Annotated in this window: 116 protein-coding genes, 1 tRNA gene and 1 pseudogene (1 of these 118 cut by a window edge); 39 read left to right on the forward strand and 79 right to left on the reverse strand. The window is 70.0% G+C overall.

Annotated features, from left to right (window positions below):
• Nucleotides 1-145: 145 nt before the first annotated feature.
• Nucleotides 146-511, reverse strand: a complete 366-nt coding sequence (locus BKD30_RS14160; protein ID WP_159440583.1) for a ketopantoate reductase family protein — start codon at nt 509-511, stop codon at nt 146-148.
• A 100-nt stretch (nt 512-611) separates the two neighbouring features.
• On the opposite strand from BKD30_RS14160, the gene BKD30_RS14165 reads away from it, so the two are divergent.
• A complete protein-coding gene (locus BKD30_RS14165; RefSeq protein ID WP_076705629.1) occupies nt 612-1,049 on the forward strand; it encodes an AAA family ATPase in 438 nt (145 codons plus the stop codon).
• An 81-nt stretch (nt 1,050-1,130) separates the two neighbouring features.
• On the opposite strand, the gene BKD30_RS14170 is transcribed toward BKD30_RS14165, so the two are convergent.
• The 9 genes from BKD30_RS14170 to BKD30_RS14210 form a co-directional block, all read right to left on the reverse strand.
• Nucleotides 1,131-1,787, reverse strand: a complete 657-nt coding sequence (locus BKD30_RS14170) for an AAA family ATPase (RefSeq protein WP_159440584.1) — start codon at nt 1,785-1,787, stop codon at nt 1,131-1,133.
• Nucleotides 1,784-2,206, reverse strand: a complete 423-nt coding sequence (locus tag BKD30_RS14175) for a type II toxin-antitoxin system VapC family toxin (protein ID WP_076705633.1) — start codon at nt 2,204-2,206, stop codon at nt 1,784-1,786. The genes BKD30_RS14170 and BKD30_RS14175 overlap by 4 nt, the downstream gene beginning before the upstream one ends.
• Complete coding sequence (locus BKD30_RS14180; protein WP_076705635.1) at nt 2,203-2,436, reverse strand: FitA-like ribbon-helix-helix domain-containing protein; 234 nt, start codon at nt 2,434-2,436, stop codon at nt 2,203-2,205. The genes BKD30_RS14175 and BKD30_RS14180 overlap by 4 nt, the downstream gene beginning before the upstream one ends.
• Before the next feature lie 96 nt (nt 2,437-2,532).
• Nucleotides 2,533-2,946 carry a PIN domain-containing protein gene (locus tag BKD30_RS14185; protein WP_076705637.1) on the reverse strand — a complete coding sequence of 138 codons (414 nt, stop codon included), beginning with the start codon at nt 2,944-2,946 and terminating at the stop codon, nt 2,533-2,535.
• On the reverse strand, nt 2,943-3,158 hold the full coding sequence (locus BKD30_RS14190; RefSeq protein ID WP_076705639.1) for a type II toxin-antitoxin system VapB family antitoxin: 216 nt from the start codon (nt 3,156-3,158) through the stop codon (nt 2,943-2,945). The genes BKD30_RS14185 and BKD30_RS14190 overlap by 4 nt, the downstream gene beginning before the upstream one ends.
• Before the next feature lie 63 nt (nt 3,159-3,221).
• Nucleotides 3,222-3,569, reverse strand: coding sequence for a PIN domain-containing protein (locus BKD30_RS14195; protein ID WP_218189314.1), 348 nt, complete (start codon nt 3,567-3,569; stop codon nt 3,222-3,224).
• Between the two features lie 60 nt (nt 3,570-3,629).
• Nucleotides 3,630-3,869, reverse strand: a complete 240-nt coding sequence (locus BKD30_RS14200; RefSeq protein WP_076705641.1) for an AbrB/MazE/SpoVT family DNA-binding domain-containing protein — start codon at nt 3,867-3,869, stop codon at nt 3,630-3,632.
• A 37-nt stretch (nt 3,870-3,906) separates the two neighbouring features.
• Complete coding sequence (locus BKD30_RS14205; protein WP_076705643.1) at nt 3,907-4,317, reverse strand: type II toxin-antitoxin system VapC family toxin; 411 nt, start codon at nt 4,315-4,317, stop codon at nt 3,907-3,909.
• Nucleotides 4,314-4,595: a type II toxin-antitoxin system Phd/YefM family antitoxin gene (locus BKD30_RS14210; protein WP_076705644.1), complete on the reverse strand. Its 282-nt coding sequence runs from the start codon at nt 4,593-4,595 to the stop codon at nt 4,314-4,316. The genes BKD30_RS14205 and BKD30_RS14210 overlap by 4 nt, the downstream gene beginning before the upstream one ends.
• Nucleotides 4,596-4,706: 111 nt before the next feature.
• Between BKD30_RS14210 and arfB the strand changes: the two genes are divergently transcribed.
• The 3 genes from arfB (at nt 4,707) to BKD30_RS14230 (ending at nt 7,691) form a co-directional block, all read left to right on the forward strand.
• Entirely contained in the window at nt 4,707-5,147 is a 441-nt protein-coding gene (gene arfB, locus BKD30_RS14215; protein WP_076705646.1) for an alternative ribosome rescue aminoacyl-tRNA hydrolase ArfB, read from the forward strand.
• A 664-nt stretch (nt 5,148-5,811) separates the two neighbouring features.
• Entirely contained in the window at nt 5,812-6,960 is a 1,149-nt protein-coding gene (dgoD, locus tag BKD30_RS14225) for a galactonate dehydratase (protein ID WP_076705650.1), read from the forward strand.
• A 146-nt stretch (nt 6,961-7,106) separates the two neighbouring features.
• Nucleotides 7,107-7,691 (forward strand): SDR family NAD(P)-dependent oxidoreductase, encoded by a 585-nt coding sequence (locus BKD30_RS14230; protein WP_083956558.1) that lies wholly within the window; start codon nt 7,107-7,109, stop codon nt 7,689-7,691.
• Nucleotides 7,692-7,778: 87 nt separating this feature from the next.
• Here BKD30_RS14230 and BKD30_RS15995 read toward each other — a convergent pair whose 3' ends face one another.
• From BKD30_RS15995 to BKD30_RS14250, 4 genes and pseudogenes are all read right to left on the reverse strand, one after another.
• Entirely contained in the window at nt 7,779-8,249 is a 471-nt protein-coding gene (locus BKD30_RS15995) for a DUF1877 family protein (protein WP_076705654.1), read from the reverse strand.
• A gap of 133 nt (nt 8,250-8,382) precedes the next feature.
• Nucleotides 8,383-8,793 (reverse strand): annotated as a pseudogene (locus BKD30_RS14240) (GNAT family N-acetyltransferase); the annotation flags it as partial.
• The gene (locus tag BKD30_RS14245; RefSeq protein ID WP_076705655.1) at nt 8,693-9,133 is read right to left on the reverse strand and encodes a HEPN domain-containing protein; all 441 of its coding nucleotides are present in this window, start codon (nt 9,131-9,133) and stop codon (nt 8,693-8,695) included. The pseudogene BKD30_RS14240 and the gene BKD30_RS14245, both read right to left, overlap by 101 nt.
• Nucleotides 9,126-9,719, reverse strand: a complete 594-nt coding sequence (locus BKD30_RS14250) for a winged helix-turn-helix domain-containing protein (RefSeq protein WP_076705656.1) — start codon at nt 9,717-9,719, stop codon at nt 9,126-9,128. Before BKD30_RS14250 ends, BKD30_RS14245 begins: the two co-directional genes overlap by 8 nt.
• Nucleotides 9,720-10,139: 420 nt before the next feature.
• Between BKD30_RS14250 and BKD30_RS14255 the strand changes: the two genes are divergently transcribed.
• The 7 genes from BKD30_RS14255 (at nt 10,140) to BKD30_RS14280 (ending at nt 15,830) form a co-directional block, all read left to right on the forward strand.
• Nucleotides 10,140-10,448 (forward strand): helix-turn-helix domain-containing protein, encoded by a 309-nt coding sequence (locus tag BKD30_RS14255; RefSeq protein ID WP_055343679.1) that lies wholly within the window; start codon nt 10,140-10,142, stop codon nt 10,446-10,448.
• A 233-nt stretch (nt 10,449-10,681) separates the two neighbouring features.
• Nucleotides 10,682-12,466 carry a P-loop NTPase family protein gene (locus BKD30_RS14260; RefSeq protein ID WP_143588212.1) on the forward strand — a complete coding sequence of 595 codons (1,785 nt, stop codon included), beginning with the start codon at nt 10,682-10,684 and terminating at the stop codon, nt 12,464-12,466.
• Nucleotides 12,467-12,637: 171 nt separating this feature from the next.
• Nucleotides 12,638-13,225, forward strand: coding sequence for a recombinase family protein (locus BKD30_RS14265; RefSeq protein WP_076705658.1), 588 nt, complete (start codon nt 12,638-12,640; stop codon nt 13,223-13,225).
• Nucleotides 13,225-13,386, forward strand: coding sequence for a hypothetical protein (locus tag BKD30_RS16175; RefSeq protein ID WP_159440585.1), 162 nt, complete (start codon nt 13,225-13,227; stop codon nt 13,384-13,386). Before BKD30_RS14265 ends, BKD30_RS16175 begins: the two co-directional genes overlap by 1 nt.
• 21 nt (nt 13,387-13,407) lie before the next feature.
• On the forward strand, nt 13,408-13,752 hold the full coding sequence (locus BKD30_RS14270) for a hypothetical protein (protein WP_076705659.1): 345 nt from the start codon (nt 13,408-13,410) through the stop codon (nt 13,750-13,752).
• A 66-nt stretch (nt 13,753-13,818) separates the two neighbouring features.
• Complete coding sequence (locus tag BKD30_RS14275) at nt 13,819-14,946, forward strand: ParB/Srx family N-terminal domain-containing protein (protein ID WP_143588213.1); 1,128 nt, start codon at nt 13,819-13,821, stop codon at nt 14,944-14,946.
• A gap of 92 nt (nt 14,947-15,038) precedes the next feature.
• A complete protein-coding gene (locus BKD30_RS14280) occupies nt 15,039-15,830 on the forward strand; it encodes a restriction endonuclease (protein WP_159440586.1) in 792 nt (263 codons plus the stop codon).
• 55 nt (nt 15,831-15,885) lie between these two features.
• Here the strand turns inward: BKD30_RS14280 and BKD30_RS14285 are convergent, their stop codons facing one another.
• Both BKD30_RS14285 and BKD30_RS14290 read right to left on the reverse strand, forming a co-directional pair.
• Nucleotides 15,886-17,250: a type IV secretory system conjugative DNA transfer family protein gene (locus BKD30_RS14285; RefSeq protein WP_076705663.1), complete on the reverse strand. Its 1,365-nt coding sequence runs from the start codon at nt 17,248-17,250 to the stop codon at nt 15,886-15,888.
• 2 nt (nt 17,251-17,252) lie between these two features.
• A complete protein-coding gene (locus tag BKD30_RS14290) occupies nt 17,253-17,513 on the reverse strand; it encodes a hypothetical protein (RefSeq protein ID WP_076705665.1) in 261 nt (86 codons plus the stop codon).
• 138 nt (nt 17,514-17,651) lie between these two features.
• Here BKD30_RS14290 and BKD30_RS14295 point away from each other — a divergent pair, with 138 nt between their 5' ends.
• The 7 genes from BKD30_RS14295 to BKD30_RS14325 all read left to right on the forward strand — a co-directional run bounded on the left by BKD30_RS14295 (nt 17,652) and on the right by BKD30_RS14325 (nt 21,916).
• Nucleotides 17,652-17,852 (forward strand): hypothetical protein, encoded by a 201-nt coding sequence (locus BKD30_RS14295; protein WP_076705667.1) that lies wholly within the window; start codon nt 17,652-17,654, stop codon nt 17,850-17,852.
• The gene (locus BKD30_RS14300; protein ID WP_076705668.1) at nt 17,845-18,555 is read left to right on the forward strand and encodes a hypothetical protein; all 711 of its coding nucleotides are present in this window, start codon (nt 17,845-17,847) and stop codon (nt 18,553-18,555) included. The genes BKD30_RS14295 and BKD30_RS14300 overlap by 8 nt, the downstream gene beginning before the upstream one ends.
• A 2-nt stretch (nt 18,556-18,557) precedes the next feature.
• A complete protein-coding gene (locus BKD30_RS14305) occupies nt 18,558-19,142 on the forward strand; it encodes a hypothetical protein (protein ID WP_076705671.1) in 585 nt (194 codons plus the stop codon).
• Nucleotides 19,143-19,214: 72 nt separating this feature from the next.
• Nucleotides 19,215-19,559, forward strand: a complete 345-nt coding sequence (locus BKD30_RS14310; RefSeq protein ID WP_076705673.1) for a hypothetical protein — start codon at nt 19,215-19,217, stop codon at nt 19,557-19,559.
• 77 nt (nt 19,560-19,636) lie between these two features.
• Nucleotides 19,637-20,143 carry a MobC family plasmid mobilization relaxosome protein gene (locus BKD30_RS14315; RefSeq protein WP_218189315.1) on the forward strand — a complete coding sequence of 169 codons (507 nt, stop codon included), beginning with the start codon at nt 19,637-19,639 and terminating at the stop codon, nt 20,141-20,143.
• Nucleotides 20,140-21,348 carry a relaxase/mobilization nuclease domain-containing protein gene (locus BKD30_RS14320; RefSeq protein ID WP_076705677.1) on the forward strand — a complete coding sequence of 403 codons (1,209 nt, stop codon included), beginning with the start codon at nt 20,140-20,142 and terminating at the stop codon, nt 21,346-21,348. Before BKD30_RS14315 ends, BKD30_RS14320 begins: the two co-directional genes overlap by 4 nt.
• Nucleotides 21,305-21,916, forward strand: a complete 612-nt coding sequence (locus BKD30_RS14325; protein WP_218189316.1) for a hypothetical protein — start codon at nt 21,305-21,307, stop codon at nt 21,914-21,916. Before BKD30_RS14320 ends, BKD30_RS14325 begins: the two co-directional genes overlap by 44 nt.
• A gap of 69 nt (nt 21,917-21,985) precedes the next feature.
• On the opposite strand, the gene BKD30_RS14330 is transcribed toward BKD30_RS14325, so the two are convergent.
• Nucleotides 21,986-22,738, reverse strand: coding sequence for a hypothetical protein (locus tag BKD30_RS14330; protein ID WP_076705681.1), 753 nt, complete (start codon nt 22,736-22,738; stop codon nt 21,986-21,988).
• Between the two features lie 182 nt (nt 22,739-22,920).
• On the opposite strand from BKD30_RS14330, the gene BKD30_RS14335 reads away from it, so the two are divergent.
• Entirely contained in the window at nt 22,921-23,145 is a 225-nt protein-coding gene (locus BKD30_RS14335; protein ID WP_083956561.1) for a helix-turn-helix domain-containing protein, read from the forward strand.
• Here BKD30_RS14335 and BKD30_RS14340 read toward each other — a convergent pair.
• From BKD30_RS14340 to ychF, 12 genes are all read right to left on the reverse strand, one after another.
• Nucleotides 23,129-23,329 carry a hypothetical protein gene (locus BKD30_RS14340; protein WP_076705684.1) on the reverse strand — a complete coding sequence of 67 codons (201 nt, stop codon included), beginning with the start codon at nt 23,327-23,329 and terminating at the stop codon, nt 23,129-23,131. The two genes, BKD30_RS14335 and BKD30_RS14340, sit on opposite strands and share 17 nt — an antisense overlap.
• Entirely contained in the window at nt 23,326-23,517 is a 192-nt protein-coding gene (locus tag BKD30_RS14345) for a hypothetical protein (protein WP_076705686.1), read from the reverse strand. Before BKD30_RS14345 ends, BKD30_RS14340 begins: the two co-directional genes overlap by 4 nt.
• An 18-nt stretch (nt 23,518-23,535) precedes the next feature.
• The gene (locus BKD30_RS14350) at nt 23,536-24,084 is read right to left on the reverse strand and encodes an antirestriction protein ArdA (protein WP_076705688.1); all 549 of its coding nucleotides are present in this window, start codon (nt 24,082-24,084) and stop codon (nt 23,536-23,538) included.
• A 170-nt stretch (nt 24,085-24,254) separates the two neighbouring features.
• Nucleotides 24,255-24,689 (reverse strand): hypothetical protein, encoded by a 435-nt coding sequence (locus BKD30_RS14355; RefSeq protein ID WP_076705690.1) that lies wholly within the window; start codon nt 24,687-24,689, stop codon nt 24,255-24,257.
• Nucleotides 24,686-25,861 carry a hypothetical protein gene (locus BKD30_RS14360; protein WP_076705692.1) on the reverse strand — a complete coding sequence of 392 codons (1,176 nt, stop codon included), beginning with the start codon at nt 25,859-25,861 and terminating at the stop codon, nt 24,686-24,688. The genes BKD30_RS14355 and BKD30_RS14360 overlap by 4 nt, the downstream gene beginning before the upstream one ends.
• Before the next feature lie 16 nt (nt 25,862-25,877).
• Complete coding sequence (locus BKD30_RS14365) at nt 25,878-27,056, reverse strand: HNH endonuclease family protein (RefSeq protein ID WP_076705694.1); 1,179 nt, start codon at nt 27,054-27,056, stop codon at nt 25,878-25,880.
• A 3-nt stretch (nt 27,057-27,059) separates the two neighbouring features.
• Entirely contained in the window at nt 27,060-28,172 is a 1,113-nt protein-coding gene (locus BKD30_RS14370; protein ID WP_076705696.1) for an adenine-specific methyltransferase EcoRI family protein, read from the reverse strand.
• 68 nt (nt 28,173-28,240) lie between these two features.
• Entirely contained in the window at nt 28,241-28,525 is a 285-nt protein-coding gene (locus BKD30_RS14375; RefSeq protein WP_040283075.1) for a hypothetical protein, read from the reverse strand.
• Nucleotides 28,525-29,505: a caspase family protein gene (locus BKD30_RS14380; protein WP_076705816.1), complete on the reverse strand. Its 981-nt coding sequence runs from the start codon at nt 29,503-29,505 to the stop codon at nt 28,525-28,527. The genes BKD30_RS14375 and BKD30_RS14380 overlap by 1 nt, the downstream gene beginning before the upstream one ends.
• A 2-nt stretch (nt 29,506-29,507) precedes the next feature.
• The gene (locus BKD30_RS14385; protein WP_055343515.1) at nt 29,508-29,873 is read right to left on the reverse strand and encodes a TIR domain-containing protein; all 366 of its coding nucleotides are present in this window, start codon (nt 29,871-29,873) and stop codon (nt 29,508-29,510) included.
• 101 nt (nt 29,874-29,974) lie between these two features.
• Entirely contained in the window at nt 29,975-31,606 is a 1,632-nt protein-coding gene (locus BKD30_RS14390; protein ID WP_076705698.1) for a recombinase family protein, read from the reverse strand.
• Between the two features lie 9 nt (nt 31,607-31,615).
• A complete protein-coding gene (ychF, locus tag BKD30_RS14395; protein ID WP_076705700.1) occupies nt 31,616-32,713 on the reverse strand; it encodes a redox-regulated ATPase YchF in 1,098 nt (365 codons plus the stop codon).
• A 250-nt stretch (nt 32,714-32,963) separates the two neighbouring features.
• Between ychF and BKD30_RS14400 the strand changes: the two genes are divergently transcribed.
• On the forward strand, nt 32,964-34,142 hold the full coding sequence (locus BKD30_RS14400) for a DNA recombination protein RmuC (RefSeq protein ID WP_076705702.1): 1,179 nt from the start codon (nt 32,964-32,966) through the stop codon (nt 34,140-34,142).
• A gap of 189 nt (nt 34,143-34,331) precedes the next feature.
• On the opposite strand, the gene BKD30_RS14405 is transcribed toward BKD30_RS14400, so the two are convergent.
• Both BKD30_RS14405 and BKD30_RS14410 read right to left on the reverse strand, forming a co-directional pair.
• Entirely contained in the window at nt 34,332-35,411 is a 1,080-nt protein-coding gene (locus BKD30_RS14405) for a 4-hydroxy-3-methylbut-2-enyl diphosphate reductase (RefSeq protein WP_076705704.1), read from the reverse strand.
• Nucleotides 35,412-35,462: 51 nt separating this feature from the next.
• Nucleotides 35,463-36,326, reverse strand: coding sequence for a hypothetical protein (locus tag BKD30_RS14410; protein WP_076705705.1), 864 nt, complete (start codon nt 36,324-36,326; stop codon nt 35,463-35,465).
• 393 nt (nt 36,327-36,719) lie between these two features.
• On the opposite strand from BKD30_RS14410, the gene xseA reads away from it, so the two are divergent.
• Nucleotides 36,720-38,000 carry an exodeoxyribonuclease VII large subunit gene (xseA, locus tag BKD30_RS14415; RefSeq protein WP_076705817.1) on the forward strand — a complete coding sequence of 427 codons (1,281 nt, stop codon included), beginning with the start codon at nt 36,720-36,722 and terminating at the stop codon, nt 37,998-38,000.
• 94 nt (nt 38,001-38,094) lie between these two features.
• The gene (locus BKD30_RS14420) at nt 38,095-38,307 is read left to right on the forward strand and encodes an exodeoxyribonuclease VII small subunit (protein ID WP_076705818.1); all 213 of its coding nucleotides are present in this window, start codon (nt 38,095-38,097) and stop codon (nt 38,305-38,307) included.
• A gap of 76 nt (nt 38,308-38,383) precedes the next feature.
• On the opposite strand, the gene BKD30_RS14425 is transcribed toward BKD30_RS14420, so the two are convergent.
• The 9 genes from BKD30_RS14425 to BKD30_RS14465 all read right to left on the reverse strand — a co-directional run bounded on the left by BKD30_RS14425 (nt 38,384) and on the right by BKD30_RS14465 (nt 48,189).
• Nucleotides 38,384-39,346 (reverse strand): PPK2 family polyphosphate kinase, encoded by a 963-nt coding sequence (locus tag BKD30_RS14425; RefSeq protein WP_083956565.1) that lies wholly within the window; start codon nt 39,344-39,346, stop codon nt 38,384-38,386.
• Nucleotides 39,347-39,458: 112 nt separating this feature from the next.
• Nucleotides 39,459-40,679, reverse strand: coding sequence for a pyridoxal phosphate-dependent aminotransferase (locus BKD30_RS14430; RefSeq protein ID WP_076705706.1), 1,221 nt, complete (start codon nt 40,677-40,679; stop codon nt 39,459-39,461).
• Between the two features lie 146 nt (nt 40,680-40,825).
• Nucleotides 40,826-41,785 carry an ABC transporter substrate-binding protein gene (locus BKD30_RS14435; RefSeq protein ID WP_076705707.1) on the reverse strand — a complete coding sequence of 320 codons (960 nt, stop codon included), beginning with the start codon at nt 41,783-41,785 and terminating at the stop codon, nt 40,826-40,828.
• A gap of 94 nt (nt 41,786-41,879) precedes the next feature.
• Entirely contained in the window at nt 41,880-42,548 is a 669-nt protein-coding gene (locus BKD30_RS14440; RefSeq protein WP_076705822.1) for an ABC transporter permease, read from the reverse strand.
• 56 nt (nt 42,549-42,604) lie between these two features.
• Nucleotides 42,605-43,255, reverse strand: coding sequence for an ABC transporter permease (locus BKD30_RS14445; RefSeq protein WP_076705708.1), 651 nt, complete (start codon nt 43,253-43,255; stop codon nt 42,605-42,607).
• On the reverse strand, nt 43,252-44,403 hold the full coding sequence (locus BKD30_RS14450; RefSeq protein ID WP_408033387.1) for an ABC transporter ATP-binding protein: 1,152 nt from the start codon (nt 44,401-44,403) through the stop codon (nt 43,252-43,254). Before BKD30_RS14450 ends, BKD30_RS14445 begins: the two co-directional genes overlap by 4 nt.
• Nucleotides 44,404-44,539: 136 nt before the next feature.
• Nucleotides 44,540-45,955: an NAD-dependent succinate-semialdehyde dehydrogenase gene (locus BKD30_RS14455; protein ID WP_076705709.1), complete on the reverse strand. Its 1,416-nt coding sequence runs from the start codon at nt 45,953-45,955 to the stop codon at nt 44,540-44,542.
• 80 nt (nt 45,956-46,035) lie between these two features.
• On the reverse strand, nt 46,036-46,725 hold the full coding sequence (locus BKD30_RS14460) for an SDR family NAD(P)-dependent oxidoreductase (RefSeq protein ID WP_076705710.1): 690 nt from the start codon (nt 46,723-46,725) through the stop codon (nt 46,036-46,038).
• Nucleotides 46,726-46,734: 9 nt separating this feature from the next.
• Complete coding sequence (locus BKD30_RS14465) at nt 46,735-48,189, reverse strand: DUF6421 family protein (RefSeq protein ID WP_076705712.1); 1,455 nt, start codon at nt 48,187-48,189, stop codon at nt 46,735-46,737.
• A 119-nt stretch (nt 48,190-48,308) separates the two neighbouring features.
• Here BKD30_RS14465 and BKD30_RS14470 point away from each other — a divergent pair, with 119 nt between their 5' ends.
• The gene (locus BKD30_RS14470; RefSeq protein ID WP_076705714.1) at nt 48,309-48,755 is read left to right on the forward strand and encodes an Lrp/AsnC family transcriptional regulator; all 447 of its coding nucleotides are present in this window, start codon (nt 48,309-48,311) and stop codon (nt 48,753-48,755) included.
• Nucleotides 48,756-48,811: 56 nt separating this feature from the next.
• On the opposite strand, the gene BKD30_RS14475 is transcribed toward BKD30_RS14470, so the two are convergent.
• The 5 genes from BKD30_RS14475 to BKD30_RS14495 all read right to left on the reverse strand — a co-directional run bounded on the left by BKD30_RS14475 (nt 48,812) and on the right by BKD30_RS14495 (nt 53,803).
• Nucleotides 48,812-49,201, reverse strand: a complete 390-nt coding sequence (locus BKD30_RS14475; RefSeq protein WP_076705716.1) for a PRC-barrel domain-containing protein — start codon at nt 49,199-49,201, stop codon at nt 48,812-48,814.
• A gap of 98 nt (nt 49,202-49,299) precedes the next feature.
• On the reverse strand, nt 49,300-50,298 hold the full coding sequence (locus BKD30_RS14480; RefSeq protein WP_083956568.1) for an N-acetylglucosamine kinase: 999 nt from the start codon (nt 50,296-50,298) through the stop codon (nt 49,300-49,302).
• 90 nt (nt 50,299-50,388) lie between these two features.
• Complete coding sequence (locus BKD30_RS14485) at nt 50,389-51,765, reverse strand: glucose-6-phosphate dehydrogenase (RefSeq protein ID WP_076705718.1); 1,377 nt, start codon at nt 51,763-51,765, stop codon at nt 50,389-50,391.
• A gap of 62 nt (nt 51,766-51,827) precedes the next feature.
• The gene (locus BKD30_RS14490; protein ID WP_076705720.1) at nt 51,828-52,820 is read right to left on the reverse strand and encodes a CHAD domain-containing protein; all 993 of its coding nucleotides are present in this window, start codon (nt 52,818-52,820) and stop codon (nt 51,828-51,830) included.
• Nucleotides 52,820-53,803, reverse strand: a complete 984-nt coding sequence (locus BKD30_RS14495) for an aspartate dehydrogenase domain-containing protein (protein WP_076705722.1) — start codon at nt 53,801-53,803, stop codon at nt 52,820-52,822. The genes BKD30_RS14490 and BKD30_RS14495 overlap by 1 nt, the downstream gene beginning before the upstream one ends.
• 114 nt (nt 53,804-53,917) lie before the next feature.
• Between BKD30_RS14495 and BKD30_RS14500 the strand changes: the two genes are divergently transcribed.
• On the forward strand, nt 53,918-54,583 hold the full coding sequence (locus tag BKD30_RS14500; protein WP_076705827.1) for an alpha-ketoglutarate-dependent dioxygenase AlkB family protein: 666 nt from the start codon (nt 53,918-53,920) through the stop codon (nt 54,581-54,583).
• A 153-nt stretch (nt 54,584-54,736) separates the two neighbouring features.
• Here the strand turns inward: BKD30_RS14500 and BKD30_RS14505 are convergent, their stop codons facing one another.
• Nucleotides 54,737-56,791, reverse strand: coding sequence for an NAD(+) synthase (locus BKD30_RS14505; protein WP_076705724.1), 2,055 nt, complete (start codon nt 56,789-56,791; stop codon nt 54,737-54,739).
• Nucleotides 56,792-57,028: 237 nt separating this feature from the next.
• A complete protein-coding gene (locus tag BKD30_RS14510; protein WP_076705726.1) occupies nt 57,029-58,444 on the reverse strand; it encodes a phytoene desaturase family protein in 1,416 nt (471 codons plus the stop codon).
• 71 nt (nt 58,445-58,515) lie between these two features.
• Here BKD30_RS14510 and BKD30_RS14515 point away from each other — a divergent pair, with 71 nt between their 5' ends.
• The 6 genes from BKD30_RS14515 (at nt 58,516) to BKD30_RS14540 (ending at nt 63,655) form a co-directional block, all read left to right on the forward strand.
• Entirely contained in the window at nt 58,516-59,958 is a 1,443-nt protein-coding gene (locus tag BKD30_RS14515) for a lipase maturation factor family protein (protein ID WP_076705728.1), read from the forward strand.
• Nucleotides 59,959-60,053: 95 nt separating this feature from the next.
• The gene (locus BKD30_RS14520) at nt 60,054-60,383 is read left to right on the forward strand and encodes a hypothetical protein (RefSeq protein ID WP_076705730.1); all 330 of its coding nucleotides are present in this window, start codon (nt 60,054-60,056) and stop codon (nt 60,381-60,383) included.
• A gap of 4 nt (nt 60,384-60,387) precedes the next feature.
• A complete protein-coding gene (locus BKD30_RS14525; RefSeq protein ID WP_076705732.1) occupies nt 60,388-61,206 on the forward strand; it encodes a nitroreductase family protein in 819 nt (272 codons plus the stop codon).
• Between the two features lie 55 nt (nt 61,207-61,261).
• On the forward strand, nt 61,262-61,801 hold the full coding sequence (locus BKD30_RS14530; RefSeq protein ID WP_083956572.1) for an RNA polymerase sigma factor: 540 nt from the start codon (nt 61,262-61,264) through the stop codon (nt 61,799-61,801).
• Nucleotides 61,798-62,493, forward strand: a complete 696-nt coding sequence (locus BKD30_RS14535; protein ID WP_083956574.1) for a methylated-DNA--[protein]-cysteine S-methyltransferase — start codon at nt 61,798-61,800, stop codon at nt 62,491-62,493. The genes BKD30_RS14530 and BKD30_RS14535 overlap by 4 nt, the downstream gene beginning before the upstream one ends.
• Before the next feature lie 127 nt (nt 62,494-62,620).
• Nucleotides 62,621-63,655, forward strand: a complete 1,035-nt coding sequence (locus BKD30_RS14540) for a lipid II:glycine glycyltransferase FemX (protein WP_083956575.1) — start codon at nt 62,621-62,623, stop codon at nt 63,653-63,655.
• 53 nt (nt 63,656-63,708) lie between these two features.
• Here BKD30_RS14540 and BKD30_RS14545 read toward each other — a convergent pair whose 3' ends face one another.
• The 12 genes from BKD30_RS14545 to galU all read right to left on the reverse strand — a co-directional run bounded on the left by BKD30_RS14545 (nt 63,709) and on the right by galU (nt 78,521).
• Nucleotides 63,709-64,488, reverse strand: coding sequence for a methyltransferase domain-containing protein (locus BKD30_RS14545; RefSeq protein WP_268874390.1), 780 nt, complete (start codon nt 64,486-64,488; stop codon nt 63,709-63,711).
• Nucleotides 64,481-65,674: a type III polyketide synthase gene (locus BKD30_RS14550; protein WP_076705735.1), complete on the reverse strand. Its 1,194-nt coding sequence runs from the start codon at nt 65,672-65,674 to the stop codon at nt 64,481-64,483. Before BKD30_RS14550 ends, BKD30_RS14545 begins: the two co-directional genes overlap by 8 nt.
• Before the next feature lie 43 nt (nt 65,675-65,717).
• Nucleotides 65,718-66,611, reverse strand: a complete 894-nt coding sequence (locus BKD30_RS14555) for a TolB family protein (protein ID WP_076705736.1) — start codon at nt 66,609-66,611, stop codon at nt 65,718-65,720.
• A 91-nt stretch (nt 66,612-66,702) separates the two neighbouring features.
• The gene (locus BKD30_RS14560) at nt 66,703-68,178 is read right to left on the reverse strand and encodes a DUF2399 domain-containing protein (RefSeq protein WP_159440587.1); all 1,476 of its coding nucleotides are present in this window, start codon (nt 68,176-68,178) and stop codon (nt 66,703-66,705) included.
• Nucleotides 68,179-68,192: 14 nt separating this feature from the next.
• Complete coding sequence (locus tag BKD30_RS14565) at nt 68,193-72,290, reverse strand: TIGR02680 family protein (RefSeq protein ID WP_076705738.1); 4,098 nt, start codon at nt 72,288-72,290, stop codon at nt 68,193-68,195.
• Complete coding sequence (locus BKD30_RS14570) at nt 72,287-73,534, reverse strand: TIGR02678 family protein (RefSeq protein WP_218189317.1); 1,248 nt, start codon at nt 73,532-73,534, stop codon at nt 72,287-72,289. Before BKD30_RS14570 ends, BKD30_RS14565 begins: the two co-directional genes overlap by 4 nt.
• Complete coding sequence (locus tag BKD30_RS14575; protein ID WP_076705833.1) at nt 73,531-75,180, reverse strand: TIGR02677 family protein; 1,650 nt, start codon at nt 75,178-75,180, stop codon at nt 73,531-73,533. The genes BKD30_RS14570 and BKD30_RS14575 overlap by 4 nt, the downstream gene beginning before the upstream one ends.
• A gap of 101 nt (nt 75,181-75,281) precedes the next feature.
• Nucleotides 75,282-75,479 carry a cation transporter gene (locus BKD30_RS14580; RefSeq protein ID WP_177344585.1) on the reverse strand — a complete coding sequence of 66 codons (198 nt, stop codon included), beginning with the start codon at nt 75,477-75,479 and terminating at the stop codon, nt 75,282-75,284.
• 325 nt (nt 75,480-75,804) lie between these two features.
• Nucleotides 75,805-75,877, reverse strand: a tRNA-Ala gene (locus tag BKD30_RS14585).
• 87 nt (nt 75,878-75,964) lie between these two features.
• A complete protein-coding gene (locus tag BKD30_RS14590; RefSeq protein WP_076705739.1) occupies nt 75,965-76,888 on the reverse strand; it encodes a hypothetical protein in 924 nt (307 codons plus the stop codon).
• 73 nt (nt 76,889-76,961) lie between these two features.
• On the reverse strand, nt 76,962-77,579 hold the full coding sequence (locus tag BKD30_RS14595) for a GNAT family N-acetyltransferase (protein WP_076705740.1): 618 nt from the start codon (nt 77,577-77,579) through the stop codon (nt 76,962-76,964).
• A gap of 6 nt (nt 77,580-77,585) precedes the next feature.
• Complete coding sequence (gene galU, locus BKD30_RS14600) at nt 77,586-78,521, reverse strand: UTP--glucose-1-phosphate uridylyltransferase GalU (protein WP_076705741.1); 936 nt, start codon at nt 78,519-78,521, stop codon at nt 77,586-77,588.
• 49 nt (nt 78,522-78,570) lie between these two features.
• Between galU and BKD30_RS14605 the strand changes: the two genes are divergently transcribed.
• From BKD30_RS14605 to BKD30_RS14615, 3 genes are all read left to right on the forward strand, one after another.
• Nucleotides 78,571-79,224 (forward strand): 5-formyltetrahydrofolate cyclo-ligase, encoded by a 654-nt coding sequence (locus tag BKD30_RS14605; protein WP_159440588.1) that lies wholly within the window; start codon nt 78,571-78,573, stop codon nt 79,222-79,224.
• 86 nt (nt 79,225-79,310) lie between these two features.
• Entirely contained in the window at nt 79,311-79,661 is a 351-nt protein-coding gene (locus BKD30_RS14610) for an FmdB family zinc ribbon protein (protein WP_076705745.1), read from the forward strand.
• Between the two features lie 249 nt (nt 79,662-79,910).
• Nucleotides 79,911-80,522, forward strand: coding sequence for an RcpC/CpaB family pilus assembly protein (locus BKD30_RS14615; RefSeq protein WP_159440589.1), 612 nt, complete (start codon nt 79,911-79,913; stop codon nt 80,520-80,522).
• A 331-nt stretch (nt 80,523-80,853) separates the two neighbouring features.
• Here BKD30_RS14615 and BKD30_RS14620 read toward each other — a convergent pair whose 3' ends face one another.
• From BKD30_RS14620 to guaB, 8 genes are all read right to left on the reverse strand, one after another.
• On the reverse strand, nt 80,854-84,747 hold the full coding sequence (locus tag BKD30_RS14620) for a hypothetical protein (RefSeq protein WP_076705747.1): 3,894 nt from the start codon (nt 84,745-84,747) through the stop codon (nt 80,854-80,856).
• Nucleotides 84,748-84,843: 96 nt separating this feature from the next.
• Entirely contained in the window at nt 84,844-86,436 is a 1,593-nt protein-coding gene (gene guaA, locus BKD30_RS14625; protein WP_076705749.1) for a glutamine-hydrolyzing GMP synthase, read from the reverse strand.
• A gap of 88 nt (nt 86,437-86,524) precedes the next feature.
• Nucleotides 86,525-87,100 carry a DUF3817 domain-containing protein gene (locus BKD30_RS14630; protein WP_076705835.1) on the reverse strand — a complete coding sequence of 192 codons (576 nt, stop codon included), beginning with the start codon at nt 87,098-87,100 and terminating at the stop codon, nt 86,525-86,527.
• A gap of 92 nt (nt 87,101-87,192) precedes the next feature.
• A complete protein-coding gene (locus BKD30_RS14635; RefSeq protein WP_076705751.1) occupies nt 87,193-88,056 on the reverse strand; it encodes an SURF1 family protein in 864 nt (287 codons plus the stop codon).
• Between the two features lie 93 nt (nt 88,057-88,149).
• A complete protein-coding gene (locus tag BKD30_RS14640; protein ID WP_076705753.1) occupies nt 88,150-88,680 on the reverse strand; it encodes a PTS sugar transporter subunit IIA in 531 nt (176 codons plus the stop codon).
• A 31-nt stretch (nt 88,681-88,711) separates the two neighbouring features.
• Nucleotides 88,712-90,451 carry a glycerol-3-phosphate dehydrogenase/oxidase gene (locus tag BKD30_RS14645; RefSeq protein WP_076705755.1) on the reverse strand — a complete coding sequence of 580 codons (1,740 nt, stop codon included), beginning with the start codon at nt 90,449-90,451 and terminating at the stop codon, nt 88,712-88,714.
• Between the two features lie 92 nt (nt 90,452-90,543).
• Complete coding sequence (locus BKD30_RS14650; RefSeq protein WP_076705757.1) at nt 90,544-91,683, reverse strand: GuaB3 family IMP dehydrogenase-related protein; 1,140 nt, start codon at nt 91,681-91,683, stop codon at nt 90,544-90,546.
• A 162-nt stretch (nt 91,684-91,845) separates the two neighbouring features.
• Nucleotides 91,846-93,381, reverse strand: a complete 1,536-nt coding sequence (gene guaB, locus BKD30_RS14655; protein ID WP_076705758.1) for an IMP dehydrogenase — start codon at nt 93,379-93,381, stop codon at nt 91,846-91,848.
• Nucleotides 93,382-93,610: 229 nt separating this feature from the next.
• On the opposite strand from guaB, the gene BKD30_RS14660 reads away from it, so the two are divergent.
• Together BKD30_RS14660 and BKD30_RS14665 are read left to right on the forward strand one after the other, a co-directional pair.
• Nucleotides 93,611-94,027: an ArsR/SmtB family transcription factor gene (locus tag BKD30_RS14660; RefSeq protein WP_076705761.1), complete on the forward strand. Its 417-nt coding sequence runs from the start codon at nt 93,611-93,613 to the stop codon at nt 94,025-94,027.
• A gap of 2 nt (nt 94,028-94,029) precedes the next feature.
• Complete coding sequence (locus BKD30_RS14665) at nt 94,030-94,599, forward strand: SRPBCC family protein (RefSeq protein ID WP_076705762.1); 570 nt, start codon at nt 94,030-94,032, stop codon at nt 94,597-94,599.
• 97 nt (nt 94,600-94,696) lie between these two features.
• Here BKD30_RS14665 and groL read toward each other — a convergent pair whose 3' ends face one another.
• Together groL and groES are read right to left on the reverse strand one after the other, a co-directional pair.
• A complete protein-coding gene (gene groL / locus BKD30_RS14670) occupies nt 94,697-96,304 on the reverse strand; it encodes a chaperonin GroEL (RefSeq protein WP_076705764.1) in 1,608 nt (535 codons plus the stop codon).
• A gap of 73 nt (nt 96,305-96,377) precedes the next feature.
• The gene (groES, locus tag BKD30_RS14675; protein ID WP_076693561.1) at nt 96,378-96,674 is read right to left on the reverse strand and encodes a co-chaperone GroES; all 297 of its coding nucleotides are present in this window, start codon (nt 96,672-96,674) and stop codon (nt 96,378-96,380) included.
• 237 nt (nt 96,675-96,911) lie between these two features.
• On the opposite strand from groES, the gene BKD30_RS14680 reads away from it, so the two are divergent.
• Nucleotides 96,912-98,153, forward strand: coding sequence for a class I SAM-dependent methyltransferase (locus BKD30_RS14680; RefSeq protein WP_076705766.1), 1,242 nt, complete (start codon nt 96,912-96,914; stop codon nt 98,151-98,153).
• A gap of 118 nt (nt 98,154-98,271) precedes the next feature.
• On the forward strand, nt 98,272-99,420 hold the full coding sequence (locus BKD30_RS14685) for a glutamate--cysteine ligase (RefSeq protein WP_076705768.1): 1,149 nt from the start codon (nt 98,272-98,274) through the stop codon (nt 99,418-99,420).
• Between the two features lie 51 nt (nt 99,421-99,471).
• Here BKD30_RS14685 and BKD30_RS14690 read toward each other — a convergent pair whose 3' ends face one another.
• The 7 genes from BKD30_RS14690 to BKD30_RS14720 form a co-directional block, all read right to left on the reverse strand.
• On the reverse strand, nt 99,472-100,035 hold the full coding sequence (locus BKD30_RS14690) for a GNAT family N-acetyltransferase (RefSeq protein ID WP_076705770.1): 564 nt from the start codon (nt 100,033-100,035) through the stop codon (nt 99,472-99,474).
• A 24-nt stretch (nt 100,036-100,059) separates the two neighbouring features.
• Nucleotides 100,060-101,184, reverse strand: coding sequence for a tRNA (adenosine(37)-N6)-threonylcarbamoyltransferase complex transferase subunit TsaD (gene tsaD, locus BKD30_RS14695; RefSeq protein ID WP_076705771.1), 1,125 nt, complete (start codon nt 101,182-101,184; stop codon nt 100,060-100,062).
• Complete coding sequence (rimI, locus tag BKD30_RS14700) at nt 101,181-101,699, reverse strand: ribosomal protein S18-alanine N-acetyltransferase (protein WP_076705773.1); 519 nt, start codon at nt 101,697-101,699, stop codon at nt 101,181-101,183. Before rimI ends, tsaD begins: the two co-directional genes overlap by 4 nt.
• Entirely contained in the window at nt 101,696-102,424 is a 729-nt protein-coding gene (gene tsaB / locus BKD30_RS14705; RefSeq protein WP_076705775.1) for a tRNA (adenosine(37)-N6)-threonylcarbamoyltransferase complex dimerization subunit type 1 TsaB, read from the reverse strand. The genes rimI and tsaB overlap by 4 nt, the downstream gene beginning before the upstream one ends.
• A 94-nt stretch (nt 102,425-102,518) precedes the next feature.
• A complete protein-coding gene (gene tsaE, locus BKD30_RS14710; RefSeq protein ID WP_083956581.1) occupies nt 102,519-103,064 on the reverse strand; it encodes a tRNA (adenosine(37)-N6)-threonylcarbamoyltransferase complex ATPase subunit type 1 TsaE in 546 nt (181 codons plus the stop codon).
• On the reverse strand, nt 103,061-104,308 hold the full coding sequence (gene alr, locus BKD30_RS14715) for an alanine racemase (protein ID WP_076705777.1): 1,248 nt from the start codon (nt 104,306-104,308) through the stop codon (nt 103,061-103,063). The genes tsaE and alr overlap by 4 nt, the downstream gene beginning before the upstream one ends.
• A gap of 41 nt (nt 104,309-104,349) precedes the next feature.
• On the reverse strand, nt 104,350-105,462 hold the full coding sequence (locus BKD30_RS14720; protein ID WP_235861725.1) for a PfkB family carbohydrate kinase: 1,113 nt from the start codon (nt 105,460-105,462) through the stop codon (nt 104,350-104,352).
• 54 nt (nt 105,463-105,516) lie between these two features.
• Here BKD30_RS14720 and BKD30_RS14725 point away from each other — a divergent pair, with 54 nt between their 5' ends.
• Entirely contained in the window at nt 105,517-106,938 is a 1,422-nt protein-coding gene (locus BKD30_RS14725) for a family 4 glycosyl hydrolase (protein WP_076705779.1), read from the forward strand.
• A 73-nt stretch (nt 106,939-107,011) separates the two neighbouring features.
• On the opposite strand, the gene BKD30_RS14730 is transcribed toward BKD30_RS14725, so the two are convergent.
• The 3 genes from BKD30_RS14730 to BKD30_RS14740 are packed head-to-tail and all read right to left on the reverse strand — an operon-like array spanning nt 107,012 to nt 110,140.
• Nucleotides 107,012-108,358 (reverse strand): ABC transporter substrate-binding protein, encoded by a 1,347-nt coding sequence (locus BKD30_RS14730; RefSeq protein WP_076705781.1) that lies wholly within the window; start codon nt 108,356-108,358, stop codon nt 107,012-107,014.
• Between the two features lie 20 nt (nt 108,359-108,378).
• Nucleotides 108,379-109,284 carry a carbohydrate ABC transporter permease gene (locus BKD30_RS14735; protein ID WP_076705783.1) on the reverse strand — a complete coding sequence of 302 codons (906 nt, stop codon included), beginning with the start codon at nt 109,282-109,284 and terminating at the stop codon, nt 108,379-108,381.
• Nucleotides 109,271-110,140, reverse strand: a complete 870-nt coding sequence (locus tag BKD30_RS14740) for a carbohydrate ABC transporter permease (protein ID WP_076705785.1) — start codon at nt 110,138-110,140, stop codon at nt 109,271-109,273. The genes BKD30_RS14735 and BKD30_RS14740 overlap by 14 nt, the downstream gene beginning before the upstream one ends.
• A gap of 155 nt (nt 110,141-110,295) precedes the next feature.
• Here BKD30_RS14740 and BKD30_RS14745 point away from each other — a divergent pair, with 155 nt between their 5' ends.
• Nucleotides 110,296-110,884, forward strand: the 5' portion of a protein-coding gene (locus tag BKD30_RS14745) for a glycosyltransferase (RefSeq protein ID WP_235861727.1). The gene runs 632 nt beyond the window's last position; 589 of the gene's 1,221 nt are visible here — the first part of the coding sequence; the start codon lies at nt 110,296-110,298; its stop codon lies beyond the right edge, outside the window.

Below are 110,884 nucleotides of genomic sequence, written 5' to 3' on the forward strand. Positions count from 1 at the left end.
CCGCCGCGACCTGACCACCCAGCCCCAACGGGCGCGACCAACCGGACAGTGGAAAAGCCGGGCAGACCGGCAGCTACCCCACGCCTACCCACAGGCCAACGCCATCCACCACGCCGACCGACCTCAAGAAATCAACGCCGGTGGATCAAGGGTCAACCGTCCTCTCCAATTCGGCCCGTTGCCCGCCCAAGTGCATCAGGGTCACCACGATCGGTTTACCCATGCGTGCGACGGCCTCCAGGGCCACGCGTAGATCCTGGCTGCGCACGGCGACCAGCACGACGTCGACTTCGAACGGTTCGGCGATGTCCGCGACGGGGACCGGCACGATCCTCTCCTCCAGCCCGGGATACTCACACCGGTACCGCACGCCGTGGGCTTGGAGCTCGGCAAGCCGCTTGCCCCGAGCCAGGAGAGTGACGTCGGCGCCTGCCTCGTGGAGCCGCGCGGCGTAGACCTGTCCGATCACACCTGCACCGAGCACGGCAATCTTCCGCTTCTTGAATGTCATGCCTTCTGGCATCCCGCTTCATTGATTGCCTGTCACTCCCCGAGTTCCGCGACATGTCCCTCTCGCAGATCTCTCCCCGGGCTCATCGTAGACTGACGGCATGCCTCGCATTCTCATCACCGGCATGTCCGGCGCTGGAAAGTCGACGCTGCTGGGCGAGCTTGCCCGGCGCGGGCATCACACCGTCGACACGGACGACGACGGCTGGAAGTTGCCCGGCAGCGTGTGGGACGAGCCACGAATGAGCAACCTGCTCGCTCAGCATGACGATGTGCTCGTTTCGGGAACCGTCGAGAACCAAGGAAAGTTCTACGACCGGTTCGACCACGTCGTCCTGTTGAGCGCTCCGGTCGACGTCCTGATCGAACGTGTGGCGAGTCGGACGAACAACCCGTATGGACGCACCGAGGTCCAACAGGATGAGGTGCGCCAGTACGTGAGGGAGGTCGAGCCTTTGCTTCGGCGAGGCACAAGCATCGAGCTCGACGGACGCCGCCCCGTCGCCGTTCTGGCTGATGCGATCGAGGCGCTCGGATAGCTTGACCCGTCAGGAGCCGGCCGCGATCACGTGGCTGTTACCCGGGGATCGGGCCGTCGACGTAGGCGACCGGAGGAAAGGTCACATCCGTTCCCCGCGCAGATCGTCGAGGGTGGAGGAATCGTGTGCGGTCTTGCGCTCGATGGCCAGAGCTGCCCGGTCGACCTCGGGCCGCGCCGGGCCAGCGACCCGCGATACGGTTTCGGACGCGTCCAGCGGCACGATCCGGCCAACGCGGGCGACCACATCGTCGGCGATCGCACCGGCGGGCATCGCCACGGCGTCGATCTCGAGGCGGTCGTCAGTCCACGGCGCGTACTCGGCACGACGCAGCTGGACGTCCTGCCAACTGGGCTCGGCGACATGAGTGAAGCCACGATCGCGGCCGAAGAGTCGTCGTCGGTGTTCCTCCAGGTCGGAGACGACGAGATGTACGAACCGAAGAACCGCGTCGGTGGCGCTCGCGGCATCACGCCACGTCTGCCTCGCCGCTTCGCTGTCGCTGACGGCGTCGACCACGACGTCGTGGCCGAGCTGCAGGTTCAACTCGGCCATCGCCCGTGTCGCCTCGTACGCGGCGACTCCGACGTGCCAGCCGTGAGGCAGGCCGCTGCCGAGGATCGACTCCTCGACGGCGTCGACCGACAGGTGAACGCCATTGAGCCGGACAGCCAGTTCCGAAGCAACACTCGTCTTCCCGACGCCCGGCAACCCGGCGATCACGATCAGCCGGCTCACGACGCACTCCACGGGTCGACCAACGCGACGCCGGTGTGCGCGAAGTCCTTGACGTTCCGCGTCGCACAGGCGGCGCTGTGCACTCGACAAATCGCGGCGATCTGTGCGTCGGCAGTGCTGATCGGCAGCCCCGCCATCTCGCGCCCAACGAGGACATCCGCGTACTGCTCGGCGGCAGCGACGTCGAATGCCAGCACGGCGCCGTCGTCACGGTAGGGCTCCACCGCGGCCTCGATGCGTGCGGACAGTTCATTCCTGCGTCGACCGTCGGGGAGGCGACGCACGCCTGCCAGCAGCTCCGCAAGCGTCACGGCGGTGATCGCCACCTCTCCGGTGAGCGACTCGAGCCACGCGACGACCCGCGCATCTGGCTTCGTTCGGAAGATCTCCGAGATGAGGTCGGTATCGAGAACGATCACTCGAATTCCACCGCCCGGGCGACGTCGTTCCGCTCCGGAAGCGAAAGATCGTCCAGACCCCCCGCATCCCGCGCGGCCTGCATGAGCGCCAGGCCGATGTGAGGCCTGCGCACAGCTTTCGTGAGGATATCCCGGGCTTCGGCCTCCATGGAGCGCCCGTGCAGTTTCGCCTGGGTGGCGAGCTGCTGTTTGATCGACTCATTGAGCCCTCGGACGATGATGGACGTCATCGAGGATCAACTCCTTCGGTGCTATCACCAATGATAGCCCCGGTGGCTCCGTCCGTCGTCGTCTCCCTTGGGGCCCGGCAGGAAATGCTTCAGCGCTCACGATGAGGGAGCGACGTACTCGTGTTGCAGGTCGGTAACCCTCGCGATGTGGTCGAAGTCGTGGTCCGCCGTCAGCACCGTCGCGTCGTTCGCGATCGCGTAGCCGGCGATGAGGATGTCCAGCGGGCCAGCCGCGCGCACCAGCCCGGCGTGCCACAGAGCGCTCTGGATATCCAGCACCAACGACTCGCCGGGCGCTCGCTCCAACGGGAACCCGAGCGAGATCTGCTCGCGATAGCGCGCATGCTCCTCCGTCGATCGGGCGCTGTGACAGAACTCGAGCACCTGCGGCGGGCAGGTGACGAACAGGTCCGCCGGTGCACTGACGATGGTCCGCAGGCGAGAGACCATGCCGGCATCACCGGAGATCGCCCTGGCCCACACCGAGTTGTCGACGAGGTAGTCGGTCACGACGCCGAGTCGTCATACGAGAGGACCGGAGAACCCAGTTGGTCGGGGAGATCGGTCAGCGCCAGGATACCGTCGATCATCGCGCCCTTCTGCTTCGAGGCGATGAGCCGGCGCAGCGCGAGATCAAGAACAGCGCGATTGGATCTTTCACCCGTCAGTTCTCTGGCACGCTCGAGCAGGCGCGGGTCCAGGTCGACGCTGGTGACTGCCATGATCGACTCCTTCCGCGCGATATATATGTAATTGTATAGGCAAAGCGACACGACTTCCCCGTGCTACGCGAGAAGGTCGACGCGGACCCCGATCGCCTCGTACGTCGCACCAGCTCCCGCATCTCGGGTCGCCATCGTCAGGCCGTGCCCACTCGCAGCGGCACTCACGAGCCCGTCGTACATGGCCCCACCCGATATTCCTCGTTGCGCGAGGACGCGATGCATCGTCCTGGACTGCTCGTCATCGAGCCCCACGGCCTCGATGACGTTGGCGTCCATCAGGGTCACGGCGTCGGCCGGTGACACTCTGGCTTCACCCGGAAGGCGCGTCAGAACCGAGTAGGTCGCGGCGAGAGCGTGGCCGCCGAGCGTCAGCGAACGGTCCCGCGCCCACGCACTCATGCTCAACATGCGGCGAGCGTGCCGACACCAGCAGCGGCACCGCGACGCTCGTATCCACCGCGACGAGGGTCAACGGCGCGCCGAATCGATCAGGCCGAACATGTCGTCGTCGGTGACGACGGTACTGCTCACGGCGACCAACCGGCCGTCGTCGTCCCGCTGCAGGCGCGCAGTTCTGCCGCCCGGCGTCACCTGCAGGCCCACCCCGTGGGCCGAGATGTCGACCTTCGATCCGGGCGTCAACCCGAGCGCATCCCGCAGGCTCTTGGGAAGCAGGACCCGGCCACCCGAATCAATCGTCACCTCCATGGGACCCGCTACAACCGGATCCCATCTCGGTGGAGGCTCAGGACACCGTCGCTGCACCGGGTGCCACCACATCGAGCCCCGCTGCCCGAGCAGCTTCGGCAAGCCGGCGGTCGTAGGTCAGGATCGCATCGACGTCGAGCCGCAACGCGGCCTCCAGGTGCAGGGCATCGAGCGCGCGCAGATATGGCATCGGCAGAAGCCCGGCCGACCGGAACGTCGCCCGGTCGAGGGCCGCCAGAGAGACCCCGTCGAGGATGCTGCTGACCTTCGACTGCTCGCGCCGCTCCCGCACAGCCATCCGCCGCAGCTCGGTCTCGAGCAGGTCGCTCGAAACGAGTTCGGCCGGAGTCCCGTCGAGCCATTCGATCAACGCTCTGGTCTCGGCCTGCTCGACCAGGAGCGCTCCGAACGCGGACGTGTCGACGTAGACGAGCGAGTCATCGCTCACACGCGATCCTCACGCAGCTCGTCGATGATCACCGTCATCGACCGGTCGTCCTCCGTTCGCTGGGGACTCAGTGAGGCCCAGCCGCCGACCCGCTTGGCCGGCCGCGCGATGGTCAGAGCCGGAGCCGGGGCATCGAGCGGAACGAGGCGACCGACCGGAACACCCCTGTTGGTCAGGACGAAGGAGCGCCCTTCGCTGACCTCACGGAGAACGCGCCCGGACTCATTGCGCAGCTCGCGCTGAGACAGGCTCTCGCCCTGAGGTTCTGTCCCTTTCATCCATTGATCGTAGCATTCGTGCTACGGCGTCCCGAGCCGCCCGACGGGTGTCCACGCGCCCGATACCGCGCTGGTCTGCACCCACATTGCCGTTTCGATCACACTGGAGTCATGGACGATCTGCAGGTTCCCCCGGGTCCCGGGGTGCCGCACGGCCTGACGGTGTCCGGCTCCGACCTGGTCGAACGCTTCTCGCACGCGTCCGGTCCCGGCGGGCAAGGGGTGAACACGGCCGACTCGCGCGTGCAGCTGAGCCTCGATCTCGCGACGGCCGCGACGTTCGACGACGCCCTGCGCCGACGTCTCCTCACGGCGCTGTCGAGCCGGCTCTCCGGCACCGTCCTCACCGTCGAGTCCTCCGAACACCGCTCTCAGTACCGCAATCGCGCTGCGGCCCGCGACCGGCTCGCGTCGCTCCTGCGGGAGGGTGCGGCCCCGCCGATCCCTCGCCGTCCGACGTCGCCGACCCGCGGCTCCCGACGACGACGGGCCGAGGCGAAACGGCGACGGGCCGAGGTCAAGCAGTCCCGCAGGCGGCCCGGGACGGAGTGAGCGGGACGGTGTCGCGGCGCGGGAACGACCGGCAGGGTAGAGTCCGTCCCGCACGTTCGCGGCCAGTTCCTCGATGATCGGGCGGCCCACCACCGGCAGCGACGGCCGGCGCGGCGGCTCGGTCGCCTGCTCCGTGGGCGTGGGCTTCTCCTCGGTCTCCGCGATTGAAGAGCCGTACCCGACACAGCATCCCGATATCCAGGACGTCGTTCGACAAGGTGAGACATGGCCCTGCACAGTGGCTCTGTGTCCCATTTCTCAAGCTCGGCGCCGCGCTCACCGGACCCGACCGAGCGGTGCCCGCAGCTCGTCGGCCTCGACTGGGGGACCTGCTCCTGCCGCGCCTACTTGCTCGACGCCGGCGGCCAGGTCCTCGACCACCGCTGCACCGGCCGCGGTGTACTGACCATCACGACGGGGACGGCGGCGCGACGTACTGCCGGCCGACGTGGAGATGCCGCCGGTCGGCGGCGTCGACAGCTCGAACCTCGCCGACTGGGCGGGCGGCCGGCGCCGGAGGAGCCGGGATCGGCTCCTCGCCCTACCGGCCCGGGCGCAGCATCGACGACGTCGCCGCCGCGCCGCCGAGCTCGTGGCTGCCTGGCGATCCGCCACCTTCTGACACGGCCCGCGCCGGGGCAGAAACAGACCCGAAGGAGAACCCATGAAGATCACGTCGATGACGACGTACACCGTGCCCCCGCGCTGGCTTTTCCTCAAGATCGAGACCGATGAAAGCGTCACCGGCTGGGGCGAGCCCATCGTCGAGGGCCGGGCCGCGACCGTGGCCGCCGCCGTCGAGGAGCTGTCCGACTACCTGATCGGCGAGGATCCGCGGAACATCGAGGACCACTGGACGATCATGTACCGCGCCGGCTTCTACCGTGGCGGTGCGGTCACCATGAGCGCCATCGCCAGCATCGACCAGGCACTCTGGGACATGAAGGGCAAAGCCCTCGGCGTGCCGGTCCACCAGCTGCTCGGCGGCAGGGTGCGCGAGCGCATCCGCGTCTATTCCTGGATCGGCGGCGACCGCCCGGCCGAGACCGCCGCCGCCGCGCGGGCCGCCGTCGACAGCGGTTTCAGTGCCGTGAAGATGAACGGCACCGAGGAGATGCAGTACGTCGACACCTGGGACAAGGTCGAACGCTGCCTGACGAACGTCCAGGCGGTGCGGGACGTCGTCGGGCCGGACATCGGCATCGGAGTGGACTTCCACGGCCGGGTGCACAAGCCGATGGCCAAGGTGCTGATCCGTGAGCTCGAACCCCTCAAGCTGATGTTCATCGAGGAACCGGTGCTCTCCGAGCATGCCGGCTCCCTGCTGGACGTGATGCGGACCACCCCGACGCCGATCGCGCTCGGTGAGCGTCTTCTCTCCCGCTGGGAGTTCAAGGACATTCTCGCCACCGGGGCCGTTGACATCATCCAGCCGGACCCCTCGCACTGCGGCGGAATCACCGAGGCCCGCAAGATCGCCCACATGGCGGAGGCCTACGACGTCGCCCTGGCGCTGCACTGCCCGCTCGGGCCGATTGCACTGGCCACCTGCCTACAGATCGACGCCGGCTGCTACAACGCGTTCATCCAGGAACAGAGCCTGGGCATCCACTACAACGAGTCGAACGACCTGCTCGACTACATCACGCACCCGTCCGTGTTCGCCTACGAGGCCGGCATGGTCAGGATCCCGGACGGTCCGGGCCTGGGCATCGACGTGAACGAGGACTACGTGACCGAACGCGCCACGGTGGGCCATCGCTGGCGCAACCCGGTCTGGCGACACGCCGACGGCTCCTTCGCGGAATGGTGAAGACGGTGACGAGATCCCGAACACCCGTCTCACGGCGTCGACCGCGACGCCGGCGGCTTCGCGGCGCTGATCGTGCTGCGGCTTCTGGTGGGCGGCTTCAAGGCCCCGCGTAACCACGTGAACCGTCGCTGTCCCACGGCGACGGCATGAGTGGTCAGGAGAGCCGCTCGAAGACCATGGTCGCCTGGATACGATCGCCACCGCCAAAGCCCTTGCGCCCCGACGCCGACGTCGAGATGGTCGCGAACAAGGCGCACGCACCGCATCCGGCGACGATGATCCGTCAGGCGAACGCGCCGCGCGTCGCCTTCCCCACCGTCGGCGCCTACCATGTGTCGAAGTGGGCGCTGGAGGGCTTCTTGCAGTCGCTCGCCCAGGAAGTCGCAGGGTTCAACATCAAGGTGACCCTGGTGGAACCCGGCGGGTTCTCCACCGACTGGTCCGGCCCGTCCGCCAAGCGCAGCGAGCAGATGGACGACTACGCCGAGGTCCGCGAGGCCGCGGCGAGCCGCCCATCCGAGAACAATCCGGGCGACCCCACGGCCACCCGGGGCGCGATCCTCAAGGTGGTCGACACGGAGAACCCACACCTGCGCATCTTCTTCGGCGCAGCGCCCCTGGACATCGCGACGAAAGACTACGAATCACGCCTGGCAACCTGGAACGAATGGCAGCCGGTGTCGATCGAGGCCCACGGCAACGAGGTCCGGGACCCGACGACCCGAATGTAAGAGCAGCGGCACCTGGCCCCGGCCTGGTGCCGCTCCTCGCTCTGGAGAGCCGGTCTGTGCGTGCGCTCCTGCGAATGCCGTCGGACATCAACCGATCATGTACACCAGGCCCTGCCCGCGCGCCCGCAGGTCGGCCGTGAATTCCTTGGCCTGCGCCAGATAGCTCTCGAGATAGTCGCGATCATCGTCGCGGAAATGAGATGCGCCCCGTGCGAACAGATCGTCGAGATCATCGGGGTTGATCAACGCGAGATCGTCGGCGATTCTGCCGACCTCATCGGCGTCGAGAACTCTCGTCCACGGGATCCAGCCGTCGTGGGTGTGCGTGACGCGTCCTTCGACCAACAAGTAGGACGGTCTTGGCGCACGTGGATCTGCGCACGTCAGTTGCTGGAGGAGACCCCAGCACTTGTCCAGGTAGAGCATTCGCGGCCGGGATTGGCCGTCGAGGTCCCAGGCGTCCGCCAGCGGATCCGACGACAGGTAAGCGCTGGGATCGAGGCGCGCGGCAGTGACGAGCTCCGGTGGTAGCGGGTAGGCGTAGTAACGAATTCCCATGGACGAAGCATCGTCTCCGACGGAACCTCGGTAAAGTGCCCGGACGCGGTCTGTGGACAAGTCCGAGCCGACGGTGACGGCGGAATCGACCGCCTCTGCCGCCCCCACACGTAGAAGCAGAACGAGTGCACCAGCCAACAAAAGCCTGGTCGGACGTACGTTCGATCGCCACGCGTGCGCCGCTGCCGTCTTCCGCCATCTGTTGACATCCGGCCATGAAACGCGCGATCGAAGCCCGGTCGGTCCACGGCGGAGAGTCCCAATAGCGCAGCACGCAAGCATCGCTCTGCAATGCAAAGAGGTCGCTGGCGTCGTCATAGGTGAACGGACGCAATCGCAATCGATCGGTTTCCAAGGTCGGGGTTGGGAGAGCCACGAGAGCATCGTCGAACGAGAGTTGAACACGTCCATAAACGTGTGGCGACATCCACGCACGCCAGCGCTCATCGCCCGCTGCGAACATACCCCGCACAAGCTTCGACAATCGCGGACGCCGCTTCGATCGCCTCGGCGACGTCTTGCTTCGTCGCCGTCGGGCGGTCATCGTCGGGATATTCCGTCGCATTGCGCACCTGGCGCATCCAGTCGAACTCCTCCAGCGATTCATCGTCGACGAACGCCGCTGCCGCCACCCCGGTGTTGCGATGCGCTCCACCGACCGGACGGACGCGCAATCCCTCGATCGCGAGGACTGCCGCGAGCGCCTTCCGCGCGCCGTCATACGCTGCAGTGAACGCCATCGCGTGATCGTCCGTGTTCGCGAGGACCGTCGCCGTACGGACATGCAGCTCGGCCATGCCGATCACGCTCAGTGCATGATCCCGGTTCACCGCGACCCGGTCAAGCCGGCGGTTCGCAACCATCTGCTCGATCACGTCAGCCACTGACTTCGCTCGTCATCACATCGACAGTGGGGCGAGATCGGACCGTCACGACAAAGGGCGATGCGTCCTCGGCCTCCCAGTCCTCAACCAGGAGCCTCGTGATGCTCACCGGCACATCGAGCCGGTCACTGGCGTCGGTAGCGATTTTCGTCAGTGTCCGCCTCGGCACGTTGCCCACAACGAGGACGTCGATGTCGTTCGGGAACGCTCCGCTCTCCCCCGCCCGACGCGCGGCCCACGACCCATAGATCAGAAGCCGTTCGACACCGCCGACGTCCTCGAAGAGCTCACGAAGCACCGGAATCGGCCCGTATGTCGCGACGATCAAGTCTCGCATGAGCGCGAACAGCGGGTGCTCGGCGTTCGCGCGGACGAGGCGGTTGCGCCCCTCCTGACGATCGCGAAGAACGTCACTTTCGACGAGCCGACCGACCTCGCGGTGCACCACCGGACCGCTTGCGCCGGTACGTCGCCCGAGCTCGGCGAGCGAGACCTCACGGTCGGGGTGTCCGAGCGTTTCCGCGAGGATCGCCCCGACCGCATCGGAGCGCACGAACGGCGTCAGCTGCGGAGCGAGAGTCTTCACAGAACAGGAAGATATCTTCCCACTATAGGAAGAGTCAACAGGTTGAGACTCACACGTTAAACGGGAACTCCACCGCGTTTCGCAGCTGAGGTGCATGACAGCACTGCTAGTTGCTCAGTCTTGACAGCCTTTGATAGGATCGCGTCAAGTCTTTGTTCACCGCGACCCGCAAGGTGATCGAAGAAGGATCACCCTGAGGGTGGATGCGAGGCATGGTCTTCGCACCACGGAGTAGCGCTCCGAACGGCTAGCGACCGGCAACTCCTCCGAGATCGAGAACCAGAGGCTGGGTGGGGAGTTAGCGCTCCCGTAAAGCAGCGGCGAGGATCACCTCGCCAACGAGCACGGCACGCTAGGCCGCCCAGATGACAAGCCGGGAAAGCACCCCTCTCCGGACAGTTCACGCTGTCTGGAGTTCTCATGGTGTACTCCCCGCCCCCGCAGGGCGACCACACCCACTACCTCAATCTGACCGATGCCGTCGAGCTCGGCTACGGCGCCTATCAGACGCTCCGTGGCTGGATCAAGCAGGGCAAGCTGCCTGCTGTCAAGATCGGCGGCCGCGTCAAGGTCTTGCGCTCCGATCTCGATGCCCTGGCCGTGCCGACCCAGCCGTCGCACACGTTCGAGACCGTCGAGGCCGCTGTCGCGCGGATCGCCGCCACCGCTCCCCCGCTGACCGACGAGCAGGTCCGCAGGCTGTCGGCGCTGTTGGGCGGTGCCTCATGAGCGGACGTCGGGCACGGTTGCGTCGCAAGGCAGCCCAGGAACATGCGTCAGCAACTGGCCGGTCGGCTGCGGTCGACACCCCCACCATTGTTGAGCCCGAAGCGGCCAGTCGTTCTAGTTGTTTTTCCTCTCAGCACCCCGCTACTCCCGCAGAAACACACGGTTCCAGCGGGGGGACCTTGGGCTTGTGTCCCCCCGCTGCCACTGAGGTCGTTTCAGTCGTTTTGGACGACGTGCAGTCGGAAGACACCACATCCGGCGGCGACCCTGCGAGTGACGAGCTGCCCGAGGCCCTGCGGCTTCTCGACCTGGCTGGCTCGGACGAGGACCCTTACAAGGATGGCGGCGAATGGGCCTACGCAGACTCTGACGACCTCGGCGGCCGCGTCTTCTTGATCACGCAGAACGAGAGGTACCTCGACACCACTCGCGTGCTGATGTCGGAGGAGCGGATCGGCAAGGCGGTCGGCAAAAAGGGCATGACTGACTGGGCCTGGATCAAGCACGACCAGGATCAGTACACCGTCGAGGAGGCGGAGAAGCTCCCTGGCGTGGTCGCCGGTCAACGAAAGGCCGACCACTTCCACATCGCCGTTCGTCGGAAGTCGTTCTCGACGCTCGGGCAGATCGCCCGAGCGTTCGGGGTGCCGCCGAATGCCGTCGAGATCAAGCCGCAGGGTGCGTTCATGGATCTCATTGAGTACCTCACCCATGAACATCCGAACCAGATCGCGGCGGGAAAGTATCACTACGATGATGGCAAGGTCCACGCAAGCTTCGATTGGCGACCAGCGCTGGACGAGCACAAGTTGGCACGGGCGGCGAAGGCCGGTCAACGGGCGAGTCTCAAGAAGCGCGACGCGGTCCGTGAGGCCGTAATGCTCGGCGAGATGACGCTGAAGCAGGTCCGCGAGGACGAACGAGCGATCTACATCCAGGACCTGGACAAGCTTCAGAAGCTTCGGCAGGACTTCATGCTGCATCAGCCCGCGCCGAGGCATCGGACGAACTACTACATTGGCTCACCGGCAGGCGCTGTCCGCAAGGGGCGCACGGGGAAGACACAGCTCGCGAAGCTGTTTGCCCGGATGCTGTATCCCGATCTCGACGCCGATGAGTGCTACCACGTCGCGACGGATGCCCGGGTTCCGCTCCAGAACTACAAGGGTCAGCCGGTCATCATCTGGGATGACTACAGCGTGCCGGGCCTCTTGGCTGCGCTTGGTAGCCGCGAAGGCGTCTGGCAAGTGTTCGACGATCACCCGAGCGCCAGTGATGTGAACATCAAGTACGGCTCCGTGCGGCTCGTGCACGCGGTCAACATCATCGCTAAGACGACGCCGTACGCCGAATACCTCGACGGCCTCGCCGGTGAGTACACCGATGCCAGCGGCAACGTGCACGAGGCCGAGGACCGCAACCAGTCCTGGGGGCGGTTCCCAGTCGTGTTCGAAGTGACGCCAGACAGCATCGAGATGTCGGTCAATCGCGGCTTCGTGAATGACACCGACGACTTCCTTGCCTTCCAGAAGGTTGCACGGATGCGGGCCAGCATGAAAGCCGTATCCAGAGGTCTTGACGCCATCGAGAGCGATGACGAGCGCGAGGCCGCGACGTTCCAGGTAGGCGAGGTGCTGCTGCGCCCGATCATCGACCAGCATCACGCCCTCCAGCTGGTCGCCGACCGCGCCGGTGCCGACGTCGTCGGCGAGCTGCTCGCCGGGATCGAGGTTATCGACGGAGAGACGCTGGAGAAGCACGAGGCCGAAGAGGCCGCCAACGCTGCGGAGGCAGCGGACGTGGCCGACGTTGATCGTCGGCTTCGCCGCCAGGACCTCGAATCGGTCGCTACCGAGCTCGCCGCTCGCAACGGTTGCCAGGCGTGCTATTCGGACGTGCTGTCGCTCCCCGAGTACGACGGCCACGTGCTGTTGCCGTCCGGCTGGATGTGCGGGAGCGGCCACGCGGTCGCCGTCCACGCGGGCGGAGTCTGCGCGCCCGAAGGAGGTGCGGCATGAGCACCTTGCCGATCAGCTCAACATCGATCGGTCAGCGCTCCGAGCTTGAGGTGAGGCGCTCTCGCGAGCGTCCGTCAGGGTCTACCCCGTCGGACAACTCGGAGCGAGCCGACTTCACCGTCGAACGAGGTCCATCCCCAACTCATCAAACACATTCGTAGGAGGGTCTAGATGTCATCGAACACCACGGGTCAGGTGGTCGGCTACGTGCGTGTGAGCGCCGCCGACCAGAACGAGGCCCGGCAGCTCGAAGCGGTCGGCGAGGTCGACCGGCTGTTCTCCGAGAAGGTCTCGGGCAAGAACACCACCGACCGCGAGCAGCTCCAAGAAATGCTCGCGTACGTGCGTGAGGGCGACAAGGTGCGGGTGAAGTCGCCGGACCGGCTCGCCCGCTCGACGACCGATCTGCTCTCGATCGTCCGGGGCCTCGCCGCGAAGGGCGTCGCCGTCGGGTTCGTCGACAACCCGGCGCTGAACACGGACACGCCTCAGGGCGAGTTCATGCTGACGATCCTCGCGGCCGTCGCCGAGCTGGAGCGGGCCACTATCCGGGAGCGCCAGGCGGAGGGCATCGCGATCGCCAAGCGCAAGGGCGTGTACGCGCGGGGGCCGAAGTTGTCGGCTGAGCAGACCGCCTCCGCTCGTGAGCGGATCCGGAGCGGGGTCGCGAAGTCGGTCGTCGCCCGCGATCTGGGCGTGAGCCGGTCGACGCTCTACGCGGCGCTGGGCGGCACGGGTCGATACGCGGAGAGGGGGTGATGCCGATGCATGAGTGCGAGTGGTGCAGCTCCAGGGCGACGTGGGAGCTGATCACGCAGTGGTTCAGCTCGTTCGTGTGCGACGAGCACGAGGAGCAGATGAGCCACAACCTGATCGCCCAGGGGATCTCGATCCGGTCGTATGACCGGGTCGGCAGCTAGTAGACGAAGAGAGGAACGATCATGAGCAACGATCAGAAGAAGCCCGACCAGGAGCTGGTCAAGTCCATGCGCCAGGAGCTGGCGAAGGGCGGGGACAAGGCGGTGGAGCGCCGCTACGGTCCCGAGGCGAAGGGCAGCGCCGAGTACGCCGAGGCGCAGCGTCAGCGCAGGCAGGCGCAGGCGCGTGCCCGGTCGCAGCACCAGCGGGCGGCGGAGCAGCAGCGCGGTCCGGCTCAGGGCCAGCACGCAAAGGCTCAGGCCGACAAGGACACCAGCGGCAAGCAGCAGCGGCAGTCCGAGCGCGAGCGGGTGATCGAGGCCCGTAAGCAGCAGGAGCGCGAGCGCGATGCGTCCCTGAGTCGCTGATCCCGCGCAAGAGAAGACCCCCGGAGCCGAGGCTTCCGGGGGTCTTCTGCTGCGTAGAATGAGCAGATGGTCACCTACTCGCCTGACACGGTTGCACTCGACGACATTCTTCTCGACCCAAATAACTTTCGGTTCCGAGGTCCAGGAACAGCCATCGAGGTCGCTGAATCTCGTTTCGCCGAGAAGTCTGTCCAGGAGGCCGCGCTTGAGCGGATCGTGAGCGATGGTGTCACTGAAGTGAAGCGTTCTATTGCTGAGAACGGCTTCGTTCCAGTGGAGCGCATCGTCGTTCGTCCTCTGAAAATCGAATCGAGTTCCGAAGCAGGCAAATCAGGTGACAGTGCCACCGGGTCGAGCCACTACGTAGTAGTAGAGGGAAACCGTCGTACGGCGGCCTTGAAGTTGCTCAGGAAAGAGCACACAAGCGGCGCTGCGTTGAAGTCTTCGGTGTCTGACGTGTTCGATGCGGTGCCTGTTCTTCTTGCTTCGGACGCATCCGACGAAGACCTTCTCGCGATTATGGGTATCAGGCACGTTGGTGGTCCGAAAGAGTGGGGCGGTTACCAAAGCGCTCTCCTGGTGTACGAACTCATGGAAGATAGCGGCATCGACGCTCGGCAGGTCGCCTCCAGGCTTGGGTTGACTGTCCAAGAAGTAAATCGCAGGCATCGCGCCTTCTCGGCCCTGACTCAGATGGCCAATGATCCGGAGTACGGCGAGCTTGTCACTCCTGACTTTTATGCAATCTTCCACGAAGTGGTGGGGCAACCCAAGCTACGCGAGTGGCTGGGATGGGATAACTCAAAATACGAGCTGACGGAAGCCAACAACCGAGAGCAAATGTATTTCTGGCTGACCGGCGATGCGGACACGCCGAAGAAGATAACTGGTTATGGTGACATCCGAGATCTGAAACTCATCATCGAGAACCCCGATGCTCTGTCAGCAATGCAGGATGACGACCAAAGCCTGGCCGATGCGCTAGCGATCGTTAAGTCAGAAGCAAAAGCGACGAAGTGGCTGCCGAACGCGAAAGCCGCCCTCGCCTCTCTCCGCGACATGAGCCTGGAAACGATGGAGAACCTTGATGATGACGGTGTGCAAATCTTGACATCACTTAAGGAAAAGTCCAGCTCCGTGCTTCGGGCAGTGAGCGCTGCAAGAAGAACGGATGAGGACGCGGTCTCCGACTGATGGCTATCGGGGCGGAAGATCTCACGCGACTGCTCGTCGAACATCTGACCCCCGGTGCGCATCCTCAAGATTTGCACCATTGCTTGGCGGAGTTGGCACAGGCGAACGGTTATGGCGACAGCATCAACCATGCGCTAGAGCTTGTAGAAGCGCTTGTGCCCGAAGTTCAGGACAGACTGGACACGATGCGGAATGCTGCGATTCAGAACGGCACCACGTGGAACATCGAGCTCTTCGGCTCTGGAAAAGAGTGGGTCCGGGGGGCGTCCTTCGATGATCCGGGACTTCCGGCCGAGGACAGAACGGCGCGCTCCCGGAGGGCTTTCGCCAACGAGGCGAAAGCAGCCTTACTAGGGCTTACGTATCGTGACTTCGAGTTCGCGTGTGCCACAGTTCTGAGGTTGCTTGGCTGCCAGGACCCTCGAACCACGAGACAGAGCAACGATGGAGGGATCGACTTCCACGGGAGGCTAGAGCTAAGAGGAAGGCTTGACTCTCCGTTCCCATACGGAGGACTTGATGACCGTGCGAAAGTCTGGCTGATCGGACAGGCGAAGCACTACCCCACTTCAAACTTGGCACCGGCAGTGGTCCGGGAGATGGTTGGAACCGCCGAGCTGGCTCGTACTGGCGGCGCGCTTCAAGAATGGCCAGGCCTCCGCTTGCGCCCCTTCGACGCGTCCCTCATCCTGATCTTCACAACTGGCGGTTTTAGCGTCGGAGCGAAGGCACTGCTCGAACGGTCCGGCATGCTCTCGATGGACGGGGATCAATTGACGACATTCCTCTGTGACGCTGGAATCGGCATACAGAATGAGGACAGCGTCTTCGACGCCTCCCTGTTCCGTGAGCAGCTTGTCGATACGGCAAAGTTGCACGCCTGAGCTACCCACGAGAGCAAACCTAGCGGCAACCTTCGCTGAGGGTCTTCGTATACGTTCAAGCCGCCTTGGGGCGAGCCTTGAACCTGACCTGGGAGATGTCGACGAGGTTCACCAGCAAACCAGCGTCGGAGAAGGTGTCCGCGGCCGCGCCGGGGCGCTTGCCGCGCAGCAGCCGTCCCTCGTCCATCGACTTCGGCAGCAGGTCAGTGGCGTGCAGGGTGTCGGCCTTCTCGGACTGTTGGGACTGTCGCCCGAGGTGGTCGGTAGTGGTCTTGTGGCGTTCGCTCTGCCCGTACCACCACGCCGCTCGTTCGAGCATGTCCTTCTCGGGTGCGCCGACGAGGCACAGGACTGCGGGGAACACCTCGCGCAGCTCGTCCATGCCCTCCTTGCCGTAACGCTTGGCGAACTGCGACGTGGCCTGCACCGCGCAGAGCAGGTGGATGCCCATCGCGCGGGACTCGGTGACGACGGTCGGCAGCTTCGGCCAGGGCATCGTGTTGCACAGCTCGTCGACGACCATGAGCAGCCTGGGCAGCCTGGTCTTCTCGGTCTGGTTGGCGCGCCACCGCTTGGAGATGAAGTCGACCGCCGAGACGGCGGCACCGGCTGCGACGCCGGTCGCCGGGGCGACCATGAACAGCGTGGCCTTCGGGTGGGCCAGCATGTCCGGGGTGAAGGCCCGCGACGTGCCGTCACCGGCGACGGTGGAGCGCAGCCACGGGGCGACGGCGGACTTCATGGTCACCATGATCGAGTCGCGCATCTTCGCGTCGAGCAGTGCTGCGCTTTTCAGCTCCGATTCGAGCATCGGTGACAGATCTTCCAGGATGCCGATCGCGTTGATCCAGCTCGGCTGCTCGGTGTCGTCCTCGTCGTCCGGGCTCAGGCGGCCGACGGCGGCTCGGGTCCAGGTGATGCCGCGCTGGCCGGTCGCGCGCAGCAGCGCGGCCAGCGGAGCGAGGGAGACGTTCTCCCAGAACGGATCACCGCTGCCGCCGCCCTTGGTGTTTCCGCCACCGGCTCCGGCGGCACCGGACTGCATGAGGATGCTCGCGAGGTCCATCGCGTCGTCGTCGGTGCGGATGAGCGCGGTTGGGTCGACGACGACCTTCTCGACCCCGGGTGGCAGAACATCGTCGGGCACCTCGCCCGAGAGGTCCAGGACGTACGTGTGTCGACCACCGGCCCACTCGTGCCGCTGCTCCAGGCAGAGGTCGATGAGGTCGGGCTTCGAGGAGACGGCGACGACCGGTCCCTGCCACATGAGGATGCCCGGACCGAGGACACGCCTGGACTTGCCGACGCCGGAGGGCCCGCTCACAAGCAGGTGTGGCGCGGTCTCGGCGGGCTTGCCGTCGATGAAGCCTCCGAACGGGGTCGGCGGCGGGGTGTAGGTGGTGCTGCTGAAGAGAGCCACGGCTACTCCTTCTGGTGCGGTTCGTCCTTGTTGTGCCACCGGTTGGCGGTCGCGGTCTTGCCACCCTTGGATCTGCTCTCGCGGAAGCTTGCGGCCTCCTGCTCGATGACGGCTTCCAGCTCCTCATTACCGAGCTTGCCCAGGCCGTAGACCAGAAGTGCTCTGCCAAGCACGCCGTGCGGGATGTTCGCCTCCGCAGCGGCGACTCGTAGCCGTTGGGCCTGGTCGTCGGTCAGGGAGATGGCGAGCCTCGTCGCTGACATGTCGTGGGCCTCCTGGTAGCTCAATAGCACTAGATCGGGTGTTATACCCAAGCGTACGTCCACGGCACTTCACTCCTTTCGTAGCTTTGTAGCACATGCTATCGTGTTAGGCACGAGCTTCGATCGAAGGAGGACCCCATGGGTAAGTACGTTCTTGGCCTGATCGCTGTCCTGGTGCTGCTTGGCGGCACCTTCTTCCTCGGCTACACGGCAGGTATCAGCTCCGACGGTGGACGCGTCTGTCAGATGGACCCTCAGACCGGTCAGGCCACGGACAAGAGCGTGTGCATCGTCGACGGCGTGCGCTACGTCCCCGAGGACAGCCACACCGATGAGTGAGCACCGCTGGGAGCGGGAACGGGCGGCCTGGGTTCTCGCCCGTGCCGGGCACCGCCCGGGTGCTCGTCGTCGTGGCGAGAAGCTCGCCGTCGTTGCCCGGCGGAACGACCGCTACGAGGCAGGTGCCGGTGATGCCGGGTTCGCCGAGGTCACGACCAGACCGCTCCTGTACCGGGTGATCTTCCGTGAGGAGGGCGCAGCGAACACGGCGGGCTGGGCGTTGCTGGCCCTCATCGGCGTCATGGTCGTCGCGGTGCTCGCGGGACCAGCGCTGATCATCAGCCGGGCTGCGTACGGCACCTGGTGGGTGATGGTCCGCAAGTGGGGCCGCATGATGCCCGGTCCGTACCTGCTGATCGCTGCCGTGCTCGGCGCAGTGGCGTGGCTGGTGTTGTCGACGACGGGATTGGAGGGCGGCGTCCTCCTCGCGGCGCGATACGTCGCGTTCCAGGTGGTCGGAGGCGTCGCGTGGGCGGCATGGCTGGTCCGTGCGAACGGCTGGGCGGCCGTGGCACGCAAGCAGAAGCAGTCGAAGCAGCGCATCGCTCCGATCGTCGTCGAGACCGAGGCGCCGGCCGTGCCCGTCGAGGTTGACAACTCATCTCACCAGGAGCGCGACGACGAGCCGGTGGGCATTGCGCCGATCGTCATCGAAGTGGAGACCGAGGTCGGGCACGAGCCCGAGCACAAGGAAGGAGCCTGATCATGGCGAAGGGCAAGAGCAAGGGCGGCCAGGTCGTCGTCAACATCGAGCAGAACAACCGCATCTACCAGATCATCGCGACGCTGCTGCTGTGTGGCGCGATCGGCATGGTGGCGTACGCGCTGGCCAAGAACGGCTGGCTGGAGATCGCCGCGACCATGCTCACGATGTTCCTCGTGCAGCTGACCACGCTGCTGTTCAAGAACGGCATCATCGGGCTCCCCGAGAAGCAGGACGACTCGGCGTTCAAGGGCACGAAGGGTCTGCTGCGCACGATGGCCGCGGACTTCCGCGAGTGGCAGGCTCGGTCACCGATCTGGCGGCTTGCGGCCCTGGCGACTGGCTACACGCTCGCGTTCATGCTCGCCCGCTCGGGCATCAGCTGGGCGCTGACGGTCTTCACCAACGTGTGGATGGCAGGCGCAGCGGCGGCGTTCCTCGCCTCCCTGATCATCTTCCCCTCGCTGATCGGAAACGCAACGAAGTTCCTCGCGAGCAGGGCGACCGAGGGCAAGAAGCGCGAGCAGAGCATCGAAGACGAGGAGAAGGAGGTCATCACGAAGACCTTCGACCTGGACCAGGAGTAACCCCGGTCAGTTGCCGCGAAGGCGACCTACCGACGGAAGACCGGCACCGCCGGGTGGAGAGAGGAGACCAGCATGGCGAAGCAGACGAAGGCGCAGCGGATCGAGGAGAAGGTCGCAGGCGGCCTGTCGCACATCGAGGCGGAGATCGAGGTCGAGCAGGAGGACGCCGCTGCTCGGATCGCTCGGCTGCGGCAGCGGCAGGAGAAGGAGGACGCGAAGGTCCGCGAGATCGTCGTCGACCTCCTGGAGGAGGAGCACTCGGAGGTCTTCGAGCGCCTCCAGGCCAAGGCACGGGAGCGGCTGTCCGGTGAGGCGCAGCGTCGTCGGGAGCGCGCGAAGCGGGCGACTCGTTCGTCCGAGTCCACGCCGCCGAGCGGTGTGGCTGCCGAGAAGTCGACGTTCTCGGCCGGGGCGTGAGGCCGGTGGCCAGGAGGGGTCGAGGGGAGGGCGCAGCCCTCCCCCGCAAGCGCCTTTGAGGAAGACGAGCGCCAGCGATGTCTGACGAAAAGGTTGCTTGCACCTCATGTGTCTGGGTGATCAGGCAGGGCAGGCATTTGAAGCACGACGACGAAGGAGGAGGGATTCACATGGCAAGCAACATCCCAGACACGCGGCCGCCGAGTAAGGGTGAGCGACTCACCGTGCGGTTCAACGAAGGAGAACTCGCACGCGTGAGGCGGCGAGCCCTTGCGATGAGGGTCGCTCCGTCGGCACTGGTGCGTGCCTCCGTCCTCGATGTCGTCGAGGGCGGGGTCGTGCCGACGGCGATCGCGGCAGCGATCGCGGACACCGAAGGGGTCACTGCGCACTCTCCTGCTCTGCGAGAGCTGCGCGTCGAAGTGAACCGCATCGGCGTGAACTTCAACCAGCTGGTGCGCAAGGTGCACAGCGACGGTGCCGCAACGCTCGGCAGTCCGACGGCGTTGGCGGTGTTGGCTCAGCTGACGGACGTGCTGCGCCGCGTCGAGGACGAGCTGGGCGGGACGAGGCGGGCGGTATGAGCGTCACCAACTCCAAGCGCATCGCCAAGACCCGGCCCAAGGTCGAGTACGAGCTGTACGGGGCAAAGGGCACCGAGAAGTACCGGCGCAACAAGACCGAGGGCACCGACCGGGTGGCTGCACTGCGTGTCGACGCCGAGAGCCCCGAGGAGTTCGTCGAGCGCGCCGAGGCACTCGCGACGGCGCATAGCCGCCGGATCGAGGCGCGCTCCTTGATCCAGAGCTTCGAGAGCAGCGAGTTCGACCCGAACGACCCCGAGGCCGTGCAGACGGTCAACGACCTGGGCTACGAGTTCGCGAAGAAGCTGCACCCGAACAGTGACGTGCTGGTGATCACGCACGTCGACGGTGCGGGCGGCCACCCGCACAACCACATCACGGTCATCAACCACGACAACGTCACGGGCCGTGCGCTCCAGGGCAACAACATGCACTGGCACGTGGCGAAGCAGAACGACGAGCTGATGCGCGACTACGGGCTCCGCGTGGCCGAGCGCGGTTCACGCAACGTGGACCAGCGCTCGCTGTGGGAGCACCGCCGCGAGGGCGAGGCCGTCTCGGAGTTCGACCGCCAGCTCGGCGACCAGATTGAGGAGTCGCTGGCTGACCGTCGGTCAGTCGACCTCGCCAGCTACCGGCAGGTGCTGGCGGAGAAGGGCATCGAGCTGGACGAGAAGGTTCACACGATCAAGGCCAGCGCCGATGGCTCGACCCAGGACCACGAGTCGATCGGGTGGACCTACAAGGCCCTCGACACCACCGGCGAGAAGCCGAGGAAGCGGCGCAGGAAGGCGTCGTCGCTGTCCGAGGAGTTCACCCACGGGGGTGCACAGGAGATTTTCAAGTACAACCAGGAAAGGACGGTGCGACATGAGCGTCTGGGACAGGATCGAGCAGCAGGAGTTGGAGGAAGCGCGACACAGGCGGGACCAGTCGACGTCCGAGGGACCGAAGATCGAGTCGCTGACCAGCGCCCCATCGAACACGAGTCAGGACTCGACGGCGATGCCGCCAAGCGCAGGGGCACGCGCGACCGACGAGCAGCTTCCTCTGAGCAGGCAGGAAGTCATGAGCATGATCAACATGGCTCGCATCAGCGCGCAGCCCGCGCAGCAGCCCGACGCAGGCTCATTGACGCCATTCGAGAAGGAGATGCTCGCTTTGTTGGAGGAGAACGCGAAGCAGAACGAGGCCTTTCGCTCTGAGGTGCGCTCGGAGCTGAAGGCCCTCTCGGAAACTGTCCACGCCAACGGACGGGTGAGGCTTGACCCGGACAAGCTTGCCGTGAGTATCGCGCGGGCACTCGCGCCCCGATTGGTGGACAAGCTCGGCGCACAGATCGCCGCCAGTGAGAAGCGCATGACCGAAACGCTGTCATCGCTTGAGCGTCGGGTGGTCACCGTTGGAGACAACATGGTAGCCAAGGTGGAAGAGGTGTTCCAGAAGGCCACTTCGTGGTTTGAGAAGCTCGAGAAGATCGCCGCTCGGCTCAAGGGTGCACTGACCTGGGCGGGTATCGGGATGGTCTCCGTGACGTTGTTGCCGTATGTGTTTGCTGTGATGGTCGGGGGGATGGTCCTGGGCCTCGTCGGGCAGATGTTCGGCATCCCCGAGATCTTCGGGTGGGCCTGGGCGTCGTTCGTAGCGGCGGAGGCGTGGTGGTTGAAGCTGATCATCGCCGTCGCCACGGTCGGTAGCGCTCTTGGCACGTGCTGGGTCGTCTACTGGCTCGGCAACAAGGCCGCAAGGGGTCTGTCGCGGATGGTGACCTGAGTCTTCGGAGGAAAAGAGCAACCCCGCAGCCGGATGGCTGCGGGGTTGTTGCTCTTGTAGCTCGCCGGATCAGCCCTTGATCCATTTCCCAGAGCTGTCACGCATCCAATCACCGGTGTCCGTCGAGGCGACCGAGACACTGCCGTCGGCCATGACGGCGAGGTTTGCCGTCGCGAAGTCCTTGTAGACCTCGTACGAGTCCCCCAGGGAGTTGCGGGTCCCGGGGTAGCTGAAGCCGAGCGTGATGTCGGCGTCGTCGTCCTGCGGTGAGGATGCGCAGTCGGCGACCTGAACGATCTGCGAACCGTCGTCGGCGGCGTAGATCCCTTCCTCGGGGTTCGTCTCATCGAGTTCGTCGAGCGTAGCGATCTCGCCCCGGTACAGCGTGGCGTGGGCGATCTTCTGCCCGTCGGTGTCGTCGCTCAGGTTCTTCACCTTGTTGTAGGAGTTCAGGAGCCCTTTCTTTGCGTCGTCAGAGACGAACTGGACGCTGATGTCCACGGCGCAGTACTCGGCGGTTTGCAACTTGTGGGACGAGACGGTGAAGCTCTCGACCACGACGCTGCTGGCTTCCTTGCCTGCCGCCTGCTTGAGGTCGTCAGGAAGGACCACGGTGAGCTGCTCACCCTTGCCCACGGGCTCCATGCCGTTGAGCGGGAAGTCGTAGACCGTGGCCGACTGCGCCTGCGAGGGCTTGCCCTCGTTCGAGCCGGAACCGTTCGCGCCCTCTCCCGTGGGCGAGGACGAGCAGCCGGCCAGCATCAGCGCCGTGACGGCCGCTGCTGTGGTGAGGGCGGTGGGCAGGGTCTTGCGGCGTGGCATACGGGCTCTCTTTCTCGTCTCTGGTCTGGTGTTCCCCTCGAACGGGCACAGATCTACCGGGTATCAGAATACCCTGGTATAGAGCAGGAATCAGGCTGACTGTTGAAAGAGTGCCTAAGGATGAACGCCCCGATGCGGAGCGAGTCGACCTCCCAGTCCTCGCGCGCCCCCTCCAGGAGTACGTGGGACGCAACCTGCGCGCCTACCGCAATCACAAGGGCATGACGCAAGAGACGGCAGCCGAGCTGCTCGGCTTCGACGTCCGCTATCTCAGGCGCATCGAGACCGGTCAGATGAACCTCCAGCTCCAGACGATCGACCACATCGCCCGGACGCTGGAGGTCGACCCGCTGGAGTTCCTCACCGGCGGCCCCTGGGACGAGGACCCCGTCACGGGTCAGAGCTGATCCCCAGCTCCTCGTCGCTGTCGTAGTACCTGAGCAGGTCGCGCTGTTCGCGGATCAACTCGACCGTCGCCCGGTGCAGCGCCAGCAGGTCGTGCAGGCGCGCCTCCTCGTCAGTGAGTTCAGGACAGCCGCGCCACCAGCTGAACGCCAGGGCATGGCTGCTCGCGTTGGACTCTGCACTCATGCTTCTCCCCTCCGTCGGGCTCGGATAGCGCGCATATCGACCACGACCGCGATCGACAGCGGTCCGTGCTCCGGGCAGTAGTAGACCCGGCTCACGCTCATGTCCTCTGCCATGACGAGCACGCGGTTGGCGATTCTGGGCATGTCGCACTGCACGCACAAGCGCAGCTCCCACTGGTCATCAGTCATCGGGGCATCTCCTTCCAGTCACAGGTTGCGGAAGACGAACACGCCGCCTCCCGGCGCGTCCTCGACGGTGTAGTCGAACGCGAGGTCACGGGTCCACGCGGCCCAGTCGAAGTACCGAGCAACGTCTTCGGGAACTCCCGACAGGAGGCCTGTACCGTCGGCCAGCTCCTCCGCGTACTCGCGGAACGACTCCCACTCGCCGCAATAGCGGTCCTCGAAGTCCGGGATGCTCGGCAGGTCACCCGTGCCCTCAGCCACGTAGTCACCGCTCCTCACCCACGCGCACAACGCCTCACGCTGGTGCTCCGGGACCGATGTCAGGGAGCTGCCCCATTCGGCCGCCTCGTGCGGGCTCATCTCGCCGCGCACAGGCAGGTTCTCATGGTCGAAGCACCACAGCTCCTCGCAACCGCCGCGGCTACCGCCCGCGCCCCGGTGCACGTCAGTCAGGGTGACCTCGTCCGCATCGACGGCGTCGAACCACTCGCCGACGAGGCGTCCGGAGTTGTAGCAGTGCAGGCAGCCGACCCACACTCGCGGCGTGCTGTCCAAGGTGTTCGTGTCCATGGATCTCCTCCTCGGTTCGAGGAGAGCGGCGAACGCGACAGGCAGTCAGGCTCTGATGAAATGACGCGCTTACGCCGCATCAACCGCTCTCAGAAGACCTCCCGGGTCCGCCCACGGCGGGCCCACGTTCACCCCAGGTACTCAGACGGCAGCGGTGCGACTCTGCCGCGCTACCTGGAAGGGAACTGCGCCTGGAAGTCGGGAGACAACATCACCTTCAACCCAACACGACGCGCGGTGGATGCGACTGCCTTATCGTCGGTGACGATCACCCATGTGCTGGGGAAGAGGGTCGCGTTCTCGTGCGCCTGCTCCTCCAGCGCGGATGCGATCATGACGGGGTCTGCCGCGCCCTTGTTCGCGTAGAGGTCAACCAGAGTGGTGTCGCCTGGGTCGACTGCCGACATGACCTCCTTCAAGCGCCGCAATACCGCTGCCGTCGTCGGCAACACCGCGTCTGCTACCGACTCCTCCACGTAGGCACGAGCCTCGTAGAGCACCTCGCTCGAAACACGACAGTTCTCACTGAAGAACTCGCTGGCACGTTGCGCGGGAGTGAGCTTCGAGAGGACGTTGTTGTCAACGAGATACCATCGTTCGTTCACGTGAGCGCGCTCCGAAACTCCGGGATGTCGGTGATCTTGATCTTGTTGGCGCAAGCGACCTGACAGAACTCTCTGGGAGTGAGTCGATCGCTGTCGAGGGCATCGAGCATGCGGACAGAGAACTCACGTCCGTTGTACTTGCGGACCGCGTTGACCGGTTTCGGACTCCGGGCTTCCCTCTTGGGACGCGAAGCGAACGCTTTCCCGAGCTCGGCGAGTAGATAGTTGGCAGTGTCTCTGTCGAGAATGTTGAGGTGAGCGGCTCGAACAACGATCGCGCTAGGCGTCACTTTGAACTTCTCGCCCACCTCGGTGATTTCATCCAGCGACGACAGCGACGCGGCGCGGAGCAAAGGGCTGGGCATCAGCATCTCAGCAACGATGCTGTATTCCTGTCGTGGAGTCGCCGTGATGGACCGCGCATCCATGGTGACTGGCATAAATACTCGTCGAGCCACGAGGACAGCGAGTAACGAAAGTGTGAAGACCTGACGCCCTGCGGGTTCTTCCGCTTCGCCGTGGGACCCTCCTGTCAGGAAGACGTACGGCACCTTGGCATCCTTGACGGTAAGCCCACTGAATTTAGCTTTGCTCAAAGTCTGGGGCATGAAACCGTTGACGCTACGGGAGACCAGGATGTGGGCAGCTTCGAGATGAGTGATCAGAAGTTCCACTGCCGCTTCCTTGGACCTCGCCGCGTGAATGGTGGCCGTCGTGAGCCCCAGGGCGGACAAGAGTGCGTGCGCGTCACGCTGGGGTGACCCCCTGGACTTCTTGAGCATCCCGACTATTGGATTGCGCCCCAATGACGGATCGAACTTCTTGACAAGTTCCTGCTTCCGCGTCAGGTCCTTCACGATAAGTTCGATGTCAGCCAGGTCGACGGCGGCTCGCGAGTTGAGTGAATAGGTCCCCTTCTTGACACCTTGGAGCAGCTTCTGGGTCTTGAGCTCGACCTGTGCTGCGGCGACAGGCTTCGGCGCGAAGAACAGCGGGTAGGGAATGTCGGCCTTACGCGCGAGTTTCAGGAGCTCGCTGAACGCAATTTCTCCGGTTTCCATTGCGGCCGTATAGCCCTTGTAACTGCGGACCGACGAGTTGTCGAAGAGTAACTCGAACACCTCGACATCGATGTCGATGGTCTCGCCGCCGAGCGTAATGACCATAGGCATAGAGACCTCCGTGTTCTCAGCGGTTGCCCTTGCTTCGGTTGTGGGGCACACAGAGCATCTCGCAGTTGGCCAGGCTGGTGTCGCCGCCTCGGGACCAGGCCGCGACGTGATCGGCCTCCATCTCCGTCTGCTTGTAGATGCGCGTCTTGTTGGCGTTGCTCCCCTGTGCGCACAACGGGCAGTTCGAGACACCAGCGGCCTGGGCCTTCTTGGTCTGCTGGGCGTAAGCCTGCTTCTTCGTGGAAGGCTCGAAGAGGCGCACGTCAAGCAGACGAGTGTCTTCCTTGCCGCCGAGCAAGTACTCGTAGATGCCCTTGGGGTTCTTCACGGCCGGGTCGGCGAGCAGCTCCTCGAGATTGGCGTCGATCTCGTCGGTCTTATAGGACTTGTGGTGGTAGGTCTCGTAGAGCGCACCCCAGTCGAGGCCGCGCATGGCCTTGTCCGGTGGGGCGATGAACACTGCGTCGATCCAGTCGATCACCGTGGTGAAGTACGACTTCAGCTCATTGATCCCGGAGTCCTGGCGGTGGGCCGCCATGTAGCCGTCGATGCTCTGGTCTTTCGAGCTGGCGACCCATTCAAGGGCGACTTCAAGCACCTCCTGTCGCTTAGGGTCTCCCTTGACGAAGTGGGCCCACTTCTGCTGGAGGGCGTTCTGGGAGTTCGAGAACTCGGCCTTGGCGGCGGTGACGAACGGGCCGGAGTAGATCGCGTTGCGCAGCTCCTGCTTGTTGAGTGGCACTCCGGCGATGTTGATCGTCTGGAACCACTCCTTGATCTCAGTCTCGGTGCCCGAGCACACGTAGATCAGCAGTTGGCTGTCTGTGATCTTCTTCTGCAAGGCTGGGTCGAGCGAGGAGAACGTCTGCTCGCGACCGTCGCGGACGATAGCGAACTTGCCGGTGACGAAACGCCCGACGCTGGTGATGCGTTGCTGGCCGTCGAGCACCTCCAGACGCGGGCCGTCGGCAACCCCGTTGTCGACGAAGTAGATCAGACCCAACGGGTAGCCCTTGAGGAGGGAGTCGATGACGGCAACATCTTTCTTGCCGTCGCCGTAGATATAGTGGCGCTGGTACTCGGGCTGGATGACCAGGTCGCCGTTGAGGCCGAACAAGCCCTTGCCTTCGAGCTCGTTGTAGACGAAGCCTTTGGTGACCTCGGCCACCGTGTACTGCTGGAGGTCGGTATCCATGGGTCAGTCCTTCTTCCGGATAAGCACGCGCTGGTACTTGGCAACGTCGTTGACGTAGGGCCGGTGATGGCCTTCCTTGTACGCGATCTTCACCTCGGCGGGCACTTGACCATAGGCGCTCATTCCGATCAGCTCATACTGCTCCGGGTTGTGCTTGTCGAGGAACGATATCGGGACACCCATGACACCGTCGTAGTCGGCGGGAATCGCGTCCACAAAGGGGATCTCGATGGCATCGAAGTTGTCGTAGCGGGTATAACCTTTGCCCCGCACACCCTCGTGCCGGCTGAACTTCAAGTTATCGGCCAAGCTCATCAACTGGAGGGGTTCGTGACGACGGCCGTGCTCGATGTTGGTGAACCAGCACGAGTTCCCGAGTCGCGTGTAGTCCTGATGACCGTCGGAGGGGTACCCGAGTCGCTCGGCCTTCGCTCGGTCCGCCGCCTTAACGGGTGCGCCCTTCGGTATCCCGAAGACCATGTCGCTGCTGTTGCCTGTCGCCCCCTTCCAGAGGCAGTTCTCGCGAATGAGCGGGAAAATCTCGCGATATGTGATGGCGTTGCTGCTGCCGATAACTGAGAACTCGACGCCACCGGCCATGAGCCAGTCGACGAAGGCTCTGAAAAGACTGAACGGAGGGTTGGTGATGACCATGTCGGCCTCGTTGCGCAGTGCGGTGACCTCGGCCGAGCGGAAGTCGCCGTCGCCGTCGAGGTACGCCCACTTTAGGTCGTCGATGTCGACGCGTCCGTCACCGGAGACGTCCTCGGGAGTTAGGGTGAACACTCGCCCGCGCTCCAAAGACTTGTCCTCGTCGTACCCGGGGTCCTCGGTCTCGAACAGCGTGGGAGTATAGAAGGCAGCCCCGGCGTTGCTGTTGGGTGCGTAGGACGTGGAGATCAGCTTCTTGAGACCGAAGTCGGTGAAGTGAAGGGCGAAGAACTTGGTGAAGTTCGACCACTCGGGATCGTCGCAGGGCAGCAGGATGACCTTGCCTCGGAACACGTCAGGGTCATACTCTAGGTAGGTATTCATCTCGCGTTCGACTGACGCCCACACGGTGTAGTACTCGTCGTTGGCCCCCCAGCGCGCTGAGTTCAGGTTCCTGTTCGCCATGCGTTTCCTTCTCCTCGTCCTTCAACTGACAAGGCTATCCGTTACTACTACAGAGCTCGTGAGAGGCGCTATCGCGAGCCACAGGCCTCAGCGATAACGGGAAGGTAGCGGCGGACCTGGTCTCGGTCGCTCTCCTTCTCCGCCTCGGAGAGGTCCATGTACGGCGTCGCGATCTGGTGCTCCCATCGGGCCACCAAGTCCGCGGGAATGACCAGGGAGCCGTCCTCAAGCCGCTCGCACTGGTCATGGACATAGCGCTGCCAATGGGCCCACCGTTCGTGCTCAATGCTGGCGAGCCGGTCGATCAGGTCGGAGTGTTCGAGGGCTTCACTCGCTCCACGCTCAACGTCCATCAGATGAGGTCCTTGTCTACGAGATTCCAGTAATGCTGTCCCAACACCGTCAGCTCGCACGCCTTGGACTGCATCGCTGCGTGCCACATGTGCGGTGCGTCAACAGGTCGCACGAGGTTGACCTTCATCAGATCCTGCAACACGGCGAAGTCGGCGATCTTTGCCGAGTCAGGCGGTGGGGTCCCGTCGGGCTCCGCGCCACTACGTTCCGGCTCGTAAGATGGGTCGAGGCGGAGCTGCGTAGACGGGTGCTCGAACAGGGTTGTGAGCTTCTGGAGGTCCGAGAGCTGGATCGGCGCATCCGCCTTCCTCAACGAGACGAACCGCTCGACGTTCGTCTTGAAGACAGGTCGCTGGTTCCAGGGGCCCAGGGACTGGTCGATGTGTGCGTAGACGCTGCCGGGCGTAATTTCACCAACAAGGTTGGCCGCTGCACCGTTCAGCGCATCCACCAGAAGGTTGGTGAACACTCCCGACCCGCCGGACTCCATGGCGTACTGGTCAGCAGTTGACGCCGTCAGGATTGTCACCCCGTCCTTGATCTCAGCGACCGAGGGTGAGGTCGAGCTGTCGCCCGCGACGCCGCCGTGGCAGCAATCCAAGATGATGATCTTGTTCTTGGACGGGGACTTGCTGGCGAATGTCATGACCTCGCTGAGCGCGAGGCCATCGTGGCCGCTCTCGCAGTCGCTGGCACATAGGAAGCCGCCGACGCTGTCGATGTAGCCGTGGCCCGAGAAATAGAAGAGCGAGATATCTGCGTTGTCACGGAACAGTTCCTCCACCGCCTCCCGGAGTTCGGTGCGGGAGATGGCGGTCTCCGGCCCAGCGGCTGCCATTAACTTGGGCTGCACAAAGTTCACAGTGCCGTCTGCGTGGCGTGAGAGGATGTTCTTGACGCTGTGTGCGTCGTTTACCGCACCCCGCAGTGAGCCGATCTTCTCGTAGTGGTCGATGCCGACGATGAGGGCTTTGTGCATGGTCACAGGGAGTCGATGAACGCGGCGATGTTTGCGTCGGTCCAGGGGTACGTGGTGACGCCCGACAGATTGGTGCGGTCGCTGCTGTACGCCCAGATACCCCGGATCGGCTTGCCCTCTTCCTTAGCGCACTGAATCTCCCACTTCTGGCCGGTGGAGGTGAGCGAGTTCTTGCTGACCAGGACGATCACGCCGTGCGATCGCTTGATGCGCGTGCGCACCTTCTCCTTCCACTCCGACTGGTAGGGCTCTTTGACGGACATGTCGACGAACTCGTAGGGCGAGCGCGGGTGCAGCGACTGCCCCTTGAGGAAGTCGCGCTGGCGCTCGTCCTCGATGGCGAACGCGATGAAGATGGTCTTGGTCATGATGTGCCTCCTGATAAGTTCGGTGGGCCGCCTGCCGCCCGTGACTCAAGCCTATAGATGGCCACTGACAAAGTCGGGCTCGGAACCCGTGGTGGGTGCGTCTAGATCGTCGCAACAGGATTCTCGTTGGCGCCGCCAAAGTCGATCTCGACGCTGGCGGGGTTGAACTTCTTCCGCCCGCGCCTCTGCGGCTGGAGCGTGACGCGTGCCAGGGCTTCGATGGTGGCGCGCTGGACGTTGAGGTCTGCGTCGAGGAACGCCTGTGCTGGGTCGTCGCTGCCCAGGATCGGCACGTTCACGGTGCCACGCGGCAGGGTCTTGATCTCGGCCTCCAGCCGGGCGATGGCCTCCTTGGCGCGGGTGCGGTTGCGCTTGAGGTCGGCTGCTTCGAGCAGACCGGCGTCATAGTCGTGCTCTGCGCGCGCGATCCGTCTGCGCTGCTCGTCGATCTCGGCTTGCAGACCTGTGAGCCGGGGCGAGTCAGTGGCCGCGACGGAGCGAAGCGCATCGGGCTGGCGGAGTCGCTCCGCGATGACGCCGCGTACCAGCTCGTCGATGGGGTCACCGGTGCGGCTCATACAGGCCTGCTTGCAGCGATATCCGCGCGACCAGCCCCGCACGAAGGAGCCGCACACGCCGCACACATACAGACCGCTGCCCAGGTGGCGGCGGTGTGTTCCGACACGGTTGGTAATCCGCGAGTCGTCATCGAGCTTGAGCTGCACCCGCTGCCACAGGTCCTCCGAGACGAGGGGCTTCCATTTGCCTTTGACCGGCAGGCCGTTCTCACCCTTGACGATGAACTCTCGCCAGTCCCTGCGCTTGCCGCGTGGTCGTTCGCCGTTGGCCAGCCGGGACTGGTTGTCGGCCACCGTTGCCCGGCGGTCCCTGACGTCGGTGTAGACCGAGTAGCCCGCGTAGCGGGGGTTGCGCAGGATGCCAAGGACCGTGCTCTCCGCCCACGGCCGGTCGTCGGGGACAGGCTTGGCCGGGAGGTCCTTGGCGGCCCGCTTCTTGTTGCGCTCGATCGTCAGGGTGCGGGAGTGGTTGGGCAACTTCGGCACGCCCTTGACCTGATCGGCCTTGTCGCCGTCCTCCTCCTCGATTCCTGACAGTGCCCGGGCGATACCCCGTAAGGAAGCGCCCTGGTCGAAGGCGTCGTAGATGGCCCGGACAGCCTTCGCCTCCTTGCGGACCACAGCCCCGTCGGCGTCATACCCCAGGGGCCTAACGCCTTTCGGGACTCGGCCTTCGCTGGCTCGCTGGACGTGCGCGCGTGACTGGCGCGCGGACTTCCGCTCGACCTCACCCCTGGCGACAGCGGCCTTGATGCGGGCGAACAAGCGCCCGCCGTCGGTCGACAGGTCCGCGGCCCCGTTGGCCGTCACCAGGGCCAGTCCCCGGGTCTCGGCCCGGTCGATCCAGTCTTCGAGCTGACGGGGCTGTCGCGTCAGCCGGTCGAGGTCGTAGCAGACGATGGCGGAAAACCGGCCCGCTTCGTAGTCGGAGACCATCCGGTCATAGGAGGGCCGCTTCTTGGTCTTGTCCGTGGCCGACTTGCTCTGGTCGACGTAGGTCTCAACGACCTCCCAGCGACGGGACCGAGCCATTGCCTCGCAGTCCTGGCGCTGGCGCTCGATCGCGAGACCATCCATCTCGCGGTCCTGGCTGATGCGCAGGTAGATGGCGGCGCGAACGGGCTGAGCGTCGTCGGCGGAGGCGGTCGAGGTCATGCCTCCAGTCTACCGCTTAGATGCACTTCCGCTGCGGAACTCGACCACGTCGCCGTCGTGCATGACGTAGTCCTTGCCTTCCATGCGGACCTTGCCGCGGGCCTTCGCCTCGGCCATCGACCCGGCGTCCATCAGGTCGTCGAAGGAGACGATCTCGGCCTTGATGAAGCCGCGCTGGAAGTCGGTGTGGATGACGCCGGCCGCCTGGGGCGCCGTGTCGCCGGCATTGATGGTCCAGGCACGCGCCTCCTTCGGCCCCGCCGTCAGGTAGGTCTGCAGCCCGAGGGTGTGGAAACCGACGCGGGCGAGCTGGTCCAGGCCGGACTCGGTCTGCCCCTCCATCTCCAGCATCTCGCGGGCCTCCTCCTCGGACAGTTCCATCAGCTCGGACTCGAGCTTCGCGTCGAGGAACACGCTGTCGGCCGGGGCCACCAGGTCGGCCAGCTGCTGCCGCTTGGCCTCGTCGGCGAGCACGTCGGCGTCGGCGTTGAACACGTAGATGAACGGCTTGGCGGTGAGCAGGCTCAGCTCGCGCAGGTGCTCCATCTCGAGCTTGTCGGAGGCGATGGAGGAGAAGATGGTGTCGCCCCGCTCCAGCACGGCCTGCGCCTTCTGCAGTTCCGCCAACTCGGCAGCGTCCCGCTTCTTGATCTTCACTTCCTTCTCGACCCGCGGCAGCGCCTTCTCGAGGGTCTGCAGGTCGGCGAGGATCAGCTCGGTGTTGATGGTCTCCAGGTCCGACGCGGCGTCGATCTTCCCGTCGACGTGCACGACGTCGGGGTCGTCGAACACGCGCACCACCTGCGCGATCGCCTGCGCCTCGCGAATGTTGGCGAGGAACTGGTTGCCGAGGCCCTCCCCCTCGCTGGCGCCCTTGACGATCCCCGCGATGTCGACGAAGGACACGGTCGCGGGCATGATGCGGGCCGAGGAGAACAGCTCGGCCAGCTGGTCCAACCGCGGGTCCGGCAGGTTCACCACCCCGATGTTCGGCTCGATGGTCGCGAACGGGTAGTTCGCCGCGAGCACCTGGTTCCGGGTCAGGGCGTTGAACAGGGTGGACTTGCCGACGTTGGGCAGGCCGACGATGCCGATAGTGAGAGCCACGGGAGTCCATTCTACGGGCGGCCAGCTAGCGCGACGTCGGCGGCGACATCGCCCGCACGCTGGCCCGAGCATCGGGGCCACTGATCGGGCTGGGGCGCTGGAGCCCAATCAGGGTGGCCGTTGTTCGGGCAGGCGTGCGAGGACGACGGCCGCAGGCTGGCCGTTGTTCGGGTAGGCATGCGAGGGCAGCGGCGAGGATGACGGCCGCAGGCTGCCCAGTTCTGTCGGAGCCCGGTGAGACGGTGGACACATGGACCTTCTCGCCGCGCTTCTCCTGGCTCTGCTCACCCTGCTGGTCGGCCTGATGGCCGGCGTGGTCGTCGGGCGCCGAACGACCGACGACGACGGTGGCGCTCGCGTGGCCACCCTCACCGCGGAGCTGGCCCGGGCCCAGGAGGCTTGTCACCAGCTGGAAGCACGGGCCGCTTCGGCGGACGAGCGCAACCGGGAACAACTCGACGTGCTGCAGGCCCTGGCGCCCGTGCAGGCGAAGCTCGCCGCCGTCGAGGAGCACGTGCGCGTGATGGAGCAGCAGCGTGCCGAGCAGTACGGCGGGATCCACGAGGCGCTCACCGCGGCGAGGACGGCCAACGGGGACCTGCAGCTGGCCACGCAGTCCCTCGCGGGCGCGCTGCGGTCGACGTCGGCCCGCGGCACGTGGGGCGAAGCGCAGCTGCGTCGCGTGGTCGAGGCGGCCGGGATGCTGGCCCACGTCGACTTCGCGGAACAGGTACACGGGGAACGGGTCGACGCCGACGGTCAGCGGATCGCCCAGCGACCCGACATGGTGGTCACCCTGCCCGGCGGCAAGGAACTGGTCCTCGACGCCAAGGCGCCATTGTCCTCCTACCTCGAGGCGCAGGAGGCCGACAACGACGCCGAGCACGCCGCGTGGCTGGCTCGCCACGCCAAAGCGGTGCGCGCCCACGTCGACGCCCTGGGCAGCAAGCGGTACTGGGAGGGCCGCAGCACCAGCCCGGAACTGGTGCTGTGCTTCCTGCCGGCCGAGTCGGCTCTGGCCGCGGCGTTGAGCGCCGACCCCGGTCTGCTCGACCACGCCGCGGCCCGGCACGTGGCGCTCGTCGCTCCGGTGTCCCTGCTGGCGGCATTGAAGGCGGTGTCCTTCTCCTGGCGGCAGGAGTCCCTCGCTGAGAACGCGAGGGATCTGTTCGCGCTCTCCCACGAGTTGTACGAGCGACTCGGGTCGACCGGCAAGCACCTGGCCGCCATGGGCACCTCGTTGCGTCGCACGGTGGAGAGCTACAACGCCATGATCGGGTCGGTGGAGAACCGCGTTTTCGTCACCGCCCGTAAGATCGCGGATCTGGACCCCGCGGTGGTTGCCTCCGATCACCTGCGCCCCGAGGGACTGGAGGTGACACCGCGCGCGTTGACCGCTGTAGAGTTCGTGTCCGACCGCAGCGCATGAGCCGGGCTGCCGCCCCCCGATAAGGTGCTGCCCATGCCGACGGCGCTCAGCACGTTTCCCTGTGACCCGGGATTCACGCGAGCGGCGGTCCGCGCCGACCGAGTTGCCCGTGCCGGCCGACCCCCGCACCGTGGCGATCGTACTGTGCGCGGCGGTCTGACCGGACGTGACGGCCGGCCGTCGACGTGGTCAGGACGTCGGTCGGGATCCGTGGCCGCCGAGACCGCGGGACGCGTCTCCTGCGGCCTTGAGCGTGGTGCGCAGTTCCTTGGGGAGGGAGAACAGGATGTCCTCCTCCGCGGTGACGACCTCCTCGACGTCGCCGTAACCGTAGTCGGCGAGCAGGCTCAGCACGCGCTGGACGAGGACCTCGGGGACGGAGGCGCCGGACGTCACCCCGACGGTGCCGACGCCCTCGAACCAGGACTCGTCGATCTGCTCGGCGAAGTCGACGCGGTGCGCGGCCCTGGCCCCGTACTCCAGGGCCACCTCGACCAGACGCACCGAGTTCGACGAGTTGGCCGAGCCGACCACGATCACCAGGTCCGCCTCCGGGGCGATCTTCTTGATCGCGGCCTGCCGGTTGGAGGTGGCGTAGCAGATGTCGTCGCTCGGCGGGTCCTGCAGATGCGGGAACCGGTCGCGCAGAATGGCGACGATCTCCATGGTCTCGTCCACGGACAGCGTGGTCTGGGACAGCCAGATCAACCGCTCCGGGTCGGCGACCTGGACGGTGCGCGCCTCCTCGGGATTGTTCACCACCGTGGTGTGGTCCGGGGCCTCCCCGTAGGTGCCCTCGACTTCCTCGTGGCCCTCGTGCCCGATCAGCAGGATGTGGTTCTCGGCGCGGGCGAAGCGCACCGCCTCGCGGTGCACCTTGGTGACCAGCGGACACGTCGCGTCGATGGTGCGCAGCTGCCGCTCCTCGGCGGACTGCTTGACCGCCGGGGAGACGCCGTGCGCGGAGAAGACGACCAGCGCCCCCTGGGGCACCTGGTCGGTCTCCTCGACGAAGATGGCGCCCTTGTCCTGCAGGGTGGTCACGACGTGCTTGTTGTGCACGATCTCCTTGCGCACGTAGACCGGTGCCCCGTAGTGCTCGAGGGCCTTCTCGACGGCGACGACGGCCCGGTCCACGCCCGCGCAGTAACCGCGGGGTGCGGCCAGCAGCACCCTCCGTTCGCCGGCCACCGGCACGGCGGCGATCTCCTCGGGAGTTCGGCGCCGGCGTGGCACGACCGGGGTGGGAACGGACACGGCGGTGGTCATGCTTCCATCGTACGGGCGGGGCCGGGCGGGTCCCGTGCCGTGGCGGGGCGGTCAGCGCTGGGCTGAACCGGTGACCGGTCGTCCGACCACCAAACGGCCGACGACGCCGACGGCCAGCAGCACGGCACCCCAGACGGCCAGGCCCACGAGCCACGGCACGGCGGCACCGGCGGCGAGGTCCACCACCCGGTACCGCAGGTAGTCCGCGAGCGCGGGAGCGTTCGCACCGCTCGCGACGGCGCCCCGTACCATCACCCCGGCGAGCACGAGCAGACCGGTGCCGAACAGCACACCGACACCCAGCCACGCGAGGGTGGTGGTGCGGCGGTGCGCCAACAGCAGGGCGAGGACGGCGACGACGGCGGCGCCCACGAGGGCGGCCGGCGCGTACCCAGTGGCCCGCACGACGATGCCGGCGAGACGCGCCTGCCCCGGCGCTCCGACGTCGAGCACGACGGGGTCCGAACCGACGACCGACCCGCCCAGCGGGACACCGAACGCGCCGGCGGCCTGGTCCGCGAGCAGCTTGACGAGCGGCTGGATGTCGGCCTGCAGCACGTCCGTCCGCGCCGGATCGGTCAGGGACGACAGGCTCAGATCGTGGCTGCGCCGCATGGAGCGTTCCCAGGCCCCCGGGAAGCCCGGATCCTCGGTCAGTGCCACGGCGGCCTTGTCGATCAGCCCGGCCGCTGCGTCCCGCAGTGCACCCGGCAGCGAGAGCCGGTTGGTGACCTCGGCCGCTGCCGTGCTCGCGAGCCGGTCGCGCACCCCCGGGTCCGCGGACAGCGGCGTCGTGAGGGCGGTGAACCCGTCCGGGTCGACGACCGTCCGTTGAACGGCCGTCGCGGTGACACCCCCGAGCAGGAGCACGACCGCGACCAGGCCCAACAGGACGGACAGCACCGTGCGGACCATGGACTACCTCGCTGACGGGTCGACGGAAGGAACTGCACCGGTACGCGGCCCGTACAGCACCGCATCGGACTGGTGCACGCCATCACGCTACTGGCGCGGAACCCTCGAGCAGCGCAGCGATGGCCGGCGGCGGGGTCACAGCAGTGTTGTCCACAGGTTCGGTGCCTTCGACGGCGAAGCCACGGTTTCGTCGTTCGCGGGTGGTAAGTGTAGAACATGAGCCAATCGCGCTGGCCCGAGCCTCTCGCGGCACCCGAGGATCCGCAATCCGCGGACCGGGGATCGGTCGCGCTGGTGGACGGCGTCGCTGTGACGAGGATCGACGCCGCGGAGCCAACCGGCGGCGGGAATGGATCCGATGCTGCTGGGTCCTCCGCGCAAGTGCCCGCGACCATGCCGGCCACCGCCGCCGAGACGACGGCTGAGTCGCCGTGGCCGCTTCGGGTGTTGTCCCAGAAGCTGAAGACCTACATCGATCGTGCCCCGTTCGCCTGGGTCGAGGGCCAGGTCATCGAGCTGAACCGGCGCGCCAACGTCACCTACCTGACGCTGCGGGACACGGACGCCGAGGTGTCCTTCTCCGTGGCCGTCCTGGGCCGCGTGCTGGACCAGTTGCCGGTACCGCTCGAACGCGGTGCCCGGGTGGTCACCCAGTTGAAGGCCGACTTCTGGATGAAGACCGGCCGACTGTCCATGCAGACCCGGGACATCCGACCCGTCGGCCTGGGCGATCTGCTCGCCCGGATCGAGCGGCTGCGCCACGCGCTCGGCGCGGAGGGTCTCTTCGCCCCCGACCGGAAACTCTCGCTCCCCCGGCTGCCGCACCGCATCGGCCTGATCACCGGCCGCGACTCGGACGCCAAGAAGGACGTGCTCCGCAACGCGGCCCTGCGGTGGCCCGCGGTCCAGTTCGAGATCCGGGAGGTCGCGGTGCAGGGCGTCACCGCCGTCGCGCAGGTCAGCGCCGCTCTCCGGGAGCTCGACGAGCACCCCGACGTCGACGTCATCGTGATCGCCCGCGGCGGCGGCTCCCTGGAGGACCTGCTGCCGTTCAGCAACGAGGACCTCGTCCGCGCGGTCTCCGGCGCGCGCACCCCCGTCGTCAGCGCGATCGGCCACGAGGCGGACCGGCCCATCCTCGACGACGTCGCGGACCTGCGAGCCTCCACCCCGACGGACGCCGCGAAGCGCATCGTGCCGGACGTGACAGAGGAGCTCCAGCGCATCGTGCACGCCCGGCAGGTGCTGGACCGGGCGGTGCGGTCATTGTTGCACCGGGAAACCGATCGCCTCGCGACGTTGCGCAGTCGGCCCGTGATGGCCCGACCCGAGGGGATGATCACGGCCCGGGCCGAGGACGTCGAACGACTGCGGCACCGCACCCGGCGCGCCACCGAGATCGCCGTTCACCGGGCCACCGATCGGATCGCCCACCTGCGCGCCCAGATGCGTTCCCTGTCGCCGCAGAACACCCTCGACCGCGGTTACGCGGTCGTCCAGCTCGCCGACGGCACGGTGGTCCGCTCCTCGGCGCAGACGCGGCCCGAGGACCCGGTTCGCATCCGCGTCGCAGCCGGCGAGATCGCCGCCCGCGTGTTCGCCGTCAAGGAGCCCGATGACCGCCCCGTCGGCGAGCCCTCGACCCCATCCAGCCCAGGAGATCCCGATGAGTGATGCCACCCCGCCCACCCACGCCACCGGCCCGAGCGGCGACAACGGCTCCAGGTCCCACGCCGGCCCCGCTTCGCCCACGGGCGGCTCCACCGAGCTGGATGTCGAGCAGCTCAGCTACGAGCAGGCCCGCGAAGAACTCGTCGCCGTGGTGAACCGGCTGGAGGCCGGCGGCGCCAGCCTCGAGGAGTCGCTCGGCCTCTGGGAGCGCGGCGAAGCCCTGGCCAACCGCTGCGAACAGTGGCTGCACGGAGCGCAGGAGCGACTCGAGGCGGCTCGCCCGCAGGAGGAGACCCCCGGTCGGGCTTGACGACCCGGCGGCCGTGGCCGTCGGTCGCCCTCACCGGGCTGACGAAAGCCCGTCGCAGGCCGGGCGAGCCCGCCCGTCACAGACCCGCGAGCCGCTTCTGCTCCTGCTCCACGTCGAAGTCGGCCGCCGGCCACTGGGGGTCGATCCCCCGCAGGGTCTCCAGCAGCAGATGCTGGACGGCGAGCCGGGCGTACCACTTCCGGTCGGCGGGCACCACGTACCACGGGGCCAGCTCGGTCGACGTCCGGTCGAGGGCGATCTGGTACGCCCGTTGGAATGCGGGCCACAGGGCCCGGTCGTCCAGGTCGCGGGGCCGGTACTTCCAGTACTTGTCCGGTCGCTCCAGTCGCTCCGCCAAGCGGGTCTCCTGTTCGTCCGCGCTGATGTGCAGCATGACCTTGACGATGCGGGTGCCCGCGGCCGCGACCTTCTGCTCGAAGGTGTTGATCTGGTCGTACCGTTGCCCGATCACCTCGAGCGGGGACAGCTTCCGGACCCGGTGCACCAGCACGTCCTCATAGTGGGAGCGGTCGAACACGCCGATCAGCCCCGCGGCGGGCAGCTCGCGCCGCACCCGCCAGAGGAAGCTGTGCCGCAGTTCCGCGGCCGTGGGTGCCTTGAAGGCCGTCAGGGCGACGCCCTGCGGATCGACGGCGCCGACGACGTGGCGCACGATGCCACCCTTGCCGGCCGTGTCCATGCCCTGGAGCACGAGCAGTACCGAGTCGGCGGCGCCGCCCGTCGAGGCGGCGAACAGTCGCTCTTGCAGCTCCGCCAGCTCCGCCGTCCCGGCATCGAGCTGAGCCTGTCCGTCCGTCTTGTCGCCGGAGAAGCCGGGGGTCGACCCCGGGTCCACCGCGTCGAGGTCGAAGCCGCGCTTCACGCGCAGCAGGTCGGCGGTGTCGCCGTCGAGCAGGCGCGGTCCGCTCTTGCCACCGCCACGGCGCGCCTTGCGAGCTTTCTTGTCGGCTTTCTTGTCGGCTTTCTTGTCGCCCCTTTTCTCGCCCTTGTCCGCCTTCTTGTCCGCCTTCTTCGCCATGGTGTCGTCTCCGCTCGTCGAGTCAGTTGGCGACCAGCCTAGTCAGACGACTCGCCAGGTCGGCCCGCACTCCAGCCCGAACAAGCAGGCCGACCGACACCAGAGACCGCGCTCAGCGTTCCCGCCAGTCGGCCAGGAAGTCGCCGATCCGGTCCAGTGCCTCTTCGAGCACGTCCACGCCGGGCAGGGTGACCAGCCGGAAGTGGTCCGGGGCGATCCAGTTGAAACCGGTGCCGTGCGTGACGAGGATCTTCTTCTCGCGCAGCAGCTCGATCACGAACGTCTCGTCGTCGTCGATCCGGTACACCTCGGGGTCGAGCCGCGGAAAGAGGTAGAGCGCCCCACGGGCCTGCCGGCAGCTCACCCCGGGCATGTCGTTCAGCATCCGGTGCGCCAGGTCGCGCTGCTCCTTGAGCCGCCCGCCCGGCAGGATCAGGTCGGTGATGGACTGGTAGCCGCCCAGCGCCGTCTGGATCGCGTGCTGGGCCGGCACGTTCGCGCACATCCGCATGTTGGCCAACAGGGTCAGCCCCTCGAGCAGGTTCTCGGCGCGGCGCTTCGGCCCGGAGACGGCGACCCAACCGCTGCGGAACCCGCACACCCGGTAGGCCTTGGACAGGCCGGAGAAGGTGAACGTGAGCACGTCGTCGCCGGCGAACGTCGCGGTGTGGTGGTGAACGGCGCCGTCGAAGAGGATCTTCTCGTAGATCTCGTCGGAGAGCAGGATGAGATCGTGCTCACGGGCGATCTGCACGATGCCCTCGACGATCTCCCGGGAGTAGACCGCGCCGGTGGGATTGTTCGGATTGATCAGCACGAGCGCCTTCGTGCGATCCGTGATCAGGGACCGGATGTGCTCCAGGTCCGGGTTCCAGTCGTTCTCCTCGTCGCACACGTAGTGCACGGGGGTGCCACCGGACAGGGCCACCGCGCCGGTCCACAGCGGGTAGTCGGGGGCCGGGACGAGGATCTCGTCGCCGTTGTCCACCAGGGCCTGCAGCACCATGGTGATCATCTCGGACACGCCGTTGCCGATGAACACGTCGTCGACGCCGATGTCCATGATCCCGTGCGACTGGTAGTACTGCGAGACGGCGGTGCGGGCGGAGAAGATGCCGCGGGAATCGCTGTACCCCTGCGCGGTGGGGAGGTTGCGGATCATGTCGACGAGGATCGCCTCCGGCGCCTCGAAGCCGAACGGCGCGGGGTTGCCGATGTTCAACTTGAGGATCCGGTGCCCCTCCGCTTCCAGCCGCTGGGCCTCCGTCAGGATCGGTCCGCGGACGTCGTATCGGACGTGGGCGAGCTTGGTGGACTGGGTGAAGGTGCGCATGCGCTCAGCCTGCCACGCGGCACCGCCGGCACGGCCGCCATCCCGGCCGTGGACGCGAGGACGCCCGGGCCAATCCGCGATCGGTGGCTTCCCTCGCGAACCGGTCCCGGGCGTCCCCACGGCAGTGTGCCGCACCCGGAGTGCGCCTACTGGGTGATGCCCTTCTGCTTCAGCCACTGAGCGGCGGCGTCCTTCGGGTTGGCCTTGGCATCGCCGGAGACCATCCGATTGAGGTTGATCAGGTCGTCCGTGGTCAGCTGGCTGGACACCTTGTTCAGGGCGTCGGTGGCCTGGCTGGACAGCTTGCCGTCCTTGACCGCCGGCAGCACCTGCTGAGCGATGAAGTTGTTCTTCGGATCGTCCAGGACCACCAGGTCGTTGTCCTGGATCGAAGGGCTGGTGGTGAAGATGTCGGCCGCCTGCACCTTGTCCTCCAGCAGCGCCTTGAGGGTCACCGCGCCGCCGCCGTCGTTGAACGGCTGGAACGACTTCGGCGTGCAGTTGTACTTCGACTTCAGGCCGGGCAGGCCGCCGACGCGCTCCCGGAACTCGGGGGGACCGCCGATGGTGAGCTGGTCGCAGACCTTGGCCATGTCCTCGATGCTCTTCAGGTTGTATTTCTCCGCGGTCGGCTTGGTGACGACCATGGCGTCCTTGTCCTCGGCCTTCGAAGCCTCCAGCACCTTCAGCCCGCTCGGGAGCGCACCGGGCAGTGCCTGCATGATGTCGGCGGCGCTGGCTGCGGTCGAGGACTTGTCGAAGTACTGCAGCAGGTTGCCCGAGTAGTCCGGGACGACGTCGATCGACCCCTCCTGCAGTGCCTTGATGTAGACCTCCCGCGAACCGATGTTCGGCTTCGTGGAGGCCTTGGCGCCGGCGGCGTTGATCGCACCGGCGTAGATCTCGGCGATGATCTGGCTCTCCGGGAAGTTCGCGGAGCCGACCACGACCGTGTCGGCGGGCGCGGCCGAGGCGGAGCTCTGCCCGCCCTGCAGTGGGTTGGAGTTGGACCCGGCTCCGCACGCGGCGATACCGAGGCTCAGGGAGAGAGCCCCCGCGACCGCCGCGGTTCGCGCGGCACGGCCCTTGGTGAACAGGCTTTTCATGATTTCTCCTCGGGGTGGGCCCGCGCCGGTCGGCGACGGGGTCGGTGACGACGTGACGACGACGTCGCCCGCGTCTGGGTGAAGTGTTGCACGGTCAGACCGCGGCGGGCTCTCGCCGGACGCGCCGTCGTCGGACGGGCGCGGGCCGCAGCCCGGGCGAGACCGCGACGCGGGCCAGCAGCGCCAGGACCAGGTCGACGGCGATGGCGAGCACCGCGATCAACAGGGAACCACCCAGCATCTGCGGGTAGTCCTGGACCGCGATCCCGTCGATCAGGAAGCGGCCGAGGCCCCCGAGGTTGATGTAGGCGAGCACCGCGACGGTGCCGATGATCTGCAGGATGGCCGCGCGGAACCCGCCGATGATCACCGGCAGCGCATTGGGCACCTCGACGGTGAACAGGATCTGCAGTTCCGTCATCCCCATCGCCCGCGCCGCGTCCTTGGCCTCGCCGCCGACGGCGGCGATCCCGCTGTAGGTGCCGGCCAGCAGCGGCGGGATGGTCAGGATCACCAGGGCGAGGATCGGAGGCAGCAGGTCGCCGCTGAGCAGTAGCACGAACAGGATCAGCAGGCCCAGGGTGGGCAGGGCGCGCAGCGCCCCGGCGACGCCGACCACGACCTGCCGGCCGCGGCCGGTGTGTCCGACGTACAGGCCCAGCGGGACGGCGATGGCCGCCGCGATCAGCAGCGTCAGCGCCGAGTAGCCGAGGTGCTCGACGATCCGGTTCGGGATGGCCGTGTTCTGCGCCGTCCAGTTCATCGGGTCGGTGAGGAATTCCCAGGTCTGCCCGAGGATGCTGGTGGACGTGTACGTGGTCACGGGCGTACCGCCTTGTCCGCTCGGGTCCAGGGTGTCAGCGCCCGTTCGGTCAGCACCAGCAGCGCGTCCATCACGAGGGCGAGCAGCAAGGTGATGACGATGCCGGCGAGCAGGGGGGTGAAGAAGTTCCGTTGCAGACCGTCCGTGAACAGCAGGCCGAGGTTCGGGATGCCGATCACCGCGCCCACGCTGACCAGGGAGATGTTGCTGACGGAGACGACGCGCAGACCGGCGATCAGCACCGGGACGGACAGCGGCAGGTCGACGGTGAAGAAGCGCCGCACCGGGGTGTAGCCGACAGCGACGGCGGCCTGCCGCACCGAGTCGTCCACCGACCCGAACGCGTCGACGCAGGACCGCACGAGCAGGGCCACCGCGTAGATGGTCAGGGCGACGATCACGTTGGTCAATTCGAGGACCCCGGTGCCGAGCACGACGGGCAGGATGATGAACAGCGCCAGGGACGGGATGGTGTAGAGGATGGAGCTGGCCGAGAGGATCACGGTGGACACGGGCCGGCTCAGCCGTGCGAACTGGGCGATCGGGATGGAGATGATCAGACCCAGGAACAGGGGCAGAACCGACTGCACCAGGTGCAGCCCGGTCAGCTGCGCGATGTAGGACGCGTTGTCCGCGACCCAGGTCATCCGCGGGCCACCGGCTCGCCGGACGCGACGCGCGCCTGCAGCCCCGCTCGGTCCCGCTCGATCACCTCGACCACCTCGGTCGGACGGAGGACGCCGCGCACGATCCCGGCCTCGTCGACGGCGACGCCGATACCCGCCGGCGAGCTCAGCGCGGAGTCGAGCGCGGCACGCAGCGAGTGGCCCTGGCGGTACAGCGAACCACCCGGGATCAGATCGGCGGCGGTGAACCGGTCACCGGCCGGCCGCTGATCCGGCCCGAGCCACCCGGCGGGCCGGCCGTCGTCGTCGACCACCAGTCGCCAGCCCGGCGCGACGTCCTCGGTCGCGGCCGAGAGGACGGTCGGGTCGACCGGGTGGATGGTCAGGCCGGAGGGCTCCGTGAAGGAGAGGTGCCGGAATCCGCGGTCCCGTCCGACGAAGGAAGCGACGAAGTCGTTGGCGGGCGCCCGGAGGATCTCCTCCGGTGTGGCGAACTGGGCGAGCCGGCCGCCGACCGCGAAGACGGCGACCTTGTCCCCGATGATGGTGGCCTCGTCGATGTCGTGGGTGACGAACACGATGGTCTTGGCGAGCTCCCGCTGCAGCCGCAGCAGTTCCTCCTGCAGCTCGTCCCGCACCACCGGGTCGACGGCGCTGAACGGTTCGTCCATGAGCAGGACGGGCGGGTCCGCGGCGAGCGCGCGAGCCACACCGACGCGCTGCTGCTGGCCGCCGGAGAGCTGGGCCGGGTACCGTCTGGCGAGCTCCGGGTCGAGGCCGACCGTCTCGAGCAGCTCGCCGGCCCGCGCACGGGCGCCCCGCCGGTCGACGCCGTTCAGCCGCGGTACCGTCGCAATGTTGTCGAGCACGGTGCGGTGCGGCAGCAGCCCGGCGGACTGCATGACGTAGCCCATGGAACGGCGCAACTGCGCCGCCGGTTCCGCACCGACATCGCGCCCGTCGACGGTGATGGTGCCGCTGCTCGGGTCGATCATCCGGTTGATCATCCGCAGTGACGTGGTCTTGCCGCAGCCCGAGGGGCCGACGAAGACGGTGATCCGGCCCCGGTAGATGTCCATCGAGAGGTCGTCCACGGCACGTTGCCCGCCAGGGAAGATCTTGGTGACCTCACGGAAGCTGATCATGGGTTCGCCGACCGCAGTGGTCATAGCCGCTGCCCTTCCCTCGGGTGACTGGAGGTGGTGCGAGTCCGACAAGCGTAGCCGGTGGTGCCGGAAATCGAGATACCGCTGCAGGTCAGACCGCACGCCACGTCATGTCACCCGACGCGAGGGCGAGCCGGCATCAGTCGCTGACGTACAGCAGTCGCTTGTTGACGAACTCGTCCATGCCCAGCGGGCCGAGCTCGCGGCCGTAGCCGGAGCGTTTGACGCCGCCGAAGGGCATGCCCGCCCCCTCGGCCTCGGCGGCGTTGACGTTGGCCATGCCCGACTCGAGCTCCTCGGCCACCTTGCGGGCCCGCGCCGGATCGGTGCTGAACACGGCTCCGCCCAGCCCGTAGGGGGTGTCGTTGGCCAGGGCCAGGGCCTCCTCGTCGCTGTCCACCCGGTAGACCACGGCGACGGGGCCGAACAGCTCCTCCCGGTAGGCGGCCATCGCGGGGGTGACGCCGGTGAGGACGGCGGGCGCTAGATAGGCGCCGGGCCCGTCGGCGAGTGTGCCACCGGCGTGCAGGGTGGCCCCCGCCGCCACGGCGTCGCGGATCTGCGCCGCCACGCCCTCGGCGGCCGCCCGGGAGGACAGTGGGCCGTAGGTGCCGGGGGTGCCGGCGGCCGGATCGCCCGGGGTCAGGGCCCGCGCCTGGCGGGTCAGCTCGGCGACGAACTCGTCGTAGATGCCGGCCGTGACGATCATCCGCTTGTTCGAGTTGCACGCCTGGCCGGTGTTGCCCATGCGGGTCGCGAAGGCGGACGCCGCCGACGCGACCACGTCGTCGGCGTCCAGAACGATGTAGGGGTCCGAGCCGCCCAGCTCCAGGACAACCTTCTTCAGGTTCCGCCCGGCGATCTCGGCGACCTTCGCCCCGGCCCGCTCCGAGCCGGTGAGAGACACGCCAGCCACCCGAGGGTCGGCGATGATGTCCGCGACCGCCTCGTGGGAGGCGAACACGTTGAGGTACGCCCCGGCCGGGATCCCGGCGTCGTCCATCAGCTGCTGCAGGGCCAGGGCGGACCGGGGGCAACTCTCCGCGTGCTTGAGCACGATGGTGTTGCCGGCGACCAGGTTGGGGGCGGCGAACCGGGCCACCTGGTAGTACGGGTAGTTCCACGGCATGATCCCCAGCAGCACGCCGACGGGCCGGCGCTGGATGACCGCCCGCCCCCCGCCCGAGGCGGTGATCTCCTGGTCGGCGGCCAGGGCCGGCCCCTGCTCGGCGAAATAGCCGAAGATCTCGGCGCAGAAGGCGACCTCGTCCCGGGCCTCCGCGATCGGCTTGCCCATCTCCGCGGTGACGATCGCCGCCAGTTCCTCGCTCCGCTCCTCGAACAGGTGCCCGACACGCGCCACCACGACCGCCCGCTCCTCGATCGGCCGCCGCCGCCACGCCCGGAAGGCCTCGTCGGCGGCCGAGAGCGCGCGGCGGATCTCGTCGTCGGTGGCCGTCGGGAACTCGGCCATCACCTCACCCGTCGCGGGGTTGACGGAACGGTAGGCGAGACGAGCAGTGGCGGGTCGGCTGGTCCGGGGCGACGACGTCATGGTGTTCCTCCTGGATCGATCCGGACGGGCTCGCCCGGGCAGTATCAGTATTCGCGAACCGCGGGTGCATGGACAGCGGCTCACCCCGCCGGCTCGAGGTCGCGGACGGAGCCGTTCAGCGTCGAGGCGTCGGTGTCCCAGAGTCGGGTGAACGACGTGGCGAGACTCTCTTCTAGGCCGGCCAAGGACGTGACCCGGTAGATGACGGCCGCGGCGCGCAGCGGTTCGTCTGCGTCGCGCGCGGCCTTCGCGTATCCCTGGGCGACCGCCCGCGTCCACGCCTCGCTCGCGGCCTTGACCGCGGCGTAGTTGGCGCCGCCGGCCAGCGGGCGGGCGACGGCGGTGGACGAGACGACGGCGAGCCGGCCCGCCGGCGAGGCCCGCAGGTCCTCGTCGAAGGCGCGCGTCACGAACCGGAGCGCGGTGAACGAGGTCTCCAGCGCCCGGTAGTCGGCCTCGGTCTGTCCCGCCAGTCCCCCGCCGCCGCGCCAACCGCCGACGAGGTGCAGGAGGCCGTCGATCATCGTCCCGTCGTCGTGCAGCCGGTGCGCGAGCGCGTCGACGGCGCTCTCGTCGGTGAGGTCCAGGGCCGCCGTCCGGGCGCCCAGCTCGGCGAGTGCGACGAGCTTGCGCGGGTTGCGTCCGGTGGCGACGACGCGGGCGCCGGCCGCGGTCAGCGCCCGCGTCGTCGCCCGGCCGGAGGCACTGGTGACGCCCGCGATCAGCACGGTCCGCCCGGTCAGATCGCTCGGGCCGGTGGTCACGGTCATGGCTCCGTGCTACACCGTCCGGTCGTCCGTGGCACGGATACCCGTCGTCGACGCGATGACACCGGCCAGTTTCTTCTCCAGCGCCTCGAAGAACATCGAGAGCGGGAACTCGTCGTCCAGCACCCGGTCCGTGTACCCGCGTGGCGGCCCGGCCAGCACCTCGCGGGGCAGCCCGGCCGCCCACGCGGACGCGGGGTGCGGGGTGACGACGGAGGCGACGAACTCGTAGGCCTTGAGCCAGTGCACGGTCTTCGGCCGGTCGATCGACTCCCAGTAGAGCCGGTCGATCGCGTCGCCGAGCTCGACGACGGCATCGGCGAGCCGCGCCCAATCGACGCTGAGGGCGACGTCGCGCCACTGGAGCACGTGCCGGCGATGCAACCAGGCGAAGAGCAGCTGGCCGCCCAATCCGTCGTAGTTGCGGACGCGGGTCCCGGTGAGGGCGAACCGGAAGATCCGATCGAAGATCACCGCGTACTGCACCAGCGTCGCGTGCAGGCGAGTCTGTTCCTCGAGCTGGGTGAGCTCGTCGCCTGCACCCTGGCGGGCGTCGAGTGCGCGTTCAATCGCCACCGACTCACGGAACGCCGTGAGATCACAGCGCAGTTCTTCGAGGGAGTAGAGGAAATAGGGCATCCGCTGCTTGATCATGAACGGGTCGAAGGGCAGATCCCCGCGCATGTGCGTGCGGTCGTGGATCAGGTCCCACATCACGAACGTCTTCTCCGCGAGGTCCTGGTCGGTCAGCAGTGCCGCTGCGTCCTCGGGCAGGGCGAGTTTCGTGATGGCGGCGGCCGCCGAGACGACGCGGCGGTAGCGGGCCGCCTCCCGGTCCTGGAAGATGGCGCCCCAGGTGAACACCGGGATCTCCCGCATGGCAACGGTCTCGGGGAACAGGACGGCCGCGTTCGTGTCGTAGCCGGGCGTGAAGTCGATCAGCCGCAGGGACACGAAGAGCCGGTTGCCGTACGCACCGGCCTCGAGTTGCGCGATGAACTCGGGCCAGATCGCCTCCACGATCAGGGCTTCCACATGCCGGGCCGGCGAGCCGTTCTGGGTGTACATGGGGAACACGACGAGGTGCCGGATGCCGTCGATGCGGTGCTGCTGGGGCGTGAACGCGACCAGGGAGTCGAGGAAATCCGGGACACCGAAGCCGCCGTCGGCCCAGCGCGCGAAGTCCACGGGCAGGGCGGCCAGGTAGTCCGCGTCGTGGGGGAACAGCGGCGCGAGTTCGGCGATCGCCGCCACGATCGTCTCGACGAGGCCGCGCGCGGCCTGGTGGTCGGCGGGATCCGCGACGGAACCATCCTTGCCCTGCAGTGCCTGCAGGGCGGTGGCCGCCGCCTTGAGCCGGAGCCAGGCGGCGCCCTTCTCGACCGTGCGGGGATCACCGGATCGACCGTCCTCGACGACCTCGGGTTCGCCGATGATGCTCGGTGCCGCCTGCAGGGACGCCGACATGAAACCCTCCGATCGCCATATGGAACTATTCCCGTCATACTGACGCTTCACCGAAAAGTTTACACAGCGGTGCGGCGGCGTCAACGGTTCTACCGGGGCCGACTGATAGCGTTCGGCGCATGGAGGACCCCGTCGACATCCGGCTGGCCACCGCGGTGTCCCAGGACCCCCGGGCCACCCTGGCCCAGCTCTCCGAGCGGATCGGTCTCTCGGTCTCCGCGGTGCAGGCGCGTCTGAAGAAACTCGAGAGCAACGGCGTGATCACGGGGTATCAGGCGATTCTCGACCCCGAGGCCATCGGGAAGCCGCTGTCGGCCTTCATCGAGATCACGCCGCTCGATCCGAGCCAGCCGGACAACGCCCCGGAGCTGCTCGAACCGCTGACGGCGATCGAGGCCTGCCACTCGGTGGCCGGCGACGCCGCGTACATGCTGTTCGTCAGGGTCGCGTCACCACGGGAACTCGAGGCGCTGGTCAACGAGGTGCGCCGCACCGCATCGGTCAACACCCGGACGACCGTCGTCCTCCAGACGTTCTACGAGCACCGGCCCATCCTCGCCCCCTGACGCCGACGGGCAGAACCGAGCCGCGTCACGAGCCGTCCCGCCCGTGCCGATCCGGGTCAGCGCAGGGTGTCGCCGTCGTCCGCGCCGGGCCGGATGTAGCGGTGGCCGTGCTCGGCGGCCCGCTGCTCGGCCTGCTCCCGGTTGACCCCGTAGTAGCGGTAGAGCGCCTCCTCGCGCACGCGGCCGAGGTCCTTGGCGACGTCGACGTCGGGACTGTCCTTGACCACGGCGGCGCTGAACGGGACGGTCACGCCGTCGTCGGCGGGGTCGAGCAGGCCGATCGGGACGAACGCCTGCTTGCCGAAGAGACCGGTCTTGACCGTCACCCAGGTCGGGGCGCCACTGTCGTTGTCGAGGTAGACCTGGCCGATCTTGCCGACCTTCTCCCCGGCGTCGTCGTGCACGGGCCGGCCGATGAGGCTGTCGATCCTGATGTCCGGGCTCATCTGCGCTCCTTCTCGTGGTGGCGTGCTTGCTGCCATCGTTCCCGAGCGGGACGAACGGCGCAACGGTCACGGGCGCGGCCCCCGCCGACCCGGTCCGGTCAGGGCTCGGTGTAGGTCTCCAGCACGATCCCGTTCGCACGGTCGGCCAGCAGCTGCAGCACCCCGTACACCGGTTCCCGGTCGAGGACACGGACGTGCGGGTGACCGCGCTCGGCCAGCAGGGCGGTGAAGGCCCGCTGGGTCCGCGGCTGGTGCATTCCGATGCCGCTGCCGAGTACGATCGGGCCGGCCACGTCCAGTTGGTCGGCGACCTGGGTGGCGAGTCCGGCCAGGTGCTCGGCGCCGACCCGGATGATGCGCAGGGCGTCGGCGTCGCCGTCGTCGGCGGCGGCGTACACGACCGGGGACCGGGCGGCCCAGTACCGTCGGTCGGTGCCGAAGTGGAAGTGGGCGATCAGCTGCTCCGGGTCGGTGAGCCCGCAGGCGGCCAGCAGTCCGGCGCCGAGCGGGCTGACCGGCTGGTCGAGGTTGAACCGGTGCAGCGTGGCCCGGGCCGCCTCCCGGGTCAGCCAGTAGCCGCTGCCCTCGTCCCCGAGCAGGTAGCCCCAGCCACCGGCGCGGGCGGTCCGTCCCGCGTCGTTGCGGCCCCAGGCGACCGATCCGGTGCCGGCGATGACGGCGACGCCGGTGCTGGTGCGTCCGGCGGCGAGGGTGAGCCGGGTGTCGTGGACGACGATCACCTCGGCGCCCGGGGTGTGGGGGGCGATCAGGTCCCGCAACCGTTGCGCGTCCTCGGCCGTGTCGATGCCCCCCGAACCGGCGATGACGAGGTCAGGGCGCGGGTCGCCGAATGCGGCGAACAGGTCACGCAGGCTGGCGACGGCCGTCTCACCGCTGACCGACTGGGTGTTGGCGCTGCCGGCCTGCTGCTCGTGGACGACGGTGCCGTCGCGGATCAGCAGGCCACGGGTCTTCGAGCCGCCGATGTCCAGGCCGACGACGGTGCCGGGCGCGACGTCGGTCGAGGCGGGACCGGTCGTGTCGGGAACGACGACGGTCTCGGGCGCGGCAGGTGCCCGGCCGGGGGTCTGGGTCATGGCTCCTACCCTACTGAGCGGTTGGTTCACCGCCGGCGTGCCGGCCGGTGGCCGGCATCTACTCCGGTGCGCCGCCACCGTGGGCGAGCGTCAGCCGAGGGGAGCCCAGGTGGCGGGACCCTTCGAGCCGGCCGGGTAGGACTGCAGCGGGACGACGTCGTCCGCCCAGGCGGCCCGGACCGTGTCGATGATCCGCCAGCACTCCTCGGCGGCGTCCCCCCGGATCGAGAGCATCGGGTCGGCGTCGAGCAGCCCGCTGAGCACCTCCCCGTAGGCCAGCAGTTCGCCTTCCCCGAACTCGGCCGTGAACACCGTCTGGTCCAGGACCATCGGGTCGCCCGGGCCGTTGATGTTGACCCGCAGTTCCATCCGGTCCGGTCCCATCCCGATCCGCAGCACGTTGGGCTCGCGGGTGCCGCCGAACCCGGTCGCCACCTCGGGAGGATTGCGGAAGGTGATCACGATCTCGGATCGATTGGAGCCGAGCGCCTTGCCGGAGCGCATCGTCAGCGGCACCCCGGACCACCGCCAGTTGCGGACCTCCACGGTCAGCTCGGCGAGAGTCTCGGTCTTGTGGGCGGGGTCGACGCCCTTCTCGTCCTTGTAGGCGGGCAGCGTCCGGCGCCCGATCTTGCCGCCGGTGTAGCGGGCGCGGCGGGAGGAGGAGGCGGCGTCGTCCCCGAAGACGTGGGTGGCCCGCAGCGCCGTGGCCCGGCCGGCCCGCACGTCCCGCTCGTCCAGGGTCGCGGGTGGCTCCATGGTGACGACGGCGAGGACCTGCAGCAGGTGGCTCTGGATCATGTCCACCATGGCGCCGGCCGTGTCGTAGTAGCGGGCGCGGCCCTCCAGGCCGAGCTGCTCGTCGAAGACGATGTCGATCTTCTCGATGTGTTCCCGGTTCCACAACGGTTCGAACACCCGGTTGGCGAAGCGCAGACCGAGAAGGTTGAGCACCGTGGACTTGCCGAGGAAGTGATCGACCCGGAACACCCGTCCCTCCGGGACCAGCCGCAGGAGCTGTTCGTTCAGCGCGTGGGCGCTCTTCTCGTCCGTGCCGAACGGCTTCTCCAGGGCGAGCACCGTGCCGTCGGGCAGGCCGGTCTGCTCCAGCAGGGCGCAGCACTGGGCGGTGACGGCCGGGGGCAGTGCGAAGTACAGCGCGGGGACGCCGTCGACGCCGTCGATGAAGCGGCGGACGTCGTCGAGGGAGGTGACGTCGGCCTGCACATAGCGGGCGCCCTTGATCAGGGCGGACACCGCGGCGCCCTTGGCGGAGGACGTCTCGAACGCGGTCTTGACCGTCTGGATCAGTTTCGCGTCGTCCCAGTCCTCCGCGCCGACGCCGACCAGGTTCAGCTTCCGCTTCCGGTCCCGGGTGAGCAACTCCCCGAGGGCGGGGAGCAACAGCCGGGAGGAGAGGTCTCCGGTGACGCCGATGATGACGAGGGTGTCGATGCTCTGGGCCATGAGGCCCACGATAGACGCCCGCACTGGGCGCGGCCCGGGTACGCGCCGACACCCCGCGGGCTTCAGGTGAGTGCGTCCCGCAGGGCGCGTCGCGCCTTCCGGTACCGGCGCAGGGCGTCCCGCTGGACTGCCTGTTCCGCGCCGGCGAGCTCCCCGGCCGTGAACGCCACCATGGTGCCTACCGCACGCGGTCCGGTGGCCGGGCGACCGCGGACAGTGCTGCGGACGAACGCGGCGAGGCCAACGCTGTCGTGATGCGTGCCGAGCTGTTCCTGGATGTCGTGCGCGGCCTCGACGACGTCCTGCCGACCCGGCGGAATCTCAACGCCCAGCTCGGTGACCTCCTCGATCGTGTAGCGCAGCCGCTTGGCCTTCTTGCGGACCTCGTGCAGCGCGGCCGCGGCGTCGGCGGGCGCCGCCCGCTTCGCCTTCCGCGCCAGGTGCAGCACCCGGGCCGCCTGGTCGTCGATGCTCCGAGCGAGCGCGCCCTCGGCGTCCTGACCCATTCCCGGACGGCCCGCGCGCTGTTGTTCCGAAACCCGTCGTGCCGAGCCCTGCTGTTCCGGGCTCCCCAGCACGTCCTCCCCCACCGCGGTCGCGAGCGCGGTGAGCACGGCCTGCAGGGTGCCCGGTCCGTACCCGTCCAGCAGGGCGATCGCCCGGGTCCGGTAGCGCTGGTACTCGGCGGTGGCCGCCTCGGCGAGCAGACGGCGCGCTTCGGGCACTTCCTCCCGTGCGGGAGTGGCGCCCGCGGCGAGACGCTCGGCCATCAGGGCGCCGTTGACCTCGGCGTCCCGGGCCAGCCCGAAGGCGCGGGCGACATCCCGGAGCCGGGCGCTCAGTGCGGGCAGGTCCAGCGCCGCGGCCGCGGCGATCGGCTCCAGTTCCGCTGAGAACGCGGCCAGCACCGAGCGGAGGCGCCGCAGGGTCACCCGGTACTGGTGCACGGCATCGGCGGCGTCCTCGCGTGCACCTCGCTCGAGTTCGACCAGCGTGGTGGTCCGGGCGGTGATCACGGCGACGAGTACCTCGCCGAGCGTCGGCGTCGGGCCCATCAGGCGAACCTGCCCGACGGCCGGGCGAGAGCCGCGAGCGCGGAGAGCATCGCGTACGGCACGAGGGCGCTGCTGGCGGGATTGCGCGGACTGGGGTCGTTCTCCACGGCGGCGCGGAAGGCCCCGGCGTCGCTGGCCCCACTGATCCGGTGCACGGTGCGGGTGGCGGCCGGGTCGGCGACCATGCGCACCGTGACGGCCCTCGGGTCCCCGACGGCAAGGCCGACGGCGACGGCGACGTTGGCCGAGCGCGGGAACCGGTCGATCACGTCGACGGCGGTGCCCTCGAACACCGTGACGGGGGTCGTCGCCCGTTCCAGGGCGGTGCGCTCGGCGTCGTCCATCCACGGCTGGAGCAGGGTGCTGGCCCGTTTCGTGCTGATGATGAGGACATCGCGCAGGCCGCCCGCCTGCCGGTGGGCGGCGAGGGCGTCCAACCCGCCGACGGCCCCGGTGGTCAGCACCAGCCGGCCCGGACCGGCGGTGAGCGCGGCGGCCGTCGCCGCGTCGGCGAGCGCACCGATGGAGGCGACCAGCAGAGTACGGCCGGCGGCGATGACCTCGGGACCGAGCTCACGAGCGGCGGCCACCGAGGCGCACTCGACGACGACGTCGGCCGCGGCGATGCCCTCGGCGAGGTCGAGCACCGGCACCCCGCCCGGCGCCGTCGCCGTCGGCGTTCCGCGCGGTGTCTCCCCGAACTGCGTCGTCTCGGGCTCGGGTGATGTGTCGGGATGCGGTGGGCCGGGTTCCGTCGCGCCAGGCCGTGGTGTCCCAGGCAGTGTTGACTCGGGCCGGGTTGACCCGGGACATGGTGTTCCGGACCCTGCTACATCGGGCCGGGCGATGATCCCGATCAGCCGCGCACCGTCGACGGCACCGGCGGTGAGCCGGTCGGCCAGCACGGAACCGATCGCTCCGTGGCCGAGCAGCGCGACCTTCAGCGGTTGCTGACCGGTCGGGCCGGCTCCGGTGGTGGTCATGGGCGGTTCCTTCCTCCGTGGTGTGGCGGCATCAGTTCCTCTCCCGCCCATGATGCCGCAGGTGAGCAGGAGGCGCCCGGGCCCGCCGTCGTCGCCCCCGGTAGCGTGGCCGTCGTGGGTGAACTCTTCGGCGACGACCTGGTGCCGCGCGAACCCCGGGAGTTGGCACCGGGGGCCGTGCACGTGCCCGGCTGGCTGACGGCGCACCAGCAGCGCTGGCTCGTGGACCGGTTCCGGCAGTGGAGCGCCGGGCCGGTGCCCCTGCACTCGACGGTGGTCCGCGGGCATCCGATGAGCGTGCGCACGGTGTGCCTGGGCTGGCACTGGCGCCCCTACGGATACACCCGCGAGGCGGTGGACGTGAACGGCAACCGGGTGCTCGACGTGCCCGACTGGATGGTGCGGCTCGGCCGGTCCGCGCTCGACGCGGCGCTCGGCGCCGGCGCCGGCGACGCCTACACGCCGGACACCGCCCTGGTGAACTACTACGACGACGATGCTCGGATGGGCATGCACCAGGACAAGGACGAACGCTCCCGCGCGCCCGTCGTCTCCCTGTCGATCGGCGACACGTGCCGGTTCCGGTTCGGCAACCCGGATACGCGGAACCGGCCCTACGAGGACATCGAGCTGCGCTCGGGTGACTTGTTCGTCTTCGGCGGCCCCGCGCGTCTGGCCTACCACGGCGTGCTCCGGGTCCTCCCCGGCACGGCTCCGGCGGACTGCGGGCTGGAGCGCGGCCGGATCAACATCACCCTGCGGGAGACCGGGCTGAGCTGACGGCGGCGATCACCTCGTCGATGGGACACCGGCGCCACTCACCTCGTTGATTATTGAATTTCTGGGCTTCCGCAGCCCCCGCAACCCCAGAAATCCAATACTCAACGTGAAGAATGCGGGGCCCGACGAGCGCTGACGTCCACGACGTCGTCGTCAGGCGTGCGGCACGTCCCGGTCCAGTGCCGCCAGCCACGCCCTCGCGGACACGTCCGAGGGCATCCGCCAGTCCCCGCGTGGGGACAGGGACCCGCCGGCGACGACCTTCGGCCCGTTCGGAAGTGCCGAACGCTTGAACTGGTAGGCGGCGAACCGCCGCAGGAACACCTCGAGCCAGTGCCGGATCTGCGCCAGGTCGTATCCGCGGCGCTCGTCCTCGGGATACCCCGGCGGCCAGTCCCCGACCTCGGGATCCGACCAGGCGTGCTGGGCGAGGAACGCGATCTTGCCCGGCCCGTAACCGCGGCGCATCAGGTAGTAGAGCGCGAAGTCGTGCAGGGCGTACGGCCCGATGGATGCCTCCGTGCTCTGCGGATCCTCCCCCTCGCGGGTCGGGATCAACTCCGGGCTGATCTCGGTGCCGAGGATGGCGGTCAGCACCTCACCGGTGTGCTCGTCGACCCGGCCCGAGGAGACCACCCAGCGGATCAGGTGCTGCATCAGCGTCTTGGGCACCCCGGTGTTCACGGCGTAGTGGGACATCTGGTCGCCGACACCGTACGTGCACCAGCCCAGCGCCAGTTCGGACAGGTCGCCGGTGCCGACGACGATGCCGCCGCGCTGGTTCGCCAGCCGGAACAGGTAGTCGTACCGCAGGCCCGCCTGCACGTTCTCGAACGTGACGTCGTAGATCTCCTCGCCCTCGCCCGCGGGGTGGCCCATCTCCTGGAGCATCTGCCGCGCCGTCGGGCGGATGTCGATCGTCTCGAACGTCGCGCCGAGTGCCCCGGCCAGCAGTTCGGCGTTGGACCGCGTGGCCGGGCTGGTGCCGAACCCCGGCATGGTGAAGGCGAGGATGTCGCTGCGGGGCCGGCCGAGCCGGTCCATGGCCCGGGCGCACACGATCAACGCCTGGGTGGAGTCGAGACCCCCGGAGACACCGATCACCGGTTTCGTGGTGGGACCGATCGCCCGGAGCCGCTGCTCCAGGCCGGCCACCTGGATGCTGTACGCCTCGTAGCAGTCCTGAGCCAGCCGGGCCTCGTCGTCGGGTACGAACGGGAACCGGTCCAGGGGCCGCTTCAGCCCGACGTCGCCCCGGGGCGGGTCCAGCCGGAACTCGACGGTGCGGTGAGTGGTTCCTACCCGGCTGCCGCGGTCGGCGAGCGTACGCCGGTTGTCGTCGAAGGTGCCCTGCCGGCGCCGCTCGGCGACGAGCCGGTCGAGGTCGACGTCGACGACGGTCGCCCGCGGCCCGTCCGGGAATCGTTCCGTCTGCCCGAGCAGGTCCCCGTTCTCGTACACGAAGGTCTGCCCGTCCCAGGCCAGGTCGGTGGTGGACTCACCGGCACCGCCGGCCGCGAAGGCGTAGGCCGAGAGGTAGCGGAAGGACGCGGAGCGGGCGAGCAGCTTCCGGTCCTCCGCGCGGGTCACGGTGATCGGGGAGCCGGAGAGGTTGACGTTGACGGTGGCCCCGGCGAGCGCTCCCTCCGCGGCGGGCGGCACGGGCACCCACATGTCCTCGCAGATCTCCACGTGCACGGTCAGGTTCGGCACGTCGACGGCGCGGAAGAGCAGGTCGGGGCCGAACGGGACGGTCGCCCCGGCGACGGTGATCTCCGCGCGCACGTCGTCGCCCGGGGCGAAGTGCCGCCGCTCGTAGAATTCCCGGTAGGTCGGCAGGTACGACTTCGGGACCACACCGAGCAGACTCCCCCGGTGCACGACGGCGGCGCAGTTGTAGACCCGGTTCCGCCAGGCCAGCGGCAGGCCGACGACGAGCACCGGTAGCAGACCGGCACTGCGTTCGACGATGGTGGCCAGGGCGTCCGCCGCGTCGTCGAGCACGGTGGACTGCAGCAGCAGGTCGTCGATGGCGTAGCCGGTCAACCCGAGTTCCGGGAAGATGGCCACCGCGACGGCGTCGTCGTGGAACCGTTCCGCCTCGGTGAGCACGGCGGCCGCGTTCGCGGCCGGGTCGGTGAGGGTCACCGGCAGGGTGCAGGCCGCCACCCGGGCGAAGCCCTGGTGGTAGGCGGAGGCGAAGGTCACGAAGGCTCCTTGCAGGCCAGCTGAGGTGAACGACGGCGGTGCTGCCAGCCTAACCAACGGGCCGGGCCAGGGGGGACCGGCGACGATCTGCCCGCCCCGAATCGCACCGAGTGTGCGGACGCGTCGCTTCCGCGTTGACTATCGAATTTCGGGGGTCGATCGGGCCAATGGAGCCCCGAAATTCGATAGTCAACGAAAGGCGGGCGACGGCAGAGGGCCGGAGGCGGAGGACGCCGCTCAGTGCCGCAGCGACGCCAGGGCGTGGGTGGCCGCGTTGTACCCGCACATGCCGTGCACGCCGCCACCGGGAGGCGTCGCCGCCGAGCACAGCCACACGCCGTCGATGCCGGTCGCGTACGGGTCGAGGGCCGGCCGCGGCCGGAAGACCAGCTGGCCCAGCGAGTTCGCTCCGGTGATCACGTCCCCGCCCGCGAAGTTCGGGTTGTACCGCTCCCAGTCGGCCGGTGTGGTGACGGCCGTGCCGACGATCCGCTCCCGGGTGCCCGGCGCGAACCGTTCCAGCTGATTCAGTATCGCTTCGGTGGCGTCACCGGTGTACCCCGTCGGCACGTGCGCGTACGCCCACACCGGGTGCACGTCCCCGCTCGAGCGGGTCGGGTCGGCCAGGTACTGCTGGCCGACCAGGACGAACGGACGTTCCGGCATCGTCCCGTCGTACGCGGCCTGCTCGGCGGCGGCGACCTCGCCCATCGTGCCGCCGACGTGCACGGTGCCCGCCCGGGCGCAGTCCGGGTCGGTCCAGGGCAGGCCGCCCTCGACGGCGAGGTCGAGCTTGAACGCGGCCGGGGCACGGCGGAACCGGTGCCAGGCGCGGCGCACGGGGGCCGGCAGCGCGTCCGCGGCGACCCGCCCCGCGACGTCGGGCGCCAGGTCGAGCAGGGTCAGGTCCGTGGGCGGCAGGTCCGCCAGGGACGTCACCGTCACCCCGGTCTCCACCCGGCCTCCGTGCGCCTCGAGGACCCGCACGAGCGCGGCGGAGATGGCCGCGGACCCGCCCTCGGCGACGGGCCAACCGACCCGGTGCGCGGCGGCGATCAGGGTCAGCCCCACGGCCGATGTGCCCGGGCGGGTGAGCGGGTGGATCAGGTGGGCGGCCGCCCCGGTGAACAGCGCCCGGGCCTGCGGCGTGCGGAACGCCCGGGCCAGCACCGTGGCCGGCAGCGCGGCCCGCAGCCCGAACCGGGCCAGGGCCACCGGGTGCGTGGGCACGTGCAGCATCGGGCGCAGCACCTCGCCGAAGATGTCCTCGACGTGTTCGGTCAGCGGTCCGAAGACGCGCCGCCAGGCCGGTCCGTCCACCCCCAGCCGGACGCTGGTCGCGTCCAGGGAGCGTTCCAGCACTCCGGCGGTACCGTCGTCGAGCGGGTGAGCCAGGTCGAGCGGCGCCCACCGCCAGGTCACCCCGTGTGCCGTCAGGTCGACGTCCTCGAAGAAGGGCGCGGCCAGGCCCATGGGGTGGAACGCGGAGCAGTGGTCGTGCAGCACGCCCGGGACGGTCAGCTCGCTGGTCCGGGTCCCGCCGCCGACGGTGTCCGCCGCCTCCAGCACGGTCACATCGACGCCGGCCCGGGCGAGCGTGACCGCCGCGGCCAGCCCGTTCGGCCCGCTACCGACGACGATCGCCGTGGTCATGCCCCCATCCCACCACACGACGCCTTCTCTGGACACCGGCCGTTCGGCAGCGCCCGTCGTAGGGTGGTGCCGTGGAGTGGTTCTCCGCGGACGACTACTGGTTCGCGCGGCTGCTGTTCCTGCGAGCGCTGGCGGCCGTGTACCTGGTGGCGTTCCTCGTGGCCCTGAATCAGTTCCGGGCGCTGCTCGGGACCGACGGCATGCTGCCCATCCCCCGGTTCGTCGCCCGGGTCCCGTTCGGTCGGGCGCCGAGCATCTTCCACTGGCACTACTCGGACCGGTTCTTCGCCGGAACCGCCGTCGTCGGCGCGGTCCTGTCCGCGCTCGCCTTGATCGGGTCCACCGAGCAGGCGCCCCTACCGGTGACGATGGCGGTCTGGTTCGTGCTCTGGACCCTCTACCAGTCGATCGTCAACGTGGGCCAGACCTGGTACGCATTCGGCTGGGAGTCGCTGCTGCTCGAGGTCGGGTTCCTGGCGATCTTCCTCGGCAACGCCGCGACCGCTCCGCCGTTCCTGCTGCTGCTCGCCCTGCGCTGGGTGCTGTTCCGGCTCGAGTTCGGGGCAGGCCTGATCAAGATCCGCGGCGACACGTGCTGGCGGGACCTGACCTGTTTGAACTACCACCACGAGACGCAGCCGATGCCGGGCCCGTTCAGCTGGTACTTCCATCACCTGCCCGCGCCCCTGCACAAGGTGGAGGTGGCCGGCAACCACGTCACGCAGCTGATCGTCCCGTTCGGCCTGTTCCTGCCGCAGCCGGTCGCCGGGGTCGCGGCCGGGATCATGATCATCACGCAGCTGTGGCTCGTGATCAGCGGCAACTTCTCCTGGCTGAACTGGATGGCGATCGTGCTCGGCCTGTCCGTGCTGCCCGACGGGTTCTGGCGGTGGCTGGCGGGGTTCGGACCGGCGCCGCCGACGACGACGCCGGTCTGGTGGGCAGTGCTGGTCGTCGCCGTCGCGGTGCTGGTTCTCGTCCTCTCGTGGGCGCCGGCGAAGAACCTCGTGTCCCGTCGCCAGGCGATGAACGCCTCGTTCGACCGGCTGCACCTAGTCAACACGTACGGCGCGTTCGGTTCGGTGACAAGAATCCGGTGGGAGGTCGTCGTCGAGGGCACCACGGATCCGCAGCCGGGCCCGGACACGGTGTGGCGGGAGTACGAGTTCAAGGGCAAACCCGGGGACGTGCGCCGCCGGCCCGCCCAGTTCGCGCCGTACCACCTGCGGCTGGACTGGTTGATGTGGTTCGCCGCGCTCTCCCCCGGGTACGCCGAGCCGTGGTTCACCGGTTTCATCGCCCGGCTGCTCGCCGGGGACCGGGCGACGCTGAAACTGCTGCGGCGCAACCCGTTTCCGGACGAGCCGCCGGCGTTCGTGCGGGCCCGCTTGTTCCGGTACCGGTTCACGACCCGCGCCGAACGGCGAACCACCGGTGACTGGTGGGTCCGCACCGTGCAGTCCACGTTCCTGCCACCGGTCTCGCTGCGCGGCAGCACCGCTGGTCGCTCCTGAGGACTGCCGCGGATGCGCGCGGGGGTCCCTGTGGCACGATGAGAGCGGTCCCGAGTAGCCGGGCGCACGTCAGGGTCGCGTCCGAGAGGAGAACCGTGAACCTTCCCCGCACGCTGGTGACCGCCGCGGCCGCTGCGTACGCGGCCAACTGCGCGCTCGGCGCCTCGGTCGCCGCGCGCTGGGTGGACACCTCGAACATGCGCTGGGTGCATCACGGCCTCTACATCGTCACCAGCGTCACCACGGCCGCAGCCGTCGTCGTCACCGGCGCCGCCCGGTCCCCGGCCGCCCTCGCTCTCGCCCCGGCCGCCGTCCCGCTGTTCCTGCTGCAACGGCACGGCGCCCGCCCGCTGCCCCGTCACACCCGCGACGCCCTCGCCGCGGCTCCCTGCTACGCGGCCGGCCTCGTGCTGGCCCGGAGGTGAATCCGTGGAGTTCCTCGACGCCGTGTTCAACCGTCGCACCACGAACGGCCCGTTCCGGCCGGACCCGGTCAGCCCGGAGCACCAGCAGCTGCTGGTCCGTGCCGCCGCCTCCGCGCCGTCGCAGTTCAACAGCCAGCCGTGGCGGTTCGTGCTGATCGAGGACCGGGACACGATCGAGACCGTCGCCGCCATCAGCGGCCAGAGCATGACTCGGGTGATGAGCGAGGGAACCTTCTTCGACCGGTACAAGAAGTACTTCCGGTTCAGCCAGAAGGAGATGGACGCGGCGCGCAGCGGCATGCTGTTCGACAAGATGCCTGCCCTGCTGCGACCCTTCACCTCCCGCGCGTTCACCCCGTCCGGGCAGAGCCTGATGAACCGGCTGCGCGTCCCGCAGACCCTCGGTGAGGAGAACCGGAAGCTCGTGGCCGGCTCACCGCTATTGATCGGCGTCATGCTCGAGCGCGGCGAGTACCGGCCCGGCGAGCTCTCCGGTTTCTACTCGGTGTTCAGCATGGGCGCCGCGATGGAGAACCTGTGGCTGACGACGGTGGAGCTGGGGATGGGCATCCAGTTCGTCTCCTTCCCCATGGAGGCGCCCGAGAACTGGGCCCGGATCGTGCGGATGCTCGAGGTGCCCGAGGACCTGGAGCTGATGGCCGTCTACCGGCTCGGCTACCTGCCGGAGAAGAAGCATCGACCGGCCATCGACTGGTCCAGTAGCGAGCGGAAGCGGCCCTCCCAGTTCGTGTTCCGCGAGACGTGCGCGACGCCGCAGCAGGGCTGGGACGACGACGTCCGGCCCGGCGCGACGGCGTCCTGACCGCCGGCTGAGCGGGGGACCTCACGAATCGGCATCCGCCGGCGTCTACGTGGTGATGGAGAAGCGAGCACCCTTCGAGAGGGTCGTGACCGAACACGGGGGCACTGTGCTGCGGGTCTGCCGCGGTGTGCTCGGCCCGCACCCGGACGCCGACGACGCGTGGGCCGAGACCTTCCTCGCCGCGCTTCGGGCGTGGCCGGACCTGCCGGCGGACGCGAATGTGCAGGCCTGGCTGGTGACCATCGCGCATCGGAAGGCGATCGACGTCCTCCGCGCGCGGGCCCGGCACGCGGTACCCGTCGACCGGGTACCGGAGGGGCGCTCGTCGCTGGGCGACCCGGACGCCGCCCAGCCCGATCTGTGGGCGGCCCTGGCGCGGCTGCCGCAGAAGCAACGGCTCTGCGTCGTCCACCACCACCTCGGTGGCCTGCCGTACCGTGACGTCGCGGCGCTGACCGGCGGCACGGAGGCCTCCGCCCGGCGGGCCGCGGCCGACGGCGTCGCCACCCTCCGCCGGCTGCTCGCCGTGCCCGACGACGACCATGACCAACCCGGCGGTCTCGTCACCGCTCAGCCAGGAAGGACACTCCGATGACCACCGTCTCCCACCCCGAGCCCGAACCCACCGGTGTCCAGTCCACCGGTGTCCGGGCTTCCGACCCGCAGTGCACCGACCCGCAATCCACCGGTCCCGTGATCGAGGCCGTCCGGGATGCCACCAGCCCGAGCGAGGAGGAGCTGGCCGCACTGCACGAGCGGCTCGAGGCGCGCGCCGGGGACGACCTCGACGTCGCCTACCGCACCGTCGACAGCCCGGTCGGGCCGCTGCTGTTGGCCGCCACCGACGCCGGGCTGGTCCGCGTGGCCTTCGCGGTCGAGGACCACGACGCCGTGCTGCAGACCCTCGCCGACCGGCTCGGCCCGCGGATCCTGCGGGCGCCGAAGCGCCTGGACACCGCCGCCCGGGAGGTCGAGGAATACTTCGAGGGCCGGCGGCACGCCTTCGACCTGCCGCTGGACCTGCGCCTGTCCGCCGGGTTCCGTCGCCTCGTGCAGGAGCACCTGCCCCGGATCGGGTTCGGCAGCACGGCGTCCTACGCCCAGGTCGCCGCCGCCGTCGGCAACCCGGCGGCCGTGCGGGCCGTGGGCACCGCGTGCGCCACCAACCCCCTGCCCGTCGTCGTACCCTGCCACCGCGTGCTGCGCTCCGACGGCAGCCTCGGCGGGTACATCGGCGGGCTGGCTGCCAAACGCACCCTGCTCAGCCTGGAAACCGCAGCCGCCTGACCGCAGCACCCCGCACACTGGGTTAGATTGACTCAGGAAAGCGTGCGGTCAGCACGGGCGGCGACGCCCCGGGTCAACGACACCAGTGGCGCGGTCGGGCGGCGGACGTCACCTGAGAAAAGAGACGATGGACACCATCCTGCAGGAACCCACCTGGCTCGCCGTGCAGCGGGATCTCGGCCATGACGTGGCCGACCTGAGCGGACCCGGCTGGCGCGCCGGCGCCGTCCTGCAGCGCCGCCGGGTCGGATCTTTCCTCTACTGCCCGTACGGTCCCGTCGTGGCGGAACCCGGCGCCCTGCCGGCCGCGCTCACCGCGCTGACCGGGGAGGCGCGCCGTGCCGGTGCCTGGTTCCTGCGGCTGGAGCCGATGCCCGCCGGCGACGGTCTGGAGCCCGGGCGTGGGCGCGACGTCGCAGAGCTGCGCGAGGTCCTCGCCGCTCGGGGCGCCCGGATCAGTCCGAGCGACGTCCAACCGCGGCGGACCCGCCTGATCGATCTACGCCGGCCACCCGAGGATCTGCTGGCCGGCATGACGGGCAGCATCCGCACCATCTACCGCAACGGGCACAAGAAGGGCCTGGCGGTGGAGGCCAGCTCCGACCCGGCCGACATCGCCATCCTGCTCGGCTTCCTCGAGCTGACCGCCAGCCGGAAGGGTATCCGCACCCACCCCGAACGGTACCTGCGGCAGGTCGCCGCCACCCTGATGCCCCGGGACGCGGCCAAGCTGTACATCACCCGGCAGCACGGCACGCCGGTGTGCGCCGCACTGGTGTACGACTCCGCCACCGTCCGGACGTTCGCCCACGCGGCGGTCCCGGCGCAGCACCGGCGGCTGCGACCGAACCAGCCGCTGATCGTGCAGGCGATGCTGGACGCCCGGGCGCGCGGCCAGCACGCCGCCGACCTGTTCGGCATCGCCCCGACCGACGACCCCTCCCACCCGTGGGCCGGGTTCACCGCGTTCAAACGCTCCTTCGGCGGAATCGACGTCGCCCACACCGGCACGTGGGACCTGCCCGTCCGGTCCGCCGCCTACGGCCTGTACCGGCAGGCCCGGAGCACGCTGGACGCCTCCCGGCAGGGGGAGCGGCGGGTCCGGCGGGCGCTGGCCGCCGCCCGGTCCTCGGCCCGACCGGCGGGATCCCCGGCGTCCTGAGGCGCGAGCGACCGCGGGGTTGCCGTGCGCCCGCGACGACGGTGGGTGGAACGTCAGCGGGCTCCAGCGCCGTCCCCGTGGCGTACGGTCAGCAGCCGGAAGGAGCGCTGGGGGCGCACCTGCCAGCCCGCCGGGACCAGGGCGGCCAGTTCATCGGCCCGGTAGCTGCGCCGGATCGAGAGCAGCCCGTCGAAGCGCAGGAAGGTGCGGGCACGGGCTACCGGCAGGGTGCCGACCCAGTAGAGCAGCCACGCCGTCCGGCTCCGCCGCAGATCGTTGTGCACGACGACGCCCGCGGCCAGCGCCGTGGTGTCGGTCAGCAGCGCAATCAACTCTCCGGCGCTGAGGTGATGCAGCACATGGTTGGAGACGACGACGTCGAACCGCTCCCCCGCCGCGACCAGCTCGGCGCTCGCCGCACCCCGGTAGGTCAGCCCCGCACCGCCGTCGTGCGCGGCCGCCCACGCATGCGCGCGCGGATCGGGATCCGACGCCGTGACGGTGACGGCGATCCCGTCCCGGTTGGCCCAGCGGGCCAGTGCCCGGGCGACGTCCCCACCGCCGGACCCGATGTCCAGCACCGTGGCGGTGCGGCCGGTCGCCGCGGCCGCGCGCAGCACGGGCCGGAGCCGTGACCGGTAGACCGGGCGCCACGCGGCGACCAGCGGGTTGACCACGGCGAAGAGACGGTAGGTGGCCGCCAGGGCGACGGGGTCGCAGGCCGGGTCGTCCATCAGTTCCGGTTCGTCGACGCTGCGCCGGCGCAGCAGGGGATCGAACCGGAGCCGCGGCACGGCCACCCCCGGAACCCGCTCGGCCACGGGCTCAGGCACCGGCCGTCTCGCCGTCGGCGTGGTCGAGGTCCACGGACCCGGGTGACGCCGCCAGCCGCAGCAGGGCGCTCTCGATGCTCAGCCCGGGACCGAACGCGAGCGCCGCCACGGTGCCGGTGGCGCCGGAGCGGCGCAGCCTGTCCAGCACGAACAGGATCGTGACGCTGGACATGTTGCCGACGTCGGCAAGCACTCCACGGGAGGGCGCCATCTGCTCGTCGCTGAGGCCGAGCCGGATCTGCACCTTGTCCAGGATGCTGCGACCGCCCGGGTGCACGGCCCACAGCGGGATGGTCGCGGCGTCGGCGCCGGTGCGTCCGAGCAGCGGGGCCAGCGCGTCGGTGATGTGGTCGTCGATGATCTTCGGGACGTAGGTGCCGAGGATCATCTCGAAGCCCTCGTCGCCGATGCTCCAGGCCAGCGCTTCCTCTCCCACCGGGGCGAGAGTCGTCTCGAAGTCGACCAGCTCCAAGCCTGGGGCGGCCACCTCGGCGGCGGCCGGGCCGGTTTCGCGCGCGGTGACGATCGCGGCGGCGGCCCCGTCGGCGAACAGGGCATTGCCCATCACGGTGTTGGGGTCGTTGCGCACGTGCAGGTGCAGGGTGCACAGCTCCACGCAGACGACGAGGACGACGGCGTCCGGGTCGGCGATGCAGTAGGCGTGGGCGGTCCGCAGCGCCGGGAACGCCGCGTTGCAGCCCATGAAGCCCAGGTGCAGGCGCGTGACGTCGGCGGGCAGGCCGAGGTCCTTGGTCACCCGAACGTCCGGGCCCGGCGCGAAGAAGCCCGTGCAGGAGACCGTGATGACGTGGGTGACGTCGCTCGGAGCGACGGTCGACGCGACGTCGTCCAGGGCGGCGCGGGCGGCGCCGACGAACAGGCGGGACGCCTCCGTCGTGTAGATCGCGTTGCGCGCCCCGGTGGCGGGCGAGCCGAGCGCACCGGTGGCGCCGTCGAGGAAGTGCGTGGTGGCGGGATCCCCGTCACCGGCCTCCCGGGCCTCGGCGGCCAGTTCGGTCAGCACCGTGTGCCGGGTCCGCACCCCGGCGCCGGCGAACGCGGTGCGAACCAGCCGCGAGCCGAGCCGGGTCGTGCTCGACTGGGTGGCGAACAACTCCGCCACCTCGTCCTGCCCGATCACCGTCTCCGGCAGCCGGGTGGCGATCGTCAGCAGGCGGACACTCATCCCTCATGGTAGGCACGGTGGGCATTCGCCCCTGACCACCGGATCAGGTCGGGTACTCGACCCAGGCGAAGTGAGTGCCGTCCGGGGACCAACTGGGCACGTTGATGGTGCCCTGGCCGCCGCGGAAGGCGATGCGGGCGATGGTGGTGTCCCAGTCCGGCAGTTCGACGACGACGAGTTCGACCGGCAGGTTCGCGGGGTGGCCGGTGGTGCCCGGCGGGTAGCTCAGGTACACCGCATGAGTTCCGGTCGGGTTCAGGTGCGGGAACCAGTGGACCCGATCACCGTGCGTAAGTCGTTCCAGCCCCGTGCCGTCGGCGCGGATCCGGGCGAGCTGAGCGTGGCCGGGCGTGACCGCCCACGTCTCGGTGGAGAAGACGACCCACGCGCCGTCGGGCGTGAACTCGGCGCCGTCGTCGGGGCCGGTCGTCCCGGTGGCCGCCCGGTCCTCGGTCAGGCCGCGGTCGTCCGCACCGTCCACGCCGACCAGACGCACGTGCGCCGCTGTGCTGTGCCCAGCGGCGTCGCGGTCGGCGGCGTCGTCGTCGACCGCGATGTACGCGAGCGTGGTCCCGTCGGGGCTGACCCCGTGCAGGTAGTGCCGCCGGCCGGGCGTCGCCGTGATGCGGGTCGCGGCGCCCCCGTGCCGGGGCAACGAGTAGAGGTGACCGTCCCCGGCGGAGGCGTGGATCACCGTGCCGTCCGGCGCCAGGACGTGGTCATTGTTGACCGGAGGCAGTCCGGTGACGGGGATCGGCGTCAACGGCCCACCACCGTCGACGGGCAGCTCCCACAGCCGGCCCTCAGCGTTGACGATCAGGTGCCCGTCGGGGGCCCAGTTCGGCGCCTCGACGTGCCTCTGCGTCGTGAGGATCAGGTCCCGGCCGCCGTCGAGCCCGGAAACCCATACCCGGCACACCGGCCGCTTCTCCGCCATCGTCGCAGCCTAGCCCGGGCGGCCCTGCAGGCTCCGGCGGCGATCAACCGCACCGCACCGCGTCCGCGAACGGCAGAAAGCACCGGCCCTCTCATCGAGCCGCCCGAGCCGGCGAAAGGTGCGTCAGGAGGTCCGCGGCCAGCAGGTCGGCGACGGCTTCCTCCTCGACCGCGAAGCCGTCGTCGGCCATCGCGACCGCCAGTTCGGGGTCCCACGGTGATTCCGCCGGCCTGCCCGCCAGGTGCCGGGAGGGCTTGCCGGCGCGCACGGCCTCCCGGTAGTGCGCGGCCGTGAATCGCCACGGCATCCAGTCCACGTGAGCGCCGAGGCTCCGGGCGATCCGCAGGCCACCCCAGTCGAAGTCGCCGTGATACCGGCACGCCGCTCCCCGCGCCACGAGCCGGGCGAGCAGGTCGACCACCGCCGTACTCGGCTGACCTCCGGTACACACCAGCACGGGCCCGACGGCGGCGTGCTGATCCGTACCGACCGGGGCCGGAACCGGACGCGAGGTGCCCGCCGCCGCCCAGCGCGCGGCCACGACCTCGACGACCGTCGGGTTCTCGCAGGCGTGGACGACGGCGCCGGGCGGGAGCGCCCGCACTCCACCGGATCGGACCTGGTCCAGCGTCAGCAGCAGCGGCGCCCGTGCCGCTCGCATCGCCTCCAGAGAGGCCGCCGTCGCCGAGCGGAGGGAACGACCGAGTTTCTCGCCCGGCACCTCGGCAGCGGTTACCTCGACGCCGGCGCCCGGCACGTCGATGTCGAGCGATCCGACACCCGAGGCGTCGACGCCCGGTACCCCGAGACACAGCACCCGGGACGCCACGTTCGACAGCACCACCCCGGCGGCCGCCCAGGCGTCGCGCGTCGACAGGTCCCGGTCGGTGATCGCGACGCCGGGCATGAAGGCGGCCCCGACGAGCGCGGCGGCGAGCCGGCCGAGCGGCCGCGCGTCGTCGAGTGCGTGGGCGTCACCGAGCACCCGGCGGGCGAGGACGGCGAGAGGCTCGTCGGCGACGGGCAGGACGTCGAGCACCGCGCCCAGCCGGTTGACCAGGTCGGTGGCCACCGCGGGCGAGAACTCGGCGCCGAGCCGGGCGCCCTCGGCCCGTGTGGTGCGTTTGAGTCCACCCGCGGCGCACCAGGCTTCCCACTGGGCAACCAGGCTGGGATACCGGGACGCCGGCCCGGCCAGGCCGACGCCGGCGGCCTGCCAGGCGGCCGCCTCCCGCTCCTGCTCGCTCCGCCGGTCGGTGACCGGGCCGCTGACCGTCTCGACGGCGTCGGCGAGCCCGGCCGGCCACGGTCCACGGCGCAGCACCTCCTCGACGGTGCTCAGGTCCACGCGCAGGGTGGACCCGGTCCGCCGCGGTCGTCCCACCAGTCTCCAGGCGGCGGCACGCTGCTCGGGGCTCGGGTCGCGCAACTGGACGACGCCGTGCAGCGGCCCGGCACCGGCGGCGAGGATCCGCCCACGGACCCGGTCGACGAACCAGGCCAGCCCGGGATCGGCCAGCAACCGGTCCAGCGCCTCCCGGTTCCCACTCGGTTGTCCCGGACTCACCGGCCGGTCCGCGGTCATCCGAACAGGGCCGCCTCGTCGTCGACCACCGGGGAATCGCTGCCGGCGCGGGCCGCCGCCTCCACCTCGGGATCCCGACGTCGTCGTCGGCCGTCCCACCGCCAGCGGGACACTCCCACGGCGTCGACGCCCTCCACCCGGGACAGCTGGGCGATCGCGAGCCCGGGCACCTGCGGGTAGCACCCCCACTCCCGTTCGCTGGTCATCACGACGTCGAGGTCGAACGTGGCGAGCAGGCCGAGGGACTTGGCCCGGGAGTCGTCGTCGATGCCGGCGAAGGCCTCGTCGAGCAGGATCAGCCGCGGCGCCTGGGGGGCGGCCGAGTTGTAGTGCGCCGACGCCGCGGCGAACAGCGGCACGGACACCGCCAGGGCCTTCTCCCCGCCCGATGCCGGCCCGGAGGCCGAGCGCCACTGGCCGTTCTGCCTCCGCTCCACGACGAACGTGTGCCACTGCCGGTAGTCCAGGGCCTGCCCCAGGTGCTCCTGCCAGCCGCCGGTGGGGTCGGCCTCCCGGATCTCGGTGATCCGGGCGTGCAGGAAGTCGCCGATCGCGGCGCGGTCCCCGGGCGTCCAGGTGGCGTCCGAACGGATCATCAGACCCCTGGCCGCGGCCAGACCGGCCGGCCCGTCGGCGCGCTCACGCCACTGGACCCGCAGCTGCATCCCGGTGGACGTCCTGCGCTCGGCAAGCTCGCGGTTCATCCGGGTGATCTGCTCCTCGGCCGTGTGCAGCAGTTCGTGCAGATGGCCGGCCACCTCGTTGACCAGGTGGTTCTCCAGGATCTCCCGCTCCCGGGCGCTGAGCAGCCGCTCCCGGTCGGCGACGTCGGTCGCCAGCCGGCCCGCCAGCCGGTCGACGTCGACCTCCTCGTTCAGGTACCGCACCCGGGCCACCAGCACGTCGTCGCGTTGTTCCAGGAACGCGGTGTGCCCGTGCCGGCTCATCTGCCCCTGCAGCTCCGTGGAGGCGCTGGACACGCGCTGCTGGGCGCGGCCCCAGGCGTCGTCGGAGTCGTCGGTCGCCTGCAGCTGCTGCTCGACGTCGCGGGACAGGCCCACGGCGGCGGTCACGGTCCACTCCACGGGCGCGTCCGGCGACGGGACCGACAGCTCGGGCATTGCGACCCGCAGTAGACCGGTGGCCGCGAACGCTCGCAGGCCCGCGGTCCGCTCCTCCCGCGCAGTGGCCGTCTCGGCACGACGCCGCTCCAGGTCGCGTGCCCGCTCCTCGGACCGGCCGCGCCGTTCGACGGCGGTGAGCTGGTCCCGGCTGATCCGCCGCAGGTCCGCGGCCGCGTCCTGCAGGTCGGTGACGATGGCGGCGAGGCGGCTCTGCAGCTCGGCCACCGACGCCCCGACAGTGGCGTGCAGGGCGTCGTACTTCGCACGCAGGCTCGCCGCCTGGGTGCGCAGGTCACGGCGTTCGGTCTCCCGCCGCGCGGCCAGGTCGGCGGCCTCGGCGGCGCGTCCGGTCGCCTGCTCGTGGGCCGCTGCCGCGTCGGCGGCGGCACGGGCGGCGCTGCGCACCTCGGTCACGGCCAGTGCGTACGTGGTGACGGCCTCCCCGACGTCGGCGATGGCGGCGGCCGTGGTGCCCACACCGAGCTGCGCGGCCTGGTCGGCGAGTTCCGCCGCCGCCTGGGTGGCTACCTCGGCGACGCGTTCCCAGCCGGCGCGGGTCTCGGTGACCCTCCCCTGCGCACGGTCGAGTTCCCGCTGCGCGTTCGCGGCGCCCGCGTGCGCCGAGCGGAGTTCCCGTTCGGCGCCCAGCGGGTAACCTGTCCGCTCGTCGTGCACGCGAGCGGCCCGCCGGTCCGCGTCCGCGACGCGATCTCGGGCGGCCGCGCGCTCGGCCTCCAGCTCTCCCGCCCGGATCCGCAGCTGTTCGAGCAGCTCACGTCGGTGGGACTCGCGGGCGCCGGCGCCGACGTACTCGGCACGCTCCTTCGACCAGGAACCGCGGGCGGGGCCGGCACCCCACCGCCCGTCGACATCCACCCAGAGGGCTGCCCCGGTGGCTTCCCCGAGTCCGATCCGGCCGAGAGCGGCCGCCACGGCGTCGGCCCCGACCGTGTCGTCGGGCCCGACGGCGGGCACGAGCACGGCCGCCAGTGAGGTCGCCGTCTCCGGTCCCGTCGGGCCGAGCACGACGTCGTTATCGGCCCGCAGGGTTCCGTCGGGGAAGATCCAGGCGTCCAGCAGTCCGGCGGAGGTCAGTGCCGCCTCCACGCCGGCCCGGTTGGGGCCGGGCACCGAGGCCGCGAAATCGGTCAGCCGCCACAGCGGCGCACCCGCCCGGTCGTGCCGGGTGTGCGGGTCCCGGCCCGGTGCCGGCGGTGGCTCCGGGTCGCGCCCGGTCCGCAGGTCCTCGATCCGGGCGCGGAGCTGCGCCAGGTCCCCGGCCAGCCGGTCCTCGTCGTGGCGCGCCTCGGCCCGGGCGAGTCCGATCGTCTCCAGGGCTGTCCTGGCTCCGGTCTCCAGTGCGGCGAGGGCCGGGGCATCTCCGGCCAGGCTCCGCGCCCAGCCCTCGGTCAGGCCGGCCAGATCGTCCACCGCGGCGTCCAGAGCGATGGCGGACAGCCCCGTCAGGTGTTCCCGTACCCGGTCGTGGTAGACCGTCACGGCGGTCTCGACGCTCTCGTCCGCGGCCCGCTGCTCCTCCCGGCGGCCGGCTTCGTCGGTCTCCGCCGCGTCGAGCAACTGCCGGTGCTGGCCGGCGCGGGACTCGGCCTGCTGCGCCGTGTCCAGCAGACCGCGGACATGGCGGATCTGGTCCCGTCGGCGGTTCAGCGCCCGCTCGGCCACCTGCGCATCGGCGGTGATCGCCCGGTGCTCGGCCGCAAGCCCGGCCGGTCCGGCCAGCCCGGCCGCGGTCGCGTCCTTGTGGTCGGCCTCGGCGGCCGCCCGTTCGTGCCGGTGGGCGGCCGTTGCCTCGGCGTCGCTCTCCCTCCGGGCGGTGGTGGCGGCCCGGTCCGCTTCCGCCCCGGCGGCGGCGGCCCGGTTCTCCCGCTCGTCGGCTTCCCGCGCTGCCGCGTCCAGCCGGTCCGCGTCCCGCATCTCGGGGCTCGCCCGCAGTGCCTGCTCCTGGCCCCGCAGCGTACTCTGTCGTTCTTCCGCTTCTTCCTGGCGGGCGGCGAGGTGCTCGACCTCCTCCCGGGCGGCTGCCAGCTGCTCCTCGGCGTCGCGTAGGTCCCGGCCGGCGTGCTCGTACGCCGAATGCGTCAGCCGCACCGCCGTGGTGTGCCGACGGGACGCGATCCGCGCGTAGACCTGATAGTGGCGGAGGAATCCCTCGGCCGCGTGCAGGGTCTCCTTCGCGTCGGTGATCCCGGCCCGCTCCTCCTCCAGGGACCGGAAGGACTCGGCGACGTCGGCGACGACGGCCTGGTCCAGGGGTGCGAGCGCCTCGGTGAGCGCGGCCGAGAGCGCCTTCTCGTCAGGTTTCTTGGACAGCTGCGGCTGGCGCAACTGGATCAGCAGGTCGATCAGGGCGCCGTACCGTTCCTCCCCCAGCCGGAACATTGCCTCGTCGACCGCCCGCCGGTAGGCCTCCTGCGTGCCGTGGACCTGCCCGGATCCCGTGGCCCGCAGTTCGTCGCGGAGGCGTTCCTGACTCAGCACGGTCCGGCTGCCGTCGAGCAGGCGCAGGTCACCGATCCGCCGGGTGCTGGTGAAGTACCAGGTCTTGACGATGCCGCGGCCGGCGGCGGCCTTCAAGCCGATGCCGAGCGTGGTGAACCGCTCGGTGCCGTCGGCGTCGACGCGTCCGAACTCGACCCACGCGTAACCGCTGCGCTCCGACGTCGGGTGGGCGCCGCCGAGCAGCAGGTTCCACTCCATCCGCTTCTTCGGGTCGGCGTCCGGCTCCACCCGCCGGGCCGCGATCGAGCCGTCGAGCAGGAAGGGCAGTGTCAGGGCGAGAACCTTGGACTTGCCCGTGCCGTTGTTGCCGCGCAGCAGCAGCCGGCCGTCGTGGAACCAGAACTGCTCGTCGTCGTAGTAGAACAGGTCCACCAGGCCGAGCCGCAGCGGCTGCCAGCGTTCCGTGGTGGGCCGGGGCAGCGCGTCCGTGGTGAGCTGCTGGGCGGTCATCGTGCTCTGCTCTCCGTGATGGTCGGGGCGGTGACGGCGAAGCGTCCGAGGGCGGGCAGCGGGTGGGCGACGGCGTCCGGACCGGTACCGGTGATCCGCACCAGGCCGAGTCCGACCAGTCGGTCGAGCGCCTCGGCGACGAGCAGGTTCTCCGCGCCGGGTTCGCGGGCGGTCCGGCGCCAGTAGGCCGCGTGCTCGGCCGCGAGCCGGCGCACCCGCTTCCGCAGGGCCGTCACGTCGGTGGGGCCGGACGTGGCCAGTTGCTCGGCCAGCAGCAGCGTGGCGTGCCCGTCGGTGCCCTGTTCGGGCATCCGGACGTCGGTGAGCTGGTCCTCCGGGTCGACCAGCGCGATCCCCTCCGCCCGCAGTTCCGGCACCAGCCCGGTGGCGTCGGCCAGTCGGCGGGTCAGCGGCACCCGCTGACCGACGAGGTACCGGCGTTCGGCCTCGGGCAACTCGTCGTAGTAGACGACCGGGTCGCACAGCAGCCGACGGGACACCGCGTGCCGCAGCCGCCGGTTCGCCTCGTCCTCGGTGTAGACCGGCGGCGGCTCGTGCAGGGCCGCCTCGATCCGGTCGATCGCCGGGGCGGGGCCCAGCGCGGCGCCGACCAGGCCGGGCCCGTGGGCGCTGGAGAGCATGGTGGCCAGCACCCGCCGGTCGATGTCGTACAGGGCGTCGCCGTCCGCCGCCAGGTAGGACTCCTCGTCCCCGGCGACCCGGACGAGCACCCCGTGGCCCAGCAGCAACCGGATCGCGGCGACCAGGTCGGCCCGCTCGTCGCGCCCGCTCAGGGCGAAGTCGATCCCCTCCAGGCCCGGTTGGCGGGCGGCGAGCACGACGTCGTCGGCGAGCCGGCCGAGCGAGATCTGCGGGTCGGAGCGCTCCAGGACGGCCAGGGCCAAGCACAGCAGGACGTAGCGGCGCCGGGTGAACGGCGGGTCACCACGGCGGCCGCGGGCCGGGTGCCGTTCGGCGACGGCGGTGGCCGTCGGACCGTGCGGGGCGTAGGCCGGCACCAGCCGGACGCTGTCCGACTCGACGATCAGCCGCCACCCCGCCTCCCGGTCGAACCACTCGCGCAGCGCCTCGCTGTGGCGACGCGCCAGGCGGAACAACTCACCGTCGGTCCGGGCACGCAGGACGGGACGGGCGAGCAGCGCTCGCAGCACCCGGATGCGGCCCTCCGCTTCTCGTGTCTCGAGCGCGCCCGAGATGCTCGAGGCGAGTTCGACGCTACTCACGCGAACACGTCCACGGGCTGCTCCGGCCGCGGGCCGGACTCCGGACCAGGCCTCGGGACGGCGATGGGGTCGACGGTCGACGCGATGTCGACCAGGTGGTCGGGGCCGGACAGTTCGCCGTCCGGCGTGGCGATGACCGCGGTCCCCGCGTCGAGGATGCGGCTGAGTGTGACCAGCAGTTCCCCGTCCGAGGTCTGCACCTGCGCCGTCGTCCCCTCGGGTCCCAGCGCGGTGAGCGCGTCGCCGAGCAGGCCGAGGAACAGGGCGAACGCCTCCGGGTCCAGCTCCCCGAACGCGGAGAGCGGGCGCGGACCGTCGGTGAGGATCCGGCGGCGTGCCGCCGCGGTCTGCTCGGCTTCCCGGCGGGCCCGGTCGGCCAGCAGGGCCTTCGCCTCGGTCCGGTCCGCCACCCGCACCGCCTTGCCCCGACGCTCGTAGGAGCCGCTCCGGCGCAGCTGCGGGCTGATCTGCAGCGGCGGCGCCTCGGCCCAGGGCGTCGTGGTCGCCAGGTCGGCCGCGGCCCACGCGTCCTCGGTGGCGGTCGTGACACTCAGGTGCCGGACCGGGGACAGCCCGAAGGCCGAACGCCACAGCCGGTGGCGGTCGCCGTCGGTGGGCAGCGCGGCGAACCACCGGGCCAGGGTGAGGAAGTCCTGGGTGCGGTCGGTGCGGCCCCCGGTCTTCTCGTGCAGCGCCCGCACCACGGCCAGCAGGGCGGGGATCGCCGCCCGGGCGCGGGCGCGCAACAGCTTCGCCTCGCTCTCCCGGGCGGGCGTGCTGACGAACCAGTCGGTCAGGCCGGACCACTGCCGGAGCCACACCTGCGTCGCGGTGTCGACGGCGGCGTCCGCGTCGCCGGGGGCCGCATCGATCGCCTCGCGCTGCGCGGCGGCGTGCACCAGCAGACGTACGCCGTCGTCGGGGATGGCACGAAGCAGGTCGGCGATCGCGGCCCCACGAGTGAGCAGGTCGTGGATGAACCGCTCCAGGTAGTCGATCAATTGCTCCTTGTACGCCAGGAAGGCCTGCACGTCGGCGTCGTGCAGGTCGATGGTGCGCTGCATCGACCCCATGAACGCCACGGCGTTCTCGGCCAGCTCGGCGAAGCGCTCCCGCAGACTCCGCAGGGTCTGGTGGACCAGGGCCGCGTCCACGGGTTCGCCCTGCGCGGAAGCGGCGGCGGTGTCACGCAGCCGGGTGAGCAGCACCACGATGTCCTCCAGGGCGACGGACTGGAGCGCGCCCCGGCTGCCGAGCGCGGCGTCGTACTGGGCGAGAGCCCGCTCGGCGGCCTCCCCCTGCCGAGACATCTGATAGAGCATCCGGCGCCGGTAGAAGTCCTCCAGGGCGGTGACCCGGCTCGAGTCGGGGAACGCGAGCAGGTTGCCCCATCCCGGCTGGGCCAGCCGGTCCAGCGCGTCGGCGAGGACGCCTTCGTCCACCGGCTCCCCGCCGTCGGACGCCACCGCCGCGAACACCTGCCCGGGGCGCACGTGCACCGTGAACCGTTCCTTCTCCCCCATCAGCGCCCGCATCACGCGCCGGTACAGGGGCGCGTTGGGGGCATTGAGGTAGGCGAAGGGTCCGTAGTCGCCGGAGGCCTCCTCAGCCTCGGGGCGGGCCGTGTCCGGCGGTCGGTCCGTCATGAGACCCATGCTGCCACCTTCGGACGACCAGTTCTGTGCACCCGCGCGGCCGGACGCTGCTCACCGGTCGGGCGCCCGCTCACCCGGTCCCGCAGGGCGAATCAGAAGCCTACCGGCTCCTCGATGTGCTCGTCCGGTTCCAGTTGGATCGTCGGGTGGGTCACGCCGTACTTCTTCCTCAGGATGTCCCGTGCCTGGTCGAGGATACTGTGCCAGTCGACCTCGACGTCGTCGACGACGATGTGCACGGTGGCGGCCTCCATGCCGCTGGTCAGGGTCCAGATGTGCAGGTCGTGCACTTGGACCGACTCGAACCAGGTTCACCCGTCCGGAGTCGTGCCGATGCTCGAAATCGGCGCGGCCGTTCCCCCTGGGGCGATTGTTCACATGTGGAGGCTAACATGAGCCACGGCCTCCAGGGGCCCACAGGGATTCGGTCACCGGCGCTCCGATCAGCATCCGAGCGAACCCCGACCGGCGACGGTGACCTGTTCACCGCCGGGCCGATGCGGGCTGTCCGTGGTCCACACGCGATGCGACCACGATCAACCGGCGGGCTGCGCAACGAGGCCCGAACCTCGACCAACGTCTCCGTTGGCAAAGGTTCGAGCCCGGTGCGTGCGGTGGAGCTATGGGGATTCGAACCCCAGACCTTCTCATTGCGAACGAGACGCGCTACCAACTGCGCCATAGCCCCTTGCGACGATCCAATCTATCGCCCGGAGGTCGCGATCACAAAACCCGACAGAACCCGACCGAGTAGAAAGACCAGCGAGGAACCCGCTCACGCGCCCCGGCGCCGGCGGAGCACCTCGTCGAGGTCGTTCAACTGGCCGGTGGCGGTGCTCCGGCCCGTCTCCTGACCGGCGACGTCGCGGCGGCCGGCCTCGGCGGCGCGGATCGACGTGCGGGTGGACGGGCGGGGCGTCTCCGGCAGCCGCAGCGGCTCGGGCGCGGGACGCTCGGCGCGTTCGGCGTCGACGTAGGTCGGCCGCGGCACGGCGACGGGCTGCCAATCGGTCTCGGCGGTCCGCTCGGGGCGCGGTGCGTCCCCGATCGACGTGGCCAGGGAGCGGGCGGCCTCACGGAGCTCCTGCGCGTTCATCGTGGCCGGCTGGTGCTCGGCGGCGTCGGCGTCGAAGAGCGGGGTCGGACGGTCCTCGTCGACTCGGGCCGGCGTGACGTGGTGCGCGTCGACCGCGGCGTCGATCGCGGCCTCGACCTTGCGACGCCGGTCCCGGATCGCGAGCCCGCGCAGACCGGCGACGGCGCCGACGAAGATGAGCAGGAGCACGAGCGGCACCAGGACCGGCAAGGTGGTGACGAGGGAGATGACTCCCGTGACCAGGGCGGCGACCAGGGCGATCAGACCGACCCCGGCGAGCGCCATCCGGTCCCAGCGGACCCGCAGTCGGGCCGGGCTCACGGGTACCACCGCGGACGCGCCCCGTGAGGCAGCGAAGGAGCCGAAGGAGCCGTCACGAAGTTGGAGCATCGTCATCCCCTGGTTCTCGGTGATCGTCGTCCCGACGGAGCCGGAGGTCGCGGGCTCGCCGATCGTGGTGTCGGCCGTCGCGACGGGCCGCAGGGCGACCTGCGCGACGATCGGGCGGTGGCGCTTGCGGAGGGCGTACGGGACGATCCAGATCAGCCACAGCCCGATCGTCACGACCAGGATGATCGAGCTGTTCAGGGAGAAGACGTCCACGGTCCCACGGTAGGGCCAGGCGTCCGGGATTCCGGGGATCTCGGGGGTGTGTCGGGACGCGACGAGTGGTCCGTCAGCCGACGGCGCCCTCCGTCAGCCACCGGTGCAACAGCCCGCCCGGCACCTCGTCGGCCGTGAGCGCGAAGCTGCGGTGGTCCGCCCACCGGCCGTCGATGTGCAGGTAGGCGCGGCGGATCCCCTCGTCGCGGAACCCGAGCTTCTGCACCACGCGCAGGCTGCGGGCGTTCTCCGGCCGGATGTTGATCTCCATCCGGTGCAGCCCGAGCCCAGTGAAGCAGTGGTCGGTGGCCAGCGCGACGGCGGTCGGCGCGATCCCGCGGCCGGCGCTCGCCCGGTCCACCCAGTAGCCGAGCGTCGCGCCCATCAACGAGCCGTAGGTGATGGAGGAGACGGTGAGCTGCCCGACCAGCCGCGGAACGTCGTCACGCACCTCGGTGATGACGAACGGCAAGCCACCGCCGGCCCGCGCCTGGGCCTTCAGCGCGGCGACCATGTGCCGGAAGGTGGGCAGCGTCCCGTTCGGCGCGGGACTGCTCGCCTCCCATGGGCCGAGCCACTCCGCGTTGCGGGCGCGGACCGCGTCCCACTCGGCGCGGTCCCGGTAGCGGATCGGGCGCAGCGCGAGCGCGCCCCAGCCGATGGTGACCGGCCATTGCCCTGGCGGGAACACCGCCGGCTACTCGGCGGGAGCGGCGACCGTCTCCCGCGGTTCGTCCGCCAGGGTGCTCGCATAGTCCTTGATCCAGGCGCGTAACGCCGGCCCGAGGTCCTCCCGGTCCGAGGCCAGGGTGATCACGGCCTGGATATAGCTGAGCTTGTCACCGGTGTCGTAGCGCCGGCCGCGGAACACGACGCCGTACACGCCGCCACCCTCGCCGTCCCGACGGGCGAGCGTCTGCAGCGCATCGGTCAGCTGGATCTCGTTGCCGCGACCGGGTGGCGTGTCCTCGAGCACCTCGAAGACCGCCGGATGCAGCACGTAACGGCCGATCACGGCCAGGTTCGACGGCGCCTCGTCCCGGTCCGGCTTCTCCACCATGTGGTCGATCCGTACGTACGCCTCACCGGGGACGTCGTTGATCGCAGCGACGCCGTAGGAGCTGATCATCTCGGGATCGACCTCCATCAGCGCGACGACCGAGCCGCCGGTCTTCTCCTGCACGTCGATCATGGTGGTCAGCAGCTCGTCCCGCTCGTCGATGATGTCGTCACCGAGCAGCACCGCGAACGGTTCGTCCCCGACATGGCCCGCCGCGCGCAGCACGGCGTGGCCCAGTCCCTTGGGATCGCCCTGGCGCAGGTAGTGCAGGTCGCCGAGGTTGGAGGACTCACGCACGGCCGCCAGCTTCCCGGTGTCCCCCTTCGCCTCCAGGGTGGCCTCGATGTCGGGGACCCGATCGAAGTGGTCCTCCAACGCACGCTTGCTCCGGCCCGTGATCATCAGGATGTTGTCCAGCCCGGCGTCGACCGCCTCCTTGACGACGTACTGGATGGCCGGCTTGTCGACCACGGGGAGCATCTCCTTGGGCATCGCCTTCGTCGCCGGGAGGAAGCGGGTGCCGAGCCCCGCCGCGGGGATCACGGCCTTGCGCACGCGTTTCTGATCGGTCATTCGCCTAGGCTACCGTCAACTCCGTGGGTGGCTGCTGGGAGGCTTCTGCGTGACACGGGATGCGGATTCGAAGGCCTCGACCCGGGCCCGGCTGCGGCTCGCCCGGGCATCCGTGGACGTCCCGACGCGGGAGCGGGCGGGCTCCGCGCTGCGACGGACGATCGGCACCTGGTGGGAGCACGCGAGCGAGAGCCGCGGGCGGATGGATCGCGGGGAAGCGGCCGTGGCATCGTTCCGGTCGATGCCGACGGAACCACCCGTCGACGCCGTCAACGCCGCTCTGTATGAGCGGGGCGCGACCGTTCTGCTGCCGGTGTGCGAGCCGGACTTCCGGTTGCGCTGGGCTCGGTGGACCCCCACGACGCCACTGGTGCGGTCCGCCGTGGTGCCGATCGACCATCCGCCGGGCCCCACCGTGGATCTGGCCGCGGTCGCGGATGGGCCCGGCCATCAGCTCGACGTCGGCCTGTTGCTGATCCCCGCCCTGGCGGTGGACGAGAGTGGGCAGCGGCTCGGTCAGGGCGGGGGATACTACGACCGGTTCCTGGCCCGCTGGCGCGCGCACTCGCGGCACGGCGTGCTGGCGGCGGTCGTGTACGACGACGAGGTGCTGCCCGCCGGCTCGTTCGACGTCCTGCCCCACGATCAGCCCGTCGACCTCGTCTTCACGCCGGACCGGGTGCTCGACCTGCGGGACCGCTGACCGTCATCGCTCCGGTGGGCGCGGAACAGGACGGCGATCTTCCGTGTTGTACTGGACTGTCCCACATCGTGTCCGGAGGAATACCCGTGCCCACCTACGCCTACGCCTGCAAAGACTGCGGCCACCAGTTCGACGTCCACCAGCCGTTCTCGGACGACGCGCTCACCGTCTGCCCGGCGTGCTCGGGCGCGCTGCGCAAGAAGTTCAACTCCGTGGGTGTGGTGTTCAAGGGTTCCGGCTTCTACCGGACGGATTCGCGTAGCGGGTCGACCAGCACGGCACCTCCCGGTTCCGCTTCGGAGCCCGCGACCGCGCCGTCCAGCGCGTCGTCGAGCGTGGCGTCCACCGCGTCGTCGAGCCCGTCCGGTCCAGCCGCCGGCGGCGGAACGGGCGCCCAGGCGTCCGCCGCCCCGGCCGCTTCCCCGCCGAGCCACTGATCCTTTTCGGTTGAGCGTTCTCCCTCCACCGGGGGGAAGCCGACCCAAGTTGTCCACCGGCGGTCACTGACCCGCCCGGACCAGGAATGCGGCGCCTAGCGTGAAGACATGTCGCCCACCCGTGAACGCGGCCGGCCCGCCGAGGGCGCCCGGTCGCGCACCGGCCGCCCGCTTCCTCGCCGAGTGGAACCCGACCGGTCCCTGCCACGTCGCCTGACCCGACTGCTACGACGCCGTCGGCGCCTGGTCGTGACCTTACTGCTGAGCGCGGCGGCGGGTGTACTCGTCGACGGCCTGACTCCGGCCTCCGCCCTGACCGTGCCAGTCATCGTCGTGACCCGGGACCTGCCCGCCGGTGCCGTTCTCACCAGCGGTGACCTGACGCGAGCCGACTGGCCACCCGGGACCGTGCCGGACGGAACGGTGACCGCCGACGTCGCGACCGGTGGGCGACTGGGAGCGCCCCTGCGCCGCGGTTCCCCCGTGACGGACGCCGCCCTGCTCGGCCCCGGCCTGCTCACCGGTGCCCCGGCCGGTCGGTCCGCCGTACCGCTGCGGGTGGCCGACCCGGCCGTGCTGCGCGTCGTCCGGTCCGGTGACTTCGTCGACGTGATCGTCCCGGGCTCCGAGGACCCGGCCGGCACGCCGGGCCCGGCGCGAACCGTCGCCCGGTCGGTCACCGTCCTGTGGACGTCGACGTCCCGGGCCGGCGCGGCACCGGGGTCGGGGGCGTGGCCGACGGCGAACGACGACGCCCCGCTCGCGGTGGTCGCGGTTCCCCGAACGACGGCTGCGGAGCTGGCCGGTACCACGGGCGGCACCGGCACGGTCGCCCTCGTCCTCGTGCCACCGGGCCCGTGAACCCGTTCCGGAACGGTCCGACGGCGGCACCTACTCCCAATGCGGCGGACGCTGCTCCAGCAACCACCGGTCATGCTCCGGCGCGGTCTCCTCCCCGCGGCCCCCCCAGCGGCGCGGATCGTCCTCGGCAGCCAGCACGCGGTCCAACCTCAGCGCGGCCTCCGGCCGGCCATCGGGGTCGGTCGGGGGCGAGCCGCGCCCCGGCATTTCGACGACGGGACCGATGGGGGGACCGATGGGGGGACCGCCGACGACTTCCCGGGTATTTGCACCCGTGGGGGGTGCCGAGGCAGCACCCCGCGCACCTTCCTCCGCTCGGGTGGCCCGGGCGTCAGCCCTGCGGTGTGCCATCGTCGTACCGGCCGCTGAGAACGGCTCCCGGCGCGCTCCCGGCCTCGTCGCCCCCATCCGGCTCGTCCGGCCGGGGGCCCGGGTCCGGTGCTGCCGCGTCGTCCTCACCCAGCGGCTGCCGGTCGCGCACCGGCGCATCCGTCAGGAAGGAGGGCGCATCGGTGCTGAGCAACCCGGCGACACGGTCGGCGAGGCCCTCGGGATCGCTGAAGACCTCGATGGTCCACAGCGTGAGGTACGTCCACCCGGAACGCTCCAGCAGGGCGGGCCGCAGGCGGCTGCGTTCGCGCACGGTGTAGGCGCCGTACCGGTCGGAGCCGTCGCTGATCATCGCGGTCGGTTCGACGCCGCGCGTGGACGGCAACGCGGTCAGGTCGACGCCGGCGGCCTGGTCGTGCACGGCGAGCCCCCGGGCCCGGATCCGGCGAGCGAGATCGGCCACCAGCGGTGACGAAGCCGCGTCCGATCCCGCGGGCACCTGGCCCGTGGCGAGCGCGGTGACCCGGCCGTCGGCGGCGGCGTCACCGATCAGAGCGCTCTCGTCCGGCTCGTCCTGGGGGCGCAGGCCCCGTTCGAGCAGCTCCTGGTAGTCGAGCGCTCCTGCGCGCAACTTCATCGTGTCCAGTTCGTCGGGGTGGAAACACGTCAGCACGTGCAGGTGGTGACGCGCTCGTGTGGTGGCCACCGCGAACAGGCGACGTCCGTCCTCGCCGGACAGGTCGCCGAGGTTGTGCAGCACCCGGCCGTGCGGGGTCCGGCCGTAGCCGAGGGAGAGGATGATCCGGTCACGCACCACGCCCGCCGCCCGGTCCAGGCCGACCACGCGGAACGCGTCGGGACCGGCGGAGAAAAAGTCGGCGTGGGCGGGGTGCTCGGCGACGGCCGCCCGGACGGCGTCGGTGACCCGTCCGGCGTGCCGACGGTTGCCGGCGATGACCGCGAGCGACTGGGCGGGACGGGTCGCGGCGTGCCGCAGGACCAGGTCGACGACGCGTCGCACCTCGGCGTCGGTGGACTCGACGTCGCCGTCACCGGTCGGCAGCCCGGTGCCCTCCGGCAGGTATTCGACGACCAGGCCTCCGGCCCGTCCGGGCGGAGGTGAGAGCCACTCCAGCCGACCGTCGTAGAACTGGTCGTTCAGGTGGGCGGTCAACCCGTCGTCGACCTGCCGGTAGACCATCGTGAGCGACCGCTCGGGCAGGACCTCGGTCAGTGCCGCCAGCGCGCTGGGAATGTGGGGGTCCGCGTCGGAGACGGAGACGCCCGCGTCCACCGTGAACGCCTCGACCGCGTCAAGGTGACGGTCACCGAACGCGATCACCTGCCGGGACCGGGCGATCGCCGGCAGTGCCGCCGGTAGGGACGTCGACTCGGCGTCGAGGATGACGACCGCGTCGAATCGGACCCCCACGGGTAGCTCACTGGGCAGGTCGAAGGGGCCGGCCGTGATCACCGGGGTCAACGGGCCCACCAGGTCCGGGGTGCGCAGGAAGTAACTCGCCGCGGTGACGGCCCCCGACTTCAGCGCGTCCTTCAGCGCCTCGGCCTGGCCGGGTGCGGCCTGCAGCCCGCTGTCCCAGGCACGCGCCAGCGCGGCGTGCAACCGTGCCGGCCCGGCGGCGACGTGCGCCTCGTCGGCGAGCCGGTACTCCGCCTCGACGGTGCGCAGGGTCGGCCCGCTGGCCATCGCGAGGAAGTCGTCGCCACTGATCATGGCCTCGAGCGCGGACTGCCACCAGGTCAGCTCCAGCTCCGCGGCGACGGCGTCCGGGCCGACCTCGCGGCGTGCCAGGTCCTCGAGCAACTCGTCGATGCCTTGTTCGCGCATCGACTCGAGCAGCATGGTCCGTTCCGGCAAGGTGGCGAGCGTCTCCTCGTCCGCGACCAACGCGTCGAGCATCCCCTGCAGCTCGTCACCGTCCCGGGTGCGAAGCCCGGTCTCCGAGGTGACCGGCAGCACCTCGTCCAGCTGATCGAGCAGGGTCACCAACGCGTCGAACTGCCGGGCGATCTCGATCAACCCCCCGGGGATGCGCGGATGTCGTTGGGTGCGGGCGATCGCGGCCCACTGCCGACGCTCACGCTCGACCGCCACGAGCGAGGTGTGCAGATCGGAGATGTGCACGCCCGGCCGGATGTACTCCTTGGCGACGCGCCGCAGCCTCGAGCGCTGCACGGAGTTCATCTCCAGGCCGCGCTCCCGGCGCCACGCGTTGGTGGCGGTGGCGGCGATGAGGTCCCTGACGGACCGGTCGAAGATGTCCGGGCTGAACCGGTCCAGCGTGTCACGGACCGTGAGCAGCAGCCGGAGCCGCTGACCCCAGTCGTCCACACTTTCCCCGAGAGTGATCTCGGAAGCGTCCGCGAGCTCGTCCAGGCGGCGCCGCAGCGGCGGCAGCTGCTCGGCGGCCTGCTGCGCCAACCGGTGGGCGTCCGCGGTCTGCTGCCGGTTCATCAACCGCGCCCCGAACCACGGGCTGACCGCCGCCGCGCGGGAGAAGCTGCCGAGTTCGGCGGCACGCCGCAGCCGATCGGCCAGACCCCGACGGTCGAGCATGGCGTCCAGCACGCTGCGCTTGAGTCGCACGTGGGTCGCGGGGGCGGGATCCGTGGCCATCAGCGTGGCGAGCGCCTGCATGGCCTGGTAGGGGGAGCAGTGCCAGCGGTCGCGGATCTGGTGCAGGGAGCGGACGTGCTCCGCGAGCCGGTCGCGGTGCCGCCGGAGGGTGTCGTGCACCCGGTCCAGGTCCGGCGAAACCGCCCTCTCGTTGCGCACGATCGCGCGGACCAGGGCCGAGCGCAGCGTCACCGACTCGGCAGCGTCCTCGAGGGACAGCACCGCCGAACCGAGGTTCACCTCCTCCATCCGCTCGGTGAACTGGCGCAGACTCCCGCGCCGCTCCGCGGTCACCAGCACGGTCTTGCCCTGGGCGGCCAGCGTCGCCACGGCGTTGACGGCCGTCTGCGTCTGCCCGCTACCCGGTGGGGTGGTGACCGTCAGGGACCGGCCGGTTCCGATCGCGTCGAGAACCGCCTGCTGCGAAGAATCCGCGTCGAGAACGAGGAACTCCTGTGCCGGATCACGCTCGTCCAGCGGCGGGTAGGGGTTGGTGTCCTCACCCGTGATCGACCGGCCGGTGACGAGTGCGCCGAGCACCGGGTGCCGGGGATCGAGCCCGTGCAGGCGTTCGGACAGATCCGCGAGGGTGGTGGCGAGCAGACGGTACTCGACGGTCAGGTCCGGGATGCCGGCGCCGCGCTGGCGCAACTGCTCCAGCACGGGCTGCGGGTCGAATCGGCCGGACGCGGTGGCGGCGGCCAGCAGGTCCGACTCCTCGATCTGCACGTCGTACTCGCGACGGACGTGACGCAGCAGGGCCGGATTGACTCGCGCCTGACCGGTCAACTGGATCTCGTGATCATCGGCACCGGGGCGGTCGGCCAGGTCCATCCGAGCCATCAGGACCGGGGCGTGCAGACGGCCACGGGTGCCCGCGCCCCAGGACGTGAAGGTCGCGGTGCCGAACACGAGCCAGGCGGCGTCGATGCCGTGCTCGGCGGCGAGTTCGTCGATGCGGGACCGCAGGGCACGGGCGGCCGCGGCGGCCCGCGCACTGTGATCCGGGTCCCGCAGCAGGGTGGTCAACCGGGTGCGCCGACCGGAGAGCAGTTGCGCCATCCCCGAGGGGTGCGCATGGGTCAGGTCGATGACCGCGCGCGGTCCGGACGGCAGGTTGAGGAGAGTGTCCACGCCGCTGTATCCGTCCAGGCCGGCGAGCCACGACTGCGTCTGCTCCACCGTCGGAGGTACGACGCCGTCGACCGGTTCGGGGCCGTCGGCGAGCAGCGGTGGCGGGGCGGAGCTGTCGGGCATGGGGTCGAGCCTATCGGTCGTGCGGCGCGCGAGGCTGCAGGACGACCCGTGCGACGCCCTCGGGGCTGCTCACCCGACAAGCCGACCGGCCTGCGGTCACTCCCACTCGATGGTGCCCGGCGGCTTGCTGGTCACGTCCAGCACGACCCGATTCACGCCCTCCACCTCGTTGGTGATCCGGGTGGAGATGCGGGCGACGAGGTCGTACGGCAGCCGCGACCAGTCGGCCGTCATGGCGTCCTCGCTGGCGACCGGGCGCAGCACGATCGGGTGCCCGTAGCTGCGGCCGTCTCCTTGCACGCCGACGCTGTGCACCTCGGCCAGGAGCACCACCGGCATCTGCCAGACCTCGGTGTCCAGACCCGCGCCGGTCAGCTCCTCCCGGGCGATCGCGTCGGCTCGGCGCAGGAGTGCGAGCCGCTCGCCGGTGACCTCACCGATGATCCTGATGCCCAGGCCCGGGCCCGGGAACGGCTGCCGGCCGACGATCTCCGCGGGCAGTCCGAGCTGCGCGCCGACCGCCCGCACCTCGTCCTTGAACAGGGTGCGCAGCGGCTCGATCAGCTCGAACTCGACGTCCTCGGGCAGACCGCCGACATTGTGGTGGCTCTTGATGGTGGCGGCCCCCTCACCGCCACCGGATTCAACGACGTCCGGGTACAGGGTGCCCTGCACCAGGAAGCGGACCCGTTCGTCCCGGGAGGACGCCTCGGCGAGGATGTCCCGTTCCGCGGTCTCGAACGCACGGATGAACTCGCGGCCGATGATCTTGCGTTTGGTCTCCGGGTCGGTGACGCCGGCCAGGGCCCCCAGGAACCGGTCCGCCTCCCGGGCGACGTGCAGCCGGACCCCGGTGGCGGCGACGAAGTCGCGTTCGACCTGCTCCGCTTCGCCTTCCCGCAACAGCCCGTGGTCGACGAAGACACAGGTGAGTTGATCGCCGACGGCGCGCTGCACGAGTGCGGCCGCCACCGCGGAGTCGACGCCGCCGGAGAGCCCGCAGATCACCCGGTCGGAGCCCACCTGCTCGCGGATCCGGTCGACCTGCTCCTCGATCACGTTGCTGGTCGTCCAGTCCTGCCCCAGCCCCGCGCCACGGCGGAGGAAGTTCTCGAGCACCGCTTGGCCGTGGGCGGAGTGCCGCACCTCGGGATGCCACTGCACGCCGTAGAGCCGCCGGGATTCGTCCGCGAAGGCCGCGACCGGGGCCCCGGCGGAGCTGGCGAGGACATCGAAGCCCTGCGGGGCGCGTCGGACACTGTCCCCGTGGCTCATCCAGGCGGTCTGGCTGTCGGGGGTGCCGGCGAGCAGGGAGCGGCTGCCGCCGTCGGCGGTCACGACCGTGGACCCGTACTCGCGCAGCCCGGTGCGGGCCACCTCCCCGCCGAGCGCCTGCGTCATCGCCTGGAATCCGTAACAGATCCCGAGGATCGGTACGCCGGTCTCGAACAGGTCAGCCTGCACCCGCGGTGCCCCCTCGGCGTACACGCTCGCCGGCCCGCCGGAGAGGATCACCGCCGCCGGGTTCTTCGCCAGGATCTGCTCGGTGCTCAGGGTGTGCGGCACGATCTCCGAGTAGACCTTCGCGTCCCGCACCCGGCGGGCGATCAGTTGCGCGTACTGGGCGCCGTAGTCGACGACGAGGACGGGGCGCTGCTCCAGGGCGGTGGTGTCGGCGGGAGTGGTCACCCCTCAAGGGTAGTGGGCCGTCCGTCGTCGCCCGCAATCGTCGGGTCGGTGCCCGGTGCGGGTCCGCCCGGCGGAGGACGTGTGCCGGTCAGTACCGGCGGACCGCCTTCGGGTTGGCGACCAACTCCTGCTCGGCTTCCCGGTGGACCCGGCGCTCCATCACGAACGACAGGCCGGGGATGACGCCGCCGAGAGCGATGAGGAGGAACCGGGTGAACGGCCAGCGCATCAGCGACCAGAGCCGGAAGTCCGCAATCAGGTAGACCACGTAGAGCCAGCCGTGCACGATCAGCACGCCGGTGGAGAGGTTGAGCCCGCCGGTCAGGTTGTCCGCGTCGACCTTGTTCGCACCGAGGAGGACGGTGGCGTTGGTGGCCGCGTCGGTGCCGCCGGCGATCACGTCGTAGCCGGCGCCGTACCGGACGATCATTTCGATGCACAGCAGGATGAGGAAGGTGCCGGTCAGGTACGCCATCACGCGGTAGAAGCCCAAGGAGGATCGGATCTGCGCCCCCGTGCCGCCGAAGCGACGACGCGTCGGCCGCTGCGCTGCTCCCCTGCGGGGCTCACCGGCCTCCGACCGCCCGTCGGCCGAGCGGGTCCGGTCACCCGCCCGCGTGCGGGACGCGGGCGCCGTCGTCGACTGCGAATTGTTCTCTGTCACCGTCACACCTCGTCGGTGTTCCCCGGGGGGAACGCTGGCACTGTCCGAAAGAGTCTCCCCGGACAATCTGAATGGAACCCGAGTGCGGCCGGTCACAGGGCGGTTCCTCCGGGCCCTGCTTCGGCACGATACCGGCCATCGGGATCGTCGTCCTCATCGCCGGGCCAGCCGTGAGCGTCATCCTCCTCGGCCTCGAGCCGACGCTGATGCTCGTCCGCGACCAGACGCCACCACAGGTAGACGGCGAAGCCGGCGAACACCACCCACTCGATGGCGTAGAAGATGTTCAACCAGTTCACCGGCGTGCCCGCCGGCTGGGGAGAGGTGACGATCGGGCGCATCCCGGACCCGGGTGCGCGCGCCCCGATCTCACTGCCGCCACGGGTCTCGGAGTCCACGGTCACGAATCCTGCCCAAGCGGGGCGGTCCCACCGATTGATCAGCTGCGCCACCGACAGGGCACCCAACTGGTCCGCCGGACCGGTGGCACCGGTCTTCGGCGCCTCGGAGGGCAGCAACCGACCGGTCAGGGCAACCGTTCCCGTCGGAGTGGGAACGGTGGCCGCCGGGTCCGTGACCCAGCCACGGGCGACCGGGATGACGGCGGCCGCGCCACCCCAACCGGGAACGGCCGGCGCTCCCCGGACCTCGAACGACTCGACCACCCAGTAACCGCGGTCGCCGTTGTTGAGGCGGTCCGTGATGACGACCCGCCGCCCGGGCAGGTACCGTCCGGTCAGGCTCACCCGCTGGTCGACCTCGGACGTCACCAGTTCCCGCCCCGGGGGTGCCACGTCCACCAGAGGGATGACCCGCTCCGTCTGCGCCGGGGGAACTGGGCCGGCATCGGAGGACCGGGAGAACTGCCACTGGCTGAGCAGAACGAACACGCTGGAGACCGCCAGCGCGAGCAGGAGGGCCGCGATCCACCGCGGCTTCAGGGCGGTCCGAAGCACTGGTCAAGCCTATCGGGCGCGGGCGCTCGGCCCCAACCGGCCGGGCCGGCCGAGACGCACTGCACTGCCTCGGCCCCGTCGATCCGGTCCCGTTCACCCTGCGGGCGGGAACCAGAACGTGGAGTTCACCAGCTCGGCGATCACTTCGGCGTCGTAGGCGCGGCGCAGGGATTCGCGGACGTTCGGCAACGCCATGGACCGGGCGATGCCCGCGAGCACCTCCAGGTGCAGGCCGAGGGAGCCCGCCGGCGTGCCGAGCAGCAGGATGATGTCCGCGGGCCCGTCCGCACCGCCGAAATCGACGCGCTGCCCGAACCGGGTGATCCCGACTGCCAGACTCGGCTGCGTCACCGCAGCACTCCGGGCGTGCGGCAGGCCGACACCGCCGGGCAGGCCCGTGGCCATCTGGTGTTCCCGCGCACCCACCGCCGCCGTGAACGCCGCCGCGTCCGTCACCCGCCCGGCCCGCACCAGCAGATCGGTCAACTGCCCGACGGCGTCGGCCCGGTCCTCGGCGGCGATGTCGAGCAGCACCAGGTCCGCCCGCGTCAGTCCCTCGTCGTAGAGGCGCAACGCGTCGACCTCGGCGGGCGTCGGGCGTGTGCCGTCTCTCGGCCCGCTCACCGTCGCCTCCCGGTCGGCCGGGTGAGCACGCTCAGGTCGCCGAGACGATGTCCGCGACCCGGATGCGCTCGGCGTCCGCGGACGCGTCGTCCGGCTGTTCCTGGCTGATCCGCTCCGCCTTGACCCGGGCCAGATACACCTCGACCTCGTGGTCACGCTGTTCTGCGCTCCAGCCGAGCGGGCCCGCCATCAGGTCCGCGACCACCGGGGCGGCCGCATCGCCGCGGTCCCAGGTCTCGATGGAGATCCGGGTGCGGCGGGTGAGGACGTCCTCCACGTGCCGGGCCCCCTCGTGGGTGACCGCATACACGACCTCGGCGGCCAGGTAGTCGTCGGCGCCCGGCAGCGGTTCCCCCAGCGCCGGGTTCTCGGCGATCATCGCCAGCAGGTGCCGCACCATCGAGCCGTACCGCTGGAGCAGGTGTTCCACCCGGGCGACGTGCACACCGGACAGCTCCGCAGTGCGGCCGCGCCGGTTCCAGGCGGCCTGGTACCCGTCCGCGCCGAGCAGGGTGATCGTCTCGGTCACGCTCTCGGGCACCCGCTCGTCCAGTGACCGGGCCGCCTCGTCGACCGCGTCCTTGGCCATCACCCGGTAGGTGGTCCACTTGCCGCCGGCGATGACGACGAGCCCGGGCACCGGGTGCGCCACCACGTGCTCGCGGGACAGCTTGGCGGTGGAGTCGCTCTCCCCGGCCAGCAGGGGCCGCAGCCCGGCGTACACGCCCTCGACGTCCTCCCGGGTCAGCGGGCGGACCAGCACCCGGTTGACGTGTTCGAGGAGGTAGTCGATGTCGGCGCTGGTCGCGGCGGGGTGCGCCTTGTCCAGGTTCCAGTCGGTGTCGGTGGTGCCGATGATCCAGTGCCGGCCCCACGGGATGACGAACAGCACGGACTTCTCGGTGCGCAGGATCATGCCGACGGTGGACTGGATGCGGTCCCGCGGCACCACCAGGTGGATGCCCTTGGAGGCGCGGACCTTCAGTTGGCCGCGATCGGTGATCAGCGCCTGGGTGTCGTCGGTCCAGACTCCGGTCGCGTTGATCACCTGCTTGGCACGGATGTCGAAGACGTCACCGGACTCGTGATCGCGCACCTTCGCGCCGACGACCCGCTCCCCCTCCCGGAGGAAGTCGACCACACTGACCCGGTTGACCACCTTCGCCCCGTAGTGGGCGGCGGTGCGGACGATGTTGGTGACCATCCGCGCGTCGTCGACCTGACCGTCGTAGTAGCGGATCGACCCCACCATCGCGTCCGGCTTCAGGCTGGGGGCGGCGCGAAGCGTGCCGCGCCTACTCAGGTGCTTGTGCAGGGGCACGCCGCGACCGTGGGAGCCGGTGAAGCTCATGATGTCGTACAGGGCGATGCCGGCACCCACGTAGGGGCGTTCGACGAAACGCTTGTGCAGGGGGTAGAGGAAGGGGACGGGGCGCACCAGGTGCGGAGCGATCCGGGTCAGCAGCAGGCCGCGTTCCTTCAGCGCCTCGCTGACCAGCGCGAAGTCCAGCATCTCCAGGTAGCGCAGGCCGCCGTGGATCAGCTTGGACGAACGCGAGGACGTGCCGGAGGCCCAGTCCCGCGCCTCGACCAGCCCCACGTCCAGGCCCCGGGTGACGGCGTCCAGGGCGGCGCCGGCGCCGACCACACCACCCCCCACGACGAGGATGTCCAGTTCCTGTCTCGATTCGGTGGTGGCCCGCAGGCTGGCGATCGCGTTGCCGCGGTACTCGGGGCTCAGGTCCCCGGACAAGGGCGAGGTGGTGGCCATGGCAATCCTCCCGACGACGATGTGGCCCCCAGCCTAGCTGCCGAGGCGCCTGCACCGGGAGCGGCGCCGGGGGTCGAGCTCGACGTGAATCGTCAGCCCGCGGTCGGGGCGGGTGCGACGACCACCTCGCACCGCTGGAACTCCTTCAGATCGGAGTAGCCGGTGGTGGCCATGGTGCGCCGCAGCGCCCCCATCAGGTTCGAGGAGCCGTCGGAGTGCCGGGCCGGTCCGTACAGGACTTCCCGCATCGGCCCCACCACGTCCAGGTGCACCCGCTCACCCCGGGGCAGCTCGGCGTGGTGCGCTTCGGGGCCCCAGTGCCAGCCGCCGCCCGGCGCCTCCTCGGCCCGGGCCAGGGTGCTGCCGAGCATCACGGCGTCGGCGCCCATCGCGATGGCCTTGACGATGTCGCCGCTGGTGCCCAGGCCGCCGTCGGCGATGACGTGCACGTACCGGCCGCCGGACTCGTCGAGGTAGTCCTTCCGTGCGGCGGCCACGTCGGCGATGGCCGTGGCCATCGGCGCGTGGATGCCCAACGCTCGACGGGTCGTGGAACTGGCCCCACCGCCGAAGCCGACCAGCACCCCGGCGGCACCGGTGCGCATCAGGTGCAGGGCGGGCGTGTAACCGGCAGCGCCCCCGACGATCACCGGCACGTCGAGTTCGTAGATGAACTGTTTGAGGTTCAGCGGTTCGGTGCCGCTCGAGACGTGCTCGGCGGAGACGGTGGTGCCGCGGATGACGAAGATGTCCACACCGGCGTCGACGACGGTGCGGTAGAAGTCCTGGGTGCGCTGCGGGGTCAGGGAGCCAGCCACCGTGACCCCCGCCCGGCGGATCTCGGCCAGCCGGGAGGCGATCAGCTCGGCCCGGATGGGCGCTTCGTACAGGTCCTGCAGGCGGGCGATGGTCGCGGGGTCGGACCGGCCGCCGCGCAGCTCGGCGATCTCGGCCAGTACGGGCCGCGGGTCCTCGTACCGGGTCCACAGGCCCTCGAGGTTGAGCACGCCGAGGCCTCCGAGCCGGCCCAGCTCGATTGCCGTCGCCGGCGACATGACCGAGTCCATGGGTGCCCCGAGCACCGGGATGTCGAGGGTGTAGGCGTCGATCTGCCAAGTGAGCGAGACGTCCAGCGGGTCGCGGGTGCGGCGGGAGGGAACCACCGCCACGTCGTCGAGCGCGTACGCGCGCTGGCCGCGTTTGGACAGGCCGATCTCGATCTGGGAATGCACCGGTCCACCCTATCGCAGCGGGTCAGCGGCCCGGCGGGCCGGATCTACGCCGCCCGGCCTCGTTGAATATTCGATTTCTGGGGTTTCGAGGGCCTCTCCACCCCAGAAATCGAATATTCAACGCGAGGGGTGGACATCGTGGACTCGCCCCGCCCGACGGACTCACTTGGTGTAGTTCGGGGCCTCGACCGTCATCATGATGTCGTGCGGGTGGGACTCCTTCAGCCCCGCCGGGGTGATCCGGACGAACTGGCCCTGCGCCTTCAACTGGGCGACGTCGTGGGCACCGACGTAGAACATCGTCTGCCGCAGGCCGCCGACGAGCTGGTGCGCAACGGCGGAGAGGGGGCCGCGGTAGGGCACCTGGCCCTCGATGCCCTCGGGGATCAGCTTCTCGTCGTCGGGCACGTCCGCCTGGAAGTACCGGTCCTTCGAGTAGGAGGTGTTCTTGCCGCGGGTCTGCATCGCACCGAGCGAGCCCATCCCCCGGTAGGTCTTGAACTGCTTGCCGTTGACGAACACCAGGTCACCGGGTGCCTCGTCGCAACCGGCCAGCAGGGACCCGATCATCACGGTGTCCGCACCGGCGACCAGGGCCTTGCCGATGTCACCGGAGTACTGCAGGCCACCGTCGGCGATCAGCGGCACGCCCGCGGGGCGAGTGGCCTTTGCCGACTCGTGGATGGCGGTGATCTGCGGGACGCCGACGCCGGCGACGACGCGGGTGGTGCAGATGGAACCGGGGCCCACGCCCACCTTCACCGCGTCCGCACCGGCGTCGACGATGGCCTGGGCGCCGGCCCGCGTGGCGGCCTGACCGCCGATGATGTCGACGTGCGCGGAGGCGGGATCCCGCTTGAGCCGGGCGATGATGTCCAGCACCCCCTGGCTGTGCCCGTTCGCGGTGTCGACGAACAGGGCGTCGACGCCGGCCTCGACCATGGTCATGGCCCGCTCGTAGCCGTCACCGAAGAAGCCGACGGCCGCGCCGACGCGCAGCCGCCCCGCGTCGTCCTTGGTGGCCAGGGGAAATTCCTCGGCCTTGGTGAAGTCCTTGACGGTGATCAGGCCCCGCAGGGTGCCGTTCTCGTCGACGAGCGGCAGTTTCTCGATCTTGTTCTTCGCCAGCAGCGCGTGCGCGTCCTCGCGGCTGATCCCGGGGTACCCGCTGATCAGCGGCATCGGGGTCATCACCTCCCGAACGCTGCGGGTGGCGAACTCGGCGCGGGAGAGGTAGCGGGTGTCACGGTTGGTGATGATGCCGAGCAGGGTGCCGGCGTCGTCGACGACGGGCAGTCCGGAGACCCGGTAGTAGGCGCACAACCGGTCCAGTTCGGTCAGGGTCGCCTCGGGACCGATGGTGACGGGCCGGGTGATCATCCCCGACTCGCTGCGCTTGACCCGGTCGACGTGCTCGGCCTGGTCGGCGATCGAGAGGTTCCGGTGGATGACGCCGAGGCCGCCCTGGCGGGCCATGGCGATGGCCATCCGCGATTCGGTGACGGTGTCCATCGCCGCGGACAGCAGCGGGGTGGCCACCGTGATCCGGCGGGACAGACGGGATGAGGTGTCCGCGTCGGAGGGGATGACGTCGGTGGCGCCGGGCAGCAGCAGGACGTCGTCGTAGGTCAGGCCGATCAGAGCGAAGGGATCGTGTTCCTCCGTGTCGCGCCGTACCGTCTCGTTCTCCACCGCCATGTTCGCCTCTCGTTTCTCGCGGGTCACCTCGGGCAACAGACCCGAGACGACCCGGACAGGGTTCGGGGTTGGCGTCCATCCTATGCCGCCCGGTCAGCCCGGGCCGGCGTCGGTGAGCGAGGTCACCGTGGTTCGACCGTGCCGTCGCGACTACTCTTGACCCGACTGACGGGACAGCCTAGAGTCGCTTTATCAACTCATCGGTTGATAAACGAGAAGGCTGACCGAGATGGCGAAACGCGAACCGGACATCGCCGAGGAGACGGACCTCGACCAGGCGCTTCTGGACGCTGCGTTCCTCGCCCTGGCCGACCCGGTGCGGCGGGCCATCGTCGCCCGCCTCAGCCGCGGCCCCGCCACCGTGAACGAGCTGGCCGAGCCGCATCCCATCACCAAGCAGGCCGTCTCCCGGCACATCGGCGTCCTCGAGCACGCTGGCCTGGTCAGCCGGACCCGCGACGCCCAACGCCGTCCGGTGCACCTGGAACCGGATCGCCTGGAACGCCTCACCGCGTGGATCGACCGCTACCGGCTGGTCCACGAGGCGGGGTACCGAGCCCTCGACGAGATGCTCGGCGCCGACCCGTCGCCCGGGGACCAGTCCCGGACGGCCGACCTCGACCCGTCCACCCGAGAAGAGATGTGATCATGAGCAACGCCCTGACCATCGAGGCCCCTGCGGGCCTGCCGTTCATCGACAGCACGCGGGAGTTCGACGCCCCCGTGGCCGCCGTCTTCCGCGCCCATGCCGACCCCGACCTGGTGAGCCGGTGGATGGGTCCGCGCGGCTACACCATGGAGGTGGGCACGTGGGACTTCCGCAGCGGCGGCGCCTGGAGCTTCGTGCACCGTGACCCCGCGGGTGCCCAGTTCCGCTTTCGCGGCACCTTCCACACCGTGCGGGAGAACGAGTTCGCCGTCCAGACCTTCGAGTTCGAGGGGGTGCCGGACATCGTCAGCATCGAGTCGATGACGTTTGAAGCGCTTCCGGCGAAGCCGGGAGAAAAGGGCACGGGAGGAAGGCCCCGCACCCGGCTGCGCGGCCACGCCGTCTACCCGAGCCTGGCGGCCCGGGACGGGATGCTCGCCTCCGGGATGGACACCGGCATGCGCGAGGGCTACGAGCGGCTCGACGAGGTGCTCGGTGAGCTGGCGACCGACCCAGCTGTCGACCAGAACGACGACCAGCCGGAGACCCGGGCGAGCGCCCTCCGCTGAGCGGCGTCTGGCCCTGACGCGACGAGCTCGCCTGACACGACGAGGCCCCGCGGATCGGATGATCCGCGGGGCCCGTCGTGTGGCCTCAGGCGTCAGCTCAGTGCTGGTGCCCGGCCTCGTCATCGTCCTCGGGCTTGTCCACCACCAGGGTCTCGGTGGTGAGCACGAGGGCCGCGATCGAGGCCGCGTTCTGCAGCGCCGACCGGGTGACCTTGACGGGGTCGATGACGCCGGCGGAGAGCAGGTTGCCGTACTCGCCGGTCGCGGCGTTGAATCCCTCGCCCGGGTTCAACTCGCTGACCTTCGAGACCACCACGTAGCCGTCGTGTCCGGCGTTCTCGGCGATCCAGCGCAGTGGCTGAGCGACGGCCCGGCGGACCAGCCCGACCGCCGTCGCGGCGTCACCCTCGAGCTTCGCCACGGCCGGGTCCTCATCGAGCGCCTTCGCGGCGTGGATCAGGGCGGTGCCGCCACCGGCGACGATGCCCTCCTCCAGGGCCGCCCGCGTCGAGGAGATCGCGTCCTCGATCCGGTGCTTCTTCTCCTTCAGCTCCACCTCGGTGGCGGCGCCGACCTTGATCACGGAGATGCCACCGGCCAGCTTGGCGAGGCGCTCCTGCAGCTTCTCCCGGTCCCAGTCGGAGTCGGTCCGCTCGATCTCCGAACGGATCTGCGCCACCCGGGCAGCGACGTCCTCGGAGGAGCCGGCGCCGTCGACGATGGTCGTGTTGTCCTTCGTCACGGTGATCCGGCGGGCGGTGCCGAGCACCTCGAGGCCGACCTGGTCCAGCTTCAGGCCGAGGTCGGGGGAGACCACCTGCGCGCCCGTGAGGGTCGCGATGTCCTGCAGCATGGCCTTGCGGCGGTCCCCGAAGCCCGGCGCCTTGACGGCGACGACGTTCAAGGTGCCACGGATCTTGTTCACCACGAGGGTGGACAGGGCCTCGCCCTCGATGTCCTCCGCGATGATGAACAGCGGCTTCGAGGCGCCCAGCGCCTTCTCCAACAGCGGCAGGAACTCCGTGAGGTTGGAGATCTTGCCCTGGTTGATCAGGATCAGCGCGTCCTCGAGGACGGCCTCCTGCCGGTCCGCGTCGGTGACGAAGTACGGGGACAGGTAGCCCTTGTCGAACTGCATGCCCTCCGTGACGACGAGCTCGGTCTGGGTGGTGGAGGACTCCTCGACCGTGATGACGCCGTCCTTGCCGACCTTCTCGAACGCCTCGGCGAGCAGCTCGCCGATCTGCCGGTCCTGCGCGGAGATGGTGGCCACATGCGCCACCTCGTTGCCCTCGATGTCGCGGGCGTTCTCCTTCAGGCGGTTGGCGACGGCCTCGACGGCGACCTCGATGCCGTGCTTGAGCGCGCCCGGGGCAGCGCCGGCGGCGACGTTCCGCAGCCCCTCCTTGACCAGGGCCTGGGCCAGCACGGTGGCGGTGGTGGTGCCGTCACCGGCGACGTCGTTGGTCTTGGTGGCCACCTCCTTGGCCAGCTGGGCGCCCATGTTCTCGTAGGGGTCGTCCAACTCGACCTCACGGGCGATCGTGACGCCGTCGTTGGTGATGGTCGGGGCACCCCACTTCTTGTCGAGCACCACGTTGCGGCCGCGCGGGCCGAGGGTGACCTTGACGGTGTCGGCGAGCTTGTCGACCCCGGCCTCGAGCGCCTTGCGGGCGGCGTCGTTGAACTGCAACTGCTTGGCCATACCGGTTCTCCTCTCTACGCGTGAACACCCCGGCCGCGCGGTCTCACCGGCGCCGGGGTGTTCACTGGAAGTACTACTTGGTGACGATCGCCAGCACGTCGCGGGCGGACAGGACGAGGTACTCCTCGCCACCGGCCTTGACCTCGGTGCCGCCGTACTTGGAGTACAGGACGACGTCGCCCTCGGCGACGTCGACCGGCACGCGGGTGCCGTTGTCCGTCACGCGGCCCGGGCCCACGGCGACGACCTTGCCCTCCTGGGGCTTCTCCTTGGCGGTGTCCGGGATGACCAGGCCGGAGGCGGTGGTCTGCTCGGCTTCGAGCGGCTGGACGACGATGCGATCCTCGAGGGGCTTGATGGAGACCGACACGCGGCACTCTCCTTCGCTAGTGGGCTGATACCTGCGCGCACCGTGAGGCGCGCGCCCTGATGGTCGCCCTCGGTCAGATGCCGGCCGTCGTCGCGGGTGCCGGCGGCACCGAGCCTGAGGGTCAGCACTCTCGTGGTGAGAGTGCCAGGTTCGACTCTAGGCAGCAGCTGGCACTCGGTCAAGGCGAGTGCCAAAAGGTGCCGCCCGCGCGTCGTCCTGCTCGCTAGGGTGGACGCCATGGCCACCCCTGACGCCGGCCCGCCGTCGGCCATCGCCCCGCTGCTCACCCCGGCCGGCTGGGACCTGCTGCATCGGGTCGGTCCCTGGGACGAGAACCAGGTCCTGACGCTGAGCGAGTCGCTGCGCCGCGAGGGTCACCCGCCCGAACTGGTCGCCGCCGTGCTCAGCCAGACGCGGCTGCGGGCCCGGGCGGTGGGCAAGTTCGGTGAGTTCGCCCGCACCATGCTGTTCACGCCCGACGGGCTCGAACAGGCCACCCGGCTCTCGGTGGCGGCCCGGCACGCCCAGCGGTTCGTCACCGCGGACCTGCGCCGGGTGGCCGATCTCGGCTGCGGCATCGGCGCCGACGCCATGGCCCTGGCCGCCCTGGACCGCGAGGTCACCGCCGTCGAGCGCGACGAGACCACCGCGGCGGTGGCCACGGTGAACCTGATGCCATGGCCGAATGTCCGGGTGGTGCAGGCGGACGCCACGGCCGTGGACCTGTCCGCTGTCGACGGCGTCTGGCTGGACCCCGCCCGCCGCACCGGCGCGGCGGGCGGGGCACGGCGGCTGTTCGACCCCGAGTCCTTCTCCCCGCCGTTCTCGTTCGTCACCTCGCTGGCGGCGTCCGGTCTCCCGGTCGGGGTGAAGCTGGGCCCAGGGCTCGCCCACGAGGCGATCCCGGAGGACGCGGAGGCGCAGTGGATCAGCGTGGACGGGGGTGTCGCCGAGGTCGCCCTGTGGTTCGAGGTACTCCGCCGACCGGGCGTCCGCCGGTCCGCCGTCGTCGTCTCCGGTGGCGGTGCGCACCCCGGGTCGGCGGAACTGACCAGCCCCGATCCGTACCGGCCCGGGTCGTTCGACGGCGAGACGGGTCCCGTCAGCCGGTATCTGATCGAACCGGACGGTGCCGTGATCCGGGCGGGTCTGGTGACCGACCTCGCCCGGCTGATCGGCGCGCATCAGGTGAACGAGCAGATCGCCTATCTGAGTGCCGACACACACGAGCCGACCCCGTTCGCGCGGGCCTGGACGGTGCGGGAGGTGCTCCCCTTCCACCTCAAGACGCTGCGGGCCTGGGTGCGGGAGCACCAGGTGGGCACCCTGGAGATCAAGAAGCGCGGTATCGCGCAGACCCCGGAGCAGGTACGACGGGAGCTGGCACCCAAGGGACCCGGCCGGGCCACCCTGTTCCTGACCCGGCTCGGTGCCACGGAGAAGCGCGTCGCCATCGTCGCGGATCCGGTTCCGCACTGAGGTCCCCCCGGTGTGGGACCCGCTGCGGCAGCGGTGCGGGCGACGGCGCTGTCCTAGACTCGACAGTGGCCGGTGACCATCGGTGCCGTTCCGTCCACCCCGTTCCTGGAGCAGCCCCATGCGCATCGACTTCGCCCGGTCCGAGCAGTCCACCCTCGGGGTCGAGTGGGAGATCGGCCTGGTGGATGCGACGACGGGTGAGCTGGTCTCCCGCGCGGACGAGGTGCTCGACGCGGTGCACCGGGAGGATCCGCGGTGGGCCGCCGACGACGACCACCCGCACATCGCCCGCGAGCTGCTGCTGAACACCGTCGAGCTGGTGACGGGCGTGTGCCACACCGTGGCGGAGGCGACCGACGACCTGGCCCGCTCGCTGGCCACCGTGCGAGCGGTGACCGACCCCCGGGGTATCGAGCTCTTCTCGGCCGGCACGCACCCGTTCAGCCATTCGGGCAGCCAGCCGGTGACGAACAAGGAGCGGTACGCCAAGTTGATGGACCGCACCCAGTGGTGGGGCCGACAGATGCTCATCTACGGCTTGCACGTGCACGTGGGGCTGGACCGCCGGGACAAGGCGCTGCCCGTGGTCGACGGCCTGGTCAACTATTTCCCGCACCTGCAGGCGCTCTCCGCGTCCTCCCCGTTCTGGGACGGTGAGGACACCGGTTACGCCTCGCAGCGTGCGCTGATCTTCCAGCAGTTGCCCGCGGCCGGCCTGCCGTACCACTTCGACGACTGGGCGCAGTACGAGCGGTACGCCGGGGACATGTTCACCACCGGGGTGATCGACGTTCTCAACGAGATCCGCTGGGACGTGCGCCCCTCCCCCACGCTCGGCACCGTGGAGATGCGCATCTGCGACGGGGTGTCCTCCCTGCGCGAGGTCGGCGCGATCGCCGCCCTCACCCAGTGCCTGGTGACGGAGTTCTCCGACCGGCTCGACGCGGGCGGGACCGTCCCGGTGATGCCGCCGTGGCACCGGTCGGAGAACAAGTGGCGGGCGGCCCGGTACGGGCTGGAGGCCATCATCATCCTCGGCGCCGACTCGCGGGAGCGGCTGGTCACGGACGAGCTGATGGACACCATCAACCGGCTCGAGCCGGTCGCGGCGCGACTGGGTTGTGCGAAGGAATTGAGCTGGGTCGAGGACATCATCCGCGACGGCGCCGGGTATCAGCGCCAGCGTCGGGCCGCGGGGGAGCACGACGGGGACCTGCGCGCCGTGGTGCTCGACGTCGTGCGGCAGCTGCGCGAACCGCTGACCTAGTCGGTGCGCCGCGCGGCGCTGAACTGTCCCGGCCGCGCACCCGGGCCGGGCTCAGCCGTCGGGCCGGGCTGAGCCGTCGGGCCGGTCGGCCCGGAACAGGGCGCACGTGGTGTTGTAGTACCGCCCGGTGACGCCCTGTGCGCTCATCCCGATCCGGCCGGCGACGCGTTGGGAGGCGGTGTTGTCCGGGTGGGTGACGGCGAGAACCCGCTCCAGGCCGTGGGCGAAGGCGTGCTCGAGGACGCGGCCGGCGGCCTCCGTGGCGTAACCGTGACCCCAGGCGTCCGGGTGCAGGTGCCAGCCGATCTCGGTCTCCCCGGACGGGGCCAGCGGCTCGACCGGACCCGACTCCGGCAGCTCCTTGAGCAGCAGGGTGCCGTGCAGCCGGCCGGTCACGAGGTCGGAGACGGCCCAGATGCCGTGCACGGGCTCGTCCAGACGGGCGTAGCGAGCGGCACGCTGAACGGCCTCGGCTCGTTCCGTGCTCACCCGCGGCCACCGGCCGATGAAGCGCTGCACCTCCCACCGGGAGTACAGGTCGAACAGGAAGTCGACGTCGGCGTCGGCGGTGGTCCAGCGGCGCAGCAGCAGCCGCGCGGTGTGCAGGTCTTCCATCGAGCGTTCCTCCGATGTCCGCGCTCAGACCAGGGCGATGTCGCTGACCGGCTGCGACGAGTCGGCGCCGAAGCCGAGCCCGCTGGGGGCCACGCCGGCCGCCACGAGCTGGGCCCCGAGGGCGGCCACCATGGCGCCGTTGTCCGTGCACAGCCGCAGCGGCGGGACCGTGAGCTCGATGCCCGCTTCGGCACAGCGCTCAGCGGTCAGGACACGCAACCGGGAGTTGGCGGCCACCCCACCGCCGAGCAACAGGGACGTGATGCCGTGCTCCCGGCAGGCCAGCACGGCCTTGGCGGTGATGACGTCGGCCACCGCCTCCTGGAAGGACGCCGCGACGTCGGCGACGGGCACGGCCTCCCCGCGGGCGGCGAAGCCCTCGACGACGCGGGCAACCGCCGTCTTCAGGCCCGAGAAGGAGAAGTCGTACCGGTGCGAGCCGGGCGCCGTGGCGGTGCCGAGGTATCTGGCCGCGGTCAGACCGCGGGGAAAGGCGAAGGCACGCGGGTCGCCGTCGGCCGCGGCGGAGTCGATCGCGGGACCGCCCGGGTAGGCGAGACCGAGGATGCGGGCCACCTTGTCGTAGGCCTCGCCGGCGGCGTCGTCGAGCGTCGCGCCGAGCAGCTCCACGTCACGCACGATCGACCGCACCCGCAGGATCTCGGTGTGGCCGCCGGAGACGAGCAGCGCCCCGAGGTTGTCGGGGAGGAGGTTGTCGGGGAGGAGGTTCTCGGGCAGCTGATCCGGCGTCGTGGCCGCCCCGGCGCCGTCACCGTCGAGCAGGCCGACACCGACGTGCGCCACGAGGTGATTGACCGCGTACAGTGGCGTGCCCGCGGCCAGGGCGAGCGCCTTGGCCGCGCTGACGCCGACCATCAGCGCCCCGGACAGGCCGGGTCCGGAGGTGACGGCGATGGCGTCCAGGTCGGCGAGCCCGACCCCGGCGGTGTCCAGGGCCGCGCGGATGGTGGGCAGCATGGCGTCCAGGTGCGCGCGGGAGGCGATCTCCGGGATGACACCGCCGAACCGCACGTGCTCATCCATGGAGGAGGACACGGCGTTGGCGAGCAGGCGGGTTCCGGCGACGACGCCGACGCCGGTCTCGTCGCAGGAGGACTCGATGCCGAGGACCAGACGGCCGGTGCTCATGCCGTTCCCCTGCGCGGTGTCGGCTCGGGGTCGCTGTCGTCGAGCGAGGCCAGCCGCTTGCGCATGATCAGCGCGTCCACCCCGTCGCGGTAGTAGCGGGGCCGGACGTGGATCTGCTCGAACCCGAACCGGAGGTAGAGGGCCTGCGCGCGGGGGTTGTCCCGGCGCACCTCCAGCAGCACGTCGTCGGCACCCCGCCGGACGGCCTCGTCGATCAGGGCCGTGAGCAGGGCGCTGCCGATGCCGCGGCCCTCGTGCGCGGGCTCGACGGCGATGGTCTGCACGTCCGCGAGCGGCAGCACACACATCAGCCCGGCGTACCCGACGATGCGCGCTCCCCGTGGCGAGAAGATCTCGGCCACCAGATACCGGCGCGTGTCGGTGCGGGCCAGCTCGTCGCGGAACATCTGGGCGGGCCAGGCATCGGCCGGGAACAGGCGTTGCTCGAGGGCGTGCACCGTGTCGAGGTCGGCAGCGGTCATGGCGCGCAGGGTCACGGTTTCGCCCAGCGTCATGCCCGCGCTCCCGAACCGAGCGCCGGCTTGCGTGCGGTGGGCACCTTCGCGTCGGACTCGCGCAGATAGCGGGGCGCGGTGTCCGTCAGGCCGGCCGCGACGGGGTCACCGGCGCGGTGCAGCGCGGTCAGGGCGACGGCGCCGACGGCGGTGGCGTGCGGCAGCAGCTCGGTGTGCCGGGCGGTGCCGGCGAGCCGGTCCGGGTACAGCCCGGCGCCGGCGCCGTACACGGGCAGGGCCGGCAGGGTGTCGGGGGCACCGACGTGCGGGCCGTCGATCATCTCGACGCCCTCTGCCCCGGCGTGCGCGTGCGCCCAGTACAGTTCCCGCCGCCGGGCGTCCGTGGCGACCAGGTAGTGACCGCTCGCCCCGGCGTCGGCGGCCTGCCGGGCCAGAGCGTGCAGACTCCCGACGCCCCAGCAGGGCACATCCCAGGCGAAGGCGAGGGTGCGGGCGGTCATGATGCCGGCGCGCAGTCCGGTGAAGGGCCCGGGCCCGGTGCCGACGACGACGGCGTCCGGTCGGGGCCGCGCGCCGGGCGAAGCGCCGGAGGAATCGAGGCGGTCCAGCAGGCCGGCCACCGCGGGGGCGAGCTGTTCGGCGTGGTGCCGGGTGTCCTCGCTCGCCCACTCGGCTAGGACCGCACCGTCGCTGACGGACCGCGCAGTGCCGTCCAGCAGAGCGGCGGAAGCCCCCGCGGAGGTGTCCAGACTCAGCAACAGCACCCGGACAGTGTACGCGCGTCCGCGGGTCCCCCCGGGCCACCAGCCTTTCCCCACCGGCTTTCCCCACCAGGTCGGTGCGGCTCCCGAGGTGACGTCAGGGCAGCAGCTCGAGGTCGCGCCCGACCCAGTGGGGACCGACCGCGACGGCCGTGATGGTACGCAGCTCCTCGTCGTCGGCGTCGTCGGTGCCGTCGGCGGTGGTCAACGGGGCAGCGGTGCCGACCGCGCGGTCGAGGGTGATGACGAGCCGGGATTCGCTGAGCTCCTCGGCCATGCCCTCCCCCCACTCGATCACGGTGACGGCGTCGTCCAGGCTCGAGTCGAGGTCCAGGTCCGCCAGCTCCGCGGCCGAGCCGAGCCGATAGGCGTCGACGTGCACCAGGTCGGGGCCGCCCGGACGGGAGCCGGTGGCCAGGTTGGGGTGGATCCGCACGAGGACGAACGTCGGCGAGATGATCCCGGGCCGCACCCCGAGCCCCTCCCCCAGACCCTGGGTGAAGGTGGTCTTGCCGGCGCCGAGCCCGCCGCTGAGCAGCAGCACGTCCCCGGCGCGCAGGGCGCGCCCGATCCGCCGGGCGAGCGCCTGGGTCTGGCCCGCGGACGCGGTGACCCACTCGCGGCGCCACACCGGTGCCGTCACCGGGCGTCCCCGGCGTGGCGGTATTCCCGGGGGACCCGCGCGCCGATGCGGGTGACGATCTCGTAGTTGATGGTCTGCGCGGCCGCGGCCCACTCCTCGACGGCCGGCGCCCCGGTCGCGGGGTCCCCGAACAGGACGGCGTCGGTGCCGAGCAGGGCGGCCGGGTCGGCGGGCGCGGGATCGACGAGGTCGACGACGAACTGGTCCATCGCGATCCGGCCGGCCACCCGGTGCCGGTGGCCGCCGATCAGCACCGGCGCGTCCGCGGCGATCCGGGGCACGCCGTCCGCGTAGCCGAGCGGCACGAGGGCCAGCGCCGAGGGGGCGCGGGTGTGGTAGCGCAGGCCGTAGGAGACGCCCTGGCCGGCGGGCACCTGCTTGACGTTGGCGATCGCGGCCCGCAGCGTCATCGCCGGCGTCAGCCCGAGTTCGGCGCTACCGACACCGGGCAGCGGGGAGAGCCCGTAGAGGGACACCCCGGCGCGGACCAGGTCGAAATGCGTGTCGGGCCGGCTGAGGATGGCCGGCGAGTTGGCCAGGTGCCGGGCCTCGAGCCGGGCGCCTGCCCCCTCGGCGACGGCCACCGCGGCCCGGAACGCGGCCACCTGGGTGTCGGTCTCGGGACGGTCCAGTTCGTCGGCGACGGCCAGGTGGGAGAACACGCCGACCAGCCGCACCCGGCCGGCGGCCTCGTGGTCGAGAGCGGCTCGGACGAGGGCGGGCCATTCCTCGGCGGTGCAGCCGTTCCGGCCGAGCCCGGTGTCGATCTTCAGGTGCACGCGCGCGGCCCTGCCGCGGCGCGCCGCGGCCGCGGCGATGGGCTGGAGTTCCCAGCCGGAGACGCCGAGGTCGACGTCGGTGTCGACGGCGGCGTCGAAGTCGGTGCCGGGGGTGTGCAGCCAGGCGAGCAACGGGGCGTCGAGCCCGGCGCTGCGCAGCGTCAGCGCCTCGGAGACGTGGGCGACGCCGAGCCAGTCGGCACCGGCGTCGAGCGCGGCGCGGGCGACCGGGAGCATGCCGTGACCGTAACCGTCGGCCTTGACCACCGCCATCAGCGCCGCCGGTGCGACCCGTGCACGCAGGGCCCGCACATTGCGCCGGATGGCGGCGAGATCGACGACGGCGGACCGCTCGACCGTGCGCGGGTCCGGCTGAGCGGTCCCGGCCCTGTCGACGTGCTCCGCCGCGGCGGCCTCAGGTGCGGGGTGGGCAGCGGTCTCGGTCCGGTCGGTCACGCCCGTCATTCTCCCATCCCCACCCCCGCCGGCCGGCAGGCGTGGCCGGCTCAGGCGTCCGAGAGCCGGCCGATGGTGGCCGTGGCCCGGCGGACCGCTCCGGGCGGGACGTCGGCGATCAGGTCGGCGAGGAACCGGTAGCGCCGCAGCCAGTGCCGGCTGACCCCGGGCCGTTCCTCGGCGACGGTGTGCCACCAGTCGGCGATGTCGCCCCACCCGGGCGCGGCCAGCGAGCCGCCCACCTGCTGCACCGACAAGGAAGCGCACAGGTTCGCGAAGCCCAGCCGGTCCGCGAGCGGCCAGCCCGCGAGCGTGCCGACGAGGAAGGCGGCGCTGAAGCTGTCCCCCGCCCCGGTCGGGTCCCAGGCGGTGACCGGCAGGGCGGGTGCCCACTCCTCCTCCCCGGTGATCGCGTCGATCGCGAGGGCGCCCTGGGAGCCGTGGGTGACGACGGCGATGGGCACCCGGTCCGCGAGCGCGTACAGCGCCGCCCACGGGTCCTCCGTGCGGGTCAGCGCCATCGCCTCGGCGGCGTTGGGCAGAAAGGCGTGGAAGTGGCGCAGACTCTCCAGCACGTCCGGTGACCAGTCGCCGGTCGGGTCCCAGCCGACGTGACCGAAGAGCGGGGTCCCGGCATTCGCGGCGGCGAGCGCCCACGGCTCGACGACCTCCCGCACCGGTGCCATCGCCGCGCGGGCGGCCGGGGGGTCGCCCATCAGCGCGGAGTCGGTCACGGGGCCGGGATGGCCGTGGCTGATCATGGACCGGTCCCGGTTGATCGAGAGCGAGACGGTCACGGGCGAGTGCCAGTGCGGGAAACGTCGGGACCGGGACAGGTCGACGTGCTCCTGGTCGGCCAGGATGCCCCACGTGAACTCCCCGTACCCGTCGTCGCCGAACGCGGCCGCCAGCGAGGTGTGCAGGCCGAGCCGGCTGGCGGCGATGGCCTGGTTGGCGACGCCGCCGGGGCTGGTGCCCATCCCGTCGGCCCACACCTCGGTGCCGTCCGCGGGCGCACCACCCAGCCCGGTGAAGATGATGTCGGTGAACACCCAACCGGACAGCAGCAGGTCGAACGTCGGTCCGGCGTCCCCCTCGGCGGCGCGCAGCCCGGCGAGGGGATCGAATCGGCGGGACAGGTCCCGGCCGGCGCCCTGGTTCACGATCGGTCCTGCTCCATGTAGGCGAGGGTACGGCAGTGCGACACAATGAGGGCCATGCGTCTGTGCATCCTGGGCGGCGGCGGCTTCCGGGTTCCCCTCATCCACCGGGCGCTGCTCCGAGGCCGGTTCGCCGGTCTGGTGGAGGATCTGGTGCTGCACGACGTCGACGCCGTCCGGCTCGCCGGGATCGGCGCCGTGCTGGCCGAGCAGGAGCGGACGCGCCAGGGCGCGGGCCCCGTCCCGGTCGTCACCACGACGACGGACCTGCGAGCGGCGCTGACCGGCGCCGACGTCGTGTTCGCGGCACTGCGACCGGGCGGCACCCACGGTCGGGTGCTGGACGAGCGGATCGCGATGGCGCACGGGCTGCTCGGCCAGGAGACGGTCGGGGCCGGCGGTCTGAGCTACGCCCTGCGCTCGGTGCCGGTGATGCGCCAGATCGCGTCAACCCTGAGCGAGGTCAACCCGCACGCCTGGCTGATCGACTTCACGAATCCGGCCGGCATCGTCACCGAGGCCCTGGTTCCTCTGCTCGGTGAACGGGTGATCGGCATCTGCGACTCCCCGATCGGCCTGGTCCGGCGTGCGGCGACCGCCGCCGGGTTGCACCATCTGGCCCGGCCCGCGGCCGGCGGATCCCTGGCCGGGGTGGACTACCTGGGGCTGAACCATCTGGGCTGGTTGCGCGGCCTGCGGGACACCGGCTCCGGGAACACCGACGGGGCTGCAGACACCGACGGGGCCCGGGACCGGTTGCCGGCACTGCTGGCCGACCCGGAGCGGCTGTTCTCCTTCGAGGAGGGCCGCATCTTCGGCCCGGAACTGCTCGGCGTGCTGGGGGCGGTGCCGAACGAGTACCTCTTCTACTACTACTTCGCCCGGGAGGCGGTGACGGCGCTGGCCGGCTCGCGGCAGACCCGCGGCGAGACCATCGAGGCCGCCCAGCGGGACCTCTACCCGGGCCTGGCCACCGCGCCGGACCCGGCCGGCCGCTGGGAGGCGGCGCGGCGCGCCCGGGAGGACGGGTACCTCACGGAAGCACGACCGGACGGGCAGCAGCGGGACGCGGCGGACGTGGCCGGCGGCGGCTACGAACAGGTGGCGCTGGCGGCGATGTCCGCGGTGCTCACCGACCGGCCCGAGGAGTTGATCGTCAACGTCCGCAACGACGCCGCCGGCCGACTCGCGGTGACAGGCCTGCCGGCGGACGCGGTGGTCGAGGTCCCGTGCCGGGTCGACGGCCGGGGCGCGGTTCCCCTGCACATCGGAAGGACCCCGTCCTTGCACCAGCTCGGGCTGCTGACCGCCGTCAAGGCCGTCGAGCGGGAGACCGTGACCGCGGTGACCGAACGGGACCGGGACGCGGCACTGCGGGCGTTCGCGCTGCATCCCCTGGTCGACTCGGCACATGTCGCGCGCCGGGTGCTGGCCGACTACGAGCAGGCATTCCCGGCCCTGTCCCGCCTGTGGGCCTGACCCGGCACCCGCACCGCGCCAGCGGAGCAACACCCGCAAACCCCCGAGCCACCTCGAGAAAGGGCGCCGCGGGTCAGCCCTGCCCGGCGGCCTTGTTGGCCGCCGCCTCGGCGGCGTCCAGGCCGGAGGCCACGTCCCGGCGGCCGAGGAAGATCTCGTTGAAGATCGGGCCGAACGCCGCCTGCGCGGCCTGGAACTTCGCGTTCGACGGCGCCTGGATGACCTCGCCCTCGGCGGCCTTCGCGAACGGGGTCGGATCCACGCCCTTGCCCTTCCAGTAGGTGTTGAAGGCGTCCTGGGCGGGCTTGACCGCCGGCAGGGCCGCGCCCTCGGCCCCGATGAACCTGGCGCCCTCCGCCGAGCCGAGCCACTGCAGCACCTTCGTGGTGGCATCCGGGTTGGCGGTCTTGGCATTGCCGACGGCGACCACCGAGTTGACCACCGAGACGGCCCCCTTCGGCCCGGCCGGCAGTGGGGCGATCCCCCAGTCGAAGGTCGCACCGTCGGAGACGTTCTTCAGGTTGTAGAGCCCGGACTGGAACAGCGCGATCTTGCCCTGCAGGAACTGGTCGCGGGTGAAGTCGCCGTTGTCGTTGGTGTTCGCCGCGGACGGGGCGACCCGGTACTTGTTGATCAGGTCCACGATGTAGGCGAACGCCTGGGTGCTGGGGTCGGAGGCGAAGACGAACCGGTTCCCGTCCTCGAACTTCCCGCCGTTGGAGCCGATGTAGTTGTAGTAGATGGCCTGCAGGTCCTGGGAGGCGTTGTAGCCCCACCGGGTCACCCGGCTGGCGTCGAAGCCGGGCTGCCCGGCGGTACGACCGTTGGCGTCCTTCGTCAGCTTCTGGGTGGCGGCGATCAGGGTGTCCTTGCTGCGGTCCGGGTTCCACGTCAACGCCGAGACGTCGACGCCGGCCTGCTGGACCAGCTTCTTGTTGTAGTAGACCGCGATGCCACCGTCGGTCAGCTGGGGTACGCCCCACAGCTTGCCCTGGTAGGTGTACTGCTGGACGGAGGAATCGACCCAGTCCTTCTTCTCGGCATCGAATGCGGACCCGATCTCCAGGAGATTGCCGCTGTCGGCGTAGGCCTTGAAGTTGGAGGCGTTCATCAGGCTGATGTCGTCGGCGTTGCCGGCCGAGACGTCGGCCCGCAGCTTGTCCCAGTAGTTCGCCCACGGCACCAGCACGGTCTTGACGGTGATGTCCGGGTTGTTCGCGGTGAATTCCTTGAACGAGGCGTCGTAGGCCTTCTGCACCTGGTTGTCCCAGAGGCGCACCGTGACGGTGACCTTCTGGCCGGAGCCGCCGGCGGAGGCCGAGCCGTTGCCCGCGGCCGGGGAGCAGCCGGTCAGGGCGAGGGCTGCCGCGGCGAGGACGGCGAGGGCACCGGTGAACCGGGAACGGGTGGAGCGAGTCATGAGAGACCTTTCGGGGAGGGTCACCGGAAGCCGGTGATCGCGATGGAGGAGATGATGTGCCGCTGGAAGATCGCGTAGAGGATCAGCAGCGGCGCCAGGGCGATGGTGGTGGCCGCCATCACCAGTGTCCAGTTGCCGTTGTACTGCGTCTGCAGGTTCGAGGTCGCCACGGTGAGGGTCTGCCAGGTCGGGCCGGTGGTGATGATCAGCGGCCACAGGAAGTTGTTCCAGTGCGCGACGACGGTGATGATCGCCAGGGTGGCCAGGATGCCGCGGGAGAGCGGGACGACGATGGAGACCAGGATCCGACCGGTGCCCGCCCCGTCCAGCCGGGCGGCGTCGAGGATGTCCTGGGGGATGGAACGGAAGTACTCGCGCAGCAGGAAGATCGCGTACGGGGAGCCGAACAGGAACGGCAGGACCAGGGCCCAGAAGGTGTTCCGCAGTCCGATCTGGCTGAACAGCGTGTAGAGCGGGATCACGGTGACCACCTGCGGGATCATCAAGGTGGCCAGGTAGACCCAGAACAGGGCGTCCCGGAAGGGGAACTCGACACGGGCGAACGCGTAGGCGGCGAGCACCGAGAACACGAGCTGCCCCACCAGAACGAGCACCACCACCTGGGCGGTGACCGCGATGGGCGCGATGAAGCTGTAGTCCGCGCTGAACAGGGCGGTGAAGTTCTCCAGGGTCACCGGGTCCGGTGGGGCGAGTGCGGACCGGCTGGCGAACTGGCGTGGCGTCTTCAGCGCCGTCATCACGCTGAGCACGAAGGGCCCGATGGTGATCAGGAAGCCGGCGATCAGCACGACGTACGTCAGCAGGACGCCGGCGACGCTTCCCCGCCGGACGGGACGGTTCCGTTCGACCGGGTCGGTGCCACGGGCCGGGGGCGGCAGGGTGGCCAGTCGTTCAGGAGAGGTCATAGGTGATCCTCCTCCGGAACCAGCGCTGCTGCGCGAGGGTGATGACGACGAGGACGACGAAGAGCAGCAGGGCCATCACCGAGGCACGGCCGAGGTCCGCGGCGCCGCGGAAGGCCTCGTCGTAGATGCGGGTGGCGATGACGTCCGTGGCGCCCTGCGGTCCGCCGTTGGGGGTCAGCGCGTAGATCTGGTCGAACGCCTGGAAGCTGGCGATCACGCCGGTGACCAGGACGAAGAACATGGTGGGGCGCAGCAGCGGCAGCTTGACCTGCCAGAAGGTCTGCCAAGCGGTGGCACCGTCGACACGGGCCGCGTCGAGCAGGGTGGTCGGGATCGCGGCCAGACCGGCCATGAAGAACAGGGCGACGTACCCGACCTGGGACCAGATGCTCACCGCGGCGACCGCGGGCAGGGCCAGCACCGGGCTGGAGAGCCACTCCACGTACACGCCGAGCAGGGCGTTCAGGGCGCCGTCGGACGGGGAGAAGATCCACCGCCACACCACGCCGAGGACCAAGGGGGCGCCCATCCACGGAATCACGTAGATCACGCGCAGGAACGCCGAGCCCGGCAGCCCCCGGGACAGCAACGTCGCCAGCAGCAGGCCGAGGGCGGTCTGGACGGGGATGACGAGCAGCACGAACAGGACGGACACGAGCGCGGACCGCCCGAACGTCGGGTCGGTGAGCACGGACGTCCAGTTGTCGAAACCGACGAACACCGGCGGGAAGAGCAGGTCCCACTGCTGCAGGCTGAGCCAGAGGACCACCGCGATCGGCAGCAGCAGGAACGCGACGATCCCGATCAGGCTGGGTGCGAGCAGTGCGTACCCGGTCGCCGTCTGCTTCCGCGCCATCGTCGCCCCTTCCCCTGATCGATCGGCCTGTTGTGCTACGGATCGCGGGCCTGCGCTCCGGTGAAGGGCGCCGGCCGGTGCCGTGATCGCAGGATAGTCCGCACCGCCGACGATGGAAGAATGTCGGTGACCCGCCCCGCATTCCCAGGAGAGCCGTGACCGCGACCGCCCGTGTGGGCATGGTGTGCCTGCACACCTGTCCCTTCGAGCAGCCCGGCGCCGGGGACGCGGGCGGGATGAACGTCTACGTCCGGGAACTGGCCCGCGCGCTGGTGCGGCGGGACTGGTCCGTGCACGTCACCACCCTGGGCACCCTCGGCCGGCAACAGGTCGAACCGGGCATCGTGGTGGACCACGTCGACGTGGGACTGCCCCGGACGAAGGAGTCACTGGCCGCGGCGCTGCCCGCGGTGACCGAGCGGCTGCTCGCCCGGCACCGGGAGGAGGCTGATCTGCTGCACGCCCACTACTGGCTCTCCGGGGTGGTCGGCCTGCACCTGGCCGCGGCCGGCGACATCCCACTGGTGCACACCATGCACACGATGGCGCTGGTCAAGAACGCCCACCGCGGCGCCGCCCAGCGCCTCGAGCCCGAGCAGCGGGCCGCCGCCGAACGCCGGATCGCCGCGGCGGCCGACCGGCTGATCGTCAACGGTGCGAGCGAGGCGGCGGACCTGGTCCGCTACTACGCCGCCGACCCGGACCGAGTGGACGTGGTGCCCCCGGGGGTGGATCTCGGTGTGT

Source organism: Tersicoccus phoenicis (assembly GCF_001968835.1).
Lineage (GTDB): Bacteria > Actinomycetota > Actinomycetes > Actinomycetales > Micrococcaceae > Tersicoccus > Tersicoccus phoenicis.

Coding starts and splice junctions, on each gene's coding strand:
- BKD30_RS16175 (WP_159440585.1), top strand. CDS start 13,225: ATGCCGATGCATGAGTGCGAGTGGTGCAGCTCCAGGGCGACGTGGGAG.
- BKD30_RS14165 (WP_076705629.1), top strand. CDS start 612: ATGCCTCGCATTCTCATCACCGGCATGTCCGGCGCTGGAAAGTCGACG.
- BKD30_RS14380 (WP_076705816.1), bottom strand. CDS start 29,505: ATGCACAAAGCCCTCATCGTCGGCATCGACCACTACGAGAAGATCGGC.
- BKD30_RS14660 (WP_076705761.1), top strand. CDS start 93,611: ATGGCGAAACGCGAACCGGACATCGCCGAGGAGACGGACCTCGACCAG.
- BKD30_RS14310 (WP_076705673.1), top strand. CDS start 19,215: ATGGCGAAGCAGACGAAGGCGCAGCGGATCGAGGAGAAGGTCGCAGGC.
- BKD30_RS14540 (WP_083956575.1), top strand. CDS start 62,621: ATGGACACCATCCTGCAGGAACCCACCTGGCTCGCCGTGCAGCGGGAT.
- BKD30_RS14390 (WP_076705698.1), bottom strand. CDS start 31,606: ATGACCTCGACCGCCTCCGCCGACGACGCTCAGCCCGTTCGCGCCGCC.
- BKD30_RS14740 (WP_076705785.1), bottom strand. CDS start 110,140: ATGGCGCGGAAGCAGACGGCGACCGGGTACGCACTGCTCGCACCCAGC.
- BKD30_RS14685 (WP_076705768.1), top strand. CDS start 98,272: ATGCGCATCGACTTCGCCCGGTCCGAGCAGTCCACCCTCGGGGTCGAG.
- BKD30_RS14690 (WP_076705770.1), bottom strand. CDS start 100,035: ATGGAAGACCTGCACACCGCGCGGCTGCTGCTGCGCCGCTGGACCACC.
- BKD30_RS14200 (WP_076705641.1), bottom strand. CDS start 3,869: ATGGAGGTGACGATTGATTCGGGTGGCCGGGTCCTGCTTCCCAAGAGC.
- BKD30_RS14370 (WP_076705696.1), bottom strand. CDS start 28,172: ATGGCGAACAGGAACCTGAACTCAGCGCGCTGGGGGGCCAACGACGAG.
- BKD30_RS14320 (WP_076705677.1), top strand. CDS start 20,140: ATGAGCGTCACCAACTCCAAGCGCATCGCCAAGACCCGGCCCAAGGTC.
- BKD30_RS14565 (WP_076705738.1), bottom strand. CDS start 72,290: ATGACCGCCCAGCAGCTCACCACGGACGCGCTGCCCCGGCCCACCACG.
- guaB (WP_076705758.1), bottom strand. CDS start 93,381: ATGGCGGTGGAGAACGAGACGGTACGGCGCGACACGGAGGAACACGAT.
- BKD30_RS14230 (WP_083956558.1), top strand. CDS start 7,107: ATGAGTGGTCAGGAGAGCCGCTCGAAGACCATGGTCGCCTGGATACGA.
- BKD30_RS14345 (WP_076705686.1), bottom strand. CDS start 23,517: ATGACTGATGACCAGTGGGAGCTGCGCTTGTGCGTGCAGTGCGACATG.
- BKD30_RS14350 (WP_076705688.1), bottom strand. CDS start 24,084: ATGGACACGAACACCTTGGACAGCACGCCGCGAGTGTGGGTCGGCTGC.
- BKD30_RS14645 (WP_076705755.1), bottom strand. CDS start 90,451: ATGGCCACCACCTCGCCCTTGTCCGGGGACCTGAGCCCCGAGTACCGC.
- BKD30_RS14535 (WP_083956574.1), top strand. CDS start 61,798: ATGACCACCGTCTCCCACCCCGAGCCCGAACCCACCGGTGTCCAGTCC.
- BKD30_RS14430 (WP_076705706.1), bottom strand. CDS start 40,679: ATGCGCACCTTCACCCAGTCCACCAAGCTCGCCCACGTCCGATACGAC.
- BKD30_RS14195 (WP_218189314.1), bottom strand. CDS start 3,569: ATGTTGAGCATGAGTGCGTGGGCGCGGGACCGTTCGCTGACGCTCGGC.
- BKD30_RS14550 (WP_076705735.1), bottom strand. CDS start 65,674: ATGAGTGTCCGCCTGCTGACGATCGCCACCCGGCTGCCGGAGACGGTG.
- BKD30_RS14160 (WP_159440583.1), bottom strand. CDS start 511: ATGACATTCAAGAAGCGGAAGATTGCCGTGCTCGGTGCAGGTGTGATC.
- BKD30_RS14735 (WP_076705783.1), bottom strand. CDS start 109,284: ATGACCTCTCCTGAACGACTGGCCACCCTGCCGCCCCCGGCCCGTGGC.
- BKD30_RS14375 (WP_040283075.1), bottom strand. CDS start 28,525: ATGGACGTTGAGCGTGGAGCGAGTGAAGCCCTCGAACACTCCGACCTG.
- BKD30_RS14275 (WP_143588213.1), top strand. CDS start 13,819: ATGGTCACCTACTCGCCTGACACGGTTGCACTCGACGACATTCTTCTC.
- BKD30_RS14340 (WP_076705684.1), bottom strand. CDS start 23,329: ATGAGTGCAGAGTCCAACGCGAGCAGCCATGCCCTGGCGTTCAGCTGG.
- BKD30_RS14530 (WP_083956572.1), top strand. CDS start 61,262: ATGGAGAAGCGAGCACCCTTCGAGAGGGTCGTGACCGAACACGGGGGC.
- BKD30_RS14295 (WP_076705667.1), top strand. CDS start 17,652: ATGGGTAAGTACGTTCTTGGCCTGATCGCTGTCCTGGTGCTGCTTGGC.
- BKD30_RS14410 (WP_076705705.1), bottom strand. CDS start 36,326: ATGGTCCGCACGGTGCTGTCCGTCCTGTTGGGCCTGGTCGCGGTCGTG.
- BKD30_RS14270 (WP_076705659.1), top strand. CDS start 13,408: ATGAGCAACGATCAGAAGAAGCCCGACCAGGAGCTGGTCAAGTCCATG.
- BKD30_RS14680 (WP_076705766.1), top strand. CDS start 96,912: ATGGCCACCCCTGACGCCGGCCCGCCGTCGGCCATCGCCCCGCTGCTC.
- BKD30_RS14490 (WP_076705720.1), bottom strand. CDS start 52,820: ATGGGCCCGACGCCGACGCTCGGCGAGGTACTCGTCGCCGTGATCACC.
- BKD30_RS14400 (WP_076705702.1), top strand. CDS start 32,964: ATGGACCTTCTCGCCGCGCTTCTCCTGGCTCTGCTCACCCTGCTGGTC.
- rimI (WP_076705773.1), bottom strand. CDS start 101,699: ATGACGCTGGGCGAAACCGTGACCCTGCGCGCCATGACCGCTGCCGAC.
- BKD30_RS14315 (WP_218189315.1), top strand. CDS start 19,637: ATGTCTGACGAAAAGGTTGCTTGCACCTCATGTGTCTGGGTGATCAGG.
- BKD30_RS14440 (WP_076705822.1), bottom strand. CDS start 42,548: ATGAACTGGACGGCGCAGAACACGGCCATCCCGAACCGGATCGTCGAG.
- BKD30_RS14450 (WP_408033387.1), bottom strand. CDS start 44,403: ATGACCACTGCGGTCGGCGAACCCATGATCAGCTTCCGTGAGGTCACC.
- BKD30_RS14730 (WP_076705781.1), bottom strand. CDS start 108,358: ATGACTCGCTCCACCCGTTCCCGGTTCACCGGTGCCCTCGCCGTCCTC.
- BKD30_RS14180 (WP_076705635.1), bottom strand. CDS start 2,436: ATGACGTCCATCATCGTCCGAGGGCTCAATGAGTCGATCAAACAGCAG.
- groL (WP_076705764.1), bottom strand. CDS start 96,304: ATGGCCAAGCAGTTGCAGTTCAACGACGCCGCCCGCAAGGCGCTCGAG.
- BKD30_RS14435 (WP_076705707.1), bottom strand. CDS start 41,785: ATGAAAAGCCTGTTCACCAAGGGCCGTGCCGCGCGAACCGCGGCGGTC.
- tsaD (WP_076705771.1), bottom strand. CDS start 101,184: ATGAGCACCGGCCGTCTGGTCCTCGGCATCGAGTCCTCCTGCGACGAG.
- BKD30_RS14445 (WP_076705708.1), bottom strand. CDS start 43,255: ATGACCTGGGTCGCGGACAACGCGTCCTACATCGCGCAGCTGACCGGG.
- BKD30_RS14480 (WP_083956568.1), bottom strand. CDS start 50,298: ATGACCCAGACCCCCGGCCGGGCACCTGCCGCGCCCGAGACCGTCGTC.
- BKD30_RS14620 (WP_076705747.1), bottom strand. CDS start 84,747: ATGCCCGACAGCTCCGCCCCGCCACCGCTGCTCGCCGACGGCCCCGAA.
- BKD30_RS14425 (WP_083956565.1), bottom strand. CDS start 39,346: ATGGCGAAGAAGGCGGACAAGAAGGCGGACAAGGGCGAGAAAAGGGGC.
- BKD30_RS14485 (WP_076705718.1), bottom strand. CDS start 51,765: ATGGCCCAGAGCATCGACACCCTCGTCATCATCGGCGTCACCGGAGAC.
- BKD30_RS14555 (WP_076705736.1), bottom strand. CDS start 66,611: ATGGCGGAGAAGCGGCCGGTGTGCCGGGTATGGGTTTCCGGGCTCGAC.
- BKD30_RS14575 (WP_076705833.1), bottom strand. CDS start 75,180: ATGACGGACCGACCGCCGGACACGGCCCGCCCCGAGGCTGAGGAGGCC.
- BKD30_RS14300 (WP_076705668.1), top strand. CDS start 17,845: ATGAGTGAGCACCGCTGGGAGCGGGAACGGGCGGCCTGGGTTCTCGCC.
- galU (WP_076705741.1), bottom strand. CDS start 78,521: ATGACCGATCAGAAACGCGTGCGCAAGGCCGTGATCCCCGCGGCGGGG.
- dgoD (WP_076705650.1), top strand. CDS start 5,812: ATGAAGATCACGTCGATGACGACGTACACCGTGCCCCCGCGCTGGCTT.
- BKD30_RS14305 (WP_076705671.1), top strand. CDS start 18,558: ATGGCGAAGGGCAAGAGCAAGGGCGGCCAGGTCGTCGTCAACATCGAG.
- BKD30_RS14470 (WP_076705714.1), top strand. CDS start 48,309: ATGGAGGACCCCGTCGACATCCGGCTGGCCACCGCGGTGTCCCAGGAC.
- BKD30_RS14460 (WP_076705710.1), bottom strand. CDS start 46,725: ATGACCGTGACCACCGGCCCGAGCGATCTGACCGGGCGGACCGTGCTG.
- BKD30_RS14465 (WP_076705712.1), bottom strand. CDS start 48,189: ATGTCGGCGTCCCTGCAGGCGGCACCGAGCATCATCGGCGAACCCGAG.
- BKD30_RS14665 (WP_076705762.1), top strand. CDS start 94,030: ATGAGCAACGCCCTGACCATCGAGGCCCCTGCGGGCCTGCCGTTCATC.
- BKD30_RS14210 (WP_076705644.1), bottom strand. CDS start 4,595: ATGAAAGGGACAGAACCTCAGGGCGAGAGCCTGTCTCAGCGCGAGCTG.
- BKD30_RS14725 (WP_076705779.1), top strand. CDS start 105,517: ATGCGTCTGTGCATCCTGGGCGGCGGCGGCTTCCGGGTTCCCCTCATC.
- BKD30_RS14495 (WP_076705722.1), bottom strand. CDS start 53,803: ATGACCACCACCGGAGCCGGCCCGACCGGTCAGCAACCGCTGAAGGTC.
- BKD30_RS14385 (WP_055343515.1), bottom strand. CDS start 29,873: ATGACCAAGACCATCTTCATCGCGTTCGCCATCGAGGACGAGCGCCAG.
- BKD30_RS14255 (WP_055343679.1), top strand. CDS start 10,140: ATGGTGTACTCCCCGCCCCCGCAGGGCGACCACACCCACTACCTCAAT.
- xseA (WP_076705817.1), top strand. CDS start 36,720: ATGCCGGCCACCGCCGCCGAGACGACGGCTGAGTCGCCGTGGCCGCTT.
- BKD30_RS14360 (WP_076705692.1), bottom strand. CDS start 25,861: ATGCCTATGGTCATTACGCTCGGCGGCGAGACCATCGACATCGATGTC.
- BKD30_RS14190 (WP_076705639.1), bottom strand. CDS start 3,158: ATGGCAGTCACCAGCGTCGACCTGGACCCGCGCCTGCTCGAGCGTGCC.
- BKD30_RS14265 (WP_076705658.1), top strand. CDS start 12,638: ATGTCATCGAACACCACGGGTCAGGTGGTCGGCTACGTGCGTGTGAGC.
- BKD30_RS14405 (WP_076705704.1), bottom strand. CDS start 35,411: ATGACCACCGCCGTGTCCGTTCCCACCCCGGTCGTGCCACGCCGGCGC.
- alr (WP_076705777.1), bottom strand. CDS start 104,308: ATGACGGGCGTGACCGACCGGACCGAGACCGCTGCCCACCCCGCACCT.
- BKD30_RS14365 (WP_076705694.1), bottom strand. CDS start 27,056: ATGGATACCGACCTCCAGCAGTACACGGTGGCCGAGGTCACCAAAGGC.
- BKD30_RS14510 (WP_076705726.1), bottom strand. CDS start 58,444: ATGACCACGGCGATCGTCGTCGGTAGCGGGCCGAACGGGCTGGCCGCG.
- BKD30_RS14455 (WP_076705709.1), bottom strand. CDS start 45,955: ATGACGTCGTCGCCCCGGACCAGCCGACCCGCCACTGCTCGTCTCGCC.
- BKD30_RS14475 (WP_076705716.1), bottom strand. CDS start 49,201: ATGAGCCCGGACATCAGGATCGACAGCCTCATCGGCCGGCCCGTGCAC.
- arfB (WP_076705646.1), top strand. CDS start 4,707: ATGGACGATCTGCAGGTTCCCCCGGGTCCCGGGGTGCCGCACGGCCTG.
- BKD30_RS14330 (WP_076705681.1), bottom strand. CDS start 22,738: ATGCCACGCCGCAAGACCCTGCCCACCGCCCTCACCACAGCAGCGGCC.
- BKD30_RS14290 (WP_076705665.1), bottom strand. CDS start 17,513: ATGTCAGCGACGAGGCTCGCCATCTCCCTGACCGACGACCAGGCCCAA.
- BKD30_RS15995 (WP_076705654.1), bottom strand. CDS start 8,249: ATGGGAATTCGTTACTACGCCTACCCGCTACCACCGGAGCTCGTCACT.